The sequence below is a fragment of the Guptibacillus algicola genome, assembly GCF_020171805.1.
GTDB lineage: Bacteria > Bacillota > Bacilli > Bacillales > Guptibacillaceae > Guptibacillus > Guptibacillus algicola.
This window is the reverse complement of record NZ_JAIVAF010000004.1, coordinates 230,314-332,056: the sequence shown is the minus strand read 5'-3', so window position 1 is coordinate 332,056 and position 101,743 is coordinate 230,314. Positions and strand designations below refer to the sequence as shown.

Here is a 101,743-nt window from a genome sequence, read left to right as displayed (position 1 = left end):
CACACCGCTGGTGTACCAGTTGTTCCGCCAGGAGCATAGCTGGGTAGCTACGTGTGGAAGGGATAAGTGCTGAAAGCATCTAAGCATGAAGCCCCCCTCGAGATGAGATTTCCCACAGCGTCAAGCTGGTAAGATCCCTCAGAGATGATGAGGTTGATAGGTTCGGGGTGGAAGCGTGGCGACACGTGGAGCTGACGAATACTAATCGATCGAGGGCTTAACCAAACGAAAAGTAAAGCAGGCTTGGTCATATTCGTAGACCATTGGAGCTCTTGAACGTAAGGCGTTTTCCGCCTGAAGTGAAAGAGTGAAATGGGCAAGAATATAGCCTGCGGCACTAGACATCGCGAAAAATATTATTGGAACACGTTGTTGCGTGCTATCTAGTTTTCAGGGAATACCTGAATAGTCTAGTGATGAAGGCGAAGAGGTCACACCCGTTCCCATGCCGAACACGGAAGTTAAGCTCTTCAGCGCCGATGGTAGTTGGGGGCTCTCCCCCTGCAAGAGTAGGACGTCGCTAGGCGAGTGAGAAGTCAGAGCATTGAGCTCTGGCTTTTTTATATGCTTTTTTGGTTTGTATCACGGGACCGTAAGGTGAGTACCTTCATTGAGAAGACAGAAAAGGGCATCTCCGAAAGCTTCGTAGGGGTGGGAGAAGCAAGAAATTCGAGGAAGCAAGTGAAACTGGACCGGAGTAGATAGTCGGAGATCTATGAGGATCCAGGATCGCGCAGCTGGCGAGTTCGCCGCTTATCGCGCCCCGTATGAGAACACGGAAGTTAAGCTCTTGCGCCGATGGTAGTTGGGGGCTCTCCCCCTGCAAGAGTAGGACGTCGCTAGGCAAGTGAGAAGTCAGAGGTCATTGTGATCTCTGGCTTTTTTTGTGTTGTCTGAATGTGGTTTGGTGTAAAAAATGGTTGGAAATACGGTAACGCGGATATATTGTTTATTTCGCGGATAAACAACCAAAAAGCGCGGATATATTACCAATTTCGCCGATATCTCCAAATACCCTCTTGTTTTCTTGCCTCAAAACCATCAAAACCATCAATACCATCCATATACGCGAAAAAACACACTATAACTATTAGCAAATCACCATTTAGGGAATAAAAAAATATGAGCGTTCCTAGAGAGGTGAGAAAATTGAAGGATATTGTTATCGTGTGGTTTCGAAGAGACTTCCGATTAGAAGACCATACAGCTCTACAAAGAGCGATCGAGTATTGTGAAGAAAATGATGCACGGTGGGTTGGTTTGTTTCAATTGGATCCGCACTTTACTCAAACGATCGATTCGCATCATGATTACTTTTTTCAGACGGTAAAGCAGTTTCAAGACCGTTGTTTGGATATGAAGTACCCTTTTCAAGTGGTTTTTGGAGATGCAGTTGATGTATTCCAAAAGGTAACGGATGCATTACCTGATGTAAGAGCTGTTTTTTACAATAGAGATGATGTTGGGTACGGTGCAAGTCGAGATGCTGAGGTTAATGACTTTTTAGTACGTGAAGGAATTGAATTTCACTCTTTTCAAGATTATTATCTACATGGAGTAGAGGAAATTAAAAAGGGTGACGGGACAATGTACAAGGTGTTTTCCCCATACTATAAGCAATGGAGAAAGCCTAGTAAGCCTAGTATTTTACGAATAGATAAAGAGAAGTTATCGTTGTATGCTCGTTCATTTAATGAGGATATTGATGATACGTCAGCTAAAGAATTTAGGTTAGTGTTGAGACAGTGCGAAAGAAAGTGGCAAGGAATAGGGGAAGAACATGCACGTATACGTGCAAAGGATTTTGTAAGCGATCGTTTAAAGGATTATGAGAATAATCGAGATTTGCCATATGTGATTGGAACGAGTAGGCTTTCACCTTATTTAAAAACAGGTTGTCTATCTGTTAGGACATTATATCATCTTGTTGTTGAGCACGATCATTCAGGAGTGGAAGCATTTATACAGGAACTTGCCTGGAGAGATTTTTATGGAATGGTCCATTATCATTTTCCTACATTAAGAGAAGAAGAGTTTCATTCGAATTATCGTGATCTGCCATGGGATAATAGCGATAAGGAAAATCTACAGAAATGGAAAGAGGGGAAAACAGGTTTTCCAATCGTGGATGCTGGGATGAGACAATTGAACAAAGAAGGATGGATGCATAATCGCCTTAGAATGATAACTGCATCATTCCTCACAAAAGATTACATGATCGATTGGAGACTTGGAGATCAGCACTTCGAGAAGAAGTTAATCGACCATGATGAGTCATCGAATGCAGGAGGGTGGCAGTGGGCGGCATCGACAGGAACAGATGCTGTTCCATATTTCAGGGTGTTTAATCCAACTACTCAAGGAGAGCGTTTCGATCCTGATGGGACATTCATCAAGAAGTATGTAGAAGAGTTAAAAGACGTCCCGTCTACATTTATTCACAACCCTTCTAAGATGACACATGATGAACAAGAGGAAAGCAATTGTGTGATCGGGACTGACTATCCACACCCATCGGTTGATCATAAGGAGCAGAGAAAAAAAGTATTAGCTATTTATAAAGAACATTCTTAAACCAGGCAAGGTGCCTGGTTTTTGTATTGGATAACGAAGGTAGAAATGCACATGCTACGAAAAAGAGACTTTGGCAGCGGAGCTGATCGATGTGAAGTGGTTTCAGAAAACAGAAAAAGAGATGACTCTAGATGATGTATTAGATGATCTGAGTCAGTCTGCAGATTTTGTCATTTACCAAAACAAAGCAAGTAGGATTCCCTATACCCTTATTTATTTTGCTTCCATCATCGACCCTGCAAAGCTTCATCGTGTTGTACTGACTAAGCTAAATGAAAGTGAGACAAAATCTTTAGAAGAGCTAGAGGGTATTATTCCGATAGAAAACCTTGAAATCTCATCTGACCCGATAAAAGTTCAAGAACGGTTGATGTCTGGCTATTTAGCAGTACGTTTAAATAAAAGTCAGAAAGTATTGTTAATGGATTTAAGTCTAATAAAATCAAGAGATTTATCACCACCTGAGATTGAATTCAGTGTAATGGGGCCAAAAGAAGGGTTGATTGAAGACCTCCAAACAAACATGAATTTAATAAGAAGGCGAATTCCTCATCCGAAATTACGGATGAAAAAAGTAACGGTCGGAACAGTTTCAAAAACGAAAATAATTGTAACGTATATAGAAGGTACGGCGTCAGAACAGAATGTGAATACGGTCGTTCAAAGACTTGAAGACTTAGATTTTGATTTAATTGCTGATTCCTCAGTAATTGGGCAAATGTTAGAAGATAATTCGTTATCGGTTTTCCCTCAGATGATCGATACGGAACGAACAGACCGAATTACGGGGCATTTGAATTATGGTGCAGTAGCAATCCTTGTCGAGGGATCTTCTAATGCGTTGATCGGTCCGATTAATTTTGGGCAACTTCTTGTATCGTTTGAAGATTACTACCTAGGCTGGAATATCGCCTCGTTCTTTCGGATTATTAGAATGATGTCGATCTTAATGTCGATCGTCGCAACACCTCTTTATGTGGCGGTGTTAACGTATCATTTCGAACTGTTTCCATCTAAGCTCCTTGCAACGTTAATCTCTTCAAGGAGTGACATTCCATTTATTCCTGTAATCGAAGTACTATTTCTTGAGATAACCATCGATCTGTTGCGTGAGGCTGGAGCGAGGATGCCATCTAAAGTTGGGCAGACTCTAGGTATCGTGGGAGGTATCGTAATTGGTACGGCTGCTGTAGAAGCATCTCTTACGAGTAATATATTACTCATTATCGTTGCGTTGTCTGCACTTGCTTCATTTACTACTCCAGTTTACCGAATGACAAATACAATCAGGTTCTTAAGGTATCCATTAATATTATTTGCCCAGTTTCTAGGCTTGATTGGGATTGCACTATTCGGATTGTTTGTGATGGTTCATTTAATAAGGCTTACTTCATTAGGAAGTCCATATCTTGCACCACTTTATCCTCCAAGAGTGAAGGATTGGTATGACTCGTTCTTTCGCTTACCGTATGTACTACAAAAAAAGAGGTCTCATTTCTTTCGAACAGAAAAAGTCTCTCGATTCTTCGATAAAAAAGAAAAAAAGCCTAACTCACTTGACTTTGATGAGCAGTAGAGGGTGATGAAAGTGGAAAACAGTCCAAGAAAGGAAATTCTTGTTTCTTCTTTTCTTATCATGTTTATTATTCATAGCAATCAGGTTGGCGTTGGAATCCTTGGGTTCCCAAGGTATATTAATCAATACACTGGTCAAGATGGATGGATTGTTGTATTGATTACGGGACTTATTTTTCACGTGTTCGTTTGGATGATGTATGTCATTCTTGGTGATGAACGGGAGGATATTATCGATTTACAGAAAAAGTGGTTTGGGAGCTGGATCGGTGGATTGCTAAACCTTTTAGTAATGATTTATCTTTTGCTTGGTGCTGTCGTGATTCTTAGAACCTTCATCGAAGTGATTCAGGCATGGATGTTTCCAGAACTCAAAACGTGGATTCCTGTTCTAATGTTTCTGTTGTTAACTTACTATGTGTTGGCTGGAGGCTTTCGTACAGTAGTCGGAGTTTCCTTTTTTGGGGTGATTTTTCCACTGTGGTTGTTGATTACTGCTGTTTCACCAGCTAAATACGCTTCGTTTACTAATCTACTCCCGGTATTTGATCATTCACTCAAGGATTTTGTGATGGGGACGAAGCAGATGACATTAAGTTTCCTTGGAGCTGAAATTCTCCTTTTTGCTTATCCGTTCCTTAAGAATCCCAAATCGTCTCGGGTTTGGGCTCACATTGGGATTGGTGGCACAACGATTATTTATCTCATCGTCATGATCATTTCGATTGCTTTTTATAGTGAAGAACAGCTCCAACAAACCATATGGTCAACATTGATATCGTGGAAGATGGTTGAGCTCCCATTTGTGGAACGGTTCGAGTATATTGGGATTACGTTTTGGTGTTTTGTTATCTTTCCTAACGTGTGCTTAAATATTTGGGCAGCTACTAGAATCGGAAAAAAGACGTTACATATTAAGCAAAAGTATTTTTCAATAGTCCTGCTGATTGTTGTTTTTATCTCATGTGTTCTCATAACAACTCGTGAACAGGTCGATATGATAAACACGATTACAGCCTCAATCGGTACGTATTTTTTCTATATTTATATTCCAATCATCTTCTTATATGCTGTGGTCCGGAGGAGGGTGACGAGATGAGTTATAAGAAAATACCCATGATACTCTTGATGTGCATAGTCCTGACAGCTTGTGTTTCCACTGAGATTATCGATGAAGTACCTGTTGTGTTTATTGCAGGTTATGATAAAGGAAGCGACGATAAGATTAAAGGAACCATTTCTCTTCAAAGGTTTAAACCAAATCAGGAGGTTGAAACAAGGACATTCCAAGCCGAAGCTCGAACGTCAAAAGGGCTCAGAAACCAGTTGAGTGGGGTGCCAAAGCCCATTACAATTGGCAAAATGGCTGTGATGCTGTTTGGTGAAGAAGAAGCGGAACACGGTGTATTGAGAGTGTTGGATAGTTTTCTTCGTGACCCTGCATCTGGTCGGTTAACGTATGTAGGCGTAGTAGAAGGAAGCGCAGGAGACTTGATTAAAGAAGAGGATGAATATCTTCAAGGAATAGGACCGTTCCTCCAAATATTAATCAGGCAGTCGATTGAGTACGGCAATATGCCACAAAACAACCTGCATTTTTTCGACTATAAATATTATGGTAAAGGGATGGACCCGTATATGCCCTTACTAAAAAAAAATGAAAATGAAATCGTGATTTCAGGTCTTGCTCTTTTTAAAGGTGAGAAAATGGTTGGGAAGCTAGACCTAGAAGAAATGTTTATGTTTACGTTAATCAATAGAAAACATAAAGCAGGATTATTTGAAATTACTCTCCCAGACGGAAATTATGCGACGCTTTATAAAGTCATTTCAGATGTTTCTTATAAAGTAAGTGACGGGAATAAAACCCCAAAAGTGTCGATAGAAGTGGATATCAACGCTAATATCGCTCAATATACTGGTGATAAACTAGACAAACGGATTAAAAATGATATTGTGGACGCATTCGAAAAGAAAATTGAACAAGATAGTATGAAATTAATAAAGAAATTTCAAGAGTTACAGATCGATCCTTTAGCGTTAGGAGATCGCGCAAGAAGTCAGACAAGGAAATTTGATTTCTCGAATTGGGAAAACCACTATCCAACTTTAAACATTTCGGTTAAGGCGAACGCAGATATTATGGAATCTGGAGTTATTGATTAATCAGAGAACAACGTTAGATTGTATTAAGGATTTAACGCATTGACTCATCAATGAAATAACGGCAAAACCATGATATAGTAGAAAAAATGCAGTTTACTGGGGGAATTGAAATGAATGAGAAAGAAATTGAAATCCTAGAAATTTTAGAAGATAATGCACGTATTCCATTGGATGTTCTTGCTGATATGGTTGATTTATCTGAGGAGGAAGTGGAGAAGACGATAACTTCACTTGAGGAACAGAACATTATTCTGAACTATTCTTCCGTTATTAATTGGGATAAAGCCGCAGGAAAAGACGGCGTTGTTGCGATGATCGACGTAAAAGTGACACCAAAGCGCGAGGTTGGTTTTGATGATGTAGCAGAACGTATCTATCGCTTTCCTGAAGTGAAAACCGTTTATTTAATGTCTGGTGCATATGATCTTTCTGTTCAGATCGAGGGTAAAACAATGAAAGAAGTCGCTTTCTTCGTTTCAAATAAACTCTCCACCCTTGATTCTGTCCTATCAACCACAACACATTTTTTATTGAAGAAATATAAGCATGATGGCGTGATCTTTGAGCCTGAGCAGAAAGATAAACGGATTGTGGTGTCACCATGAGTCAGGTTCAAAGTGATTATGTTTCAAAAAATGCTTCGAAATTAAAACCATCTGGCATCCGAAAATTCTTTGATTTAGCATCTCAAATGGAGAATGTTATTTCTCTAGGAGTTGGAGAGCCTGATTTTGTAACACCATGGAACGTCTGTGAAGCGGGATATGCTTCATTAGAAAACGGCTATACGGCTTATACACCGAACGCAGGATTACTAGAGTTACGTGAGGGAATATCCTCTTATCTTAATGAGCAATTCTCATTGTCTTACGATGCTAAATCAGAAATCATTTGCACGGTCGGAGCAAGTCAGGCAATCGATTTAGCTTTCCGTTCGATTCTTGATACAGGTGATGAGGTAATTATTGTTGAGCCTGGTTTTGTCGCTTATTCACCTGCAGTTACACTTGCTGGAGGCACACCTGTACCTCTAGAAACGGTGGAAGAAGATGAGTTTAAGCTAACATCTGAGAAGTTAAAATCAGCTATTACGGACAAGACGAAAGCGGTGTTGATTTGCTTCCCAAGTAATCCTACAGGTGCGACGATGACAGAAGAGGAACTAGAAGACGTTGCACAAGTCATTAAAGATCATGATTTATTAGTTCTCTCAGATGAAATCTATGCAGAGCTAACGTACGATCAAACCCATTACAGCATTGCTCGTATTCCAGGAATGCGAGAAAGAACGATCCTTATCTCTGGATTTTCTAAAGCGTTTGCGATGACAGGATGGAGACTTGGTTATGTTACGGGGCCAGAAGAAATATTGAGCGTGATGCTTACGATTCACCAATATACGATGATGTGTGCTCCTACGATCGCACAGCACGGGGCGCTTGAGGCTCTCCGAAATGGGCGTGAAGATTTGGAGCGGATGAAGCGTAGCTACCGCCAAAGGAGAAACTTCATTGTAAAATCATTTAATCGAATGGGGCTATCCTGTCGCATGCCAGGAGGCGCATTCTATGCTTTTCCATCGATTCAATCTACTGGCATGTCCTCTGATGAATTTGCAGAGAAACTATTGCATGAAGAACGTGTTGCTGTCGTTCCGGGCCATGTGTTTGGTGAAGGTGGAGAAGGGTACGTACGCTGCTCATACGCAACTTCTCTTGAATCCCTTCAAGAAGCTGTGAAACGAATCGAGCGGTTCGTAAACAAAAACACCGAGTAAATAAAGCAAAGCCATCCTTATTGGAAGGATGGCTTTGTACTTTAATAGTTAGTGGAATCCTCATCGTACGATTTCGTTTGTTTTGAAACGAGTTGACGAAGAAGTTCATTCTGTTCTTGATCAGATGCGGTCTTTCGCTTCATGAATCCCATTGTTTTAAAAATAAATACGATTGATAAGATCACGATAAATAACATGATTGCCATGTAAAGGAAGCCGAATAATCCGAAGAGTATTCCCATTCCTTCCATCATGCCTTGATTTTGTTGTTCCATCATTTGTGTTGTCACCCCCTATTTCTATTTCCATCTACAAGTGTACATGATTGAAAATCAATTGTAATGCGAAAGCTTCTAACTACTATACTCTTATAGGGGAGAGATTTACCAGAAGCTTTTCTCCGAAAACATGTTATGATATTATTATCAGGTTGGAGAGTTCGGAATTCCCTCCTCTCGTAAAACAAAACTAGGGACGATGAAATGGACAACGCCTTCTCTATGGAAGAAGGTTTTTTCATGCGTCTCCCTCTACAGTATAAAGAAGGGAGCTTTTTTTATGTCTTTTATGATTCCAAAAAAAGTTGAATTGCTTGGAGAAGATATTCAAAAAAGCGAATTAAAATATCACAATAAACGTGTAGCTGTAACAAAGGAATTTACATTTGATGCTGCACACCATTTGCATTGTTACGAAGGCAAGTGTAAAAGTATGCATGGTCATACGTATAAGTTAGTTATTACGATAAGCGGATATGTGAATGAGATTGGTATTTCTGTTGACTTCGGTGAAATCAAAGCATTGTTCAAAGACGTAATCGATTCTAAGCTTGATCACCATTATTTGAATGAAGTCCTACCAAATATGAATACAACTGCTGAAAACATGATCGTCTGGATCTGGGAGCAACTTGATCTTGCGCTTGATAGCAGAAATATGAGAGACAATGGGCAACGTCTAGAAGAGCTTGTCCTATATGAAACACCGACAAGCTACGCGACATTGAAGCGGGAATGGATGGAGTCAAATGAATAAGTGGACATTACCTGAACGAGCAGAATACATGGGCTGGAAGCTTCCGATGGTTGAAGTGTTTGAAACGGTAGAAGGGGAAGGCACGCGCGCAGGATTCCCGACTGTATTTGTAAGAGTGTTTCACTGTAATCTACGCTGTACCTGGTGTGATACGCCTTATAGCTATGCGCCAGACAAAGCTGAGTATACAGCGACAATTTCACACATTATTGACCAAATAAAACAGTATAAGAGCAGACATATTTGCTTTACGGGCGGCGAGCCGCTGATCCACCGAGAAAAATCGTATGCTCTTCTTCAAGCGATGGTAGACCTCGAGCATATTGAGGATATCCACATTGAAACGAATGGTGCGATTGATTTGGCACCATACGAAGAAGTAAGACGTGAAAATGAAGAGTGGCAAAACAAAGTGCGATTTGTAATGGACTATAAGCTGCCGGATTCCGGTGAACAACATCGTATGCTTCATGAGAATTTCTCCCTTCTTGATGACCAAGATGAAATCAAGTTTGTCATTGGTTCTGATGAAGACTTTGAAGTAGCAACGAACGTTGTGGCAGAAAATCATGGTAAAGGGCAAGTTCTTTACAGTCCAGTGTGGGAAACGATGCCTCCAAACAAATTGGTCCAAAAAATTCTCGAAGCTGGATTAAGTAAAGTGAAGCTCAGCATGCAGCTTCATAAAATCATTTGGGATCCTAATAAAAGGGGTGTGTAGAATGAGTAAAAAAGCAGTCATCGTGTTGAGTGGTGGACTTGATAGCACCACTTGTATGGGGATGGCGAAAGAAAAAGGATATGAACTTTATCCGATTACTTTTCACTATGGCCAAAAACATAACCGTGAAGTAGAGCAGGCGAAGAAGGTGGCGGAGTACTATGACGCTCCTGATCATCGCATCGTGAATATTAGCTTTTTAAACCAAATTGGTGGAAGTGCTCTAACGGACCAGTCGATCGATGTTCCGACTGATATCGATGAAGATGAAATTCCAGCAACATACGTACCAGCTAGAAATATGATTTTTCTTTCTTTAGCATCAGCATACGCTGAGGTAATTGGAGCAGAAGCGATCTATATCGGAGTATCAGCGGTAGATTATAGTGGTTATCCAGATTGTCGTCCAGAGTTTATTGAAAGCATGAATGAAACGGTTAATCTTGCAACAAAAGCAGGGGCAACAGGAAGTCGCATGGTGATCGAAACACCATTAATAGGGCTTACGAAAGCTGAAACGGTTGAAGAAGGCCTGAGGCTAGAGGTTCCATATGAGTTGACTACTTCATGTTACAACGGGGAAGAAGAAGCATGTGGCGAATGTGATAGCTGCCGTCTTCGACTAAAAGGATTTGAAGAAGCCGGATCAAAAGACCCGATTCCTTATAAAGTGTAATAGATGAAAAGAAGCGCCGATCTGGCGCTTCTTTTTTCGATACTATGTGGAATGAAACGGGTGGTGCTTGTCAGTCCGCTGGTATGTCCCCTGTATAAGTTGATGATGGACGGATGATGCTGTTGTTTTCGTTCTGTTCAAAGACGTGCGCGATCCAGCCCGCACATCTTGCTGCGGTGAAAGTCGGTGTGAATAGTTCTGTTGGGAGTTCGATGGAGCGTAGAATAGCTGCAGCATAGTATTCTACATTCGCATAAAGATTTCTTCCAGGTTTAAGTTCTTTTAGCAGTTCAACAGCCTTGTTTTCTACTTCATGAGCGAGCTTGAATTCTTCATCATCATAGAATTCAGAAGTGATATCACTTAGGGCAGACGCTCGAGGGTCGCGTGTTTTATAGATTCGATGTCCGAATCCCATCAGCTTCTCCTTGTTTTCTAACTTCCTTCTTAATACATGGTCAGCACTTCCATCACGTTTTATCTCGTCAAGTAGGTCGATCACTCCTGTTGGAGCGCCACCATGTAACGGGCCTTTCATCGCTCCGATTGCTCCTGTAATTGCAGAAACTAGATCGCTTTCTGTTGAAGCAATCACACGAGCAGCAAAGGTTGAGGCGTTCAGGCCATGTTCCATCGTTAAAATGAAATACGCTGATAAAGCTCTGACGTGATTTTCAGCAGGTACGTTTCCTTTTAACATGTACAGAAAGTTTGCAACATGGGAAAGGGAAGCATCTGGTTCTACAATTGGATCTCCATGTAAGGATCTGTAACGATACGCGATGATGGTGGGAACGAGTCCTACTATACGAATACCTTGCTGTTGTGTGGAAGGGAATGTAGTATCCTTGTCAGCCATCGATGAGATTACGGTACGAATCACCGACATCATGTCCATATTTTCTGGTAACTGAGCTAGAATTTCTTTCTGATAGGGTTTTAAATGTCTTGCTTCTATCAGCCTTGTAGAGAATTCTTCTAAAAGCTTTTTATCAGGCAACGTACGGTTCCATAAAAAATAGACAACTTCTTCAAAGGACTTTTCTTTTGAGAGGGTGGCAGCCCATTCTCCCCGATACACAAGCTGTCCTTTTTCACCGTCAACAAGACTGATTTCTGACTCAGCAGCAATAATTCCTTTTAAACCAGCATGAACCATATCATCAACTCCAATCATTGTTCTTGTATTCAGTGTATCGTTTCGCTATCATTATGACTAATAAATAATTAGTGTTTAATTGATAGAGAATCGTTATTGATTGGGATGAGAAACAATGAATGTAAACTGGCTAAGAACGTTTGTAGCTGCTGCTACGTATGAGAATTTCCGTGAAGCTTCAGAAAAATTGTATTTAGCACAACCGACGGTTACGGTGCATATTCACCATTTGGAAAAGTCTCTAAATAGTAAGCTTTTTGTAAAGAGTGGAAGAAGAGTCATTTTATCTGAAGCAGGTAGACAGTTTTTACCTTACGCAAAAACCATGGTTGAACATTATAATAGTAGCCTTCAGCATATGGCAGGTTGGAATCAGGGATACGACAAGAAGTTGACGATCGCCGTCTCTCCGTTACTTGCAGCTACTCTTTTACCGTACGTCTTGCAACAATTTATGAAGCAACATCCTTCCATTGAGGTTGTTGTGAAGGTTAGTGAATCACAGGATATTGGTGACAGCGTTGCAGAAGGCTCAGCTGATTTAGGATTATCGCGAATGGCAGCTATTCAGCAGCACCTTACTTCAGAAAAAATGGGCCCTGATCCCATCGTGCTTGTTGTCCCCCACGACGGTGGTGATGCTGAATCAAGCTTGCCGTTAAGTCTTGAGGAGTATTGTCGGAATACAACATTACTTACCTATTCACACCCAGGATATTGGGAAGAGCTCTTGATCGAATTACGTGCAAAATATGAAGGGATTCGAACGATGGTGGTGTCACAGGTGCACGTGACAAAGCGGTTTATTGAAGAAGGGCTTGGATTCTCATTTTTACCGAGGTCGGCCGTTCAGAGAGAGTTGCTTGAAGGAAGGATGATCGAGGTCGAGACAGATGAGGTCAGACTACCCACTGTATACACATATATGGTGTATCTTCATATCTCACGTGAAGCACAGCTGTTCAAACAATTTATTGAGAAATATATGCATTGAAAAACCCGACCAGAGTATTGATCGGGGGATAAGCTGCACGAATTCAATTTGATAGAACACTTTAGGCCTTAGTAGCTAGTAAGTCCCCAGATAAGCCATCCCTTTTTCACGCTGTTCGTTGCAAGCAAGTGGATGTGTAAAGGAAAGTTAGTGGACTTCTTTGTAACAAGAACATCAATGAGATAGCTCTGGTCAGCTGTTTCTTTGTTGCATGCTTTGACTGCTGATTTATAGTAAGGAGAAGAGCGGTTTAGTTTTGTGGTGGATAACACTCGCCAACTTTTCGAATTGGGATCTTGTGCCATCATAGATGGGACGACAACTTGTAACTTTGCTTGCAGTTCTTGGACGGAGCTTGGATTCTTTATTTTCTGAAGCTCCGGGCATTCTTCTTGAAGTAATTTAACAGGCAGGGCAGCTTTCGTTTCAGTTGGAGATAAGATAAAACAGATCAGGACTAGGGGGAGTAATAACTTTTTCATTACCGTAACCACCTTTCCATGTTTAGTTTCTCCCAATTCGGGGATTTTTATGTAGTATAAGAACCTATGTTCTCGCTAAATGAAGGAGGATAATAAATGAAGCCTTCAATTAAAAACCGCACATCTCGCACGATTTTAACAAAAGGGAGCGGTTTTCTAAATGGATACAGTCATACATTGAACCCTTACGCTGGCTGTGCGTTTGGGTGTTCCTATTGCTATGTGAGAAGAATGCCGATCGCACTGTTTCGTGAGGAAGATTGGGGAGAATGGGTGGACATTAAAGAAAACGGTGTTGCTTTATTAAAGAAAGAAATACCGAAAGCTAAGAAAAAAGGAAAGATTTCAATCTTTATGTCTTCTTCCACTGACCCTTATCAACCGATTGAATATAAAACGGGGTTAACAAGAAGTCTTCTTGAAGCAATGGTAGAAGAGGCGCCCGATTTCCTATTTCTCCAAACGAGATCACCACTTGTAACGAGAGACATTGATCTTCTAAAAAAACTTGGAGATAAAGTATTGGTCAGTATGACGGTTGAAACAGATCTTGAGTCAGTTCGAAAGATCTTTGCACCACAAGCACCCCCAATCCCAGCGCGTTTAAAGGCGCTTAAGGAGTTAAGAGAAGCAGGGATACCCGTTCAGGCCGCTATTGCGCCACTATTGCCTTGTTCGGAGGAGTTCCCAGAGAAACTCCATCAGACAGTAAGCCGGATTACTCTTGATGACTTCTTTATGGGTGACGGCAGTGGTGGCAAAAGAACAGAGCAGCTCGGCATCCGTAAGCTGTTTGAAGAACATGGTCTAGGTGATTGGTATGACAGAAAAGCCTATTTGAAGATAAAGAATCGGTTGTTGGACAAATTCAATGAAGGGAATATCTTTATTTCTCAGGAAGGTTTCTACCCGCCTGAATAAAAAAGCTTGAGGTAACGTTACCTCAAGCTTTTTTCATAATACTTAATTTAGTTTCTTTGCTGTGCCACTAAGAATTTTGAGATGATCATTTTCATAACCAACTTGATACGTGACGTTGTACATAGAGGTTTTCGTTTTCTGATCCTCTGTTCGTTCTTGGGCTTCAATCGTTGCCGTTACTTTAACTTCTTCATTGTTTTCGTTCAACGTTCCAGCCATATTCGATACTTCTACATCTAGCGTACGAATATAGCCACTTCTAAATTTCTCGTAATCCATTTCGCTTTGCCATCTACTGCCGAGTAGAGAGTAGGCTGTCACATAGTCTTGGGTCGCAAGACTTTCATAAAAGTAACCGATCAAGTATGTTGCATTTTCTTCAAAATCTTCTCCGGTCAGTCCTTGTGGAGTAGAGACGGATTCTTGGCTTTCAGCGTCTACCGTTAGCTCTACAGGGTCGTTTGACCATGTTTTCAGTTGTTCGATGACGTTCTTCATCGGGATGCTGAAACCGATGGCCCCTGATTCTGTACCTGCTGAGTTGATGGCAATTGCTTCACCAGTCGTCGCATCGATAAGAGGTCCGCCACTGTTCCCATCTGTGATAGGTGCAGAAATCTGGTAGATGTTTTCATAGCGATAAGGCTCTAGAATAAATTCTCGATCCAACCCACTAATAATACCGGTCGTTACGGTGTTTTGTAATCCAAGAGGACTTCCGAGAGCGATGATATTGTCACCTACTTCGGCAATTCTTTTTTCTGCAACTGGTAATGGAGCAGTATCTTTCAAACCAGGAACTCTTAATAAAGCGATATCGATCGTCTCACCCATACCTATAACTTGTGCTTCGAATTGTTTGGCATCGGATGTTTTCACAATAATTTTTTCTGCTTCTTCAACAACGTGTGCATTCGTAATCACGTCACCTTTGTTGTTATACAAAAAGCCCGAACCGGATGAGGTGCCATCTTTTAATTGGACGTTGATTTGTACAACACTCTTTTGGGTGTCATGAATAATAGACTTTAAATCTTCACTATCTTCGTTAGAAGTTTGCACTTCGTTTGGTTCTCCGAGTGAAGAAGAGGCGTTAACAGTTGTACTGTCATAATGCTCATATAAATAATAAAAGCCCACGCTGCCTCCTGCTATTAATAGAAATGAGGCAACTAGGGAAATAATAGCAGACTTATTCATCATCCAGTTATAAAACTCCTTTCTGCTATTCCACATACCATGTAAAATGGTCAATCTGTACGGTGTATTCGTCTAGGTTTTTGACTTCTTTATCAATTTCATAGATTGTAAAATCAAACTTACCTTTGTCTTCGGGGTAGAGTGTTTCAGGGTTTATGTATACTTCACCCTTACGGAAAACCTTCCCCTTGCTATCAAGCACTTGATAAGATGCCCCGATTGAGGAAACTGGGACGGTCGCTTTACTTTTAACGCTTCCCGTAATTTTAAGCTCGTTATACTCCGTTACGGATGTTTTGGCATCGATTAGTTCTATGGCGTTAGTACGATTCATTTCTTCTTCTTTTGCTGCTGCTACCATTGCCTGTTCAATACGTTTTTGTTGTTCTTCTTCGAATGCGTTTTTACGCTTTTCGATAACAGTTTTTAAGTTTAGTAGTTTTTCATTTTGACTGTTGAACTGTAAGCCATCTTCTACAGCATATAACGCTTTAGAAAAACGGTTATCTTTAAGATGTTTATTTGCTTCATTCAAAGAAAACTCGATGATTTGATTACGAATTTGATTCGCTACTTCTTTCGCTTCATCGACTTCAAGTGTTTCTGCTCTTGTTAAAACCGGCTGAAGTTCTTCGATCGATTTCTTGCCTTTCATATCGAATTTCAGCTCAGCAACCATAACTGTCGTCCTTACGGATGCTATGTCATTCTGTAAGTCGGTCATTAAAGGCCCTTTGTATTGGTTCAATTCTGCTTCTGCATCATCAACTAATTCTAGTGCATCTGTGTAATTATCTTTCTTACGGGCTTTCTCAGCTGAATCAAGAGTATCCTCTATAGTAACCGCGGAGTTCATGATGTTCTGATTTAATTCTGCGGCAGGGAATTGAGCGCGTTGTGCTGTAGCTTTCTCGAATTTATTTTGAGCTTCCTTATAGTCGCCTTTTTCTGCTAGTTGTTCTCCTTGTTCAAATGAACGAATGGCTGCATTTGTGACAGACTCTTCATAATAATAGTAACCTGTGAGACTACTACCGATAATGAAGAAAACCAGTACTGGTAACCAACGAACGATGAAAGAACGAATCCCCTTTGGTTCTGAGACGAGCTCTTTTCCACAGGAGATACAAAATTGGTCGTTTTTATCTCTTTTTTTTCCACAATGTGGACAATACATGTTTGATCTCCACCTGCTTTCAATCTCTTTACAATAACTATTTTGACACAAAAGCTACAAGAGGGAAATATGTTTTGAGAGGTTGTTGGTAAATTGAAACATAAAGAAATTTTCGAGAAAATATCATTTTCTAATAATTACTAAATCAAAAGGCTTATTTATTTAAAAGTGCAAGAGTATTGATCTAATAGTCCTGGATAATTAGGATTGATTTTTAGGTTTTGAGGGCGACGGGTCCAAATGGAATGGGTGTTCTGTCACTGTTCACGTATAAGCGCCTTTGATAGTCTATTACTAGACCCCCTTTCAAATATTCCGTTACCAGGAAGACCGGCGATATGCCGGTCCTTTTTTTGTGCTTTTTTTTAAATTGAAATTGCAGTGAATTGCGTGATATGTTATACTAACTAACGGACGGTAGGCAGCTGTCCTTTTGTTTTGGGTGTTGCCTAACGATTGGTAGGGAGGTTATCTAAAATGGCACAAGAAACTCAGAAAGTAATTAAAGAAAAGGCATTGATGTTATTTGCTCAAAAAGGATTTGAAGGGACCTCTCTTAACGATATTGCAGATGAAGTGGGAATCAAAAAACCTTCCCTTTATGCTCATTTCACAAATAAAGAGGATCTCTTCCTAGGCGTGATTAATAAGGTGACTATCGATTATAATGCTTTCTTTGAACATACAGCAAAGGAAATTGCATCATTAAATCCTGAGGAACAACTTTACAGGCTATTGATTAAAAACACGGCTTACTTACAGAATCATGAACTTGGTCTAATCTTCAAACGCATGATGCTGTTTCCTCCAGAGTCGTTAAGAAGTAACATCTCTGAGATGTTTCTAGCGACTGAAGAGGTTATGAAGAACGTTGTTTATTCTATACTTGAAAAAATGGATCCTGATCTTGATCAGGATAAAATATTCGATGCGTATTTATGTTTGTTGGACGGAGTATTTGAACAGCTCTTCTACTATTCACAAGAAGAACATAGTAAGCGGGTCGAAAATTCTTGGGCATTATTTATCAATGGCATTAACTATATGAGAGTAGGTGATTGAGATGGCATGGATCTTTCTTGTTATCGGTGGATTAATGGAAGTGGGATGGGCTTTAGGCCTGAAGTATTCTGACGGGTTCAGTAATCCAATCATCAGCTTGTTGACCGTTGTTGGGATCGGAGTAAGCTTTTTCTTTTTTGGAAAGGCAATTAAGTATTTACCGATTGGAACAGCTTATGCAATTTTCACTGGTCTCGGTGCAGCCGGTACAACAATCGTAGGCATGGTTTACTTGAATGAATCAGTTAGTATATTCAAGCTGCTTTTTGTGTTGTTACTTATTTTTTCAATCGTCGGTTTGAAGTTAACTTCTGCCGAGGAAGCTTAGGAGGGACTCTGATATGGCATGGATCGCGTTGTTGATAGCTGGTCTAGCAGAAGTTGGTGGAGTGATCAGTTTGAAGTTATCAAATGGGTTTAAGAAACTCAAGCCATCAATCATGACGATTGCATTTGGTGGACTAAGCTTTTTCATGCTTTCTGTTTCACTAAAAGCATTACCTGTCGGAACGGCTTATGCAATTTGGACAGGAATTGGTTCAGCAGGGAGCGTATTGATAGGAATGTACTGGTTCAAAGAGCCACGAAATAGAATGCAATTAGTATTGATCTCGTGCATTGTAATTTCGGTTGTGGGTCTTCGTGTGACTGAGGGTTGATTTTTTCAGAAACTTTAGATAAAGTAAAGGTATTAAATGAAGGAGGTGAGGTAAGAGATGTTAAACGCTGTCGTTCGTACGGAATTTGAAGATTATGCTAGTTGCTGCCGTGCGATTATTCATGATGGAGCTGCTAACGGGACACGTCTGCCCTTTTCTAGCAACTTCATATGGATTACGATCGCGTAAGGCGCTCTTACCCTACTTCAAACGGAAATGATATAAGTGGAAGGAGCGGCGTAGTTTGCCGCTCTTTTTTTATGCAAGAAGTAGCCACAGGTGAGGTGTATCCTTACCTGTGGTTTTTTTTATTAAGGTAAAAGGATGGGATTAGAATGATGGTATGTACAGCACAATCGATAAGCAAAATGCTCGGTGGGAACACCGTCTTTGAAGATATAACTTTTGAGATCAATGAGGGAGACCGCGTTGGCATCGTAGGACGAAACGGAAGTGGAAAAACAACGCTATTCAAACTACTTGCTGGCCATGAAAGTCCTGATGAAGGAGAGATTCACTACAAAAAAGGAACGACGATCGGTTATCTTGCTCAGATTCCTGACTATGAGGGACTATCAGCACTAGACGTTTTGAATGAAGCGTTTCGTGAGTTGGATGAACTAGCAACGCGAATGAAGAAGCTAGAGAGTGAGATGGCAAGTGGAGCTGATGAAAAAGCATTGAAAGAATATGGTCACGTTCTCGATGAATATACAAGGAGAGGTGGTTATGAAACAGCATCCAAAGTTCAAAACGTAGCGAATGGTCTCGGAATACAGAAATTACTGGAAACTAGTTTTTCAGCGCTTAGTGGTGGTGAGCAAACGAAGGTATGCCTCGGACTTATCTTGTTAAGAGAACCAGACCTTCTATTATTAGATGAGCCGACGAATCACCTGGATATTGAAGCGGTCGAGTGGTTGGAGGAGTTCTTGAGAGGGTACAAAGGAACCGTTTTGATCGTTTCACATGATCGCTATTTTCTAGATGAAGTGATAACGAAGGTGATGGATCTCGAAGATGGCGAATTAACGGTCTACATCGGATCGTATAGTCACTTTGTGAAACAAAAGGAAGAATTGCTCTTAGCGGAATTCGCAGCATTTCAAGAACAGCAGAAGAAGATTAAGAAAATGAAAGAAGCGATCAAGCGACTCAAAGAATGGGCAAATCAGGCGAATCCCCCAAATGCAGCGCTTCATAAGCGGGCACGCAACATGGAAAGAGCACTAGAACGAATGAACAAAGTAAAGCGCCCTATTTTAGAGAGAAGAAAGATGGGATTAGAATTTGATATGTCTAGGAGGAGTGGGAAAGACGTTATTACATTTGAAAATGTAACAGCTGGTTTTAGGGAAAAGCCATTATTAAAAAACATCGATTGGAACATACGTTATCAGGAAAGAACTGCAATCGTTGGTAAAAATGGGAGTGGTAAGACAACCCTTTTGAAAGTGTTGTTAGGTCAGCATGAACCTGAGAATGGAAAGGTCGTTCAAGGTTCTAGTCTTAAGATTGGCTATCTTTCTCAGCATGTATTTGAAGATCTTGATGGTGAACGTGTAATCGATGTGTATCGCGAAACAGCGAAAGTTGCAGAAGGTGAAGCCCGTCAAGAGTTGGCTCGGTTCTTGTTCTATGGGTACAGTGTCTTCTCAAAAATCTCCTCTTTAAGCGGGGGAGAGAAAATGAGGCTTCGTCTTGCTCAGCTCATGAGTAAGGATATAAACCTCCTTGTATTAGATGAACCTACGAACCATTTAGATATCGATTCTAGAGAAGTATTAGAAGATGCGATCGATCGATTTCCCGGCACGATCATTTGTGTATCTCACGATCGCTACTTATTGAATAAGTGCTTCCCAGTTACGTACTGGCTCGAGGATGGGGAGTTACATCATTACTTAGAGCCGTACAGTCTTGCAAGGGAGAAACATATCGAATCTCGGATTGTAGATAATAGTGGTGATGAAGTAAAAGAGGTTCCAGAACCAAAAAAGGAAAAAAAAGAGCCAACCGTCTCACTTGAGGAGAAGGTTGAACGAATCGAAGAAGAACTTTTTAATATAGAACAAGAGCTGTTAACGAGCAGTGATCAAGCTGTTCTCGAATCTTTGTATAAGAAGCAGGAAGAGGTCGAAGAGAAAAGAAATCACTTATATGAGTTGTTAGAGGGGGAAATAGAATGACAGAGAAAAGAACGACAGAAAGCATGATCGAACCACATACAATCACTAGTTTAGTAGATGATTTTCGGGGCCTAGGTGTAAAAGAGGGGATGACGATCCTTGTCCATTCTTCCCTCAGTTCGCTAGGTTGGGTATGCGGGGGGCCTGAAGCAGTAATCCGAGCATTGATCGAATCAGTTGGTGAGGAAGGCACAATCGTAATGCCTGCACAATCGGCGGGTAATTCAGACCCAGCGAACTGGATGAATCCTCCTGTTCCTGAATCCTGGTGGCAAATTATCAGAGCGAACATGCCTGCTTATTGTAAGGATACGACTCCAACACGAGGAATGGGCGTCATAGCAGAATTGTTTCGAACGATGCCAGGTGTAAAAAGAAGTAATCATCCGACATATTCCTTCACTGCGTGGGGAAAACAAAGTGACTACATTTTAGAGGAACAGCCTCTTGAAGCGGGTTTTGGTGATCGATCGCCACTTGCGAAAATCTATGAACTCGATGGCATGGTTCTTATGCTTGGAGTGGGGCATGATAGCAATACGTCGCTCCATTACGCAGAGCATGGTATTCCTAACCCTCCTTTACAAGAGAAATCAGCAGCACTTATAGAGAATGGTGAGCGAGTTTGGAAAACGTTTAAAGAAATTGACTATGATTCTGATGTATTTGAACAGATTGGTAAGGAATTTGAGAAAAGCGGAGACTATTACTGTATGAAGATTGGAAAAGCCACATGTAAACTGATAGAACAAAGAAAAATAGTTGATTTTGGACGAGAGTGGTATCAAAAACAATCAATGTGAATGTGATTTCAGAAGGAGCCTAGTCAAGGGCTCCTTTTTGTGAATAAACGTTTCTATCCCCGGGTAGATAAAAATAGAGAGACGTACGAAAGGGTGGAAAAATGAAGGTTATTAACAACGTTAAAGTGTATCGACCTGGGAATGAAACGATAGAAGGGCATGTCATTATTGAGAATGGGATAATCACTTCAGTACAGAAAGGCTTATATAAAGGCGATGACAATGACATTGAGATTGTAGAAGGGGAAGGTAAAGCGATTGCTCCGTCATTTAACGATACGCACATGCACTTGCTTCGCTACGGACTAATGAAGAAAGAACTTGATATGCGCGAAGTATCCTCTTGGAAAGAAATGAAGGACATTGTAAGGAATCACTATACGGAAGAAGAAATGGAAGAAAATGAATGGATAGTAGGGCGAGGTTTGATCGATAGTAAGTTTTCGGATATAGACCATTTATTGAATGCTAGAGATCTTGAGGAACTAGAGTACAAAAAGCCGATGTTTTTTCTTCATGAAGATGGCCACGAATGTATTGTAAATGAAGAGGCTTTAAAAATAATTAAGAAGCACGATCACCTCGAAGAAAAGCATGAAAGGTTTATTGAAAAAGATGAGGAAGGCAAGTGGAATGGTCGATTTAAAGATACAGCAGTCCATTTCATTAAGTTTCATTTTAGGCAAAAGACAGAGGATGAAGTGTTTGAAGCAATTCAAGATGCCGTTCCACACTTACTTGAGAATGGTATATCCTCCGTACATACCGATGATTTAAATTACACAGGTTCTTTCGATCGGGTATGGAAAAGCTATAGAAAGTTAGAAGATGAAGGAGGACTACCACTCCAAGTACATCTTCATCATTATGTTTATAACCAGAAAGATATGGAGGATTATTTGAATACTCACGATAGAAGAACTGGGGAGGGAACGGATAGGGTCCGCATGGGTGCATTTAAGATATTTCTAGATGGAACGCAGCGTCTTCATACAGCAGCTTTGAGAAAGCCATACCATGATAAGCCGGAAACAAGTGGTACTTTAATTTATACGCAAGAAGAGCTTAACGAAATGGTGAGAACAGCGGACGAAAATAACATGCAGGTAACTATGCATGCGATTGGAGATCGGACAGTAGAGCAAGCGATTAATGCGATCGAAAAAGTTGGCGTGAGAATGCGTCCCAGAATTATTCATGCGCAAATACTTGCACCAGATTTACTAGAACGATTAAAGAATATTAAACCATATCTAGAAATCCAGCCAGGCTTTATGATGAGTGAGTATGATCAATCAGCGGATTGGGTAGGAAAGAAACAAGAGAAGTATTGTAACCCGTGGAAGACGGTAAGTAGGATGGGTATTCCTTTTACCGGTAGCTCTGATAGTCCGATTGGACACCTCAATCCCTTTATGCACATGTATGCTGCAGTAACAAGACAGGATGAGGAGGGTATGCCTGAAGGCGGGTGGCTTCCGAAAGAGCGTTTGTCGATTGGTGAAATTTATCAAGCCTACACAGCTACAGGTGCTGAGTTAGAATTTCAAGAGCATCAGAAAGGGAAATTAGAAGAAGGATTTACGGCAGACTTTGTTTTCTTATCGGATCATCCTGAAGAAATTCAACCTCACAAGATAAATCAAATAAACGTACTTCAAACATGGATTAAAGGTAAAAGAGTCTATTAGCTTGATCATAAGGAAGGATCTCATTATTATGAGAATCCTTCTTTTTCTGTATTTTTTAGCAGGAAATATCCATTTAAAGAAGAAAGTATTGTATAAGTTTTATCGTTCAAAAGTCCTGAAAAATCTAAATCGCATATCGGGAGGCCCTATGACTAGAGTGAATCACTACCCTATTGAACATGATGCCGAGCGACCTCCTCAAACGATGTCTAAACCAATGGATGAACGCAAAGCTTTGGGTGATATTATAGATTACTATAATAGATCTTCATCAGCTGTAGTGATCCAGAAGGATTGGAAATGGGTATACCTGAATGGAGCAGCTTTAAAGCTATTAGGTTACTATACACTTTCTGAAATAGAAGGAAAATCAATATGGGAAACGATTGATGAATCCCAAAGAACAGCAGTAGCAAGTAGAATTCATTCTTTGCAAAATGGGATAAATACAGGACCTTCGACCCAAAAATGGATTAAACAAGATGGGTCTTACGTTTATGTAGAAGTAATGGGAGTCCCAATTGCGAACGAACTCGGTCAAACCGTTGCTTTAATCGAAGAAAAAGGGTGTGAAGAAAAATTAGTTGAGGAAACGTTATACCACTATAAGCTGATTACAGAAAACATGAGTGAGATAGTTAGCTTATTAGATCATGAAGGGAGTTTTTTATATGTATCTCCTTCCTATCGTGATTACTCAAGAGATGGAATAGAAAATGAAATTGGCGCAAGTTCTTTTAAGTACGTTCACCCTGATGACGTTGCAAGGGTAAAAGAGGTATTCGCTCACCTCGTTAAATACAAAAAGCCTGTATCCGTGAAATATAGGCTATTACGAATCGATGGTCAATATCGCTGGTTTGATTCACGAGCAATCAGCGTACAAAATGAGGAACGATACCACTATATCGTGGTCTCAAGAGACATAACAAAACAGAAGTTAGCTGAGAAGAAGTTGAGTGTGAGTGAACAAAAGCATCGCATGATTGTAGAGCATAGCAGTGACTTAATCTGCCTTTTGGATTTGAACGGGGTTATTGTCTATGCCTCACCTTCTTATCATTCTCTCTTAGACTATCGTCCTGAAGATGTCGTAGGGAAAGATATATTAGCCCATGTTCATCCTGATGATTGTGACTTATGCATGGACGTGCTTACGAAACTTCGCAACTTCAGAGAGCCAGTAACAGTAACCTATCGTAAACTTCATGCTTCAGGTGAAGTGTTAACATTTGAAGGTAAAGGAATGCCTGTGATTGGGGAGTGCGGCGAGGTTAATCGCTTTGTTGTCATTTCAAGAGACATTACTGAAAAAATAAAAATCGACCAATACAAAAAGAATATTGAGAAGCTTTCTGTTGTTGGTGAGTTAGCAGCTGGTTTTGCGCACGAAATTCGAACGCCATTAACTTCAATCAAGGGATTTCTTAGTTTACTTTCAAAAGACAAAGATGATAAGGAGAAAGAATTTCATCGCATAATTAATGATGAACTGAAAAAGCTAGAAGAAGTTGTGAACGGATTTATTTCTCTCGGAAAACCGGAAGCGATCAATACATTTGAGGTGAATCTCAAAATGGTGATGGAAAACGCCATCTCAGATGTACAACTCGCTGCGAATAAAAGAAATATAACCGTAACGAACCATGTGAATAAGCCGATATTTACACAATGTCGAAGTGATCAGATCAAACAAGTATTTATTAATGTATTACAAAATGCGATCGATGCGATCGAACATGATAATGGAGAAATTCTCATTTCTATAACTGTAACAAGTGAAAATATTTCTATCACTATCGAAGATAATGGAAAAGGAATCGATCATGAGCGTATCGAGTATATAGGTACTCCATTTTATACGAATAAAGAAAAAGGAGTAGGGCTCGGTATGACAGTAAGCAATAAAATTATTTCCGAGCATAATGGTCATATTGAGATTGAAAGCGAAATGGACAAAGGTACGTGTGTGACTATCCTTTTGCCAAATATGATAGATAGAGAAGATGTAACCCGCTGGTGAATCGTCACCAACGGGTTTTTTTGAGGGTTTAAAGCAAAACTTACGAGAATCCAGGGAACAGAATAAAAGACTGCCAGATCTCTCTGGCAGTCTTAAGCGTAACTAGGTTTACTGTGTGACCAACTCACTTAACTCATTTGTTGAGCACACTCTATTACGTCCTTTTCGTTTAGCGGTGTAAAGAGCCTGGTCTGCTTTGCTGTAAAGTTCATCACTCGAAAAGACAGTTTCTGGATAGGTGGCAACACCGAGAGACGCGGTAATGTGGAGCGTCTCCATATGAGATGCTTTGAAAAGCTGTTCTTCTATAAAGGATCGAACGTATTCGGCTGTCGTTAATGCTTCATCATGTGAAGTGTTTTTGAGAAGAATAGTGAATTCTTCTCCACCGTTCCTCGAGACGATATCTTCTGGTCCGACCGACTTTCGAAGCGCAGTGCCAAACTGCTGTAGAACGGCATCTCCTGCTGTATGACCGTATGTGTCATTTACTTGCTTGAAGTAATCAATATCGATGATCAAGAGTGACAGTGGCTTTCTTTTAATGTTGCTTTCTCTAATTGCTATATTCATTGCTTCATCGAAGCTCCTTACATTGTTTAATCCAGTAAGAGGATCGATTGTCGAACTAAGCTGGTATTGTTTGAATAAATGGTTGATCCTTCGTAAATATTCCGATGTATAGATTGCCATCATTCCGGAAGCCAAAGAGGTGATCCAGAAGAGAAGGTTAATCTTATAGAAAGACTCTATGTCGAGCATGAGTGTTATGACTACTGTGAACGTAATATTAGAGTAGATGAGCATGAGGAATACTTTTAGCATAGTCCCTACCTGCCATCTTCGGAACAGTAAATATCCAATGAATAACGTAATGAGCAAGACGAGAGAAGCAAAAGAAGAAATTGAAACTCCAATCGCAAAACGCACAAGCTGAATGACTATTAGAGCAACAGCACCTGGTAGAAAGCCACCATACAGCGTGACAAGCAGAAAAGGAACATGCCTCATGTCAATGATGGTACTTGTGCCGATTTCAATCCCGAAAAACATGAGTAGGCTGCCTGCTAGCCCGGCAAAAAAACCACTTGTCAGTTTGCGTTTTATGGAAGATGTATCAACGAGGTTTTCGTCTTTGTAATGCTGATAATAGATAAATAAAAGAGCAAGCATCATCATCATGTTGCTGAAATAATCCTGAATCAATTGCATGTGTAACCACCTCATAAAGCAGTAAGTAGATATCTATAGTTTACCATGATAATCAAATGATGGGAGAATCTTCTTGAAGGGAACAGTGTCCAAGTCTTTTTTAGATTTAAGCGAAGTTTGGTATGATAGCACGTGTAAATCTATAGAAGGTGAGGTTATTGAATGCCTTGGATAAAACCAGCAAAACAATCTGACTTAAAAGAAATGGAAATCTATCACGAACTAGAACAACCTGTGCCTGTGTTCAACCGCCTTATTGCGAAAAGTCCCGAAATCTTTTCAACGTTTATGCCACTTGCAAAAGCTGTGAAAAATGGAGTGTTGAATGAGTTTGAAACAGAGGCCGTCGTTGTCTTCGTATCCAAATTGAATGGCTGCGACTTTTGTTATGAGGGGCATCTTGCTTTACTACAAGAGATCAGTGGAAATGACAACATTGGATATGAGTTAGAGATATACGATACTTCTGATTATATCCCTAATAATGTGAAGGACATTTTGCACTATGCAGAAAAGCTCGTGGCGAACCCGAAAGAATTACAAAAGAAAGATCTTGAGAACTTACGGGAGCATGGTTACAGTGATAAACATATCTTAGAGATCAATCAGTTGATCGCCTATACATCCTACACCAATCAAACGTCGATCGGATTGGGGTTATAGGAACGAAACGCTCAAGTAAACGTTACTTGAGCGTTTTACTTTGCACATCTTATCGAACGATGTTACATTTATCCTGTACCAACCGGTTGGTTTTTGATAATCGAATAGAACGTATACGATTCAGCCTTCTTGTTATGAGCAGACGATGCATGTCTAATAGGTCAGAGCCTATGGTAAAATTACACCAGCTAGTTGGACTTAACAACGATTAGAAGGTGATATTTATGACAAAGAGAGATGAAATCATCAATGTGACTGCTCAATTAATCCATTCTAAAGGTTATGAAAGTACAAGCCTTAAAGATATTCTTACTGAAGCAGAAATCGGAAAAGGTCAGTTCTATCATTACTTCTCATCAAAGCGAGAGCTTGGGATTGCTGTGGTTGATCACTTTGTTGAAACATGGGAACAACATCTGATAAAAAACATTCTTAATACAGATCAAACCGGACGACAAAAGCTCGATACCATGCTGAATTGGGCTGTGGATTATCATGAAGCACAGGCAAAAATGCACGGCTGTCCATTTGGAAATCTTGCTCTTGAGATGAGCGAACACGATGAAGTCTTTAGGGAGAAGGTGAACGGACTCCTTCATTCTTGGATCGAGAGTCTTCGGGATGCACTAGAAGAGTTTGTCGAAGGTGATGCAATGAAACATGCGCAAACCATTGTAGCTCAGTTAGAAGGCGGAATTCTTTTAATGAAAAGTTACCAGGATGTAACTATTCTTAGAAACATTGCAGACACTATACGTGTTTACTATTTAAATAATAAGGAGTTTTATAAATGATCGAAAAAATTACAGCAGTATCTAAAGGTATGAATACAGAAAGTCTTTCTCATGGTCACAAAATCATTATCGATGAACCTGCACAAATGGGTGGTACTGACGAAGGTGCAAATCCACTTGCGACACTTCTTGCTTCTCTAGCTGGTTGTGAAAATGCAATTGCTAACTTTGTAGCGAAAGAAATCGAGTTCGACCTACAAGGAATCGAATTCACAATTAATGGTGAGATTGATCCAAACGGAATGATGGGGAAAGAAGGCGTTCGTCCTTACTTCCAAAAGGTCAACGTAGAAGCACAGGTGCAAACTTCTGAAACTGAAGAGCGTGTTCAAGAACTTCAGCGCATCGTAGATTCTCGTTGCCCGGTGTATACAACGCTTGAAGCTGCAGATGTTGAAATGGTTGCTAATTGGACAAAAGCATAAGTACAAAAAAGCGTACATTCCAGATCATCTGGAATGTACGCTTTTTTTATTAGTTTTTGTAGTAATCGATAACGCCCTGGTAAATACCATCAGCAAGTTGTTCTCTGTAGGATTGACTTAACAAAAGTTTGTATTCTTCATTATTAGATAAGAATCCAACCTCTACAAGAACAGCCGCCATCGTCGATTCTCGCACAACAGAGAAGCTAGCATGTTTAACTCCGCGATCTCTAGCATTGGTCACTTCGATCAAGCGTTTTTGAATACTTTCTGCTAGGGCTTTACTTTCTGCAGAGCTGTATTTACTGTACCAATATGTTTCGATACCGTGAGCCGCTTCAGGACCTGAGTTTGTGTGAACACTGATGAAAGAATCAGCATCGATTTTGTTTGCCATCTTTGAACGATCACCAAGCTCGATGAAAGTATCGTCTCTTCTAGTCATAACAACGTTTGCTCCTGCTTGCTTTAACTTCTTCTCTAAGTAAGTGGAGACATCGAGGTTAATGTCTTTCTCTAGAAGATTCCCTCTGCTTGCACCAGGATCATGGTCCCCGTGTCCTGGGTCGACCACAATCGTAAGACCGTTCAATACATCACTTGTTTTCATAAGGAGATAGGCACCATGAACGTAAGCATATTGGCCACTGTATTTGATTTTCACCCAGTCACCCTCAAAGCCATAAATGGCAACTTCAGAATGTCTTGGAAGAGCTCCAATTCTTGTTCCAGCCGTAGTAGGAGCCGTTCTAACATTCAAGCTTGATGCGGTTACAACCGCAGTACCAAGAGCGACTTCTTCAGTCGCTTGCTTACTTTCGTAAGAGCCAACGACTTTTGAAGGAAGTGCTCCTTCTCCACCTAACACCTTAATGGATTTTGCATTGCTCTTTAAGTAAGATTCAACTTCTGAGACAACAGTAGAATGGTGAGATAACACGATAGGAGCGGAAAGCTTTTTGGATAATCCAGATGCCGCAACAGCATCGGGATAATCTTCTCTATCGTTTTGAGTTGATGTCCCTCTCACCACTAAATAGGAAGAGCTTGATGAAAAGAATGCTTTATTGATTGCAAGGTTCGTTTGAAAGCGGTCATCTCCATACAAACGAGTAACGCTTTTGCCCTGCTGTTCTAAAGATGTCTTTACGGAATTTGTTAGCACAGATTCTCCACCGACCAAATAAACTTTTTTGATGCTTGATGGAAGAGAAGGCGTTTTTGTTTTTGTAGTTAAGTAGATCGGGTACTGTTTGATTGCAGCTACACTTGATGCTGATAAGGCATCAGCAACCGTTTGTCCGTTTACAACGATGGCTGTGGTGGAATTATCAAGCCCTGCTGCTTTATTGATTGCTTCTGCAGTACTGAAGCGATTCGATCCTTCTAAGCGAGTGACAGAATAGCGTTGTTTTAAATTATTTTCTATTCCAGAACTGATTGCAGCAGTTCCACCTAGAATATAAACTTTCTTTGCATTCAGACGATCCATTTCTTTTTCTACTCGATCGTCAAGATGCGTTGGGTTTGTGAGTAGGATTGGAGCTTGTTTTACTCCAACTAACCCTGAGCTTGCCAGTGCGTCGTATGGCATATCTGCTCGTGTAAGAATGACTGCCTTTTCAGATGTTGTAAGTTGAGTTGGCCAGGATTTCTTTGATACCTCAATAGCTGTACTGATTCGGTCTTGCCCGCTGATTCGATCCATATTACCGTTAGCCGATGTTTCACTTGGTAGAGAAATACCAACGAGCAGTGCGATGACCGCTAGAAATAGAATAATACGCTTTTGCAACATAATTCCCCCTAATTTATTCCTTTTCCCATTGAGCAAGTGACGATGGTGATGACAGTATGTAAACCGATCCCCCTTTTCTTCGTAAAACTGTAGCGATGTATTGCCATAATGTTTATATCGGTGGGAGATTTAAGGGTTTTTAGTAGACCATTGTACTAATTACGAGTTTTTTATCGAATTTTGTTTGTAGTAAAATGGGTTTGAAGGATTGACTAAATATTTTTAATTCTTTAAACTGAGTTCAATACCTAACGGAGGGAATGGTTAAGGAGCGATGAAAAACTAATCTTATTTATCTAGATCACTTTCGAATATTGAAATTGATAATCTGGAGAATAGGATTAGTCTGCCCTTTTTTACCATTCGTTTGGTTTTGGCATGCTTATTTAGCAATGCTTAACCATGTATTGAACGTATGTGAATAGGTCTGACATGCCTCTCCAGAATTGGGGAGTTTTTTAATTCCCTTATAAATTAGGGGGCGTTATGATGAATAATGTAATATCAGTAAGGAATTTGAAGAAGGCATTTGAAGAAAAAATTTTATTTGAGGAAGTAAACCTTGATATTCAACATGGTGAGAGAATTGGAATCGTTGGAGCGAATGGAACAGGCAAAACTTCTCTTGCGAATATACTGACTGGGTATACCGACCAGGACACAGGGTCAATTGATGTGATGGGTTCAGTTGGTTATTTGCAACAATCAACAGAGATGAATGGTGCAGATGAACAAATTGCGGTCGAGGGAGAATTTCTGAAGAGAACGAAGGAATTAGGTATGCTAACTGATTGCACAGGAAGCGAAAGTTATTTGAGTGGTGGAGAAAAGCTGAAAATCTCTCTTGCAAAAATATGGACATCACAGCCTGACATCCTCTTGTTGGATGAACCGACAAATCACTTGGATTTGAAGGGGATCGATTGGCTTATTAGTGAATTATCTTCTTTCAAAGGAGCGGTCCTCATCATCTCACATGACCGTTACTTTTTAGATCAAACAGTAGATAGGATTTTAGAAATAGAAGAGAAACAGATTCATGAATACGTTGGAAACTATTCTGACTATCGAGCTGAGAAGAAGCGAAGGTACGATTCGAAGCTTCATCATTTTCAGGTTCAGGAAAATGAACGGAAAAGAATTGAGAAGCATTTAGCATCGTTAGAGAATTGGTCAGAAAAGGCACATAATCAGTCTACAAAGCAAGAAGGAAAGAAAGAATACTATCGAATGAAAGCCAAGAAGATGGATAAACAAGTGAAATCTACTAGGAAACGGCTCGAAAAGAAACTTGAGGAAAGTGGGATAGAGCGACCAAAGGACGAGAAAAAGGTTCACTTTCAATTTCAAGAGGATGTAGGTCACGGGAAAAGAATCATCGAAGCGAGCGATCTAGCCATGAAATTTAGCGCTCGGACGCTTTTCGAGAGAACCTCTTTCTATATAAAAAAAGGAGAACGAGTTGGAATCATTGGTGAAAATGGAAGCGGAAAAACAACTCTGTTACGGCTCTTTGTTGGAGAGAAGAATCCTTCAGAAGGAGAATTATGGCGAAGCCCTTCGTTATCAGTTGGCTATCTCTCTCAAGATGTTCATGATTTACCTGAAGAACAGAATGCGATAGAAGCTTTAGGCTATACCACAAGGGACGACGTTTATCAGGCGAAAACGATTCTAGCGTCTATGGGGCTTGAGCGGACGAGGCAAGTTATTCCGATAAGAATGCTGAGTCTTGGCGAGAGAACGAAAATAAAGCTAACGGGTATATTGATGAGCAAACATGATGTATTAATTTTAGATGAGCCAACCAATCATCTGGATCTACCTTCAAGAGAAGCGTTTGAGGAAACGATAATGCAATTTTCGGGAACAGTGATCGTGGTATCTCATGATTACTATTTCATGGACAAGATTTGTAATCGTCTGATCGTCCATGATGAGAAAAGGTTTCGAAGAGTTGAATTGAGGTTATCGGAATACGAAACAAAGAAAAAAAGCACAACTGATCCTACGACTGAGGATCAGAGGATGCTTATAGAAAATAGTATATCGGCTATTATTAGTGAAATCAGTGTATTGCCTCCCGGTGACCCGAAAATAAAAGAGTTAGATGCTACACTAGCGAGGTTGATGAAGAAAAAAAGAGAGATTTAGACATCTTCCACAGCGTAGAACCTATCGATTGAATAGAGGTCAGCTTTAGGATTGTCACGGAGAAGCAGGAAGCCTTCCCGGTGAGCTTCTTCGAAATTATCATATTCATCCTCGGATTTGTAAATTTCTCGACGGCTTTCGTTATATAACGTAATAGAGTAATATTCTTTTATTTCCATCTTCCTCATCTCCTTCCTATTTGTTATTACTAGTTTTATTCAAATCTAGTAATGTTTATACTAGTTAAATAATGAAAGATCGTATTTTATCTAGCTGGGTATACTAAAGAGCATAGAAAAGGAAAATAGCAAGGAGGATACCAAAATGCACGTAGGTACGATTTCAGAGATTACCCGTCATCCTGTCAAGTCGATGCGAGGACAAAAGGTGAATGAAACGAAAGTGATGAACTACGGCTTGTATGGTGATAGAAGTCATGCTCTTCTTGATGAAAACGAATCTTTCTTGACGATTACGCAATTTCCTGACATGGTCACATACAGAGCGTCCTTCGAGGAACCGGATTCGCTTGAATCGTTCCCTGAGCCAAAGGTAACGACTATGTCAGGACATACCTATAAATGGTCTGATGAGGAGTGGCTTGAAGAAATCGAAAGACGATCTTCCAAAAAGCTTACACGCATTTCTTATCATCCAGAACATGTGCCGTTCGGAGCAATCGAGGAGGCGAATCTCTTATTGGTCACTGACGCTTCTCTTCAAGCGTTGTCTGAATCATATGGAAGTAGTGTCGACGATCGGAGGTTTCGTCCTAATCTGCAAGTTTCATTAACGAATCAAGAAGCGTTTGTGGAACAGGACTGGGTAGGTAAGACTCTCCAAATTGGAGACAATGTCAAAGTTGATGTCACAGGTCCATGTGAACGATGCATGATTATTACGGTGGACCCTGAAAGTGGCTCAAGGCAACCAGATTTACTAAAAAAAGTTGTGAAAGACCATCGTAATCAGTTTGGCATCTATTTACGGGTTATTGAGACGGGCTTGATAAAAGTTGGGGATGAAGTTCACGTGATAGATCGTCGATAGCTGGTCGTATTTTGCTAGTAGAAAGAAGGAATAACTTGAAGAATTTCGTATTATACGGTGGGCTGCTTTTACTCATGGTCATATGGGGATTTAACGTCGTTGCGATTAAATTACTGGTTAATACGTTTACCCCAGTAATGATGCAATCGATACGAATTTTCGCAGCTGGATTAGTCGTTCTCGCAGTCGTTATTATCGGTAAAGACATTCGAAAGATTTCTCGAAAAGAAGCAGCATATATAGGTGGAGGTGCGATTACTGGAGTCGTTTGCCACCATTCCTTTCTTGCGGTAGGGCTCACGAGCACAACCGCTTCGAATGCGGGTCTTATATTGGGACTAGTTCCCTTAATGACCGCTCTGTTTGCAGTACTGTTCTTGAAAGACAAGATGACGTTTTCAAAAGGTGCTGGTATATTAATCGCTCTCGTCGGTGTTTCATTTGTCGTGTTGAGCGGTCAATCCGAGACAGGCTCTGTGTCGATGGGAGACTTATTCGTCTTTTTATCAGTGGTTGCACAGGCAATCAGCTTCATTTTTATCAAAAAAGGAACAGAAACGATTGCGTCTCGCCTCATGACAGGATGGATGCTTCTACTAGGTTCCTCAACGTTATTTATGATAGGGTACGTCATTGAACCAAGTGGTTTGAATAGCCTTACACAATCGGAGTGGCCAATATGGAGTGTTTTCGCTGCCTCAGCAATTCTTGCTACAGGGTTAGGGCATATGTTTTATAACAAAGCGATTTCTCATATAGGGCCGGGTGAAGTAGCGATATTTAATAATCTAACTCCGTTTTTTGCTTTGATTGGGTCAGCGATTTTCTTAGGTGAGAAGATCGGTCTCCCGCAGATTTTAGGTTTCGTACTCATCGTATGTGGTGTCATGTTAGGAAATGGAACGGTTCAATACGTCATGAGAAGAAGAGAACAGGCGTATTCTAGTCTGAAAGGATAATATTTCTAGTCAATCTGACGTTAGGTCAGACTCATAACCGGGTACGAGCAGTAATGAAGCCCCGTCCCATGGATGGGCTGCTTCGATTTCCACACAGGAGGGAACCCATCCATGGGATGGGCTCCCATTTTTTTTGCCGCCGCAGGCTGTCATATACTGTCAGAATTTTCTGTGGTAAACTAGTAGGTGCGTTAATACGGAATTGCAGAGGGGGAGACAGATTGAGTACTTTTTATGTAGAACGGTTTGATTTTACAAAGCCCGACCAATTAGAAGAACGTTTTGAAAAGCTATTACAAGAAAATATAGCTTCAGTAGATGAGCTTGAGAAATGGGTATTGCGTCTGTCAACGTTGATGGATGAAATAGCTGAGGGATTGAATGGCCATTATATTGATTTCCAATGCTATAGTAGCAGTGAAGAAGCGAAAAAGAAAATTGAATATGATCAAGAATACATAGAACCGATCATCAAACGATATGAAGGGCTTTTCGATAAGAAATTTCAAGACTCCCCTTATCGGTTGGAGCTTGATCAAGATTACTATAAGCAGTTTCTATTGAGTAAGGAAAATGCGATTGAGCTTTTCAACGAAAAGAATATTGATCTTGAAATTGAAGAAGATAAGCTAGTTAATCAATACTTTGAGCACACAGGCTCCCTTTCTTTCATGTATGAAGGTGAAGAAAAAACGCTGAGTGAGATGGGACTTTTCCTGCAAGAATCGGATAGAGAAGTCCGTAAAACAGCTATGAATGAGATCTATACAACACTGTTAACAAAGAAAAACGATTTGCAAGACATTATGGATCAGTTGATTCAGCTTCGTCAACGTAAAGCGGAAAATGTGAATTTAGAGAACTACCGTGATTATATGTTCAAGCGTTACGAGCGATTTGATTATACGCCAGATGATTGCAAGGATTTGGCGGAAGCAGTAAGAAAGCATGTTGTACCTCTAAAAGAAGAGCTACAAAAAGAACATCAGAACGAGCTTGGTATTAGTGACTACAAGCCATGGGATATGAAAGCTGTACCCCTAGGAAAGAAACCTCTAAAGCCTTTTGATCGTACAGATGAACTCGTAAAAGGGACATCTGAGATCTTCATGAAGCTTTCGAACCGTTTCTCTGAGCTTTTGTTAGAGATGAATGAAAAAAGCGCGTTAGATTTAGAAAGTCGAAAAGGAAAAGCGCAAGGAGGATTCTGCGAATACCTTCCTGTTTCCGAGCTGTCGTTCATTTTCATGAATATCACGAGCTCTCAGGATGATTTTGTAACCCTTCTTCATGAGATGGGGCACTGTATTCACAATGACTTTAAGCGTAACCAGATGCTATCAAACTATCGTGATACGCCGATGGAGTCATCTGAACTTGCTAGTATGACGATGGAACTACTAACAATGGATTATTGGGATATCATGTATAAAGATAGCGATGAGTTACTTCGTGCGAAAAAGGAGCAATTGGAAGGAATCATTCATTTCTTACCAAGCGGAATCGTTATCGATCAGTTCCAACACTGGATGTATGAAAATCCTAATCATACAATGGAAGAGCGTAACAATAAGTTTATGGAGATTTCTGAGACCTATGATTCTTCATTCGTGGATCGAAGTGATGAAGAAGAATGGATTAAAAATAAATGGTTGATGACGTTACATATTTTTGAAGTGCCGTTTTATTATATCGAGTATGTGATCGCACAGCTTGGGGCTATTCAGATGTACCGTCAATACCGAGAAAATCCAGAAGAAACGTTAAAGAATTACAATCGTGCGTTATCCCTTGGTAGTTCTGTATCTTTATCAGAAGTATATGAAGCTGCTGGAATTAGCTTTGACTTCTCGGAATCGATGATAGAAGGGTTAATGGAGTTTGTTTCAGATGAATTAAAGGATCTAAAAGCATAAGTGCCTGAGCCCCTCAATGGAGGGGCTTTCTCATGTCTCAGAATCGATCGTCCAGATATTGCATGTTGGACATTGAATGATTTCAAACCTTTCCTCTTTCAGTTCATTCATCCAATCTTCCCATGATTCATGTTCTGGATTGATTTCTAAGGTCTTAACCGTTTGAAGTTCTTCACCATCCGAATTTGTACACGTGCATTCTACGATGGCCATTTGTGAATCTTGGAATTCTTCTTCTTTCGTGTTTTGTACAGACCAGTTCATTAACCTGGTGTCTGTCCTATTACGTTTTTTGTAGTCTTTTTCTTTTAACATTCGATCGCCTCCTTCTTCTATTACAGTGATACCCTATATTACTCAAAAAAAATCTTCCGATCTATAGGTTCCTTACCCTGTATGATATATACTGACAGCATAATAGAAAAAGATAGGAGAGTTGGATGGAGACGATACAAGCAACGTTGTTATCGATGGTCGTTGTACATAACGAAAAAACTGATGAAATCCTATTATTAAATCGTCCTGCAAAAGCAGGCTTTCCAGGTTATATTGGAGCAGGTGGAAAGATTGAGATGACTGAAAGCTTCGCTGAAGGTGCGGCGAGGGAGTTGTTTGAAGAAACAGGTTTGGTCGTTAGCGAATCAGATCTGATCTTTAAAGGGGTAGACGAATTCATTATTCAAGAGGATAAATACAGATATATTGTCTTCAATTATTTAGTGAAAACGTACTCGGGTGAATTACTACTTGATCCTCCTGAAGGAGAATTAAAATGGGTCTCACGACATAAGGTGATGGATCTTCCTATGCAAAGTTGGTTTAAACGGAGGCTGCCAAAGTTTTTTGAGGAAGGGACGTTCGAGGTTTCTGTTGAATATGAGAAGGATAATCATTTGCCAGTAAAAGAAACGATCCGAAATCTTAAATGATGAAAGGGCAGAGAACATGATTATAAGACAAGATGAAGCGAGTCAAGAAGTGAAAGATAAACTGATTCAATATAATATGTCCAAGCTCCCAGACTCTGTAAAGACACCACTAGAGTCGGTTACGTTTGTTAGTCGTAAAGGGGATGACCTCGTTGGAGGGATTACTGGTACGATGTTCTGGCGTAATCTTCACATCGATTTTTTGTGGGTAGACGAACGGGAGAGAGGTAGTGGTCTTGGGCGAGAGTTATTACGGAAAATAGAATCTTACGCGAAAGAAAAAGGCTGTCATTTAATGTTATTAGATACATTCAGCTTTCAGGCTCCAGGATTTTATTTACGCGAAGGGTTTGAAGTATGCGGAAAAGTAGACAATCATCCAGAAGGTCACACCTTATATTATTTACTTAAAAGACTGACTTAAAAGGAGTGAAGATATGACATCTATTAAACTAAGAGAGTTCCGTTCTGAAGATTGGGAAGCTGTTCATCAATACGCCTCACTTGATGAAGTGTGCAAGTACCAGCCATGGGGACCTAATTCTGTTGCTGATTCGAAGGCTTATGTAGATGACATCATCGTCGCATCCAAGAAAACACCAAGAACGCGCTTTGCCTATGCCATAACAAATAAGAATAAGGTCATCGGTGCTTGTGAAGTGAATGTTCGTGATCCTCATATGCGCACTGGTGAACTCTCCTATATTCTTACCCCGGAATGGTGGGGGAAAGGAATCGCTACTGAAGTAGCAAACATGCTTTTAACTTTCTCATTCAAAAATCTTGGCCTTCACCAGGTAACTGGTACTTGTGACGAGAGGAATATTGGCTCTAGTAGAGTGCTAGAAAAGATTGGGATGAGCCAAGAAAGTGTGATTGAAAACCACCTCCTTATTCGTGATGGGTGGAGAAATTCCCTTATATACGCATTCTCAGTTGATGAATGGACGCGCGAACATTAAGCGTGGTTTCGTTTCTTCCACACTAATAATAGGCAATAGCAAACTAGGAAGAAGGCAGCGCCTAGACTTAGAGGTAGTGTATAAATCTTCGCTGCTGTGTGAATGTGTTGCCAGTTCTTACCGAGCTTTAAACCGATATATAGAAACAATATGGACCAAGGGACCATTGCGAGCATGGTATAAAGTGTAAAGCGAACGAGAGACATTTTTGCAATGCCAGCTGGAATGGAAATCGCGTGTCTTACAACAGGAATAAATCGAGCGGTGAAAATCACGCTAACACCGTTCTGTTCGAACCATCTCTCTGCAAGGTCCATATGCCTCTTTGAAATGAATATGTATTTCCCATACTTCTCTAGAAAGGAACGGCCACCATATCTTCCTAACCAGTATAAGAAAAGCTGAGCGAGCGTTCCTCCAATAATTCCAGCAACGACAGCCCCAGTAAAATGAATATGTCCTTTAGACACCATATATCCGCCGTATGCTAGGACGAGTTCGCTCGGAATCACTTCAACCATCAAAGCAATTGCGATCCCAGGATAGCCTAGCGTAAGCAACCAACTCAAACATTGAACGATAAACGATTCCAATCGAATCCTCTCCTTTTTACCTTCAGACCCCTGTCCTTATTTGTATTTTAGGAGATGAGCAGTTATTCTACTAATTGAGTCGTGATCCTCATAAAGAATAAGGGTAGGACGAATTATATATTGCCCGGGTTCTATGCAATCCGGGTACTGTTCGTTCTCATCGAGAATGACAATAAAGTAGAGAGGTGAAATGTTAGGATGTTAACATCCATGAAGAAGTTTCTAGGTACGTTAGATCAACCCCTTGAAGCAAAAACAGGTAAGGAAAAAGCACTAACAGTACTCTCAATAATAGGATTTATTTTACTTTTATACGCAGTAGCTTTTTCTCCTTTTTTGTTTAGATTATTTCTCACATGCCTTAGCGTAGGTGTGTCGTTATATGTTGTGAAGAAGATTCAAGATTTTGATCGCGTACTTAAAGGGAAAGAAAGCGGCGAAGAGGACGTTGTTCCAGAAGCTCAGCTTTCTTTCGATTGGCAGCGTTCAGAACGTGATGACACTGCGGAAGCAGAGAAGGAACTTGAATTAGAAAGAATCAATAGTGACAAAACGCAGCTCTTCGAAGAACTTCTCACAAAAGCTGATTTAGATGAGCTAGAAAAAGCGACGTACCGTGAACAATTAAGGCAAAAAGAAACCGACAGCAACCGTATTAAACAGGAACTTCTAGTCCTAAAAGACAAAATTCAGCAAGTGGTGAATGAGAAGAAAAACTTGTTTATTAAAGAAACACCCGATATGAAGCTTGTTGCAGAATTAATCGGTGTGCATGATATCGAATCTAGCTCTTTCCTTGAGTTAAATGCAAGGTTACAAGAGATCTCACAAGAAATTCCTCAGCAAAAAAGAGAAACACTGCAAGAGCATGAAATGGTTAACGAAGATTTTGAGTTAACGAGGTTAGGGTATAAAGAGCTTATGAAGGAAGTAAGAAAGCTCGAGAAAAAACCGAAGTATCAGATTAATGATGAGAAACCTGTCCAATAATGGGCAGGTTTTTTTCGTTTCAGAGAAAAAGAGTAGACCAATTAATAAAATACACTCTATTATATAGGAGTTTGTCCCTTTCAGATTCTCGCTCGTTACATACAGTAAACTATATTGATTAAAAGCAAGGGCGTGAAAAAAGATGATTGAACCACATGGAGGGAAATTGATAAACCGGTATGAACCAGACTTTGATCATCGTTCACTTACACTAGAAGTCGAATTAGACGGAGTGTCTCTTTCGAACTTGTACTGTATTGGCATCGGAGCGTTCAGTCCTCTGCATGGGTTTATGGGCCGTGATGATTATATGAGTGTGCTAGAGAAAATGAAATTAAAAGACGGCACGGTGTGGAGTCTACCGATTGTTCTTCCAATAAGAAAAGAACTAAAAAAAGAGCTTTCTAATGGAGCGAGAGTGAAGCTTATTCATGGTGAGCAGGTTTACGGAGTGCTGGAGGTTGAAGAGACGTATGAGGTGAATCTTGAACTTGAAGCGCAAGCTGTCTATAACACTCGTGATGAGAACCATCCTGGCGTAGCTCGACTCATGAAACAGTCAAACATATACGTAAGTGGACCAGTCACTCTTACGAAGTTGCCAGAGCTTCAATTCACGAACTATCAGCTAACACCTGCTGAGGTTAGGTCGAAAATTACAGAGTTAGGATGGTCCACAGTTGTCGGGTTTCAAACGAGGAATCCTGTTCATCGGGCACATGAGTATATTCAAAAATGTGCACTAGAGATGGTAGATGGGTTACTTCTACATCCGTTAGTTGGGGAAACGAAGGCGGGCGACGTGCCAGCTGATCTGCGTATGAAGAGCTATGAAGTTCTCTTGAACAACTATTATCCATCGGATCGGACACTGCTTTCTTGTTTTCCTGCAGCTATGCGATACGCAGGACCAAAAGAAGCTGTCTTTCATGCGATTGTTCGTAAGAATTACGGATGCTCACATTTTATCGTAGGTCGGGATCATGCGGGAGTTGGCGACTATTACGGAACATATGAAGCACAAGAGATCTTTCGCAACTTCACAAAAGAAGAAATAGGGATCGAGCTGCTTTTCTTTGAACATGCCTTTTATTGTAACGTTTGTTGTGCGATTGCAACCTATAAAACATGCCCACACGAGGATAGCGACAAACTCATTCTCTCAGGTACAAAAGTAAGAGAAATGTTACGAAAAGGGAAGACGCCTCCCCCTGAGTTTAGTAGACGGGAAGTCATTGATGTACTTATAGAAGGAATGAAAGATTCTTGATGATAATGACATCTGGTCACCAGAGAGGAGGGTAAGGATGGATAAACATATTCATTGGCAAAGTCATTCCATACAAAAGAAAGATCGTCAGCTTTTGCATGAGCATAAAAGTTATATTGTATGGTTCACTGGGCTTTCAGGCTCTGGGAAGTCAACGATCGCTAATGAACTAGAAAAAGCTTTGCATTCAAGAGGGCTTTCGACATTCCTATTAGATGGAGATAATTTACGACACGGTTTAAATGCCGATTTAGGATTCCAGGAAGATGACCGCAAAGAGAACATAAGGCGTGTTGGTGAAGTTGCGAAACTTTTTGTTGAAAGCGGCACAGTTGTTCTAACCGCATTCATTTCGCCTTACAATAGTGACAGAGAAATGGTTAGAAATCTTGTAGGAGCGGATGAATTTATTGAAGTGTATATCGATTGCCCGTTAGAAGAATGTGAGAAAAGAGATCCAAAAGGCCTTTATGAAAAGGTTCGAACCGGGGAAATTAAAGAGTTCACCGGTATAAGTGCTCCATACGAAGCGCCGCAATCACCTGACGTGACGCTATATACAGCAATCTATAGTGTTCCAGACTGTGTGCATCAATTAGTGAATTACTTACGTTCGAAAGGATTATTAGCGCAGTAAGCGAAATAAATCATAGAGAAGAGCTTAAAACGCATGGTCACATGCGTTTTTGTTGTGTTGCATGTTAGTTTTGTTTAGAGGATCGCTAAGGTAAAGTAGAGATAAAAGCTAGGCTGAAAGGGGAAAGAGAATGAGTAGATGTGGATGGGTATCAGATGAAAAGATCTATATCGAATACCACGATTTTGAGTGGGGAATTCCAGTTTATGACGACAAGAAACTTTTTGAAATGCTGATCTTGGAAGGGGCTCAGGCGGGTTTGAGCTGGATCACGATCTTGAAGCGCCGTGAAAACTACCGAGAAGCTTTTGATCATTTCGATGTAGAAAAAGTTGCTTGCTATGATGAAGACAAGATTCAAGAGTTGTTAGCAAACGAAGGGATTATTCGAAACAAGCTGAAAGTTCGAGGTGCAGTGAAAAATGCGAACGCATTTCTTCGCATACAAAAGGAGTTTGGAAGCTTCTCATCTTACATTTGGAAGTACGTAGATAATGAGCCGGTCATCAACAGGTGGCGTTCGACTGAAGAAGTTCCTGCGCAGTCAGAATTAAGTAAATCAATCAGCAAGGATTTGAAGAAACGAGGATTTACATTTGTAGGTCCAGTCATCATTTATAGCTTCATGCAGGCTGTAGGGTTATTGAATGATCATACTACGAACTGTTTTCGCCATCCGGATCAGAAATAGATTGGAGCAATCATAATGCTTTTGAAAAAAATAATCTGCACAGTACGAAGTGGTCAGGAAGAAACATTTTCAATTGGTCAAGAACAGTGGAAAGCGATTGAGAACTGTCCTGGATTCATCGCTCAAATTGGAGGGTGGGTAAAGGGTCGTGAGAACGTAGCGATGATTGCGGCTGCTTGGGATGATCTTCCTTCCTACAAAGAATTCATGGAGAACGCCCACGACCCCATCTATGAACGCACTGGTCAAGAAGGTACGATCGAGAAGATCGAAGTACGCTTAGATGATAGTGACGGTCAAGGAGAGACAATATTGAACGAGTGGCTCAAATCACAAAACGTGAGTCTTGAACAAGAGTGGTCTATTGGTACATAAAATCTTGCTGTGAATGTTAGCAAGATAAAAGAAGAATGAACACCTCCTATTCACTATGCTGAAGAAGGAGGTGTTCGTTTGTATAAAGCTGTTTTTCTAAATAAGACGATTCGATATTATCTGCTAGGTGGAGGGATTTCAAAATTAGGTGATGTTCTCTCAGGAATGGCTTTCTTGTTTCTTGCCTATGACTTAACTGGCTCGAAAGCGTTAACGACAGGAATGGCCATAGCTGAAACAGTACCATACCTTATTTTCGGTTTGGTAGGGGGAGTGATTGCTGATTGGGTGCAAAAGAAAAGGATGTTGATCCTTCTAGATTTACTGAGGATACCACTTGTGGGGTCAGTTGTCCTTCTTTACTACCTGGACGGATTGAATTATCTCTACTTACTTTCGATTAGTTTCCTGATTCAAACGATCGGTTGCTTTTTTAACCCTGCTCATCGTGCACTACTTCCGCTTATCACAGAAGAAGATCAGAGGACAGTCGTGAATAGTTTAAATGATACTCTCGGGAGAGGCGTAACAGTACTAAGTCCGTTTATTGCGATATGGCTTCTTTCTTCTTACGGGGCTGTGCATTTCTTTACGATCGATGCGTTAACTTATGCAATTAGCTCATTTTGTTTAATGAAAGTGAATGTAACGGAAGTGAAGAATGCTAGTGTGAAATCAGTAAAAAAGGCAATTCGTGCGATAGGTGCTTTTAGTAAGTGGGCTAGTAAGCATGCGTCTATTCGCAACTTGTTTTTGTTTACTTTTATGATCGTTTTTCTGAATACATGGGTGTGGGAAGTTGGACTGTTACTTGCATTATCAGAAATGACAACGAAAAGCGAAGAAGTATTTAGTATGATTCAAGGTGTCTTTGGTGCAACTGTCATTATTGCTAATAGTGTTATTCCGTTTCTGTTTAAAAGGATGAATCTAGGTACATACATGATCGGTTCATTCATCTGGGGAGGAGGCGTGCTCTACTACGGGGTCTTATATGGAGTCGAGCATTTCTTAATCGGAGCTATTCTAGTTGGAATTGGTATTCCAATCGCTGGGTTAGCTCGGGTCTATATCCTCCAAACAATCGTTCCAGAAGAGATGCTTGGGAGAGGATTTAGTACGAACGCTGTTCTCCTGTATCTCGCTAACACGCTCTCACTTGCATTGTTTGGGGTTCTTGCAGCGTTTGTCCCTATCCAATCGCTCATGATAGGGAGTGGCTGTCTAATGGTTGCTGCAAGTGTTGGCTATTTAGTTACGGTTAAGGCGAAAGTGAGATGGCGTTCGTCCATACAGCTTTTTAAATAATTTATTATAGGAGGAAAGGTTCGTAAAGCCTGAATCCAAGGCGATCTGTAAGATCGAATCATCTGAGTGATAGAGTGCATCCTGGCTCCGGATGATTCGGTATAGCTGTAACCAAGAATAAGGTGCAATCCCATAAGTTTCTTTAAACACGTGGGCAAATTGATATTTTGATAAATTACATAGTGCAGCGAGTTCAGCTAGTGACCAGTTCGCTGAATAATCGTCTCTAATCGCCTCGATCGCCCTACTAAGTGAAGGTGAAGAGTGGTATGAAAGTTTCGTTTGATGTGAACCTGGACCGTGTTTCATGAGTAAAAGAACAAGTTGAGGAACGCTATGTTCAAGGAAATACGTTGCTTCATCTGCAGTAGCATCCTGTATCGCCTCTCTTACAAACGATGCCCACCGTTGGATTTGAGGATGATAATAGTTTATTCCGGCAAATTCAGGTGGGTTTTTCTCCGTGTAAAGGTCCTGGGTAACGTTCCGAAAAAGAGATTCATCGAGCTCGATCAAGAACTTCTCATCTGTAACCTCTAGCTGCTGATGGGGTTCGTTAGGATTAAGGAGATAGAACTGTCCTTTATTGATCGAAACGTCACCTCTTTGAGTCGCATAGCGACCTTTACCTTTAGGCGAATAGATAAACTTATAGCAGTTATCACTACGCCAATTTCGTTCATGAAGTAAATTGTTTCGTAGCAGTAGAATTCCGTGCTCGTATGGGGTAATCATCGTTATACTCCTTTATGTATAAGAACTAGTTAATCGTAAATGACCGGTTTTGATGGATCATTAAGGTAATCGAACAAAAGGGCAATCTGAGATGTGGTGGTCCTGCCAGTGGAAAGTGGAGGAAGATTAATTCTGTTGAAAAATCCACTTGCGCTTGTTTCGATGCTTTCGGACGGACTGCCACCAACGATTTCACATTGGAAAATAATTTTGTATGTATGGTATGGAGACGCGGGGTGGGGATGTTTTGACTTATCGAGGACAGCGAGCAGCCTTACTACCTTCACGATGTAGCCTGTTTCCTCATATACCTCTTTCACCGCTACTTCTGCTGGTGTATACCCTACATCACCCCAGCCTCCAGGGAGTGACCATTTCCCATCTGCTTTTTCTTGAACGAGTAAAAGTTCACCGTGTTGAAAGACTGCAGCGCGAATGTCGACTTTCGGCGTCTGGTAGCCGGTCTCGTTCGCGAATAGGTTTTCGATCATGTTCATGTCATATTCTGTGTACGTGTTCATAATTTCGGTACTTAGTTTACGCAGTTCCACATAACGCTCATAGTCGTACGGATCTTTCGTATACGTTAACCCTGCTTGGGCAATAGATTGCAATTCCTTTGCCCAGTCTAACCATTTCTCGCTCATGTAGGTTCTCCTTTTGTGATGGTTTCCTCTTACATCAACCTAATTCGAGAAACAAAGAAAAAAACCTGCTTATGAAATCAATCATAAACAGGTTCAGGGTAACGTCCAAACCATTCGTATCGATGAGTTGAAAACCATTTATATAATGGTGCTCCGATACGGTCAAGGAATGGTAAATATAGAAATAAGCTCAATGGAATTGTAATCGGCAATGCAAGGAACAGCCTTCTGACTGTAGAAAAGCCTGAGTATAAGCGGCCAGATGCCGTCAGCATATGTATTTCATCATACATAAGATCATGGCGATATTGCATGTAGGGATAAGCTTCTGGATTGTTTTCTACTTCTTGAACAGCTATCCATTCAACCTGCCCTCTCCAGTCAAGCTTTTGAAGAATCTTCTTCAGATTAAAGCAGAAAGGACATTCAGCGTCATAAAATACGAGATGTTTCATAAGGGGAGCCTCCCAATTAGAATTTTCAGTTCCTATTCTATACATTTCACTTTATTGAAGGATATTAAACAATAGAACCCTCTTACGTAGTAAAAAAGTTTCGTATGATCACGAAAAGGGAAGGTGAATCATTATGAGATGATGCGGAGGAGGAATAATAATGTTTGATAAAAGTACAGGAGAAATTCTTGTAGATACACTATCTGATTGGGGAGTTGACCATGTTTACGGCCTTCCGGGTGATTCGATCAATCACTTTGTAGATAATCTTCGATCTTCAGAAGATCGCATGAAATTCATTCAGGTTCGTCATGAGGAAGTTGGTGCGCTTTCAGCTGCTTCATATGCAAAAATAACTGGTAAGATTGGCGTTTGCTTATCGATAGCAGGTCCTGGTGCGATCCATCTCCTTAACGGTCTTTATGATGCAAAAGCTGATGGGGCGCCTGTTCTTGTAATCGCAGGCCAAGTTGATAGTACCCAAGTAGGAACCGATCAGTTTCAGGAAGTGAATCTCGAGCGGATGTTTGACGATGTAGCTGTTTTTAATAAGCGCGTACAATCAGCAGAATCTTTACCTGACATAACAAATCAGGCGATTCGAACTGCTGTTGAGAAGAAAGGGGTAGCTATCCTTACGATTCCTGATGACCTTGCAGCTGAAAAAGTGAAGCAAAAAGTTAAGAATACATCACTTATACGTTCACAAGCTGTTGTTCATCCCGATCCTTCAAACTTGCAAGAAGCACTACAGCTAGTGAACGAAGCAAAGAGACCAGTAATTTTAGCAGGGAAGGGTGCTAAGCATTCAAGAGAAGAACTTTTACAGTTCGCTGAGAAGGTAGCTGCACCGATTATTCTTAGCCTCCCAGGCAAGGGGACGATTCCAGATGTCCATCCATATAACTTAGGGCAACTCGGTCAAATTGGAACAAAACCTGCTTACGAGGCGATGGAAGAAACAGATCTTCTTATCATGGTAGGTACTTCGTTCCCTTACCGCGACTATTTACCTGATGATGCTAAGGCGATTCAGCTTGATATCGAGCCGACACAAATTGGAAAACGGTATCCTGTGACGGTAGGATTAATTGGGGATGCGAAGTGGACGCTCTCCCACTTAGCTGAAAATAGTCACTACCAAGAAGACAGAGACTTTATAGAAAAGTGTCAGGAGAATATGAAGAATTGGTGGTCTCATTTAGAAAGTATTGAATCTGAGCGATCAACACCGATCAAACCACAAGAAATCATGCCTGAGCTTCAGAAAGTCGTTGAAGATGATGCGGTTCTTTCAGTGGATGTTGGTAATGTTACAGTCTGGACGGCGCGACACTTTCGTGTAACAAACCAGAAGTTCATTCTTTCGTCCTGGATGGCGACGATGGGGTGCGGTCTACCAGGTGCGATTGCAGCAAAAATTGCTCACCCAGAGCGTCAAGCAGTAGCGATTTGTGGAGACGGAGGATTCTCCATGGTGATGCAGGACTTCTTAACGGCTGTAAAATATCAGCTGCCTATGATGGTCGTTATCTTCAACAATGAACGTCTCGGAATGATTAAATACGAGCAGCAAGCAATAGGGAACCTTGATTATGAAACAGAGCTAAAAGACTTTGACTTCGCAGCTTTCGCTCATACAGCAGGTGGAGAAGGGTACCGTGTTGAGAAACACGAGGAACTGTTACCAGCTCTTGAAAGAGCGGCTAAATCTACAAAACCTGCTATTGTAGATATTGTGATAGAAGACCAAGCACCTCTTCCTGGGAAAGTAACGTATGAGCAAGCATCAAGTTATTCAAAATACATGTTGAAGAAAGCGTTCAAGGAGCAAGAGCTCGACATGCCACCGCTTAAGAAAGCGTTGAAGCGTATTTTCTAAGGATACAAAGTCCGCCCTAGGAAGGCGGGCTTTATTTATAGGAGGGTCATTTTCATGCATATTGTTTTTGTGTATGGAACGTTACGAAAAGGAGAAAGCAATCACCATGTGATCGAAGGCGCAACATTACTTGAAGAGTATAGTTGGACAAGTGGAGCATTGTATGACACGGGTGCAGGATATCCTGCGATGTTTGGATCAAGTGAACATGTTGTATATGGAGAAATCTATGAAGTGGACGACACGTATCTTTCACGTATTGATGTGCTTGAAGGATTTCAAGAAGGACGAAGTGCAAACCTTTATGACAGAGTGATCCAAACCGTTCATTCCAAAGAAAAGACGTACGATGCAATCACGTATATTATGAAAACGAGGTCATCGTCGTTTGGACAAATCGATAGCGGTGATTGGGTGATATATAGGTGAGAAGGATAACAAAACAGGTAGCGCCCTGAAATAGACGCTACCTGTTGTTTAATCTGATGTTCGAAAGGCTCTTTTCTCAATCTTCGCTTCATGATTATTCCGTAAAAACATGTAGAACGAAGCGGAGAAGATGATAATATAACCAAGTATACTCAGTAGGTCAGGTACTTGTCCAAATAGGACGATACTGATCAGTGCTGAATAGACGACGGTTGAATAGAAGAAGATCGAGATCTCTCTTGCTGGGGCAAATTTATATGCCATCGTAATTCCAAACTGACCAAGTGTTGCAAAGACTCCTGCAAGAAGAAGGTATATGAGCTGTCTCGTTTCCATCGGTTCATAAAACATAATGACGAAAGGTAGTAAAACAACCGTTGAGAAGAATGAAAAATAAAAGACGACCGTATAAAACTTCTCCTTTTGGCCAAGAACGCGAAGAACGGTATACGCTCCTGCAGCAAATACCGCAGATAATAACCCTGAAATATATGGGATGGTTTCAATAGAGAATTGCGGTTTAATGATCAATAATGTACCAATGAATGCAATGATAATCGCCACAATCTGAAACGTCCTCGCACGCTCTTTCAGGAATAGTGCAGAAAAGATTATGAGCAGAAAGGGACTTAGCTTGTTTAGCATATCTGCATCTGATAGAACAAGATGGTCGATCGCATAAAAATAGAAAAGAATTCCGAGCGTTCCAAGTGATGAACGTAGGAGTAAGAATTTCTGATTTTCTTTCTTACCAAATAACCGTTCTTTGTAGTACATAACAAAACCAAATGATATGACTGCTGATACTGCGTTACGAAACATCGTCTTTTGTACCGTTGGTAAGTCACCTGAAAGCTTGACAAAAGCCGCCATCATCGCAAAACCGAACGATGAAACGAGTAACAAAAGGATGCCTTTATTTCGATCACTCATCAAATTCCTCCAGTGTATAAAATCAAAAATCACCTCTATCACTTTACTGTATATGGCGGTAGATAATCAACTGATGGCATTTTTGTGTAGGCAGAAAAAGATGATTTGTTTCGAATGGATACGTGTAGGATTAGGATAACCGATTGTGACGAGTAAAAACCAAAGCTAACTCTCCTTGAGGGTTATGATTGCATGCTTGGAGGGTAAGGAACTATTACATAGATAGATTAAAGGAGAAGTATGAGATGTTTAGATGGAAGAATATATATAGAGGGCTGTTAATGGGAATCAGTGATTTGATTCCTGGTGTTAGTGGCGGAACGATAGCGATGGTACTTGGGATTTATAAACGTTTGATCAGCGGAATCAATGGACTGATGAGTAAGAATTGGAAGAAGGAACTTGGCTTCTTTATTCCTTTGCTCATCGGAGTGGTTCTTGCGATCATATTAGTAAGTAAGGTGATGGAAAAGCTTTTAAACAACTATCCACAGCCTACATTTTACTTTTTTATTGGATTGATCATTGGGGTTATTCCATTCTTATTGAAAACGGTGGAATTTAAGAAAACATTTAAACCGGTTCACTATATGCTCCTTGTGATTGCGGCGGTATTGATTGCTTTTACGGTCGTATTCAAAGGAGGGGACTCAGGAACTGTAAAAGAAGCGTTACAGCTTAAGGATTATGTGACACTATTCTTTTCAGGCTGGCTTGCTAGTACTGCCATGATTCTGCCTGGCGTAAGTGGTTCATTCGTACTGCTATTGCTTGGGTCTTATCAAACGGTTATACATGGATTATCCTCATTCCAAATCCCTCTTATTTTGACTGTAGGGGCGGGAATCATAGTAGGATTAAGTTTAACGGGTAAAGCTATTTCATTACTGTTGAGCAAATACACGGTTTCAACGTATGCGGTTATGATCGGGCTTGTGACAGGTTCAGTGGTCGTTCTTTACCCAGGATTTAAATCTGATTCAGGCATTGCCATTGCAAGTATCATGACATTCCTCCTTGGTATTGGAGCAGCATTCTTGTTAGGAAGAATCGAGCATAAACAAACGTAACAGACAGTGAAAGCTGTCTGTTTTTTCGAGGGAGGAAAATACTAAGCATATATGGAATCATTTGAAGAAGCATAATGATGGTAAGGAAGGAGACGCACATGAAAATACATTTTAGTAAAATTGAACATCCAACAACTGTTCTTGTTGATATGTATAATAGATGGGAAAATGATCGTTCTTTAGTACCGTTAATTCGACCGAATAAGAATGCCGAAGAATTTGATCGGCGCAGGAAAATAACGATGATCGATATAACAGAGCGATTGAATTACCTACATATTTATTTGATTTACTTCAATGATCAGGTTGTAGGAGAAATGAATTATATGGTTGACCCTAGTCATCTCTTTAAGAAAGTACCGAAAACAGCTTGGATCGGAATAACGATTGGGGAAGATGAGGCTCGTGGTCAAGGCGTCGGCTTTGAAGCAATGAGCTACTTAGAAGAGCAAATAAAGAAAGATGGATTAAAGAGAATTGAACTTGGCGTGTTTGAGTTCAATACAAGGGCACAGCATTTGTATAAACGATTAGGATATAAAGAGATTGCTCGATTAGAGGATTTTACATATTGGAAAGGGAAGATGTGGGCAGATATTAGGATGGAAAAGTACGTGTAGAGGAATTGTTATAAAAAAGTTAAGCCCCTTAATAAAGCGAGCATCGTAGTGTTTGACTAGGACAATTAAAAACAAGCGAATCCGATTATGGATTCGCTTGTTTTTTGGTTAGCGACTTCGTTCTTGCCCAGGGGACCGGTGAGTCCGGGGGAATACAATGTGCTTCATCATAAAGAAGCTTGAAGCAGAGGATAGAAACATTGCTAATCCCTTCGCTATATTTCGTTCGATATAATTCGCAATAGATATCCATTCGAGGTCAAACAGGTACAAAGCGCCATAAAATACGAGGTTACTGACCGCAAGTGCAATAACAGCCTGCACAATAAACAGGACGATCTGTTTACGATCGTGGATGGCTTTAGATGGAAAGGTTAGCTTCGCATTCCAAAAGTAGCTGTTCGTGATCGCAAGAGTATATGCAATTGTGTTATAGGAAATGAGCTGGATTCGATCATCTGTTGGAAATAACAGCATGAGCAGGTTTAGCGCTCCTATATCTACAAGTGCGTTCATAATACCGATCGCACTAAAGCTTATCACCTGCTTTGAACCTTTTCCTTTCTGACTCTGTTTCATGTTTTTACCTCTATCTATTGGACCGCCTGCTGTCCTTCTTCTTGTTCCTGCTTTACGTCTAGAGCGGATTCATAAATATCGAGAAGCTGCTTTGCAGGACCATGCCAACCAAATGCGCGTGAATGAGAGAAAGCGCGTTTGGACATTTGCTGCTGAAGATTCTTATCTTCTAATCGAGCGATAGTCTCGGTCAAGTTTCCGTCTTCACCTGAGCGGTAGAGAAGTCCTGTAGCACCATCGTCGACTTGTTCGTTCGTCGGACCAGACGCTGCTGCGACAACGGGGAGACCGCTTGCCATTGCTTCTAGAATAACGAGTCCTAGTGTTTCCGTTGTTGATGGAAACATGAACGCATCTGATGACGCATAAGCGGTTGCTAATTCTTCTCCGTGCATAAACCCTGTGAAGGTCACATTGTTAAGGTGTGAGAAATTCTTTTCTAGCTGTTCTCGGTATGGACCATCTCCAACGATTGCGAGATGAGCGTCTTGCTTCTCTTCTAACATGGGGATGAGCGTGTCGATTTCTTTCTCAAAAGCAAGTCGTCCAACAAATAAAAGAAGTGTTTTGTCAGGATTACCTTCAGTCAATCGCTCTCTCATCGACTCATCTCGTAACTCTGGGTTAAAACGTTCTGTATCTACGCCTCGCTTCCATAAATGGACATTGTAAAAGTTCTGTTCATTGAGCTCTTCTAAAATAGCTTGAGATGTACATAGGTTCAAGTCAGCTTGGTTGTGCATCCTTCTAAAGTGCCACCAAAGAAGTGGCTCTGCCCATGGAACTTTATAATGATCTGCATATTTTGGAGCATGTGTATGATAAGAGGCAATGAGTGGGACGCCTAGCTTTTTGCCATATTTAATTCCTGAATACCCCATAAATGCAGGGTTTACGACATGTACGAGATCAGGGTTGAAGTCTTCTAGATATGTTTTGATTTGTCTTGTTGGCATTCCAAATTTCCGGTGCTTGTACAGGAAAAATGTCCGAGGCTGAACCCCATCGAAACGAATATTCCTATAGCTTTGTACCCCTAAATCTGGAGCAATCACTTGGATTTCATGTCCTTGATCGATTAAATAATCGATGGAAGCACGCAATCGGGTTACGACTCCATCTGTTGAGGGGAGGAATGTTTCAGTTACGATGGAAATTTTCATAGTTACACCTCTATTTGTTTTGGCTTCGTCTTACTTCCAAGTAACATTAGGAAGTACGTTTTCTTTAAGAACGCGATCTTTGTATTTTAGCGCCGTATCAAGCGTATTCGAGATATGTTCATCAGTTAATAAACAAGGTTCAAGACCAAGGTCGATCAAGTTTGTGTTAACTGCATGATAATAGTGCTCTTCTTTCTCTACACGTGGATTCTCAATGTGGTCGATCGTAATATCAAGCCCTTTGGACTCTGCTACTCGCTGAACTTTTTCAGCTAATTCAAGCACAGAAAATTCTTCTGTGAACTGGTTAAACACTCGAAATTCGCCTTTGTCAGCAGGGTTTTCAGCAGCGATTTCAACGCAGCGGATCGTATCCTGAATATTAAGGAATGCTCTCGTTTGTTTTCCTGAACCATAAACCGTTAAGTTATGTCCGATTGCTGCTTGGATGATGAATCGGTTAAGAGCTGTTCCAAATACACCATCGTAATCTAGGCGATTAATCAATCCTTCATCTAGATTAGCTTCGTCTGTATGCAGCCCGTAAACGATACCTTGATTTAAATCAGTTGCTCGAATTCCCCAAATCTTGCATGCGAATTGGATATTATGGCTATCATGCACTTTCGATAAGTGGTAGAACGAGCCTGGTTGCTTTGGAAATGGAAGAACGTCTTCGCGACCTTTATGTTCGATCTTTATGTATCCTTCTTCAATATCTATATTAGGCTGACCGTATTCGCCCATTGTGCCCAATTTTATTAAATGACAGTCAGGTGTTACTTCTTTGATGGCATATAATACGTTCAAATTACCAACAACGTTATTTGTTTGCGTAAATACAGCATGTTCTCTGTCGATCATAGAGTATGGAGCAGAGCGTTGCTCAGCAAAGTGAACGAATGCTTCAGGCTCAACTTGTTTGAAGATCTCTTTAAGAAAATCGTAGTGCATCAAATCGCAATCGTAGATCTGGATGCTTTTACCACTCTTTTCTTTCCAGAGTTTTACGCGTTCTTCTAAGGACAAAATAGGTGTAAGTGAGTTAGAGCGAAGTTCTTCGTCCCATTTACGACGCACCATGTTATCTAAGATGGTTACGTCGTGCCCTTGCTTTGATAAATAAAGCGCTGTTGGCCATCCGCAAAAACCATCTCCACCTGCAACAATAATTCTCATACATTTTACCTCCATCACAATGGTCAATTTTGTACTGAAATGCTTGCTATATCACAATTTACGATAGCACTCATCATGTGCTGATTCAACTAAGGACCCCTAATTTACGAAAATTTTAAGGAAATCAGTTAATTGCAGACAAAACCATTATCGTGATGAAGATAGAAAGAAAAAAGTTGGATTAACGATCTTCATCCTTATTCCCAGTTACATCAATAGCTGCAGTATTGTTGTACAGATATAAGGTAGGGTTAGAGTCGTTTTTCTGGTGGTCCGAATAGAAAACTTCATTAATCGCTTCATCTACGTTAAGATGTTCGTTTCCCTTCTTATCCACTTTTGTATGCTTCGATTTACTATTCCTCATGAATATTCCTCCTCTAATATGACATTAGCGGTAGTTTATGTTGATAGTAGGGAGATTAATCATCTTCATATCGATATCATAAATACCTATAAAATTTACTTGTTTTTCAATGATTAAGAGGACTTAGAAAAGGGAAACAGGTTAATGTGAGCCAAAGGGAAAAGGAGTCGATCGATATGAGTAAAACATTACAAGCCTACTTTCCAACAGAAAACGAAGCGGAAAGTGCAAAGGCAGACCTTAAAAATTATTCAGTAGATAGCGTTTCAGTTGAGGAACTCACGGAGGACAATAGCCCATCTGTTGACGCACCTGATTCAGGGCAAGGATCAGCAACTCAAGCTGGTGCGAACAACGATTTGTTCTTCTCAAACCAAACACCAACAGGGAAGCAAGAAGAAAACGCAGATCCTGAACAAGGTGACAAGCAGTTTAGCTATGTGCTCTCTTTTGAGACAACTGAAGATGATGATACAGAGCTCCGTGAAATCGTAACGAAGCATAATGGAGCGATGGAGAAATAAATAATAAAAGGGGTCAGGCACGTGCCTGACCCCTTTTGTAATGAACGACACAAAACGTTACCATTTATATTGTTGCTTACCCTTTGAATCGATTGATGAAAAAGAGTATACTTCAAACTAGACGATAATGATTATAACTAGATATTCAATTTAATTCGCAAAATTTGAGAGGGGATACACTCATGGCAAAGAAAACGATGGGTTTACTTGTGATGGCATACGGTACGCCATATAAGGAAGAAGATATCGAACGTTATTACACACATATTCGTAGAGGAAGAAAACCAGCTGAAGAGCAGCTTCAAGATTTAAAAGACCGCTATCAAGCGATCGGCGGTATTTCACCCCTTGCAAAAATTACACAAGAGCAAGCATATGGCCTAGGTGCTCATCTGAATGAGATACAGGATGAGATTGAGTTTAAAGTGTATATCGGTTTGAAGCATATCGAACCATTTGTAGAAGATGCCGTTCAACAAATGCATGAAGATGGAATTGAAGAAGCTGTAAGTATCGTATTAGCTCCTCATTTCTCTACGTTCAGTATAAAATCATATAATGGACGTGCTAAGGAAGAAGCAGAGAAAATTGGTGGACCAACCATTACTTCTGTTGAGAGCTGGTATGATGAACCGAAGTTTATTTCCTATTGGGCTAAACGAGTAAAAGCGATTTTCGATGGAATGTCTGAACAAGAGCGTGAAAAAGCGGTACTAATCGTTTCTGCGCACAGCCTCCCAGAGAAAATCATCGCAAATGGAGATCCGTATCCTGATCAACTAAAAGAAACGGCTGACCTAATTGTTGAGGAATCCGGAGTAAGAAACGTTGCGATCGGTTGGCAGAGTGAAGGGAATACCCCTGATCCATGGATTGGTCCCGATGTACAAGATCTAACGAGAGACTTGCATGACAATCATGGGTACACATCATTTGTCTATGCACCTGTTGGCTTCGTAGCCGATCATCTTGAAGTTCTCTTTGACAATGACTACGAATGTAAAGTAGTGACAGATGATATTGGAGCAAAGTACTACAGACCAGAAATGCCAAACGCAAAAGAAGAATTTATCGATGCGATGGCAACGGTCGTAATGAAGCAATTGAATAAATAATGTGAACAGCGGTCTTTGACCGCTGTTCTTTATTTTGCTATTAAAAACCATTGACAATATTGTCCCAACAAGCTAAAGTTATTTAAAATCAATGAAACAGGCGAAGAAAAGGAAGCAGTAGCGTATTGCGACGTGTAGTGTCAGAGAACCAGTGGGTGGTGAGAACTGGTACAGCGTAATCGTGAATTACCCCTTAGAGCTTTTCTGACGAACGAATTCTCGAGTAGTCAGAAACGGTGGATTCCGTTATCGTATATGAGCCGGAAGACGGGTGTGTCTTCAATCAGGGTGGTACCGCGTGAATAGCCACGTCCCTACAGAGATGTAGAGACGTGGCTTTTTTGCATATTATGTAACAATAGGAGGTCAAAAGGGATGGACATGATCGATAAGTTAACGAGTGAACAACGAAAGGAAATGGAAAGGCAGTATGCCGTTTATACTCACGGCACGAGCGAAGTCATTCCTTTAGACGAATTGAAAAGTAAAATTGCAAAGTCGATCATAACTGGTCGCCCGTTAAAGGTGAAGCTCGGTCTTGATCCAACTGCACCAGATGTTCATATCGGGCATACGGTCGTATTAAACAAGCTGCGACAGTTTCAAGAAAATGGCCACATTGTTCAGCTCATCATTGGAGACTTCACAGGAAAGATCGGTGATCCGACGGGTAAGTCTACGGCGAGAGTTCAACTTACAGATGAAGAAGTTAAGCAAAATGCACAAACGTACCTTGATCAATTTGGTAAAGTCATCGATCGAAGTAAAGTAGAACTATTTTACAATGCAGCATGGCTATCTGAATTAAAGTTTCAAGATGTCATCGAGCTTGCAGGTAAAATTACGGTTGCTCGGTTAATCGAGCGAGATGATTTTGAGAAGCGGATTTCAAATGGTAAGCCTGTTTCACTTCACGAATTCTTTTACCCTCTTATGCAAGGATACGATTCAGTTCATCTGGAAAGCGACATTGAGCTTGGGGGTACCGATCAATACTTTAACGTCTTGATGGGAAGACACTTGCAAGAACAGTTTGGAAAAGAAAAACAGGTTGTGCTGACCATGCCTCTTCTTGAAGGTTTAGATGGCGTCGACAAAATGTCCAAGTCAAAAGGGAATTACATTGGGATAGCAGAAAAGCCAACCGAGATGTATGGGAAAGCGATGTCGATTCCAGATGAGTTGATTTCGAAATACATCGAGCTTAGTACAGATTTACACCTAGAAGAGAAAGAAGCGATTCGAAAGAAGCTTAAAGAAGGAACCATTCATCCAAAAGAAGCGAAAATGACTTTGGCAAAAACGATCGTACGGATGTTTCATGGAGAAGATGCTGCTACAAATGCAGAAGAGCAATTTCAACATGTATTCGGGCAAAAACAGCTACCTTCTGATATAGAGGAATTCAGTTGGAGTGGAGAGCAAAAAGTAAGTGTGCCAGCTCTTGTTGTGGCTTTAGGCATGTTGCCATCAACGAGTGAGGCAAGACGCATGGTGAAAAACGGTGGAATTAAGATTGACCAACAAAAAGTGACGGACAGCTCTGCTATTGTTGATATTGTAGACGGTATGATTGTTCAAGTTGGTAAACGTAAAGTGAAGAAAATCAGGACATAAAATTCAGTCTGTTAATAAAGTTTCGAAATCTACTGGGTGGTGATTTACGCATCCAGGATGCTCGCTTTCCGCGGAGCGGGCGAATAATCTCCTTCTGTATAGGGAGCACAATACTCAGTGCTTCTCTAACAACTAAATCCCCCATTCAAAGTAAATGGGGGATTTAGTTTATTCTGTGACTGTTACTGTTTCTTCAGTGTGTTCATGTAAGCCATTATCGTTTTCGGCATGGATGGTGACGGTGTATTTTCCTGCTTCTTCGAATGTAGCGGTTCCTTCATACTCGCCATCTTTTGTTTCCTCTGTGTCTATCCATTGTGCTTTTTCTTCGCCATCTTTTGAAATTTCAAAGCGGACAGATGCTCCAGCTAGTGGTTGATCGTCTTTTTGTAGGTGTGTGACTAAAGAAATTTCTTCGCTTGCTTTAATGGATTCTGGTTTCATCAAGTGGAAAGATACAGCACCTCCGTGATGGGCGTGTTCTTCGCTATGCTCAGATGATTCTTCTGACCCTGAACCTACTGTTACTTTGTTTTTCGGCATCGTGTGTAGGTCTCGTGCAGTTACGTGCGATTGAACAACAAATGTTCCATCTTCTTCTAGCGTTTTTTTAATAGAGTAGACGCCTTCACCTTCGTGCTCGGCTTCTACCATTTCGCTGTTATCTTTGTCGCCTTCTTTCCAGATTTCAAACATTACTTCGCTTGCATCTTCAACCGCTTCGTCTCCTTGTGTAACTGTTGCGCTAAAGGTAAGTTCTTGACCTTTTTCGGCAGTTTCAGGTGTATCAAGTGACACTTCCAAAGGTTGAGGTTCAGAAGCACCGCTTTCTTCTTTATCTGTGTTATCGTTTTGTCCACAAGCTGCGAGCACGAGGAAGAGACACAGCATAGATAATAGGATACTTATTTTTTTCATATACTTCATCCTTTCATTATTACTAAACATATGTAAGGCTTCATTATTGCCAGAAGATGTGATTGGCAAACAAGCTTCCTACTGATAATAGTAGAAAAGATGTTGGAGCATCTCAAGTGTTTACAAAGGTGAGTTGTGTCGACTTGATGACAATGGATGTTCGATAACCAGACAAAGAGATTGCGTGTTGTATGCGGTCCATTCATTTGTTTACTGCACAAGTTTTTCATAGATAATATTTAAACCCACAAACGATATCCTCATCATCATAAAAGCGGTCCCTCAGTAGGGACCGCTTTCTCTATAGGCTCATAGCATAGTTTGTTTCGAAGTAAGACATCGTCCATTTTTCGATATCACGAAATCCGATTCGTTTATAGATGTTGCCTGCTTCTGGATTATCATAGAAAAGACAAAGGTCCTTTCCTTCTGTTAATACGTCGTAACATAGTTTCATCATGCATTTCGTTGCATACCCTTTGCGCTTGTAGCCAGGGCGGGTGCATACTCCCACTATCATGGCAGATTGAGAGTTTTCGGCTGCTGTCGAAGCGGCCGAAACGACTTGCCCATCTAGTGATAGATAGTAGGTTCTCGAAATCCCTTTTTCTAAATTTCTTTGTTTTTCTTCTACCGTTTCGGAAGTGTTGAACTCATCGATACTATTATGAAGCTCATGAATACTTGGGATGTCTTCTGATGAAGCATTCATCACTTCTTTTAAATTTGTGAGAGAGAGCTTTTCAACATTGTCGCATTTCGCATAATACAACTTCCTTCTTGATTGAGAAGGATGTTTGATATAAGCTTCGACTTGCTCTGTTACATGTTCTAAGCCAGACACCATAAGAAAATCTTGATCTTCTGAAATAATGGATGCAAAGCCTTCAGCATCAAAGGCAGTTGAAGCAAAAGGAATGTAGTTCTTTTCATACTTCATAAGAACAGCTCGTAATTCTCCGTCATCAGAAAAGTCGCCCCATAGTTTCTGAAATGGTTGGTCGTATCCGAAAGCTTCAATGTCTCCAAGAATAAATAAATTTTCAGCTGCATACGGCGTTAATAGTGAAATACACTCCGTATGGTCAGCTTCTGTTAATCTTCTAATCAATATGATGGCCTCCCTTTCCTTCTTTAAGGAACCATTTTACAGTAGATTTTTCAAAAGTAAATCGTTAATTCAAACAATACAGCCTAAATGAAAACGTTCTATCTGAAGGATTAGTTTAAGAGTAGGGATATAGAGGTAAAGAGAGGATGTATACTTAATTAAGGAGATGATGTTCGATGAGTAAAGTATTTTTCACTTCAAAGGCTACTGCTGAAGGTGGTCGTAACGGAACAGTAAAATCTTCTGATGGTTTGATCGACATGAACCTTGTTATGCCTACAGAAAACTCTGATGAAAAAGGTACGAACCCAGAGCAGCTATTTGCAGCAACTTATTCTGCTTGCTATGATGGGGCACTAAATCTTGTGGCTTCAAATAAGAAGAAAGAAATCGAGTCAAAAACGACAGCTGAAGTTAGTTTCTTAAAAGATGAAGCTGACGACGGATTCAAAATTGGCGTAACACTTAACGTCGAAGTAAAAGGCGTTAGCCAGGAAGATGCTGAGATGTTAACGAAAGAAGCGCATCAGGTTTGTCCTTATTCAAAAGCAACACGAGGAAATGTTGATGTGGAGATAAACGCGAAAGCCGTCTAAAAGTAAAATAGTTTTCAAAAAACAGGCTGCCCTAAATGGACTGCCTGTTTTTTTATTGTTTATTTTTGATGAAGAAAGAGCAATCGGCACTTATGTCAGTTAATACCGAATCAAATGAGACCAAATATTAATTCTAGTTGTTCTAGAGAACAATTTTTCCAGTTTAGTTTATTTTCTAAAGGGAAAGCAAATCATAAACCCTGCTCCCTCCAGGAGTTCAGGTTAGATTAGTTGAAAGGGGAAAGGAGCCGTGAAGCAATCCGTGGGAACGTTTAACCACAGGTATTCAGTGGTGCTTTATCAGACCGAAACAGCTGTCAAAAAGTCTAAGAGTTTGTCCCAGAAGAATGTGGATATTCGGAAGGTGTCACAGATGACAGGCTTTTCGGAAGAACAGATTCTAGAGGCAATGGAATTCGGAGACCCTTCATTCAAACTTAATCGGCCATCTCTTCCAAAGCAAAATATCCATTTGCAAGTTTGAAAGATAAACTTTTGGAGGGACGGGTCATTCTTAAAATAAAAATCACTACACTACACTTAAATCGGCCACATGGCCGATTTTTTATTTTCATTAAAAGGGGGAGTATGGAAGTTTGTCGAATGGAGATTAGTAGAGAATTGTAAGTGGAGGTATGTAGATGGAAAGCACAATGGATATCAAGACGAATGCTGATCTTATGAATCTGCTAGATTCGTTGTTAAGGGAACCTGAAACATTCTGGGATCAGTTTTATGAAGATCGAGAAAAGCCGATTCCATTTTTCAAGCAAGTACCTGATGAGAATCTTGTTTCATACTTAAGTGATTATGATATTCCCCATGGTAGAGTGCTAGAGATTGGCAGTGGTCCTGGTCGCAATGCCATATATCTTGCTAAACAAGGTTTTCAAGTAGACGCGGTCGATTTGTCACAAAAAGCAATTGATTGGGGAAATGAGAGGGCGAATGAAGAAGAGGTTGAAGTGAATTTCATCCATAGCAGTTTATTTGATCTAAAAGTGGATGCAGAAAGCTATGACTTCATTTATGATTCAGGTTGTTTTCATCACCTCGCACCTCATCGGAGGGTAAGCTATCTTTCGTTCATCAAAAATGCGCTGAAGGTTGAGGGTTACTTCGGCCTAACTTGTTTTGTCCCAGAGGGGCCACTCGGGGGAGCGGTAATTAGCGATCGTGAAGTGTATGAACAGCAAACGTTACATGGGGGGTTAGGCTATTCAAAAGAAAGACTGCTCTCACTATTTAATAAGTTTAATCCAATAGAGATAAGAGAAATGAGAGAAACGCAAGATCCGACTTTGTTCGGTGTGAATGGTTTAATGACGGCATTGTTTAAGAAGTAGCGAATGAATTATCTGAATGATTCAAAAACAAAGGTTAGTTCTTTATGGTAAAAGGGTACTAATATTTAGGAGATGTTGCTACATATTTTGGAAGTAAACTGAAACGTATTTCATTCAGTTGGAAAGGACGAGGTGATGGATAGAAAAAAAGCACAAAGAGGACCAGTTTTTTGGGTTTCAGCAGTTGCAATCTTACTACTTGTTATATGGGGTGCGGTCGTTCCTGAATCGTTTGCGTCAGTCGCAAACAGCGTCTATTCATTTACAACGAACGCGTTCGGATGGTTTTACTTACTTTCAGTCGTATTCTTTGTTCTGTTTTGTATTTATTTAGCTCTCAGTAAGTACGGTAAAATTCGTCTTGGGAAAGACGGAGAGCGTCCGGAATATCCCTTCTTCACCTGGATTGGAATGTTGTTTAGTGCAGGATTTGGTGTTGGACTTGTGTTTTGGGGAGTAGCAGAACCAATGACGCACTTTGCGAATCCTCCAGCTGGTTTTGGCGTTGAAGGTGAAACAGAACAGGCAGCGAAGCTAGCCATGAGATACTCCTTTTTCCATTGGGGTGTACATCAATGGTCGGTATTTACAGTCGTCGGTCTTGTGATGGCATATTTCCAATATCGTAAGGATCGAAAAAGCTTAATAAGTGAAACGATCTCAACGGGAACGCAAGCTAAGAGAAAGAAATCCTGGAGAGGGCTCATCAATATTCTTGCTGTTATCGCAACAGTAATGGGAGTGGCAACTTCACTTGGATTCGGTATCCTTCAAATTAATGGCGGATTAAACTACATGTATGATCTACCGCAAAATTCGACGATCCAAATCGTGATTACTGCTCTATTGCTCGTTTTGTATATGACTTCGTCTACAACGGGCTTGAATAAAGGAATTAAGTATTTAAGTAATCTGAACTTGGCCCTTGCATTAGGCTTGATGCTTTTTGTTTTGTTCCTTGGCCCAACCGTATTTATTCTTGAAAGTTTCACAGTAGCAGCTGGAGGTTATATTCAGAAGTTTATTGAGATGAGTTTCTATATGACTCCATATGAAGGCGGAACATGGGTGAAGGATTGGACCGTTTTCTATTGGGCTTGGGTCATCGCGTGGTCACCTTTTATTGGGTCATTCGTAGCGAGAGTGTCGAGAGGACGCTCGATTCGAGAAATGATTTTTGGAGTGTTGATCGTACCTCCGTTCATCGCGATGGTGTGGATTGCTGTCTTTGGTGGAGCAGCGTTTCACCTTGATCTGTTCCAAGGGACTGCGATTGCTGATGCAGTAAATGAAGATGTAACAAGTGCACTATTCGTTACGTTGGAAGAGTTTCCATTAACGACGATCCTTTCGTCGCTTTCAATCTTCTTGATCTGTATTTTCCTCGTCACATCTGCTGACTCTGCAACATTTGTTTTAGGAATGATGACGTCAGATGGTGACTTGAATCCATCGCTTTTCTCAAAGCTTGTGTGGGGAACGCTCATCGCTGCAATTTCTGCAGTTTTGATCATCAGTAGTGGACTGCAAGGGTTACAAACAGCATCACTTGTTTCGGCCTTACCGTTTACCGTAATCCTAATTATTATGTGTGTTAATCTCTTTAAGTCGGTAAGACAGGACGTAAAGTCCTATGAGGTACAAAAAGAAAGAAACCTTCTAAACAAACTACAATCTACATCGAATAAGCAAAAAACAAAAATAAGCAGACAGTCGAATGACGATACGCATCATATGTAAGAAAGTAAAAAGCCCCGCGTAAACAATTGTTTACGCGGGGCTTTTCCTTATCCTAGTGCTACATCTAAGACCATCATCACTGAGAAGCCAACTAACAGTGACATCGCAGCGAGTTGCACGTGACCTTTTTCTTGTGAACCAGGAATAACTTCTTTTGCTACAACGAATATCATAGCCCCGGCTGCGAAACTTAATGCATAGGGGAGAAGTGGTTGGATGACGATAACAGCAAGCGCACCGATTACAGCTGAAATCGGCTCGACCATCCCTGAAAATTGACCGTAGAAGAAGCTTTTATTCTTCGACATGCCATCCCGTCTAAGAGGCAATGAGACCGCTGTTCCCTCTGGGATATTCTGAATACCGATCCCGATGGCAAGGGCGATTGCACCTGAAAGCGATGCTGTTGAGAAATTGGCAGCAAGCGCACCGAACGCGACACCTATTGCAAGTCCTTCAGGAATGTTGTGAAGGGTAAGTGAGAATACAAGCATTGCGGTACGGTGTTTTGCCTTTTTATCTTTAATGTCTTTAAAGTATAAATTCTCATCGATCATTGGTAAGAGCCTGTCAACTAATAGTAGGAAAACGCCTCCTAGTAAAAATCCTACTACTGCTGGAATGTAACCAGGGACACCTTGTTCTTCCGCCATTTCGATCCCAGGGCTTAATAGTGACCAGAAGCTTGCTGCAATCATAACGCCCCCTGCGAATGCGAGCATCGAATCAAACAGTTTCTGATTTACAGTTTTTGTGAAGAATACGACTGCGGCACCAAGTGCTGTCGATCCCCATGTAAATAAAGTGAAAATTAACGCTTGGAAAACTGGGCTTAAATCCATAAACCAGTTAATCATCGTTAAGCCCTCCTTTTATAATCCTTGTTTTCATATCAACATATTTTTTGCATATAGGAAAAATCTATACATCACAGTGTAAATGCCTTGTTTCTTCAGTGTCAATTTAAAGGGTTTGTTAAAAGGACAAAGCACTATAGAGAGTTAGTATCTGTTTTATTAACGTCGATAGAGGGAAGATTTTAAGATATGATATAAAAAAGAAGGGTGCGTTCTATGCCAGAAGGTCCAGAGATTAGACGAGCAGCTGATGAAGTTGAGAAGGCGCTTAAAAATAAAACAGTCATGGAAGTGACATTTGCATTTCCGCATTTAAAGGATTATGAAGCATTCTTCGAAGGTGCTGAAGTCGTGCGGGTGGATACGAAGGGAAAAGCAATGTTAATCCGATTTAACAATGACTTTACAATCTATTCGCATAATCAGTTGTATGGAAAGTGGTATGTAAGAAATGCTTATAACTACCCTAAGACGAATCGACAGTTACGGCTTGCCATACATAATGAAAACAAATCTGCATTACTTTACAGCGCATCTGATATAGAAGTATTGAGAAATGAAGAAGTGGCTTATCATCCTTTTATATCGAAAGTGGGCCCCGATCTCTTGAGTGAAGACGTAACGATTGATGAGCTGAAAGAACGATTCACATCAAAACGTTTTTATCGGAAGAAGTGGTCTTCGTTATTATTAGACCAATCTTTTGTCGCCGGTATAGGTAATTACTTAAGAAGTGAAATCATGTTTGTGGCTGGCATTCATCCTGACTTAAGACCAGTTGATTGTACAGAAGAGATGCTTGAAAAAGCAGCTTCTGCAACCATTACATTAGTTGAACGTTCTTATGAGCATAAGGGAATTACGAATGATGTGGAACTCGCAAAGAAGCTGAAAAGAAATGGAGAAACGCGTCGTGAGTATCGACATTGGGTGTTTAATCGAGAAGGTGCATCTTGTCGAATCGATGGAACTGAAATCAAGAAAATCATAGCAGGATCGAGAAGGTTATACTATTGCACTACATGTCAGTCAAAATAGATCACTTCTAGTAGAGATAATCTCCTAATGAAGGAAAAAAGTTGGTTTATGGTGAATGGATAGAAAGAAGGTGAGGTGAAGGTGAAAAAATGGAAGCACCTGTGGAGAAGTGTTTTAATGAATCGGTCTTGCAACGCGCTTTAGCGAAGTTTGGTGCGAACAGAAATCGCTTCAAAAAGTTAGGCGATTTTGAGAACTATGTATACGAAGTATTCATAGAAGATGTCCCATATATTCTAAGGTTAACCCATAGCTCACATCGTTCAAATCAAGATGTAGAAGCTGAAATACACTGGGTTAATTATTTGGATGACAGAAACATAAATGTTGCAAGAGCTCTACAGTCGAATGAGGGAAATGTTGTTGAAGAAATCGAAGTTGAGTATGGTTCATTTTTTGTATCGTTATTTGAAAAAGCTCCTGGTCGACAATTGAAGAAGAATGACCCGTTATATGGACCAGCATTATATGAAGTTTGGGGAAGAACGATCGGGAAAATGCATCGAGCGACAAAGGATTATCAGCCTCTTGAGCATTCGCGTGAGCATTGGGATGAAGAAGACTTGTTGCGATTTGAAACATATTTATCTGAGGAACAAGATGGCGAGATCATACGTCATGGAAAAGCATTAGTTAACGAAATACAGGCTCTCAAAAAAGAGCGAGATTCATATGGTCTCGTTCATTCTGATATACACGCAGGCAACTTTTTTTATGACGAAGGAAACATACATGTATTCGACTTCGATGATAGTTCCTATCACTATTTCGTGAGTGATATCGCAATCCCGCTATACTATACAGTATGGGGTGGGCTTCAAGGGGAAGATCGAGAAACTAGGGCACAATTTGCCGAAGAATTCCTTTATTTCTTCTTAAAAGGGTACTCAAAAGAAAATAAGATCGATCCTGAGTGGATTAAGAAAATGCCGCTCTTCTTACGGTTGAGGGATTATATCCTTTATACAGTTCTACATAAAAAGTTTGATGTCACAAGCATGAATGATGATGAAAAATGTATGTTACATCAAATAAAAAATCGGTTGGACGAAGGCGAGCTAATCGCTGAACCATCTTACGGACGAGTTCTGCAGCGTCTAGTAGGTGGAGAGTAGAGGATTATTTTTAAGAATTTAGGGAAATGAGTCTGAAGTACTACATTTATGATTTGAACAATCTTATAAGGGCATACCCTTTCATTCTTGTGGAAAGAATACTATAATGAAAACTGGACTGGGAAAACAATGTTCTGGTCTAAAAAGAGGATGAACGTAATGGAACTTAAATCAAAAGAAGCTGAGATTTCAAGTTACGTAGGAAAACTACTGCGTGATAATTTCGGGAAAGGCCCGTCATCAGTTTTTGTATCGATTGAAGAACCTTATATCACCATCTATTTCCGTGACTTTTTAGCGCCGATGGAGCGGGTTCTTGTTGATCAGAAAGAGCAAAAAAGGGTTGAGGAGACTCGAGATCTGTTAATGGTCAAATTGTTTCCTGAAATAAAAGCGTCATTGGGTGTCATAGCTGACATTACTATTGAATTTTTCTATCATGATTGGTCACTTCCTAATCGTACTGGTTTGTTTCTTGGAGTAATGGATCAAAGCCAGTGTGATGAGGATCACATTCCTGGTGGTTATGATACGAAGGAAAAACTCCATGAAGAAATAGCACGGATCAGTAAGCAAGCAGAAAAGATTCCTGAACATATCGACTCTTGTTATTTAAATGACAGAACGATCGTCGTAATAAGAGATGGAATATTAGTACGCATCGAAAAAGAACTCATCAGAGATGGGCTTGAGGAAAGTCTTAAATTAACCAAACGACGACTTGAGAAAAGTCTAATGCATAACAATAATTTTGAATCTATTTTATCCACTGAAATCCAGGATATTTTTGTAGACTGGGATTTCAATCAAGATAAAAGTTATATTGTTTTCATAGTGAAACCAAATAAATCGTAGGTGGAAATGAGCTGGGCAATAGAACCAGACATAAGCCGAAAGGACCCTAATGTGGGGATCTTTCGGCTTTTTTGTTTTTAATTAGATTTTTTCTAATCCTTGAGCTCTAAAAATACGAGGACCAGATATCAAAGGGGGAGAAAAAAAGAATGAAATATTTAATAGACCATTCGAAAAAGGTCATTCATAGAACGACATTTGCTGGAGACCAATGCAAATTTCATACAACGCCAATAGACCGACGAGAAGGAACGCTTGATAGTCCTTATCTCGATAAATTAGTAGCAGAAAAATCGTATAGAATTTGTGAGATGTGTAGTGGGAGTATGAAAGAAGAATAAAAGAAAGACGCCTTTTTTTGAGGCGTCCGTGCTTACATCAAAGCGTTTAACACCGCTCCACCTGCTACACCGATGATTACAACCAGCCATGCAGGCGTTTTTTAAATGGACAACAATGCGAACAATATAGCTGCAAGAGCAAAATCGGCAGCTGATAGGATAGAGCTCTTAATGACAGGATCATAAAAAGCAGCAAGCAAAATACCAACAACACTAGCATTAACACCCATCAAGATCTTCTGGAAGAAACGTTTCTTCCTTAGTTCGTTCAGGAAAGGTAGTGCTGCAATGATTAGTAAGAATGAAGGAAGGAATATTCCTACTGTTGCAACTAAGACTCCTGCAAATCCTTCTATCATCATTCCAAGGTAACTAGAAAAAGTGAAGAGTGGTCCCGGTACAGCCTGAGCCATACCATATCCTGCTAAGAACTGATCGGGAGAAAGTAGTCCTGTCGGAACGAGTTCGCGTTCAATCATCGGCAATACAACGTGCCCGCCACCAAAGACGAGAGCCCCTACTCGAAAGAATGTATCAAACAAATCGAACAATCGATTATCTGTCATTCTAGCTAGAATAGGTGAACTGACAAGAATGGCTACTAGTAACGAGAGAGAGAAAAAGCCTGTTTTCTTAGAAAATGAAATGGGGATAGTGACCCTATCGCTTTCATTCATTCCTTTAAATAAAAACAACCCACAGACTCCAGATCCTGCAATAATAAGAAATTGTAGCCATGCCGATGGATATAACAAGAGAAGAAATGCAGACGCGAGTGCAATCGCGATCCTTGTTTTGTCTGGAGTAAGTTTCTTACTTAAACCGATAATGGCGTGAAGGACAACCGCAGCAGCTACAACCTTCAAACTGTGTATAAATGTCGCGTCTTCTAATGAAAACGTCTGATACAGCATCGCGAAAATCGTTAAGAAGATAACCGACGGTAGTGTGAACCCAATCCAAGAAAGAATTCCCCCAAGAAGCCCTCCTCGGATCATTCCGATTGAGATGCCAACCTGACTACTTGCAGGTCCTGGTAGGAACTGGCATAACGCAATGAGATCAGCGTACATCTTTTCGTCGATCCACTTTCTTCGATCGATGTATTCCTCTTTAAAATAACTTAAATGAGCAACTGGCCCACCAAAAGAAGTTAACCCTAGACGAGTTGATATAAGTAAAATCTCTAAAAGTCTTTTCCAATTTTGATTTGCTGACATCTGAACATCCTCCAAATTTATCTTTACCGTTTTTATGCTATCTATTTTCATACTTATAAACAAGGTTTTTTATGTTAAGAAAAAGATAAGATTTTTCACTCTATTAGTAATATTAGGATAAATAGTTTATAATTCCCTTGTAGTTAAGGGAAGGAGAGAGTAAATGGAGCTTGTTATCTGTACAACCTGTGGCACACAGTACTCACAACAGGATCTCGAGTACTGTACAATCTGTAAGGAAGAAAGACAGTATGTAAATCCGAATGGACAAGAGTGGACAACTCTCGATAAGATGAAGGACGATGTCTATCAAAATCAAATTATTCTTGAGAAACCTGGTCTTTATAGCATTACGACGTCTCCTTCGTTTGCAATTGGCCAAACAGCCTATTTGGTTCAGGCGAATGAAATGAATGTATTGTGGGATTGCATCACTTATTTAGATCAACAGACTATCGAAAAGGTACATCAATTAGGAGGAATCGATGCGATTGCGCTATCGCATCCTCATTATTACTCAACACAAGTTGAGTGGGCGGAAGCATTTGATGTTCCAATCTATATTCACGAAGATGATCGTGAATGGGTGATGAGAGAAAGTAAGCACCTATCGTTCTGGAGTGGAGAAGAACTAGAGCTTTGCTCCGGAGCGAAGATCATTCGGTTAGGTGGTCATTTTAAAGGTGGTGCTGTTTTGCACTTAGAAGATGAAGGAAGAGGTACACTTTTAACTGGTGACATTATTCAAGTTGTCGCAGACCAGGAGTGGGTGAGCTTTATGTACAGTTACCCTAACTTGATTCCTTTACCTGCTTCAAAGGTGCGAGATATGGCAGAACGCGTGAAACCACTAGCGTTTAAGCAAATCTATAATGCCTTCCATAAAAAAGTGGACAATGATGCGGATCTTGCGGTTCAACGTTCAGCCGAACGATATATTATGGCTTTAGAAGGAAAGTTATTTCATACATAGAAAAGCACGGCCTTGGCCGTGCTTTTCCAGAATAAACAAAAAAGCTTTCCCAGATGGGAAAGCTTTCTTTAACTACTAGTTACGCTTTAACAACGTTAGTAGCTTGTGGTCCGCGGTTACCTTGCTCTGTTTCGAAAGTAACTGTTTGACCTTCTTCTAGAGTTTTGAAACCTTCACCTTGAATTGCAGAGAAATGTACGAATACGTCGTCTCCACCTTCAACCTCGATGAAACCGAAACCTTTTTCTGCGTTAAACCATTTTACTGTACCTTTGTTCATGTGTAATTCCTCCAGTGCTATTCGCACAAATATTACTATTACTGCTCTACATAATGATTCAAGATGTAAGGTCGCTTAAGGAGCTTATTCTAAACTAATCATTGACCCGAACAACAATAATTAACCCTAGTATAACACGTGAGAAAAATAATGCAAGTATCAAAGTGAAAAAACTCGATGATGTACGGACCTAATTATAAGCCTAGCGTGATCAACGTACCTAAAGGTGATTAGCGCCCTCGAATATATTTATAGTATTTTACTTTCATTAAACATGGTAATGTAAGCTTGTATAGTTTTTTTTATCATATATTTTTTAAACTATTATTCGGAGGTATGATCAAATGCCTGTAAACGAACCGATTCTTAAAGAAGAAGTGTTGTTAATAGGAAGAAAGTTAGAAGAGTCAAAGCTAGAAATGGCAAAGGGACTAACTTCTGACACGAGTGAACCGCAAGAGGCATTGCGCTTAAGGGTAGAGTTATTACAGTTGTTTGCGGACGGTTTTAAGTATGGGTATGATGCAACACGACCTCGCATTGAGGAATGGGGTAAGCAAACAGGAGAACTAGCTGTACGTTTGGAAGTAGAGCTGGATGAATCTCTAAAGAACACCTCTGAATTTAGGAATATGATCTGGAGTAAGATTGAAGAAATCAGCAATGAAGAAGGCGTATCTTTAAAAACGATTTTTAAAGTAGCACGCATTATTGATCCACTTTTAGATCATGTAGTGTATGCGTACAGCACTGCATATGTAGAAGCGTATAAAGATAATATCAATAAAGCGCGGGAATCGTTCCTTGAGCTGTCGGCTCCCATCGTTCCTATACTAGAAGGCGTTGCGATTCTACCTATTATAGGAGATATCGATACGTATCGTGCTAGCCTAATATTGGAGAAGTCTCTTGAAGGAGCAACTTCTAAGAACCTAACTCATTTGTTTATCGATCTTTCAGGAGTAACAATCGTTGATACGATGGTTGCGAACAATATATTCAAAATCATTGATTCCTTAGAATTAATTGGGGTTAAAGGTATTTTAGCTGGCATAAGACCAGAAGTAGCGATGACGATGGTATCGTTAGGAATCGAATTTAAAGGTGTTCAAACACATAGCACGTTAAAGCAAGCATTGGCAAAACATATCTTATAGAAGTGAACAAAGGTGCTACCTTACAGGAGGTAGCACCTTTTGTTTTTTCCATATTTTATTATAGTTAAAATGATTGACGTGTAACTTCATCGCTAATAAAATGGGGAACGAAAATTTTGAGAACAGCCTCTGTTATCAAGTTTTTAAACTTAGAGGAAGGGAGGGAATCGTAATGGCTTATCGTATTACGGTTTACCTTCTAGGTATGTTCATAAACTTCTTTGGTGTAGCACTAATTATTCACGCTACCATTGGAGCAGGGTTCTGGACATCCTTTTTTATTGGAGTTTCGGACCTATTTGGATTAACTGTTGGTTTTTGGTATGGTGTATTTCAATTTCTAATCATCTTTTTGAATGGGTGGTTAATGAAGCAAAATCCTGAATTCAAGGCGCTTTTGCCTGTTTTTCTTGAAAGCTTTATTCTCGACTTTTGGTTAGAAATCGTATTTGCTTCTGTTAATTTGTCAGCAGCACCAGTTGTCGTAAAAGCTCTTACACTTGGACTTGGAATGTTCACGATTGGACTTGGTGTCGCAATTTATATCTTGCCGCAATTTCCACGAGCACCAGTCGATCAATTGTTTCTCGCAGTCAGCGCACGATTTAATGTCAGTCTCCGTATGGGACAAACACTAGTTGCAGTAGCTGTCGCGACACTTGCTGTATTGATCGGAGGTCCTGTTGGTATAGGTACAGTCGTACTCGTACTGTTTCTTGGACCCGTGATTCAATTGTGGTACACAAGGGCTTATCCAATGTATTATATGCTCAAACCAGAAAATGCACCGCACGAAGAATATTTATAAATCTTTAATCATTAAGCGTTCCTGTATTGTAGCAGTGAGCGCTTTTTTATATTGGCGTGGTATAATAATTGAATTCGGATGACTTTAACTACTATCCCTAAGGAGGTACATCTTATGACTGGAAAACGATTTAAACCTGGTAAGGCGGATCGGCTTCTTGATCCAAAGCGGAAGGAAATCATTTCTCCTGAAGAAGTCATATCTACTCTTCATTTGAAGAACACAGATCATGTAGCTGATTTCGGCGCTGGGAATGGTTATTTTACTTTGCCAGTAGCTGAAGCGGTACAAAAGGTGTATGCAGTGGATATCGAAAAGCAGATGCTAGATCTTCTAGAAAAACGTGCTTCAGCTCATGATAATATAGAATACGTCGTAAGTGATTTAGAAGATATTCAGTTGCCAGACCACACGGTTGATAAAGCGATCGCAGCCTTTGTGCTTCATGAAGTTCCTGACTTGACGAAAGCTTTCGCTGAATTCAAGCGGATTATTAAGCCAAGACAAAGACTACTTGTGCTCGAGTGGGAAAAAATCGAGATGGATATGGGGCCACCTGTCCACGAGCGAATGTCATCAGAGACAATGAAACAAATTTTTATCGATAACGGACTAGAACCAGAAGTACATGATTTTCATGAAGCTGTATACGGAGTATCAGCTGTTATGTAAAGGGATGAAGCACCTTCCTAAAGGAGGTGCTTTTTACATATACATATAATAGGAAAACTTTAGGTTGTTGGGAAATAAAAGCTTTATATAGAGACTTTATCAAGGGTAATTATCTGAACTTTCCCAATACAAAAAAGGTATGATCTCCTTTATCATTTAGAATAGGCACTCACAATGAAGTGCAAATTCGTGTTGATGGAGGTATTCAATGAAATTCTTCAACAAGATCGCGTTAATTGTGTTATTGATTGCAGCCATGGTAATACCAGGGCAAATGAAGCCAGCAGAAGCTAGCTCATTAAAAGTTGATCAGGCGTTAACGAATTTACTAGCTAATATTACAAACTTTAGTGAAGTAGAGGCCATCATTACATATGACAGCATGCCTACAGTTGAACAATTGGATAAGTTAAAATCATTTGGACTATCCGTTAAAACGTTCAGTGAAATTCCTGTTGTAGGAGTTTCTGGTACGGCTCTAGAAATCAATTCTTTATTAGACAGCGGATTGAATGCTCTTGGAATCTATAAAAACAAAGAGCTAGATTATCTAATGAAGGATAGCCGTAAGCTTATCGGTGCAGAGAAAGTTTGGAACGACCTCGGCTATACTGGTAAGGGTACGACAGTTGCCGTTATCGATAGCGGAATCGATGCAACGCATCCAGACCTTCCGATGGGTGACAAGGTTGTTCAAAATGTGAAGATGTTAGTTGGAGGAAGCATTTTCGGTGGAGAATCTCTCTATCTTGAAAATGTACCGAATACGGATACAACTTCAGGTCACGGTACTCACGTAGCTGGAACGATTGCTGGTAATGGTACAGCGAGTGACGGTCTGTATAGTGGCGTTGCTCCTGATGCGAAATTAGTAGGAATCGGTGCTGGTGAAGCAATCAGCATTCTTTGGGCACTTGAAAGCTTCAATTATGTTATTGAAAATCAAGAGAAGTATGGAATCGACGTTGTAAGTAACAGTTGGGGAACTACAGGTGAGTATGACCCTAATTCTCCGATTAACGTAGCAAGTAAAACTGCTCATGATAATGGTATCACTGTAACGTTCGCAGCAGGTAATGAAGGACCAGAAAATGATACGCTAAATCCTTATTCTGCAGCTCCTTGGGTTATTTCTGTAGCTGCTGGAACGAAAGACAAGCAACTTGCTGACTTTTCTTCAAGAGGTGTACCGGGGGACAACCTTCTACACCCTGATATCACAGCACCAGGTGTTGATATCGTAGCGACGAAATCTTCTACTGGGGTTGTCATCAACGCTCTTGGTACAACGAAGGACGTTAACTACATTGACCCTGAATACATTCCGTTCTACACGACTTCTAGTGGAACAAGCATGGCGACACCACATATTTCTGGGATCATTGCGCTAATGGAAGAAGCTGCAACAGATCTTTCACCAGATGAAGCACTTAGTCTTCTTGAACAAACGGCTGAGCCAATGTCTGGTTATGAGTATCATGAAGTTGGTGCAGGCTACGTGGATGCATACAAAGCGGTACAACAGGCTGCAACAAAATAATAGGTTATAAAAAGGAACGGCTCCATTGGAGCCGTTCCTTTTTCATTTAATTTCCTACAATCTGAAGTTCTTTTGGAAATTTTGTTAACGTTTCATAACCATCAGCCGTAACGAGGACATCATCTTCAATACGTACGCCACCGATTTCAGGTACATAAATACCAGGTTCAATCGTGTAGGTCATGCCTTCTTGTAGAGTGTGATCGTTATTTTCGCTCATGGATGGATATTCGTGTACTTCAATGCCGATTCCGTGTCCAATTCGGTGAGGGAAGTGATCGCCATATCCTCCGTTAGTGATGATGTCACGAGCTTTCTTATCCAAGTCACCGAGGCGAGTCCCTGGCTTTGAAATGTTTAGCGTTTCAAGCTGTGCATTTAAAACGATATCGTAGATTTCTTTTTGCTTTTCATTCACTTCTTTGTAAGCAACTGTTCGAGTGATGTCTGAGCAATAGCCATTATGAACAACACCGAGGTCGAATAAAACGAGATCGCCTTTTTTAAGCTTACGATCTCCAGGGTTTCCGTGTGGTTGTCCAGCTTTTTCACCGAATAGCACCATTGTTGAGAATGACATTTCGCGAATGCCTTTCTTCTTCAGTTCGTATTCGATCGTTGCAAGGACTTCCATCTCAGTTACACCTTCACGAAGAGCTTTAATACCAGTTTCAACACCGAAATCAGCAAGCTCTGCAGCTTCACGAAGTACTTTTAGCTCTTGATCATCTTTAATTAAGCGAAGCTCATTAAGTTTTTCTTCAGCACTTGTGAACGTTAGTCCGGGGTAGCGATGCATGATTTCTTCCGCACGCTCATATGCTAGCGTTACTTTTTCAATCGCAACCTGGTTTGCTTCAGTTATACCTCTTTCTTTTAGAGCAGTATGGATAAGATCCCATGGGTTATCAGCATCTCCATGGCCGATAATGTCATGCTTCCATCCTGCATCTCTTGCTTGAGAGACTTCCATGCCAGGTGTAACGAGGAATGGATCTTGATCAGGGAACACAAACAGACCTAATAGACGCTCGTGTGGGTCTGTATGGAAACCTGATAAATAAAAGACGTTCGAAGGAGTATGAACAAATGCGAATGTTTGTCCAGTTTCCTTAAGCCAGTTAGAGAAATTAACTAATCGTTGATTCATTAGGACCACAACCTTTTGACGGTATTCTGTTTCTTACTTATTCTTGCTTACCTTTCGAAGTCGCGAGAGTCACGACGATCAGTACGATGACTGCGACTGGTACGGCAAAGAGAACACTGTTCAGATCAAACGGTCTTGCTAAAGGAATCTCCCAGACAAGTGTCGTTACAACACCTGCGATCATGGAAGAAATACCACCGTAATAGTTCACGCGTTTCCAGAAGAAAACGGCTAGTACGGCAGGTGTAATTCCTGCTCCGTATACTGTGTAGGCATACATTTGAACGGACAAGACTGTTGGGAAAAAGCTAATGATGACATAAGCAAGCACACCTAGAATAACGATGAACCACTTTGTCATGTTCAACAGTTGACGATCTGTCGCGTCTTTTTTGACGTACTTCCCAACAATATCATACGTTACGTTCGTTGCAGCTGACAATAGATACGAGTTACCAGTTGTAATAATAAATGCAGTAGCAGCAGTTAAAAGAATACCACCAACTACAGTCGGCATGGCAACTGTTGTCGCCATTAGGGCCATTCCTGGATCGATGTCAGGAAAGATTGAACGTGAAGCGAATGCAATTAATGCAATTGTAGGTGAAATGAGTAACATCGCAACAAGCCAGCCGATTTGTGCTCGCTTTGACGACTTATCTCCGCTTGAAGATGCCAGACGTTGATACATGTTCTGGTCTGCAAGTAATAAGAATAGTGACGGCAGCAAAAATCCAAGCAATTGAATATTTGATAATTGTCCACTAAACGTTAGGTGGTCACTCGGTACATTTGCAATAATTTCATCCCAACCACCAGCAACAACGAAAATGGTCGGTAGTGTAACACCAAGACCGACTACCATCAAGATTGCGCTGATCGCATCAGTTGGAGCTACGGAACGAAGTCCTCCAATTGTTGCAAGAAAAATAATAAGAGCGGCTCCGACTATTGTTCCGAGTTCAACTGAAATTCCTGTTGTTAAATTAAGAATAAATCCAAAGCCTTTCATTTGATAAGAAACGATACCTACATACGCAAGGATAATAATGATTCCGGCAAGCATACGAGCGAATTGGCCATACTTTTCTTCAAGGATAGAAGAAACAGTATATTTACCAAATGCACGAATTCGTGGAGCGATGAGGTATAGGGTTCCGATACCAATTAGTGTTGGAATCGCCATCAAAAATGCTGGGATAATACCATAGCTGTACGCCATAGACGTTTCCCCACCAGATATACTTCCACTACCTGTCCATGTTGCTAATAGGGTACCCGTAAGTACGAGTGCTCCGAGTCCTTTTCCAGCAAGAATAAAATCCTCACTACTCGAAACCTTCTTAGAAAAGTAAATTCCTAAACCAACCATGAGAGCGCCATAAGCGACGACAAACCAGAGCAGGTTCGGATTATGTGTAATTTCCATTACTAAATGTCACTTCCTTGTTGTGTGATTTTCTGAGGTGCGCACCGTTTTGTATCCTATCATAAGACGAGATGATTATAAAAAACGGTACTAATAACTGATGGAAACGATTTCTAACTGTTATTAGAATGCGCGGAAAAACGAAGACTATTATCATGTTTTTGTGGAAAAATAAAGATTATTTTAGATTAATATGGAGTATTTATAGTTCTTTAGTACCTATTTATAGTTTTTGTAAGCGGTGATAAAAGATCTATTATTTAGAATTTTAGCTTTGTTTTGAATATGAATGAGTTTGTCAAATATAACGGTTCGAAGAAAATCATAATTTTAGCCGATCCATTCTTAGGTTAGGGAATAAATAGTAAGGGTAGCGGAAATATGAGAACTATAACGGCTATGAGTGAAGGTCTTTACTATTTTAGGAGTTATTAAGAGGAGTTAGGAAATGTTATAGAGAATGGTGTATGGGGTATAAAGCATTAATGTTGATAAAGAATACTATAGTAGTTATCATGGTGTTAAATACCCAGTGGGGTAATTTATTAAAATTTATTTGGAGGGTTACGAAATGTATCTACGCACATTCTTTGATGAAAAGCTAGCGCAATACTCTTATATGATTGGATGTCAACGAACAGGTGAAGCACTTGTGATCGATCCAGCTCGAGATGTGACCCCATATATAGAAACTGCAAAAAAAGAAGGGTTTCATCTAGCAGCTGCAGCCGAAACGCATATTCATGCTGACTTTGTTTCAGGTGCACGCCAGCTTGCAGAGAAACATGATGTGAAATTGTATTTATCTGATGAAGGTGATCAAGACTCAAAATATGAGTATCTTGAAGGCTTGAATGTAGATTTAGTGAAAGATGGATCTATCATTAAAGTAGGGAACATTGAACTAAAAGTTATGCATACTCCAGGACATACCCCTGAAAGTATTTCGTTCATGCTAACAGATCTTGGCGGAGGCTCTGAGGTACCAATGGGTGTATTTACTGGTGACTTTGTCTTTGTTGGTGATATCGGACGTCCTGACTTGCTTGAAAAATCAGCTGGTCAAGAAGGAACAGCTGAAAAAGGCGCAAAGGACATGTTTAAATCACTTCAAAAATTTAAAGAGCTACCAGAGTTTCTTATGGTATGGCCAGGACACGGTGCAGGAAGTGCATGCGGTAAATCACTCGGTGCGGTTCCACAATCTACAGTTGGCTACGAACTCCGAAATAACTGGGCATTGAAGGAAGAGAATGAAGAAGCCTTCCAAAAAGAATTATTGAACGAACAGCCAGAACCACCGACGTATTTTTCTGTTATGAAGAAAGTAAATAAAGAAGGTCCTGCAGTTTTAACAGGCGAGGAGCTTCAGAAGGTCACCAATGCTGATGAATTTAAAGCATTTGCAGAGCAAGAGAATACTACGATTGTGGATACTCGTCCTGCAACAGACTTTGCAGAAGGTCATATTGAAGGTGCAATCAACTTACCTTACAATAAAGCATTTACAAACTGGTCCGGCTGGGTGCTTGATTATGATAAAGATCTCGTACTGATTGCCAAGGATGAAATGAAGGATGAGGTTGTTAAATCACTTCATTCAATCGGTATCGATAATATCAAAGCGTACGCAAGCCCTGAACTCCTTTCTCAGTGGAATGATCTAGAGGGATACACCTTCATTTCAACTGAAGAGCTGAAGGATGTATATGAAAAAGAAGATGTATACGTAGTCGACATCAGAAAAGAGAACGAATTTAACGAGGGACACATTCCTGGTGCAGGCCATCATATGCTTGGTTATATAGAAGATCAAGTCGAAGATATTCCAGAAGATAAAACGCTCGTAGTTCATTGTCAATCAGGTACACGTTCTGCAATTGGAACGAGCTTGTTACAATCACTTGGGTTTAAGGATATCTTGAACTATAGCGGTGGTTTTGCTGCATGGGAAAAAGAAGGCGACAAGATCGAGAAAGAATAGTACCAAAGAGCGCAAAGTGAAGTCTCGCTTTGCGCTTTATTTATAGACGTATTGACGGAAAATTCTAATTGTTGTACGCTTAGTAAGAAAGCAAACGCTTCCATCTAGAAAGGTAGTCCCTTTTAAGAACCGGATGCGATGTGGATCAGTCATTATATGAACAATACTGTGTAAATTGCCTAAGCTCATATAAGGAGCTATCACGCGATTACGAGCCAGTGTATCGATCTCGATTTGACGGGAGACGTATGCTGGCTTTTTTTAGTGAAATAAAAAACAAGGGAGAGAATGCGAATGCTTAACACTGCGAACGTAGAACGTCAGACGATTAAAGGAAACGGCTATGAAATTAAGCCTTCTTTGGATCATGACAGGCTTTATGAAATCGAATTTGATCATGAGGTAGTAAAGCGCTTCTTTGAAGAAGTGAAAACGATCAGCAGTCAACAGCTCGATTATATTCCTTATATGCGGTTTATTATGACCGAAAAACTAGTTACGTTGCTTGATGGTGACTTCCAGAAAACGGTGCGAGGCATTCTTCACGATCGCTCGAGCGGTGGCTTTACCGTGGGCGTCAACGGTTACACGAATGATAAGGAAGAGTACGTTAAGTTTTCTACTGCTTTTTCTCATCTTGTCGGTATCCCTAATTTCGATGCGATGTCAGGCAACTACTATGCTCGCTTCTCTGTAAAGCATACGGATGATAGCGACTCATATTTGCGTCAAGCGTATCGTCTGTTCACCCTCCATACGGACGGAACGTATGTTGACGAACCGACAGATTGGCTGTTGATGATGAAGTTTGGGGAGAAGCATGCTGTTGGAGGAAGATCACGCTTACTCCATCTTGATGACTGGGAAGACCTTGAACACTACTATCATCATCCGTTGGCGACTCAAAAGCTCGTTTATAAGGCACCGCCAAGCAAGAATGTCGTAAAAGAAGTATTTCGTACAACGTTCTATGAACGGAATAATGAGCCTTGTATGTGTTTTATCGATCAATTTGTTCATCCATCAACGATTGAAGAAGCTACCTATTTGAAGGACCTTTCTCACTCTATGGAGAATTCTTCAGAAACAAAAGGAGTCGACCTACCTGAAGGGAAGCTTGTAATGTTGAACAATCATTTCTGGCTACATGGAAGAGAAGCGTTTGAAGAGAATCCTGATCTTCGCCGTGAACTTTTACGTCAGCGTGGTCGATTTGCGTAGGTAAGGAGAGGTGCCGATGTATGATTATCTTGTAATAGGAGGGGGCATCGTCGGATTATCGACAGCTCTATCTCTTCATAAAAAGTATCCAGATGCGAAGATGGCAGTTGTCGAGAAAGAGAATCACTGGGCAAGCCATCAAACAGGTAGAAACAGTGGTGTGATTCATTCTGGCATTTATTATAAGCCTGGTAGTATGAAAGCCGCTCTTGCGAAAAAAGGAAGTCAGTCTATGGTTCATTTCTGTCAGGAGTATGGCATTCCTCATGATGTGTGTGGAAAGGTCATCGTTGCCGTGGACGAGACAGAGAAAGAGAATTTATCGAAGCTTTACGACCGAGGGCTTCAGAATGAATTAGATGTAACGAAATTATCGAGAAGTGAATTGTTAGAAATAGAGCCATATGTTAACGGTGTTGAGGGCATTCGGGTTCCATCAACAGGCATCGTTGATTATAAAAAGGTAACAGAAAAGCTAGCGGACATAGTACAAAGCCTGGGTGTCGATCTCCTCTCGAGTACGAAGGTCACGAACATAGAGGAAGATGAGACTGAAGCTGTTGTGGATACGACTCGAGGTACCTTCAAGGCTCGTTTTCTTGTTAATTGTGCTGGTCTTCATAGTGATCGAATGGCGAAGCTTGCCGGTATGTATACGGATGTGAAAATCGTTCCATTCAGAGGAGAATATTTTGAGATTAAGAAAGAGAAGAGCTATCTTGTTAACAACTTGATCTATCCTGTACCGAACCCGGATTTTCCGTTTCTCGGCGTTCATTTAACTAGAATGATGAGTGGTGGGATTCACGCGGGTCCGAACGCGGTGCTGAGCTTGAAGCGGGAAGGATATAACAAGTTGTCGTTCGATCTAAAAGATACACTCGACGTTCTTACGTTCGATGGGTTTTGGAAAATGGCGGCTAGTAATATGAAAGAAGGAGTCAAAGAGATGAAGCGCTCCTTTCACAAGAAGTCTTTTGTGAGAAGCTTACAGCGACTCGTTCCTGAGATCCAAGAAGGAGACGTGATTCCAACTCATGCTGGCGTTCGTGCTCAAGCTCTTTTGAAAGATGGAAAGCTCGTTGACGACTTTTTTGTTTTTCCAGGAAAGCGATCGATCCATGTATGTAACGCCCCTTCACCAGCAGCGACTGCCTCTCTTGAAATCGGGAAGGTGATTGCTGATAAAGTCCCGGGTGTTCGAAAGAGTAAACTCTATACGTAATGAGAAAACTGCTGAGTTATGCTCGGCAGTTTTTCTTTATGAAAAAAGGATATGTGCGAGCTTTACAGAACAGCTATAGAGTACTAGACCAATAGAGTGGTAGGGAGCGAGTGTTTTCTGATGATGAATGTCTTTAGTCTATATATTCCGGTGTTTGAAGAAGAAAGAAAGATAAGAATTTATTTACCAAACGATTATCATGAAACTCTTGAGCGTTATCCAGTCATCTATATGCATGATGGACAGAACGTTTTTGATGACGATGATGCGGTAGGGGGAAGGTCGCTCAGGTTAAGAGAGCTTCTAGAACATGAACGGATACAAGCGATTGTGGTAGCCATTGATTCGGGCGAGCGGCGCATGAGTGAGTACTGTCCGTTTCCTACAGGCGAGATCAGTAAAGAGCTTACAGCTACTGAACCAATGACGGATGTGAAAGGAAAAGAGTATCTTGATTTTATCGTGAGTGATTTGAAACCATACATCGACCGAACGTATCGAACGCTCAAACAGTCGACTTTGGCTGGTATATCACTCGGAGGTTTACTGACGGTATATGCTATTTGTCGCTATCCTCACGTTTTTACTAGAGGAGCAGCGATTTCTTCAGCATTCTTTCGGAACCAAGAGGAAATCGAACGGTTTATCGGAGAGGCGGACTTATCGAACGTAGAGAAACTATATTTAGATTGCGGAACGGTTGAATCAGGTGATAGACGAGTGGATCGCGTTTTCTATGAAACGAATCAAGGCATTAACATGCTCCTAAGCGAGAAGGTTACTGAAGTTGAGTTCAATACCGTGCAGGGTGGCGCTCATACATATGAAGCGTTTAGTGAACGAATTGGTCGTGTTGTTACGTTTTTAATGAGCTGAAGGAAAAGTTAAATTAATGATTTTAGAGTCTGATAGGAGGAGATGAAGGTGAACAAAGCCTTACTAGTCGTAGATGTTCAGAAGGCATTTTATAATGAGAAATGGGGAGACCGCAATAATCATGATGCTGAGGAGAAGATGGCGACGCTCATCGATCACTGGAGAAAGAAAGGGTTGGAGGTGATTTACATCCAGCATCAATCAAATGATCCTGAATCTGTCTTTTATACTAAGCAAGAAGGCGTTGAGATAAAAGAGTCTGTTAAGCCGATTGGAGAGGAACAAATTTTCACGAAGACGGTGAATAGCGGATTTATAGGGACGAATTTAGAAAGTTATCTCAGAGAAAGAGAGATCAATGAAGTCGTAATTGTGGGGCTAACAACTCCTCACTGTGTGTCGACAACTGCTCGGATGAGCGGAAACCTTGGCTTTCATACATATGTTGTTTCAGATGCCACGGCTGCATATGGAATCTATGACCAAGATGGAAACTATGTGGAGCCAGAGAAAGTTCATACCGTTTCACTCGCAACGATTCACGAGGAATTTGCTTTGGTGATGACGACTGATCAGTTGATAAAGAAACTAGCTTTATGAAGGTGATGTGACAACATGAATACAGGATTGAGCAAACTCTCCTGTTTGTGCTCTTCTTCCTGCTACAATAGAAGTATGGAATCGGTTTGGCGGGGAGTGATAAAGAGTGAAGATCATATCGAAATTTGTCAGCACGTTTCTCGTGTTGTTATGTATAGGTCTAGTAGGTAACTATTTAATAGCGACTTATTTTGATACTAGTAGTGTAGTAGTTAAGAAAGATGTTCCGTTACCAGACGAACTGCACCCTGAAGTGAGGGATGCGAAGGAAGAACTGATCGCGAAGTCTGCCAAAAAGGGCATTGATGTGGTTATCACAGATGGTCATCGATCGAATGAAGAGCAGAACGAACTTTACGAGAAAGGTCGCTCCGATGGAGGGAATGTTGTCACTAATGTGACCGGTGGCGGTTCGTATCACAACTATGGTTTGGCGATAGACTTTGCGCTGAAACGAGATGACGGAGAAGTCGTTTGGGATATGAAGCGAGATGATAATGAAAACGGAGAGTCCGATTGGATGGAAGTCGTGAGCATTGCGAAAGACCTCGGCTTCGAATGGGGGGGAGACTGGTCATCCTTCAAGGATTATCCGCATCTACAAATGGATTTCGGTTTGACCATTCGAGAGTTGAAGAATGGCCATAGACCTGAAAAAGCGTATGCGAAAAACGAATAACAGCGAGGTGTGTTCGTGAGAACGAGAGGCTCAGCAATCATCATCCAAAATGATAAGGTAGCGGTAATTAAGAGAGTTAGAAATGGTGACGTTTACTATGTGTTCCCAGGTGGAGGAGTCGAACATGGTGAAACGCCAGAAGAAGCTACCATTCGAGAAGCATATGAGGAATTAGGCGTTGTCATTTCAGTGATAGCGCCTTTTATAGAGGTTGCATATAACGGAAGACAGGTATACTTTCTTGCTCAAATTCTTAAAGGGGAATTCGGCACTGGAGAAGGTGAAGAATTTCAGAACAATGGAAATGGTAGAGGAACGTATGAACCGATGTGGATCGATCTTGATTTACTCTCTACACTCAATATTAAGCCTCAGGAAGTAGCAGAGGTATTGCATAGAAAAGCGGCAGGTACTGGATTAAACTAGTCTGCCGCTTTGTTTCTTATTTGCTTAGTGCGCTTTGTTCAGGGTACATGTCGTACTGCTTATGTGCATCTTTCAATGCTGCAGCAAGTGCATTTCCTGCTTTCCCAAGATAGCCTTCTCTTAATTGGGTTAGTGGTTCCTCAACGCCATCTTGTAAACTGAAACCTTTCAAAAGTTGTCTCACAAACTGCTTGCTGTGCTCGGTCATCAGCGTGCACGAGGCATCGACGATCACTCCATAATGCTTATCTACTTCAAGCGTGAGCGTTAGTGTATCTGAGATATTGTTAGCTGCCATTCCGCCAGGTAGTTTTGAATGCCCAGCTACGAAAATTGTATTCATCATTTACCCTCCTTATTATGGTGAATGCGTTTGTTGGATGCGCTCCAGTTCTTGTAACAATTCATTTGAGATGTTTTGTTTTGCTTTAAGGTAAACTGGCTTAAATGCTTCTCGCCACCTCTTTTGTTCTTCAGTGGTAAGTACATCGATCTCCATGTCCGATGATCGTTTAATCTTCCGAATATGAGCGTCATTGATTTCGATCGAATGCCTTCGAACCCAATCCGTTGTTTCCTTCATTGCTTCAGTAAGGGATTGTTGATGAGTGTTAGACAGCCCTTCAAAGAATTCCTCATTGATTACGACTGCGTAACCGAGGTATGCGTGATTACTTAACGTCATATACGATTGCTGCTTATAAAATTTCTTTGAGTAAATGTTTGATATCGCATTTTCCTGACCATCGACGAATCCTACTTCAAGGTTTCGGTAGGTTTTGTTAAATGAAAGTTCACTTGTGCTTGCGTTCAGAGCTTGAAACTGAGCTTCGATGACTGGTCCTGGCATCACTCTGAAATGAAGTTTATTCATATCAGAAGGTGATTGTATGGGCTGTTTGTTATTTGTGAATTGTTTGAAGCCGTTATACCAGAATCCTAGCCCTTTCACATTCGTGCCCCTTAGGTCGTCTAATAAGGTTTGACCGATTTTTCCTTCATACGCTTCTTGAACGGCAGGATATCCCTGAAATGCATAGGGTAAGTCGAGTACTTGCCAATCAGGGAATCTAGTTGAGAGCTTCGTAGTAGCAGGTGCGATCATTTCTACATTTCCGTTCGCAACGGCTGCCCACTCATTCTGGTCTTGATAGAGCTCTCCATTAGAATAGATTTCTACTTTTATCTCATTATCGGTTTTTGCTTGTATACGTTTCGCAAAATCCCGTGCTGCCATCCCTTTAGGCGTGTTCTCAGCAGCGACATGGCTGAACCGTATGACGAGCTGCTCTTCTAACCCTTCCTGCTCATCATCATATTCTAATTTCCCTGTGCTTTCGACCGGGCTGAAGCCAAGAAAAAAAGCAGTCAGGATACCAGCCAAAATAAATGATGTGATGATCGTAACTGTTTTCATAGTATCTCCTGTTTCGCAAGCGTTTCCAATAGTTTATCATAGATAACAAGAATCTAACGAGAAGGTACTAGTATATGAGCTAGAGATGCTTGGAAGGACGTACGGATTATGGCAAGGAATATACCGATAAAATGGAAGATCATGATATTTTCTTTCGGAGTTGTTTTCTTTTCCATAATCATTGCGGGGATTATTGCATCGGGAAAATTGTATGATCAAACAGAAGAGAGGTTAGGGGAACGAGGCCTTATAACAGGACGTACCGTAGCCAATTTACCCGAAGTGCAACAATCTTTAAATGAAAGTGAAGGATGGGAGAAAATCAATCCGATCGTAAATCGAGTCAGAACGATAAATGATTCAGATTATATCGTCGTGCTCAACTCAAACCGCATTAGATATTCTCACCCTGTTGAAGAGAAACTTGGAACGGTATCTGCGGGAAAAGACGAAGGAGCGGCATTCGCTGAACATAGCTATGTTTCAAAAGCAAAAGGTGAAATCGGCGTGGCAATTCGCTCATTCGTTCCAATCATGAATGCCGAACATGAACAAATCGGTGTGGTAATTGTAGGAAACATCATGCCTGAGCTTGGAACTGTTCTTTCTAGTATTAAATCTGAACTAGCACTGATCGCGATACTTGCACTTGGATTTGGAATTGTAGGATCTTGGCTTCTTGCAAGAAGAATAAAGAACGAGACGTTCCACCTAGAGCCACATGAGATAGCGAGAATGCTCGTGGAGCGAACGGCAACGTTTGAGGCAATGAACGAGGGTGTTATTGCGATTGATTTAGATGGAAAGACGTTGATCTTCAATGAAAAAGCGAAACGAATCTTAGATATCACAGATGACGCTGCTGGCCTCCCGGTGAGCAGTGTGATAAAGAGCAAACAACTGCTATCCGTGTTAATTGAAGACCACCGTCTTCAAAATGAAGAGATGACAGTAGGGAAGAAGGTTTTGTTGATCAGCAAAGTACCGATCAGGGTTGAGGGGCAAAAGGTCGGAGCTGTCGCCGTCTTTCAAGATCGAACAGAAGTGGCAGCGATGGCAGAAGAATTGACCGGTGTGAAAAACTTTGTAGAAGCGTTACGAGTACAAAACCACGAGTCGTTAAATCGTCTTCATACGATTGCAGGCTTGATTCAGCTTGACGAAAAAGAAAAAGCACTCGACTATGTGTTTGAGGTTTCACAACAAGATGAGGATCTTTCGAACTTTTTGAGTAAACACATCAACGATTTTCGTATTTCAGGATTAATCTTAAGTAAGGTAAGGAGAGGGAAAGAACTCGGTGTGGATGTGACGATCGATCGTAATAGTATCTATACGAAGAATCCTGATTTAATGGATAGTCATGACCTCGTATTGATCATAGGCAACTTGATCGAGAATGCCTTTTATTCGTTTAATCGAGTGAGTAAGGAAGAGAACCTCATTCATCTTAGCCTCATTTCAGATGATCATTTTCTATATCTTTCAGTAGAAGATAATGGCTGTGGTATGAAAGAGGAAGTTCAAGAAAAGGTTCTGGAAAAAGGTTTTTCTACAAAAGGGAAAGACGGGAATGGTCTTGGTCTTTATCTCATAAAACGAACTGTTGAACGAGCGAGTGGGAAAATGACGGTCGTATCGCATGAGGGAGAAGGCACGAGTATTGAGCTTATTATTCCGATGAGTACGGAGAGGAGTGAGCATGATGACGACTAGCATTCTATTGATTGAAGACGATCCGATGGTGCAAGAGGTCAATAAGCAATTTATTGAACGCATCGAAGGGTTCCAAATTATTGGCGTTGCAAGTACAGGGGAAGAAGGACTGAAACTTGTTAAGGAAATGAAGCCAGATCTCATTCTACTCGATGTCTACATGCCTGAACGGAACGGATTAGACATGCTGAAGGCACTTCGATCTTCAGGAAATCATGTGGATGTTATCGCCATCACGGCAGCGAACGACCGTGAAACAATTCGGAAAATGCTTCATCATGGTGCAAGAGATTATCTTATCAAGCCTTTTAAATTTGAACGGTTTCAACAGGCGTTAAAAGACTATAAAATATATAATGACCAATTAAGTGGTGAAGGTACTATTTCTCAAAGCGAGTTAGACTTTGTAAAAAATTCTAGAAGCAATAGAAACGATAGAGTTATGGAACCACCATTACCAAAAGGTTTAAATCGACAAACTCTTGAACAGATTACAAGTTTTCTCAGTCAACATACTGAGCCAATTACAGCTGAAGAAACTGCTGATGGAATCGGTCTTGCAAGAGTAACGGCAAGAAGGTATTTAGAGTTTCTTCAAAAGTCAGGGCATGTAAAATTAGAAATTCAATATGGAGGCGTTGGAAGACCACTAAATAGGTATTTGTTTGTAAAAAAGAATACAACAGAAATATAAAACATAGGTAATTGTTGTAGTAAAAGAAGTTCGTATATAAAAGTTTAGAACAGAAATATCTTTATTTTCTGATAAATAATTGTTACTATTGGCTATAAGTAAATAGTTTGTAGGTAATGGTGCCTAATACATTGGAGGGAATCTAATGTTTTAGGCACCTTTTTGTGTGTGAAAGTATAATCGAAAAGTAGGTGAGTGGAATGAATTTTTCTTGTAGTTTAAGAAATGATGTATATCAGTTTGATTCTGTAAAGGATGTGTTAGCAAAAGCAAGTGAAGAAAAGTCTGGAGATACAATGAGTGGTATAGGAGCAAACTCTTCATTGGAACGTATGGCTGCAAAATATGTGTTGAGTGAAATTCATCTAAAAGATATATATGAAAATCCAGTCATTCCATATGATACAGATGAAATAACTAGATTGATCTATGATGATATGAGTCAACCTATTTATAATGAGATTTCGAGTTGGACGGTAGGAGAACTAAGAGAATATATTTTATCCCACACCACAACTGGATCTGACCTGAAAAGGTTAAGTAGAGGGTTAACAAGTGAAATGATTTCAGGAGTAGCAAAGCTGATGTCTAGCATAGATCTTGTTCTTGCCTCACAAAAAATGAAACACCAAGCACATTGCAATACAACGATCGGTGAGCCTGGAAGACTAGCATTTCGTTGCCAACCCAACCATCCAATCGATAACCCTTCTGGCATATTAGCATCAATGAAAGAAGGCTTATCATATGGTTCCGGAGATGCGGTAATCGGAATAAACCCAAATAATGAAGCTGTTGAATCTGTACGAGAAATTCTTTCGATGAGTCATGAATTTATCCAGAAATGGGGGATACCAACTCAGAATTGTGTACTCGCTCATATAACGACACAAATGAAAGCGCTTGAAAAAGGTTCTCCAGTTGACTTAATGTTTCAAAGTTTAGCAGGCACACAATTAGCGAATGAAGATTTTGGTGTATCTAAAGAAATTCTAGATGAAGGTTATATCCTTATGAAGGCAAAAGGCACTTCAACAGGTCCCAACTTTTTTTATTTTGAAACAGGTCAAGGATCTGAAGTTTCTTTAGATGCTCATTTAGGTGTGGATATGCAGACACTGGAAGCCAGAACTTATGGGTATGCAAGACATTGGAACCCTTTTATGGTTAACAATGTTTCGGGGTTTATTGGACCAGAAACTCTTTACGATGGTAAACAAATGATTCGGTGTGATCTGGAAGATTTGTTTATGGGTAAACTACATAATCTTCCAATGGGAATTGCTCCAACCTATACGAACCATATGAATTCAGACCAAAATGACCAGGAAATTGCTGGAATGTTGACGACTGTAGCAGGTGCTAACTTTTATATGGGCGTTCCGGGTGGAGACGATGTCATGCTAAGTTACCAGGATACGAGTTTTCATGATGATGCAAGCTTAAGAGAAATGCTAGGATTGCGCCCACTTCGAGATTTTGAAAAATGGCTAGAAGAAATGGGAATTATGGAAAATGGTCGCTTAACTAAAGCAGCAGGAGACCTTTCCATCTTTGATTGAATCATCCATAAGGGTGATGTGAAGCGTTAAAAAAGAAGGGAAGTGAGCATGTGAATATTGAACAAATCGTAAAAGAAGTTATAAAAGAAATGGAAGTAGAAGCGAGAAGTGAAACAAAGAAACGATCCAATAATAAAACAAGAGAGTTTGTTTATAGTGCGGAGAAACGTGTAACAGTTGATTCTCCAGTCAATCAGGATTCTATAGAACTAGCACAGAGTCAAACGCCAGCTAGAATTGGTATCGGACATAGTGGTACTAGAATGAAGACGAAAAATTATTTAGACTTTAGAATCGATCATGCAGCAGCACAAGACGCAGTTATGAAAGATGTATCTACTTCTGTACTAAAGGAAATGAAGCTTCCAAATTTAAGTTCTAAGGCCTCTAGCATGGAGGAATATTTGATGAATTTAGATGTGGGGAGATCATTAGACGAAAATTCGGTCGAGTGGCTGAAGGAGAATGGAGTGAAAGGTAAGCAAGTACAAATCATTATTTCAGATGGACTAAGTTCTACAGGAATCGAGGAGACTGTACCCGATTTACTTCCGGCTTTAATACAGGGACTTGAAGGAAAAGGCATTACCATAGGTGTTCCTGTTTTTATTAGGAAAAGTAGAGTATGGATACAAGATGAAGTAGCAAGATTAGTAGATTGTGACCTCGTTGTTTCGTTGATTGGTGAGAGACCTGGGCTAGCAACATCTAAAAGCATAAGTGCCTATTTAATATACAGACCGAATGAGAATAGTGTAGAAGCTGATCGAACTGTTTTCTCGAATATTCATAGTGGCGGTGTCCCGCCAATTGAGGCTGGAGCGTACCTTTCGGATGTCATTGAAGAGATGCTTAACTACCAAGCGAGCGGAGTGAAATATTCTCAGATGAAATAATTTGACGGAATATATGTAAAATTGACAAAATTAATATTGCTCATTATAATGTCAGGTAGTTTCTAGGCTAAACATACCATTTAATAAATGGAAAAGTTGGTGATTTATACCTAATGAATGATGCAGTATCGATAAAGTCAATCTGTGAGGAACACACAAGTCTTTCACCAGTAGAAATTCAAACGATCATTGAAGTAAGTAATACTCTCCAATACACAGCAGATTTATCTAAAGCGAATATATTTATCGATTGTCTGATGAAAGATAACAAGCACGCAATTGTTGTTGCAGAAGCAGCTCCGACTACAACTAGACCGATCTACGAAAATCCAGTCGTAGGAAAGAAGGCATACGAAACGTTCGAGCCAGGAGTGTATTATTGTCTTCGGTCTGGAAATGCTATGACTTCAAACAGAGCAATTACACAAGAAAGAACTCAAGTGGAACAGAGTGTAGTTCCTATCCATAGTTCGGAGAATCGCGTTATCGGAGCTTTGGTAATGGAAAAGGACATAAGCGATCAGCTTAAAGAACGAGCTGAATTGAAAGCGTTGTCAAAAACAGCTGAGTCGTTGAGTGATGTTCTATTGGGAGTTTCAGAGAAACAACCTATGATTCCTGATTTAATAGAAGAAGCATTTTTCTTTGTAGAAGAAGAAGGGAATTTGCTGTATTCAAATCCAGCAGCAATCAATTTAGTTCATGGTTTGACTGGGAAGGAATGCAAAAGCGGGGAGAACTTAATTCACTGTTTACCTTTCTTAGAAGATATTATTCTACACCCTGATGACTTATTTGTAACTGAAGTTGAAATTTCTAATAAAATTTTTAAAGTGAAGAAAATTTTATTGTCTCAACATGACAAATACAATGGTAAGTTTATTGTATTAAGAGATATGACGGATTTAAGAGATAAAGAAAAAGAGTTAATTATGAAATCTGTGGCAATACAAGAAATCCATCATAGGGTGAAAAACAATTTGCAAACTGTTGCTAGTTTATTGCGTTTACAAATGCGTCGAGGAATTCCAGAAGAAAGTAAGGTATACTTTCTAGAAAGTTTGAACCGTATACTCAGTATCGCTTCAGTGTATGAGGTGATCCTTTCCAACAGTAGTATTGATGAAGTAGACATCTATGAACTAATTGAAAAAATCGGTACGATGCTCGTATACATGGAAACATCAGCCGAAACGAAAGTCGGAATTTCATTCGAGGGAATTAATCTTACTATAGAGTCAAAAAGAGCCGTATCTGTTGCATTAGTAATCAATGAGTTAATTCAAAATTGTATGAATCACGCGTTTAGAGGACGGAATTCAGGTAAGATCTTAGTGTCATTTCGACATGAAGAAGATTATATAAAAATTAGCGTGAAAGACAACGGGATAGGCTATATTCCTCACACAAAGCCTTCATTAGGATTAGAAATTGTTAATATGATGGTTGAAAACGATCTTGCAGGTGAATTTCAATTACAAAAAGTCGTTCAGGGTACAGAGGCAAGTATTGCATTTCCATTTAAGGGGATGATGTAGGTGAGTAAAAGAATCGTACTCGTAGAGGATGAGTCCATTGTACGGATGGACGTGAAAATGATATTAGAAGACGCAGGATATGATGTGGTAGGTGAGGCAGGTAATGGCGAAAAAGCAATTGAGGTTGTCGATCAAGTAAAACCAGATCTTATTATCATGGACATTAAAATGCCAAAGATGAATGGTTTAAAAGCTAGTAAAATAATATCTCAAAGGTTTAAGACTCCAATATTGTTACTCACTGCTTATAGCCAGAAAGATTTTGTTGATAAAGCAAAAGAAGCGAACATTGTCGGTTACATCGTTAAACCAGTTTCGAGTGATCGATTGATACCAGCTATAGAAATTGCTTTACATCAGGCTGAGGTTTCAAGACAATATGAACAGAAAGTAGTAGAGGCAGATAGGCAATTACAAGAGAGGAAATTAATAGAAAAAGCAAAAGGGATCTTGATGGAGCGATTTGGATACACTGAAGAAGTTTCCTTTAAGAAAATGAGAAAAACAAGTATGAATAAGCAGGTTACACTTGAGAAAGTTGCGAAGTATATCATTAAGAAATATTCTAACGCAACAGAAGTACAAGCCATAAGTGAATAAATGTAGCAAAGGTGCTAAAGGAAGGGAGAACTTGCCTTCTTTAGCACCTTTTTGTCTTTTTCTGCCTAGGTTAGAAAATATACTGGAAGTGGGGAAAAAATATGGTCCTAATCGGTAATATAGTTATTTATATCATAATGATCTGTGCAATAGCAGGAGCGATTGCTTCAATAAAGAACAGTGAAGAGGGTATTGGTGGCCAATTCATGGAAGGCATACACTCTATTGGGCACATTTTTGTCCCAGCTGCTGGAATTATGGCTTCAATTCCTTACCTTTCGTGGTTAGTTAATACATTCGTAGGCCCTTTTTTCGAAAAAATAGGTGCTGATCCTGCAATTGCGGCAACGGCAATATTAGCTTCAGATATGGGAGGGTACCAGTTAGCAGAAGCGCTTCAGCAATCTTATGAAGGATGGATCATGGCCTTAATCGTCGGATTTATGGCAGGGGCAACCATAGTATTCTCTATACCAATGGGACTAGCTATGCTTGATAAGCGAGATCACAAATATATGGCTCTTGGAATTATGTCGGGAGTACTCACGATTCCAATTGGTGTACTCATATCTAGTGTCATCATAACGATGACTAATTCCAAAGTAAGAGATGTGATTTCAACGAACACTGAATCCACATATGAATTCACAATAAGTTATCTTAAAATATTTGCAAATCTTACCCCACTACTTATATTTGTTATTGCGATTGCAGTAGGATTATATTTCCTTCCAGATTTAATGATTAAAGGATTTATGTGGTTCGGTAGAATTTTAGATGCGGCTATTAAACTAGTGCTTGTATTTTCCATCGTCGAAATATTTACGGGTGTTTTCACCAATGTTTTTGGAGGATGGGGTTTCGATCCAATCATGGCGGATGCAGATGATCAATTTAGAGCATTAGAAACCGCTGGTTATATTGGAATTATGCTTGCAGGTGCATTCCCTATGGTTTATTTATTGAGGAAGTTTGCAGCGAAACCACTGGAATCCTTGGGAAGAAAATTAGGATTGAGTACTGTAGGAAGTGCAGGGCTTGTCGCAACAATTGCGAATATTCTTGCCATGTTCAAGCTAATTCGCTCTATGCCTCCTAAGGATAAAGTAATAAATATTTCTTTTGGTGTTTGTGCGGCATTTCTTTTAGGCGATCACCTTTCCTTTACTGCAAACTTTCAGCCAACGTTAATCTTACCAATTATTGTTGGTAAACTTTCTGCAGGTATCATCGCAATTGCCATAGCAAATTGGATATCCGTTCCAAAAGCAAGAGAACTTGAACGTCTAGATCGAGAAAAAGGCATCATTGGAGAAAAAGAATATCTAGAAAAAGAAGTGGAAAATGAAGTTGCAGTTGCATCGGAGGCGAAATAACATGAATGAAGAAAAAAAGAGGTTCATCCAAGAATTCGTTCCAGGAAAACAAATTACGTTAAGTCACTTGATTGCGAACCCAGATGAAGACATGTTTGAGAAATTAGGAATTGAAGAGTCTGGAGCCTTAGGAATACTTACACTAACACCGAGTGAAACAGCCATTATTGCAGGGGATTATGCGACGAAAGCTGCTCACGTCAAGATAGGCTTTCTTGACCGTTTCACTGGCAGCCTGGTATTGCTAGGGAGTGTTTCAGAAGTCGATATGGCTATGCAAGAGGTGAATAGATTTTTATCAGAAACACTGGGTTACACTCCCTCTAATATAACGAAATCGTAGTAAACGAAGGATGGGAGAGGGATAGGATGACTAAAAAAAATCGATGCATGATTTTGGGGTCTATTGGAGCTGGAAAGTCTACTCTAACAAAAGCTCTATTAGGGAAAGAAGAAAGAGCTTTAAAAACACAAAGTCTTACTTATGATGACTGGATTGTTGATACGCCAGGTGAGTATACTGAAAATCCAATGTACTATAAAAATATCATGGCTACTTCACTAGAAGTTACACATGTCGTGTTTATCCAAGATGCTACGAAGAAGAAAACGATTTTTCCACCAGGGTTCAGCACTGGAATAAATAAGCTGCCTATAGGCGTTGTAACCAAAGCTGATTCAGAGAAAGCAGATATTAATAAAGCGATCGAACAACTTAAACGTGTGATTCCGAAAGGGCCAATTGTCATTACTTCTGCTGAACGTGGGACTGGATTAAACTTTTTACGCGATTTAGTTGATTTTAATAGCACTGAGGAAATGAGACGTTATGTAGAAAATGAGAGCATCGATACTCTCATTTTTAATGAAACCCTTTACAAGTAGCCTTATTTGATTTAATATTCAGAATAGATGAAGCTTAAAAATGAATGAAATTCAGGCAAAGGCGCCTTATACTTCTATCCTAGCCGGATAGCATGTATGAGGTGTCTTTTTTTGTTGCAACGGAGGAATGGTATGGACCGTAAAAAAAGGGAAGAACTGCTGAGTGCAGGAATTGATATTGGAACAAGCACAACGAAGCTCGTAATAAGTAAGTTCTCTTTAACGAATACAGCGGGAAGTACGCACATGCCCCGAATCGAAATAACTGATACTGATGTCATTTACAGAAGTCCGATTTTTAGAACTCCTCTAAAGTCAGGGCATGAAATCGACATGGATGAAGTAGAACGTATCGTCATATCTCAATATCAAGAGGCAGGCATTTCTGTTGATGATATTCAGACTGGAGCAGTTATCATCACCGGTGAAACAGCTACAAAAACAAATGCTGAAGAGATGATCAATCATTTATCAAACCATGCTGGTGAATTTCTGGTGGCAACTGCTGGTCCTGATTTAGAAAGTATCATTGCTGGAAAAGGGTCAGGGGCTCATGCATATTCAAAACAAACTAATCGAACGGTTGCTAATATCGACATTGGTGGTGGAACAGCAAATGTAGCTGTATACAAATATGGAAAGCTCCTTGGCACTTGTACTCTCCACATTGGTGGTAAGTTGATTGAATTCAAAAATGGGGTGGTCAACTATATTGCACCCTATATAAAGAGGATTGAAGATCAACTAGACCTGCAGTTGGAAGTTGGGAAGAGTGTCGTTGATAAAGATATTAAAAAGCTGACAGATTATATGGCTCAAACAATTTCCAACATGCTGGGACAAAAATTGAATGAATCTGATGAATTGCTATTGGGCCATAAACCAAATTGGGAAGGCAAGGTCGACGCCATCATGTTCTCCGGCGGCGTTTCAGAATGCATCTATCATCCTGACAAATGCAGTACAACAGGGATATACGATGACATCGGTGTAAGACTAGCTAAATCGTTAACAGATCACCCTGAGCTTTCATCTTGGGAGTGGCTAGAACCAAACGAAACAGTCAGAGCAACGGTTCTAGGAGCTGGAACACAAACTACAGAAATTAGCGGTGCAACAATTCAGGTAGATAATCAGACTTTACCAATAAGGAATCTTCCGGTGTACAAGATTTCATTTAGCGGGGATTTTCAATCAAATTTATCACTTCTCCCTCAATTGATAGAAGAAGGAATTCAAATCTTTGATCCTAAAAAGGAAGGGCAAAATTTTGCTTTATATTTAACAGAATTACCTTTATTAGGATTCAAGGACATGCAGCAGTTATCAAAAGCTCTCATAAAAGCAGTTGAAAAGAAACGTTCACCGCAACCCCTGATTATCGTTTTAGAGCGTGATCTTGCGAAATCCCTCGGCCAAACTTTACGCACTATAAATAATAAACAACCAACAGTGTGTATTGACCAAATAAATATCGAGCATGGTGACTATTTGGATATAGGAAGATTACTAGAATCGGGCGTCGTTCCGGTAGTAATCAAAACATTGACATTTCAGAAATAGGAAGGAGGCAGAATGTTGAATTTAACAACCACTTATTTAGGGCATACCTATCAGTTCTCATCCTTAAAAAGCCTTCTTGCTAAAGCAAATGAGGAGAAATCTGGTGACCGACTTGCAGGTATAGGAGCTGAATCGGTACAAGAGCGAATTGCAGCCAAAGAAATTCTTAGTGAATTGACGCTCCAAGATATTCGAAATCACCCTCTTCTTTCTCAAGAGGAAGATGAAGTATCTAGAATAATAGAATCCGAAGTGAATGAAAAAATTTATAGCTCCATCCAAAACTGGTCTGTAGCCGAACTGAGAGAATATATACTAGCCACTGAAACATCGGGTGAAGATCTTAAGCGAATTAGTCGAGGTATGAATAGTGAAATGATTGCAGCTGTTGGCAAAATTATGTCTAATTTAGACCTGATCCATGCTGCGAATAAACTCGAAGTTCAAACGAAATGTAACACGACAATCGGGCAAAAAGGTGTATTGTCTTCACGCTTACAACCGAACCATCCTACTGATAACGTCGATGGCATGATTGCATCGCTCAAAGAAGGCTTATCTTACGGAATTGGAGATGCGGTAATCGGAATCAACCCCGTTGAAGAATCCGTAGAAAGTGTGAAACGTCTTCTTCATGCCACACATGACTTTATAGAAGAATGGAAAATTCCCACTCAAAATTGTGTGTTGGCTCATGTAACCGCTCAAATGAAAGCCATTCAACAGGGAGCTCCTGCTGATATGATTTTCCAAAGTATAGCAGGGACTGAAACGGCAAATCGGTCCTTTGGAATCGATGCGAAGCTATTAGAAGAAGCAAATGAATTGGCGAAGGTAGAAGGGACTGGAACGGGGCCGCAACGGTTGTATTTTGAGACAGGACAAGGATCTGAGCTGTCGGCAGAAGCTCATCATGGGATTGACCAGATGACTTTAGAGTCAAGAAATTATGGTTTTGCGCGCTACTATGATCCGTTCATTGTAAATACCGTTGTCGGTTTCATAGGACCAGAATATCTCTATAACAACAAACAAGTGATAAGGGCAGGTCTTGAAGATCATTTTATGGGTAAAATGCACCTCATTCCGATGGGCGTTGACATTTGTTATACAAATCATACGAAAGCGGACCAAAATGATATAGAAGATTTGGGTGTTCTTCTCACTACATCTGGTGTGAATTTTATTATCGCTACTCCTATGGGAGATGACTGTATGCTGAACTATCAGTCTATGAGTTTCCATGACGTCGCCACGCTACGTCAAACTTTTAATAAACGCCCTTCTCCATTATTTGAAGAATGGCTTGAGAAGATGGAAATAGTAAGAAATGGGGAACTGACTCAATTAGCTGGTGACCCTACGATTTTTACAAGATAGGAGGGTCTAAATGGATACAAATATGATAGAGAAGGTCACAAAACTAGTTCTATCGAGGATACAGGAAGAGTCTCATTCAAAAACCAATGAAGAACGAGTGAATATTTGGGACCATACGACTTCGAATCCGAAAGCCAAATCTATTGTATCTTCGCCCGAATCACATGAAGAAGCTGGAGGAAGAGTAACCTTCTCATCTTTTCCTTCAACAAAAAAGGAAGAGGAAAATGGGACGAAGTCAGTAGTGAAGACATTTCCTGTCAGCTCAAAAAAGCAAAAAGAAAACAAAAGTAAAAACAGTGATGATTTCAAACAATTGACGAATAGTACACCTGCACGTATTGGGGTAGGCCGTGCTGGTGTGAGACCTAAAACAGATGCTTGGTTACGATTCAGATATGACCACGCAGCCGCAGTTGATGCTGTCTATGGAAATGTGGATAAAAGTCTCTTAGATGCCCTGGACCTATTTTCAGTGAATACAAAAGTAACGGATAAGGAGACGTATATCAGGCGGCCAGACTATGGTAGAAGGTTATCAGAGGAAGCCAAAAAGAAAATTAAAAATAAGTGCATGCATTCTCCACAAGTTCAGATCATTGTTTCCGATGGATTAAGTTCCAAAGCGATCGATGAAAATCTTGAGGACGTTTATCTTTCCTTGCAGCAATCTTTGGATAATCTAGGCTTTAATGTTGGAACACCATTTTTCATTGAAAAAGGCAGAGTTGCAGTGATGGACGATGTTGGAGAGGCTTTAGAACCTGAAGTAGCAATTTTACTTATCGGGGAACGACCAGGATTGATAAGTGCAGAATCACTCAGCGCTTATTTATGTTATAAGCCTAGGCTAAACACAATTGAATCAGATCGAATGGTAATCTCCAATATTCACAGTGGTGGTATTCCTCCGGTTGAAGCGGGAGCTTATTTAGGAAGTGTGATTGAGAAGGTATTGAAATATGAAGCAAGTGGTGTCGCCCTTGTGAAAAAGGAAGGATAGGTGAATCCCATTAATTTATTACCTATTTTTGCGAATGTCCTGTCAGTTCGAATCATTCCAAATGTTGAACCGCTCTTAGCTAAAAAGTTGAAAATTAACGATCGTCATCGGAGTCTTGGTATCTTTACAGTGGATATGGATGACATAGGTGTAACGGCGTTAGATGAAGCAACGAAACGTGCTGATGTGGAGGTTGCGTACGCTCAATCATTTTACGCAGGCGCAGATCATTCATCTGGTCCGCTTTCAGGTGAATTTATCGGTATTCTATCAGGTCCCAATCCCGATGAAGTGAAAAGCGGTATACAAGCTGTTGAAGATGTGGTTGAAAGCGGAGCCCATTTTGAAGCGCTTAACGAAGAGAAAACACATGCTTTATATGCACATGTCGTCTCAAGAACTGGATCATTTTTGTCAAAGGAAGCTGACATAGAGCCAGGACAATCACTCGCTTATCTTATTGCTCCACCTTTGGAATCAACATATGGAATAGATGCAGCTTTGAAGTCGTCTGATGTTAAGCTTTCAACCTTTTATGGTCCGCCAACTGAGACTAATTTTGGTGGTGGGCTAGTAACGGGTTCACAAGCATCTTGTCAAGCAGCAGCTGATGCTTTTAGAGACGCTGTAATAGAGGTGGCCAATGCACCGAAGCACTATTAGATTCAACAAGAAGGGAGAGTACAGCATTGAACTTTGATCATGATTTACAATCTATCCAAGAGATGAGAAGTGCAGTTCAACGAGCGAACGAAGCACAGAAAAAGTTTGAAGAATTTACACAAGACCAAGTTGACCATATTGTAAAAAAAGTTGCAGATGCAGCATTTCAACAGTCTTATAGACTTGCAGAAATGGCAGTTGCAGAAACAGATATGGGAGTTGTGGAACATAAGGAAATAAAAAATCAGGTTGGTTCTAGGGATGTATATGAATCAATAAAAGATGAAAAAACAGTAGGCATCATCCATGAAGACAAAATGAATCAAGTGACTGAATTTGCTTACCCATTCGGAGTAGTAGCAGCAATTATTCCGACTACTAATCCGACATCTACTGCTTTTTTTAAAACGTTAATCTCGTTGAAATCACGAAACGCGATTGTGGTAAGTCCTCACCCTTCAGCCGTCAAATGTACGGTAGAAGCGTTAAAGGTTTGTCATGAGGCAGCTATCGAGGCTGGTGCTCCAGAGGGAATCATCGGTTGGATCTCAAAGCCTTCAATGGCCGCAACTACAGAATTAATGAGTCATAAAGGGATTAATGTGATTCTGGCTACGGGGGGAGGTGGTCTTGTAAAGGCTGCCTATAGTTCTGGAAAACCAGCTTATGGAGTTGGTCCGGGTAACGTACCTGTCTATTTGGAAAAATCCTGTGATGTAAAACGAGCTGTTGAAATGGTAGTAGCTAGTAAAACGTTTGATAATGGCACGATCTGTGCTACAGAACAGGCAATCGTAGTCGATCAAAATGTTAAAGAAATGACGATTCGTGAGCTTAAAAATAACAGAGCATACTTGTTGAACAACGAAGAAAAACAAAAGTTGGAAAATACGATTTCTCCTATTAAAGGCAAATTGAATCCGAAGATTGTAGGTCGTTCTGCTTCAAGAATTGCAAAGATGGCAGGTATTGAAGTGCCTTCAGATACCAGTGTCCTAATAGCAGAGGAAGATAAGATTGGAAAAGAAGTACCTTTTTCAATAGAGAAACTTTCTCCTATCTTCCCTCTATACACTTCCAAAAACGAAGATGATGCAAAGAGGATTTGTTTAGAATTGCTGAATTTAGGAGGTAGAGGGCACACTCTTTCATTGCATACATCAGATGATGGTGTAGCCAAGAGGTTTGGAAAAGAAATGCCTGTATCGCGTTTGGTCGTTAATACATTATCAAGTATCGGTGCGGTTGGTGGAACAACAGGCCTAAAACCTTCTTTAACGTTAGGTTGTGGATCGTATGGAGGGAACATTACCTCTGATAATATTACTGCTCGTCACTTGATGAATACGAAGCGTCTGGCATATGGAATCAAAGATATCGATATCCCGAAACCATCTTCAACTAGTTCTTCTAAAGGAAAAGATTCAATGAATCCAAAAGCTGACGATATTGAAAAGATTATAGAGAAAGTACTTAAGAATATTGATACTCAAGAGGTAGATACAGAACAAGTATCTTCCATTGTAAATAGAGTTGTAAGTCAATACCAATAAAAATTAGGAGGAATTTATAATGGCAATTAATGGAGCACTAGGAATGATCGAGACTAAAGGATTAGTAGCATCAGTGGAAGCGGCAGATGCAATGGTAAAGGCTGCAAATGTTAATTTGGTTGGTAAAGTACATGTTGGTGGAGGAATTGTAACGATCTTAGTGAGTGGAGACGTCGGTGCGGTAAAAGCAGCTACGGAATCAGGTAGTGCTGCTGCTCAACGAGTAGGAGAGTTGCTTTCTGTTCACGTAATCCCACGCCCTCACAATGAATTAGATGGTATTCTACCAAAACTTGAAGGAATCAATCAATAAACCAAATAGTTTGCAATTACTTTCTGAGAAAGGGCTTTAATGGAAAGTGAGGAAAGCCGTATGGATGTACAAAACCTTGATAAAATTGTAGATGAAGTGATCACTCAACTTCGCAAAAAACAAAGTTCAGATATTCCTATGGCGGTGTCAGCGAGACACTGCCATTTGGATAAAAACGCAATGGAAGCTTTGTTTGGCAAGCGAAGTGAGTTGACCAAGAAAGTAGATTTATCTCAACCTGGTCAATTCGCAGCTAATGAAACCATTACTATTGTTGGACCATCAGGAAGTATTGAAAGAGTGAGAGTATTAGGTCCGCTAAGAAAAGCTACTCAAGTAGAAGTAAGTCAAACTGATGCAGTCAAATTAGGTTTAGCCCCGCCTATCCGTGAGTCTGGTAATATTGAAGGTTCTTGCCCCATAACGCTCGTAGGACCAAGTGGGAGCATTTATTTGAATGAAGGACTTATCATCGCCCAATCACATATTCATATGGGCACTGAAGATGCAGAAGATATGGGGTTACAGGATGGAAATTATGTGAAAGTCCGGGTAGATGAAGGAAAAAGGCCAATACAGTTTGAGAATGTATTAATTAGAGTCTCCTCGAAATATCGATTGGAAATGCATATCGATACCGATGAAGCAAATGCAGGTGCTATCAAATCAGGTCAAAAAGGGATCTTGATAAATGATTGATAGAACTACTATAGAAAAAATCGTTGTTGATATCTTAAAGGAACAGGGATTCACGAGTAGGGGTGCCAAACCGACCTTACTCGTGATTTGTTCAAAAGAACCAGAAGCAAAAACTCTAGCGACACTCCAGGATTATTGGGAACCGATCGTCATTAATCCAAATACGGATGATCTACCTAGTAAAGTAGAGGAAGCAGTTTTTCTAAATGTGGATCAAGACCTTTTAGTTAAAAGCGCAATAGGAATTACAGATACAAATATGAGTTTTACTTTTTCAGAGTTGATGATGAAAGGTAGTAGAATCTACTTTGAATTAGACACGTTATTGGATCGTTTCATTAATGATAGTAACGTTGGAACAGTAACTTCATACTACAGAGAGCAACTGAAACAATACTACGAAAAAGTAGTGAAATATGGCGTTTCTTTTACAAAGCTAGAGGAAATTAAACCAATGAATTCACCGTATCACTCACCTGCTCATGAGGATATGAGAAGATATAGTGAAAAACTTTTAACACAATCGATAATAGAATCCTGGGATAATGAAGAAATCATCATTTCCAATGATACGATCGTTACTCCTATGGCCCGAGATGCAGCAAGAGAACGAAGTATATTGATTCGAAAACAAGAGTCACAGGGGGGCGAATAATGATCTTAGGCGAAGTGATAGGGAATCTATGGGCAACGAGAAAAGAAGAGGGACTTACTGGGCTGAAATTTTTAGTTGTTCGGCCAGTTTCATCTATACAGAATACTAGTCAATCAAACCTAGTTGCTGTTGACCGAATTGGTGCAGG

Annotated in this window: 107 protein-coding genes, 2 rRNA genes and 1 other annotated feature (1 of these 110 cut by a window edge); of the genes, 82 read left to right on the top strand and 27 right to left on the bottom strand. The window is 40.3% G+C overall.

The annotated features are described in order from the left end of the window. The 8 genes from LCM09_RS15770 to LCM09_RS15735 all read left to right on the top strand — a co-directional run. Positions 1-225 (top strand): 23S ribosomal RNA (locus tag LCM09_RS15770); the annotation flags it as partial. Between the two features lie 184 nt (positions 226-409). Beyond that, positions 410-526: ribosomal RNA gene (gene rrf, locus LCM09_RS15765) — 5S ribosomal RNA — on the top strand. A gap of 623 nt (positions 527-1,149) precedes the next feature. Beyond that, a complete protein-coding gene (locus LCM09_RS15760; RefSeq protein WP_224883884.1) occupies positions 1,150-2,574 on the top strand; it encodes a cryptochrome/photolyase family protein in 1,425 nt (474 codons plus the stop codon). Positions 2,575-2,644: 70 nt separating this feature from the next. Continuing rightward, complete coding sequence (locus tag LCM09_RS15755; protein WP_224883882.1) at positions 2,645-4,150, top strand: spore germination protein; 1,506 nt, start codon at positions 2,645-2,647, stop codon at positions 4,148-4,150. 6 nt (positions 4,151-4,156) lie between these two features. Continuing rightward, a complete protein-coding gene (locus tag LCM09_RS15750) occupies positions 4,157-5,248 on the top strand; it encodes a GerAB/ArcD/ProY family transporter (RefSeq protein ID WP_224883919.1) in 1,092 nt (363 codons plus the stop codon). Beyond that, positions 5,245-6,315 carry a Ger(x)C family spore germination protein gene (locus LCM09_RS15745; RefSeq protein ID WP_224883880.1) on the top strand — a complete coding sequence of 357 codons (1,071 nt, stop codon included), beginning with the start codon at positions 5,245-5,247 and terminating at the stop codon, positions 6,313-6,315. The genes LCM09_RS15750 and LCM09_RS15745 overlap by 4 nt, the downstream gene beginning before the upstream one ends. A 104-nt stretch (positions 6,316-6,419) precedes the next feature. Beyond that, entirely contained in the window at positions 6,420-6,920 is a 501-nt protein-coding gene (locus tag LCM09_RS15740; protein ID WP_224883917.1) for an Lrp/AsnC family transcriptional regulator, read from the top strand. Further along, complete coding sequence (locus LCM09_RS15735) at positions 6,917-8,092, top strand: aminotransferase (protein WP_224883878.1); 1,176 nt, start codon at positions 6,917-6,919, stop codon at positions 8,090-8,092. Before LCM09_RS15740 ends, LCM09_RS15735 begins: the two co-directional genes overlap by 4 nt. Before the next feature lie 41 nt (positions 8,093-8,133). On the opposite strand, the gene LCM09_RS15730 is transcribed toward LCM09_RS15735, so the two are convergent. After that, entirely contained in the window at positions 8,134-8,370 is a 237-nt protein-coding gene (locus LCM09_RS15730) for a hypothetical protein (protein WP_224883876.1), read from the bottom strand. A 280-nt stretch (positions 8,371-8,650) separates the two neighbouring features. On the opposite strand from LCM09_RS15730, the gene queD reads away from it, so the two are divergent. From queD to queC, 3 genes are read left to right on the top strand one after another with little or no spacing between them, the layout of a single operon-like run. After that, positions 8,651-9,127: a 6-carboxytetrahydropterin synthase QueD gene (queD, locus tag LCM09_RS15725; protein ID WP_224883874.1), complete on the top strand. Its 477-nt coding sequence runs from the start codon at positions 8,651-8,653 to the stop codon at positions 9,125-9,127. Continuing rightward, positions 9,120-9,848 carry a 7-carboxy-7-deazaguanine synthase QueE gene (locus LCM09_RS15720; RefSeq protein ID WP_224883872.1) on the top strand — a complete coding sequence of 243 codons (729 nt, stop codon included), beginning with the start codon at positions 9,120-9,122 and terminating at the stop codon, positions 9,846-9,848. Before queD ends, LCM09_RS15720 begins: the two co-directional genes overlap by 8 nt. 1 nt (position 9,849) lies before the next feature. Further along, positions 9,850-10,524, top strand: coding sequence for a 7-cyano-7-deazaguanine synthase QueC (gene queC, locus LCM09_RS15715; protein ID WP_224883870.1), 675 nt, complete (start codon positions 9,850-9,852; stop codon positions 10,522-10,524). 70 nt (positions 10,525-10,594) lie between these two features. Here queC and LCM09_RS15710 read toward each other — a convergent pair whose 3' ends face one another. Beyond that, the gene (locus LCM09_RS15710; RefSeq protein WP_404800846.1) at positions 10,595-11,701 is read right to left on the bottom strand and encodes a citrate/2-methylcitrate synthase; all 1,107 of its coding nucleotides are present in this window, start codon (positions 11,699-11,701) and stop codon (positions 10,595-10,597) included. 97 nt (positions 11,702-11,798) lie between these two features. On the opposite strand from LCM09_RS15710, the gene LCM09_RS15705 reads away from it, so the two are divergent. Then, complete coding sequence (locus tag LCM09_RS15705; protein WP_224883868.1) at positions 11,799-12,677, top strand: LysR family transcriptional regulator; 879 nt, start codon at positions 11,799-11,801, stop codon at positions 12,675-12,677. Positions 12,678-12,745: 68 nt separating this feature from the next. On the opposite strand, the gene LCM09_RS15700 is transcribed toward LCM09_RS15705, so the two are convergent. Further along, entirely contained in the window at positions 12,746-13,159 is a 414-nt protein-coding gene (locus LCM09_RS15700; protein WP_224883866.1) for a hypothetical protein, read from the bottom strand. 96 nt (positions 13,160-13,255) lie between these two features. Between LCM09_RS15700 and LCM09_RS15695 the strand changes: the two genes are divergently transcribed. Continuing rightward, entirely contained in the window at positions 13,256-14,080 is an 825-nt protein-coding gene (locus tag LCM09_RS15695; RefSeq protein ID WP_224883864.1) for an SPL family radical SAM protein, read from the top strand. A 42-nt stretch (positions 14,081-14,122) separates the two neighbouring features. Here LCM09_RS15695 and LCM09_RS15690 read toward each other — a convergent pair whose 3' ends face one another. Together LCM09_RS15690 and LCM09_RS15685 are read right to left on the bottom strand one after the other, a co-directional pair. Beyond that, a complete protein-coding gene (locus LCM09_RS15690; protein WP_224883862.1) occupies positions 14,123-15,283 on the bottom strand; it encodes a S1C family serine protease in 1,161 nt (386 codons plus the stop codon). Positions 15,284-15,305: 22 nt separating this feature from the next. After that, positions 15,306-16,457 (bottom strand): zinc-ribbon domain-containing protein, encoded by a 1,152-nt coding sequence (locus LCM09_RS15685; protein ID WP_224883860.1) that lies wholly within the window; start codon positions 16,455-16,457, stop codon positions 15,306-15,308. Positions 16,458-16,934: 477 nt separating this feature from the next. Here LCM09_RS15685 and LCM09_RS15680 point away from each other — a divergent pair, with 477 nt between their 5' ends. From LCM09_RS15680 to LCM09_RS15650, 8 genes are all read left to right on the top strand, one after another. Further along, positions 16,935-17,519, top strand: a complete 585-nt coding sequence (locus LCM09_RS15680; RefSeq protein WP_224883858.1) for a TetR/AcrR family transcriptional regulator — start codon at positions 16,935-16,937, stop codon at positions 17,517-17,519. A gap of 1 nt (position 17,520) precedes the next feature. Further along, positions 17,521-17,847 (top strand): DMT family transporter, encoded by a 327-nt coding sequence (locus LCM09_RS15675; RefSeq protein WP_224883913.1) that lies wholly within the window; start codon positions 17,521-17,523, stop codon positions 17,845-17,847. 13 nt (positions 17,848-17,860) lie between these two features. Continuing rightward, positions 17,861-18,178 carry a DMT family transporter gene (locus LCM09_RS15670; RefSeq protein ID WP_224883856.1) on the top strand — a complete coding sequence of 106 codons (318 nt, stop codon included), beginning with the start codon at positions 17,861-17,863 and terminating at the stop codon, positions 18,176-18,178. Between the two features lie 57 nt (positions 18,179-18,235). Then, a complete protein-coding gene (locus LCM09_RS20830) occupies positions 18,236-18,367 on the top strand; it encodes an RAxF-45 family protein (RefSeq protein WP_263623026.1) in 132 nt (43 codons plus the stop codon). Positions 18,368-18,513: 146 nt separating this feature from the next. Then, complete coding sequence (gene abc-f / locus LCM09_RS15665; RefSeq protein WP_224883854.1) at positions 18,514-20,367, top strand: ribosomal protection-like ABC-F family protein; 1,854 nt, start codon at positions 18,514-18,516, stop codon at positions 20,365-20,367. After that, on the top strand, positions 20,364-21,170 hold the full coding sequence (locus tag LCM09_RS15660; protein WP_224883853.1) for an AAC(3) family N-acetyltransferase: 807 nt from the start codon (positions 20,364-20,366) through the stop codon (positions 21,168-21,170). The genes abc-f (LCM09_RS15665) and LCM09_RS15660 overlap by 4 nt, the downstream gene beginning before the upstream one ends. Positions 21,171-21,271: 101 nt before the next feature. Continuing rightward, positions 21,272-22,861, top strand: a complete 1,590-nt coding sequence (locus LCM09_RS15655) for an amidohydrolase (protein WP_224883844.1) — start codon at positions 21,272-21,274, stop codon at positions 22,859-22,861. A 148-nt stretch (positions 22,862-23,009) separates the two neighbouring features. After that, on the top strand, positions 23,010-24,884 hold the full coding sequence (locus tag LCM09_RS15650) for a PAS domain-containing sensor histidine kinase (RefSeq protein WP_224883842.1): 1,875 nt from the start codon (positions 23,010-23,012) through the stop codon (positions 24,882-24,884). Positions 24,885-24,992: 108 nt separating this feature from the next. Here the strand turns inward: LCM09_RS15650 and LCM09_RS15645 are convergent, their stop codons facing one another. After that, complete coding sequence (locus LCM09_RS15645; protein WP_224883840.1) at positions 24,993-26,096, bottom strand: diguanylate cyclase; 1,104 nt, start codon at positions 26,094-26,096, stop codon at positions 24,993-24,995. A gap of 162 nt (positions 26,097-26,258) precedes the next feature. Here LCM09_RS15645 and LCM09_RS15640 point away from each other — a divergent pair, with 162 nt between their 5' ends. The 3 genes from LCM09_RS15640 (at position 26,259) to LCM09_RS15630 (ending at position 27,978) form a co-directional block, all read left to right on the top strand. Next, on the top strand, positions 26,259-26,759 hold the full coding sequence (locus LCM09_RS15640) for a carboxymuconolactone decarboxylase family protein (protein ID WP_224883830.1): 501 nt from the start codon (positions 26,259-26,261) through the stop codon (positions 26,757-26,759). Positions 26,760-26,983: 224 nt separating this feature from the next. Beyond that, the gene (locus LCM09_RS15635; protein WP_224883828.1) at positions 26,984-27,553 is read left to right on the top strand and encodes a TetR/AcrR family transcriptional regulator; all 570 of its coding nucleotides are present in this window, start codon (positions 26,984-26,986) and stop codon (positions 27,551-27,553) included. Next, complete coding sequence (locus tag LCM09_RS15630; protein WP_224883826.1) at positions 27,550-27,978, top strand: OsmC family protein; 429 nt, start codon at positions 27,550-27,552, stop codon at positions 27,976-27,978. The genes LCM09_RS15635 and LCM09_RS15630 overlap by 4 nt, the downstream gene beginning before the upstream one ends. A 49-nt stretch (positions 27,979-28,027) precedes the next feature. Here LCM09_RS15630 and LCM09_RS15625 read toward each other — a convergent pair whose 3' ends face one another. Further along, positions 28,028-29,776 (bottom strand): N-acetylmuramoyl-L-alanine amidase, encoded by a 1,749-nt coding sequence (locus LCM09_RS15625; RefSeq protein ID WP_224883824.1) that lies wholly within the window; start codon positions 29,774-29,776, stop codon positions 28,028-28,030. Positions 29,777-30,262: 486 nt separating this feature from the next. Between LCM09_RS15625 and abc-f (LCM09_RS15620) the strand changes: the two genes are divergently transcribed. Further along, positions 30,263-31,930, top strand: coding sequence for a ribosomal protection-like ABC-F family protein (gene abc-f, locus LCM09_RS15620; RefSeq protein WP_224883822.1), 1,668 nt, complete (start codon positions 30,263-30,265; stop codon positions 31,928-31,930). On the opposite strand, the gene LCM09_RS15615 is transcribed toward abc-f (LCM09_RS15620), so the two are convergent. Next, positions 31,927-32,109 (bottom strand): hypothetical protein, encoded by a 183-nt coding sequence (locus LCM09_RS15615; RefSeq protein ID WP_224883820.1) that lies wholly within the window; start codon positions 32,107-32,109, stop codon positions 31,927-31,929. The two genes, abc-f (LCM09_RS15620) and LCM09_RS15615, sit on opposite strands and share 4 nt — an antisense overlap. Positions 32,110-32,254: 145 nt before the next feature. Here LCM09_RS15615 and LCM09_RS15610 point away from each other — a divergent pair, with 145 nt between their 5' ends. From LCM09_RS15610 to LCM09_RS15600, 3 genes are all read left to right on the top strand, one after another. Continuing rightward, the gene (locus LCM09_RS15610; protein ID WP_224883818.1) at positions 32,255-32,980 is read left to right on the top strand and encodes an MOSC domain-containing protein; all 726 of its coding nucleotides are present in this window, start codon (positions 32,255-32,257) and stop codon (positions 32,978-32,980) included. A gap of 35 nt (positions 32,981-33,015) precedes the next feature. Continuing rightward, a complete protein-coding gene (locus tag LCM09_RS15605) occupies positions 33,016-33,939 on the top strand; it encodes a DMT family transporter (RefSeq protein WP_224883816.1) in 924 nt (307 codons plus the stop codon). A 221-nt stretch (positions 33,940-34,160) separates the two neighbouring features. After that, positions 34,161-35,855, top strand: a complete 1,695-nt coding sequence (locus tag LCM09_RS15600) for a M3 family oligoendopeptidase (protein WP_224883814.1) — start codon at positions 34,161-34,163, stop codon at positions 35,853-35,855. Between the two features lie 30 nt (positions 35,856-35,885). On the opposite strand, the gene LCM09_RS15595 is transcribed toward LCM09_RS15600, so the two are convergent. Next, positions 35,886-36,170, bottom strand: a complete 285-nt coding sequence (locus LCM09_RS15595) for a hypothetical protein (protein ID WP_224883812.1) — start codon at positions 36,168-36,170, stop codon at positions 35,886-35,888. 125 nt (positions 36,171-36,295) lie between these two features. Between LCM09_RS15595 and LCM09_RS15590 the strand changes: the two genes are divergently transcribed. From LCM09_RS15590 to LCM09_RS15580, 3 genes are read left to right on the top strand one after another with little or no spacing between them, the layout of a single operon-like run. After that, entirely contained in the window at positions 36,296-36,784 is a 489-nt protein-coding gene (locus LCM09_RS15590) for an NUDIX domain-containing protein (protein ID WP_224883810.1), read from the top strand. 16 nt (positions 36,785-36,800) lie between these two features. Next, on the top strand, positions 36,801-37,208 hold the full coding sequence (locus LCM09_RS15585) for a GNAT family N-acetyltransferase (protein WP_224883808.1): 408 nt from the start codon (positions 36,801-36,803) through the stop codon (positions 37,206-37,208). A 13-nt stretch (positions 37,209-37,221) separates the two neighbouring features. Continuing rightward, positions 37,222-37,746: a GNAT family N-acetyltransferase gene (locus tag LCM09_RS15580; protein WP_224883800.1), complete on the top strand. Its 525-nt coding sequence runs from the start codon at positions 37,222-37,224 to the stop codon at positions 37,744-37,746. Here LCM09_RS15580 and uptA read toward each other — a convergent pair. Then, entirely contained in the window at positions 37,743-38,339 is a 597-nt protein-coding gene (uptA, locus tag LCM09_RS15575) for an undecaprenyl phosphate transporter UptA (RefSeq protein ID WP_224883798.1), read from the bottom strand. The two genes, LCM09_RS15580 and uptA, sit on opposite strands and share 4 nt — an antisense overlap. A gap of 210 nt (positions 38,340-38,549) precedes the next feature. Here uptA and LCM09_RS15570 point away from each other — a divergent pair, with 210 nt between their 5' ends. From LCM09_RS15570 to LCM09_RS15545, 6 genes are all read left to right on the top strand, one after another. Next, positions 38,550-39,329: a hypothetical protein gene (locus tag LCM09_RS15570; protein ID WP_224883796.1), complete on the top strand. Its 780-nt coding sequence runs from the start codon at positions 38,550-38,552 to the stop codon at positions 39,327-39,329. A 142-nt stretch (positions 39,330-39,471) separates the two neighbouring features. Next, the gene (sat, locus tag LCM09_RS15565; protein WP_224883794.1) at positions 39,472-40,599 is read left to right on the top strand and encodes a sulfate adenylyltransferase; all 1,128 of its coding nucleotides are present in this window, start codon (positions 39,472-39,474) and stop codon (positions 40,597-40,599) included. A 37-nt stretch (positions 40,600-40,636) separates the two neighbouring features. Beyond that, a complete protein-coding gene (gene cysC / locus LCM09_RS15560) occupies positions 40,637-41,236 on the top strand; it encodes an adenylyl-sulfate kinase (protein ID WP_224883792.1) in 600 nt (199 codons plus the stop codon). A gap of 130 nt (positions 41,237-41,366) precedes the next feature. Beyond that, positions 41,367-41,927 (top strand): DNA-3-methyladenine glycosylase I, encoded by a 561-nt coding sequence (locus LCM09_RS15555; RefSeq protein ID WP_224883790.1) that lies wholly within the window; start codon positions 41,367-41,369, stop codon positions 41,925-41,927. A 15-nt stretch (positions 41,928-41,942) separates the two neighbouring features. Continuing rightward, positions 41,943-42,302, top strand: a complete 360-nt coding sequence (locus tag LCM09_RS15550; protein ID WP_224883788.1) for a YdbC family protein — start codon at positions 41,943-41,945, stop codon at positions 42,300-42,302. A 78-nt stretch (positions 42,303-42,380) separates the two neighbouring features. Next, positions 42,381-43,610 (top strand): MFS transporter, encoded by a 1,230-nt coding sequence (locus LCM09_RS15545; protein ID WP_224883786.1) that lies wholly within the window; start codon positions 42,381-42,383, stop codon positions 43,608-43,610. Here the strand turns inward: LCM09_RS15545 and LCM09_RS15540 are convergent. The 3 genes from LCM09_RS15540 to LCM09_RS15530 all read right to left on the bottom strand — a co-directional run bounded on the left by LCM09_RS15540 (position 43,554) and on the right by LCM09_RS15530 (position 45,447). Further along, positions 43,554-44,345, bottom strand: coding sequence for a helix-turn-helix domain-containing protein (locus LCM09_RS15540; RefSeq protein ID WP_224883784.1), 792 nt, complete (start codon positions 44,343-44,345; stop codon positions 43,554-43,556). The two genes, LCM09_RS15545 and LCM09_RS15540, sit on opposite strands and share 57 nt — an antisense overlap. 29 nt (positions 44,346-44,374) lie before the next feature. After that, a complete protein-coding gene (locus tag LCM09_RS15535) occupies positions 44,375-44,992 on the bottom strand; it encodes an NUDIX hydrolase (RefSeq protein ID WP_224883781.1) in 618 nt (205 codons plus the stop codon). A 77-nt stretch (positions 44,993-45,069) separates the two neighbouring features. Further along, positions 45,070-45,447, bottom strand: coding sequence for a thiol-disulfide oxidoreductase DCC family protein (locus tag LCM09_RS15530; protein WP_224883779.1), 378 nt, complete (start codon positions 45,445-45,447; stop codon positions 45,070-45,072). A gap of 160 nt (positions 45,448-45,607) precedes the next feature. Here LCM09_RS15530 and LCM09_RS15525 point away from each other — a divergent pair, with 160 nt between their 5' ends. Continuing rightward, positions 45,608-47,329, top strand: a complete 1,722-nt coding sequence (locus LCM09_RS15525; protein WP_224883777.1) for a pyruvate oxidase — start codon at positions 45,608-45,610, stop codon at positions 47,327-47,329. Positions 47,330-47,383: 54 nt separating this feature from the next. Further along, positions 47,384-47,758: a gamma-glutamylcyclotransferase family protein gene (locus LCM09_RS15520; protein WP_224883775.1), complete on the top strand. Its 375-nt coding sequence runs from the start codon at positions 47,384-47,386 to the stop codon at positions 47,756-47,758. Between the two features lie 48 nt (positions 47,759-47,806). Here LCM09_RS15520 and LCM09_RS15515 read toward each other — a convergent pair whose 3' ends face one another. Continuing rightward, complete coding sequence (locus LCM09_RS15515; protein ID WP_224883773.1) at positions 47,807-48,691, bottom strand: DMT family transporter; 885 nt, start codon at positions 48,689-48,691, stop codon at positions 47,807-47,809. Positions 48,692-48,936: 245 nt separating this feature from the next. Here LCM09_RS15515 and LCM09_RS15510 point away from each other — a divergent pair, with 245 nt between their 5' ends. Next, on the top strand, positions 48,937-49,761 hold the full coding sequence (locus LCM09_RS15510; RefSeq protein ID WP_224883771.1) for a DUF368 domain-containing protein: 825 nt from the start codon (positions 48,937-48,939) through the stop codon (positions 49,759-49,761). A 98-nt stretch (positions 49,762-49,859) separates the two neighbouring features. Next, on the top strand, positions 49,860-50,381 hold the full coding sequence (locus LCM09_RS15505; protein WP_224883770.1) for a GNAT family N-acetyltransferase: 522 nt from the start codon (positions 49,860-49,862) through the stop codon (positions 50,379-50,381). A 108-nt stretch (positions 50,382-50,489) separates the two neighbouring features. On the opposite strand, the gene LCM09_RS15500 is transcribed toward LCM09_RS15505, so the two are convergent. The 4 genes from LCM09_RS15500 to LCM09_RS15485 form a co-directional block, all read right to left on the bottom strand. After that, entirely contained in the window at positions 50,490-50,960 is a 471-nt protein-coding gene (locus tag LCM09_RS15500; protein WP_224883768.1) for a GtrA family protein, read from the bottom strand. A gap of 14 nt (positions 50,961-50,974) precedes the next feature. Continuing rightward, positions 50,975-52,123 (bottom strand): glycosyltransferase family 4 protein, encoded by a 1,149-nt coding sequence (locus tag LCM09_RS15495; protein ID WP_224883766.1) that lies wholly within the window; start codon positions 52,121-52,123, stop codon positions 50,975-50,977. A gap of 30 nt (positions 52,124-52,153) precedes the next feature. Continuing rightward, a complete protein-coding gene (locus tag LCM09_RS15490) occupies positions 52,154-53,302 on the bottom strand; it encodes an NAD-dependent epimerase/dehydratase family protein (RefSeq protein ID WP_224883764.1) in 1,149 nt (382 codons plus the stop codon). A 181-nt stretch (positions 53,303-53,483) separates the two neighbouring features. Further along, positions 53,484-53,669: a hypothetical protein gene (locus LCM09_RS15485; RefSeq protein WP_224883762.1), complete on the bottom strand. Its 186-nt coding sequence runs from the start codon at positions 53,667-53,669 to the stop codon at positions 53,484-53,486. 176 nt (positions 53,670-53,845) lie between these two features. On the opposite strand from LCM09_RS15485, the gene LCM09_RS15480 reads away from it, so the two are divergent. The 3 genes from LCM09_RS15480 (at position 53,846) to tyrS (ending at position 56,925) form a co-directional block, all read left to right on the top strand. Further along, positions 53,846-54,193, top strand: a complete 348-nt coding sequence (locus LCM09_RS15480; protein ID WP_224883760.1) for a hypothetical protein — start codon at positions 53,846-53,848, stop codon at positions 54,191-54,193. A gap of 182 nt (positions 54,194-54,375) precedes the next feature. Then, a complete protein-coding gene (gene hemH, locus LCM09_RS15475; RefSeq protein ID WP_224883759.1) occupies positions 54,376-55,308 on the top strand; it encodes a ferrochelatase in 933 nt (310 codons plus the stop codon). 94 nt (positions 55,309-55,402) lie between these two features. Then, positions 55,403-55,627, top strand: a binding site (T-box leader). Between the two features lie 56 nt (positions 55,628-55,683). Next, a complete protein-coding gene (gene tyrS / locus LCM09_RS15470; RefSeq protein ID WP_224883751.1) occupies positions 55,684-56,925 on the top strand; it encodes a tyrosine--tRNA ligase in 1,242 nt (413 codons plus the stop codon). A 168-nt stretch (positions 56,926-57,093) separates the two neighbouring features. On the opposite strand, the gene LCM09_RS15465 is transcribed toward tyrS, so the two are convergent. Both LCM09_RS15465 and LCM09_RS15460 read right to left on the bottom strand, forming a co-directional pair. Beyond that, a complete protein-coding gene (locus LCM09_RS15465; protein ID WP_224883749.1) occupies positions 57,094-57,843 on the bottom strand; it encodes a FixH family protein in 750 nt (249 codons plus the stop codon). Positions 57,844-58,144: 301 nt separating this feature from the next. After that, positions 58,145-58,954 (bottom strand): GNAT family N-acetyltransferase, encoded by an 810-nt coding sequence (locus tag LCM09_RS15460; RefSeq protein WP_224883747.1) that lies wholly within the window; start codon positions 58,952-58,954, stop codon positions 58,145-58,147. 176 nt (positions 58,955-59,130) lie between these two features. On the opposite strand from LCM09_RS15460, the gene LCM09_RS15455 reads away from it, so the two are divergent. From LCM09_RS15455 to LCM09_RS15440, 4 genes are all read left to right on the top strand, one after another. Continuing rightward, positions 59,131-59,550, top strand: coding sequence for an organic hydroperoxide resistance protein (locus LCM09_RS15455; protein ID WP_224883745.1), 420 nt, complete (start codon positions 59,131-59,133; stop codon positions 59,548-59,550). A 250-nt stretch (positions 59,551-59,800) separates the two neighbouring features. Beyond that, on the top strand, positions 59,801-60,034 hold the full coding sequence (locus LCM09_RS15450; protein WP_224883743.1) for a hypothetical protein: 234 nt from the start codon (positions 59,801-59,803) through the stop codon (positions 60,032-60,034). Positions 60,035-60,191: 157 nt separating this feature from the next. Beyond that, a complete protein-coding gene (locus LCM09_RS15445; RefSeq protein ID WP_224883741.1) occupies positions 60,192-60,896 on the top strand; it encodes a class I SAM-dependent methyltransferase in 705 nt (234 codons plus the stop codon). 135 nt (positions 60,897-61,031) lie between these two features. Further along, the gene (locus LCM09_RS15440) at positions 61,032-62,636 is read left to right on the top strand and encodes a BCCT family transporter (RefSeq protein WP_224883739.1); all 1,605 of its coding nucleotides are present in this window, start codon (positions 61,032-61,034) and stop codon (positions 62,634-62,636) included. A gap of 47 nt (positions 62,637-62,683) precedes the next feature. On the opposite strand, the gene LCM09_RS15435 is transcribed toward LCM09_RS15440, so the two are convergent. Beyond that, the gene (locus LCM09_RS15435; protein ID WP_224883738.1) at positions 62,684-63,493 is read right to left on the bottom strand and encodes a ZIP family metal transporter; all 810 of its coding nucleotides are present in this window, start codon (positions 63,491-63,493) and stop codon (positions 62,684-62,686) included. Between the two features lie 216 nt (positions 63,494-63,709). Here LCM09_RS15435 and nei point away from each other — a divergent pair, with 216 nt between their 5' ends. The 4 genes from nei (at position 63,710) to LCM09_RS15415 (ending at position 66,842) form a co-directional block, all read left to right on the top strand. Next, positions 63,710-64,531 carry an endonuclease VIII gene (nei, locus tag LCM09_RS15430; protein WP_224883735.1) on the top strand — a complete coding sequence of 274 codons (822 nt, stop codon included), beginning with the start codon at positions 63,710-63,712 and terminating at the stop codon, positions 64,529-64,531. An 89-nt stretch (positions 64,532-64,620) separates the two neighbouring features. After that, complete coding sequence (locus LCM09_RS15425; RefSeq protein WP_224883733.1) at positions 64,621-65,646, top strand: phosphotransferase enzyme family protein; 1,026 nt, start codon at positions 64,621-64,623, stop codon at positions 65,644-65,646. A 159-nt stretch (positions 65,647-65,805) separates the two neighbouring features. Further along, on the top strand, positions 65,806-66,501 hold the full coding sequence (locus LCM09_RS15420) for a Na-translocating system protein MpsC family protein (protein WP_224883731.1): 696 nt from the start codon (positions 65,806-65,808) through the stop codon (positions 66,499-66,501). A gap of 149 nt (positions 66,502-66,650) precedes the next feature. Then, positions 66,651-66,842, top strand: a complete 192-nt coding sequence (locus tag LCM09_RS15415; RefSeq protein ID WP_224883729.1) for a hypothetical protein — start codon at positions 66,651-66,653, stop codon at positions 66,840-66,842. A gap of 101 nt (positions 66,843-66,943) precedes the next feature. Here LCM09_RS15415 and chrA read toward each other — a convergent pair whose 3' ends face one another. Next, positions 66,944-68,062, bottom strand: a complete 1,119-nt coding sequence (chrA, locus tag LCM09_RS15410) for a chromate efflux transporter (protein WP_318246527.1) — start codon at positions 68,060-68,062, stop codon at positions 66,944-66,946. Between the two features lie 163 nt (positions 68,063-68,225). Between chrA and LCM09_RS15405 the strand changes: the two genes are divergently transcribed. Further along, entirely contained in the window at positions 68,226-69,035 is an 810-nt protein-coding gene (locus LCM09_RS15405; RefSeq protein WP_224883727.1) for an MBL fold metallo-hydrolase, read from the top strand. A gap of 79 nt (positions 69,036-69,114) precedes the next feature. Here LCM09_RS15405 and LCM09_RS15400 read toward each other — a convergent pair whose 3' ends face one another. Next, complete coding sequence (locus tag LCM09_RS15400; RefSeq protein WP_224883719.1) at positions 69,115-69,315, bottom strand: cold-shock protein; 201 nt, start codon at positions 69,313-69,315, stop codon at positions 69,115-69,117. 344 nt (positions 69,316-69,659) lie between these two features. Between LCM09_RS15400 and LCM09_RS15395 the strand changes: the two genes are divergently transcribed. The 4 genes from LCM09_RS15395 (at position 69,660) to LCM09_RS15380 (ending at position 73,492) form a co-directional block, all read left to right on the top strand. Further along, positions 69,660-70,472 carry an STAS domain-containing protein gene (locus tag LCM09_RS15395; RefSeq protein ID WP_224883717.1) on the top strand — a complete coding sequence of 271 codons (813 nt, stop codon included), beginning with the start codon at positions 69,660-69,662 and terminating at the stop codon, positions 70,470-70,472. A 172-nt stretch (positions 70,473-70,644) separates the two neighbouring features. Further along, positions 70,645-71,280, top strand: a complete 636-nt coding sequence (locus LCM09_RS15390) for a YczE/YyaS/YitT family protein (protein WP_224883715.1) — start codon at positions 70,645-70,647, stop codon at positions 71,278-71,280. 114 nt (positions 71,281-71,394) lie between these two features. Continuing rightward, positions 71,395-71,952 carry a class I SAM-dependent methyltransferase gene (locus LCM09_RS15385; protein ID WP_224883713.1) on the top strand — a complete coding sequence of 186 codons (558 nt, stop codon included), beginning with the start codon at positions 71,395-71,397 and terminating at the stop codon, positions 71,950-71,952. 208 nt (positions 71,953-72,160) lie between these two features. Beyond that, positions 72,161-73,492: a S8 family serine peptidase gene (locus LCM09_RS15380; RefSeq protein WP_224883711.1), complete on the top strand. Its 1,332-nt coding sequence runs from the start codon at positions 72,161-72,163 to the stop codon at positions 73,490-73,492. Between the two features lie 46 nt (positions 73,493-73,538). Here LCM09_RS15380 and LCM09_RS15375 read toward each other — a convergent pair whose 3' ends face one another. Both LCM09_RS15375 and LCM09_RS15370 read right to left on the bottom strand, forming a co-directional pair. Further along, entirely contained in the window at positions 73,539-74,642 is a 1,104-nt protein-coding gene (locus tag LCM09_RS15375; protein ID WP_224883709.1) for a M24 family metallopeptidase, read from the bottom strand. A gap of 37 nt (positions 74,643-74,679) precedes the next feature. Then, positions 74,680-76,071: a sodium:solute symporter family protein gene (locus LCM09_RS15370; RefSeq protein ID WP_224883707.1), complete on the bottom strand. Its 1,392-nt coding sequence runs from the start codon at positions 76,069-76,071 to the stop codon at positions 74,680-74,682. 571 nt (positions 76,072-76,642) lie between these two features. Here LCM09_RS15370 and LCM09_RS15365 point away from each other — a divergent pair. The 7 genes from LCM09_RS15365 to LCM09_RS15335 all read left to right on the top strand — a co-directional run bounded on the left by LCM09_RS15365 (position 76,643) and on the right by LCM09_RS15335 (position 83,082). After that, positions 76,643-78,055 (top strand): MBL fold metallo-hydrolase, encoded by a 1,413-nt coding sequence (locus tag LCM09_RS15365; protein ID WP_224883705.1) that lies wholly within the window; start codon positions 76,643-76,645, stop codon positions 78,053-78,055. A 294-nt stretch (positions 78,056-78,349) separates the two neighbouring features. Then, on the top strand, positions 78,350-79,276 hold the full coding sequence (gene glaH, locus LCM09_RS15360) for a glutarate dioxygenase GlaH (protein WP_224883696.1): 927 nt from the start codon (positions 78,350-78,352) through the stop codon (positions 79,274-79,276). Between the two features lie 16 nt (positions 79,277-79,292). Continuing rightward, a complete protein-coding gene (lhgO, locus tag LCM09_RS15355; RefSeq protein ID WP_224883688.1) occupies positions 79,293-80,501 on the top strand; it encodes an L-2-hydroxyglutarate oxidase in 1,209 nt (402 codons plus the stop codon). Positions 80,502-80,621: 120 nt separating this feature from the next. Further along, positions 80,622-81,377: an alpha/beta hydrolase gene (locus LCM09_RS15350; protein WP_224883686.1), complete on the top strand. Its 756-nt coding sequence runs from the start codon at positions 80,622-80,624 to the stop codon at positions 81,375-81,377. 42 nt (positions 81,378-81,419) lie between these two features. After that, positions 81,420-81,977, top strand: coding sequence for a cysteine hydrolase family protein (locus tag LCM09_RS15345; RefSeq protein WP_224883684.1), 558 nt, complete (start codon positions 81,420-81,422; stop codon positions 81,975-81,977). Positions 81,978-82,083: 106 nt separating this feature from the next. Beyond that, the gene (locus tag LCM09_RS15340; protein ID WP_404800843.1) at positions 82,084-82,656 is read left to right on the top strand and encodes a M15 family metallopeptidase; all 573 of its coding nucleotides are present in this window, start codon (positions 82,084-82,086) and stop codon (positions 82,654-82,656) included. 15 nt (positions 82,657-82,671) lie between these two features. Beyond that, positions 82,672-83,082, top strand: coding sequence for an NUDIX hydrolase (locus LCM09_RS15335; RefSeq protein WP_224883683.1), 411 nt, complete (start codon positions 82,672-82,674; stop codon positions 83,080-83,082). A 16-nt stretch (positions 83,083-83,098) separates the two neighbouring features. Here LCM09_RS15335 and LCM09_RS15330 read toward each other — a convergent pair whose 3' ends face one another. Then, positions 83,099-83,425, bottom strand: a complete 327-nt coding sequence (locus LCM09_RS15330; RefSeq protein ID WP_224883910.1) for a DUF3870 domain-containing protein — start codon at positions 83,423-83,425, stop codon at positions 83,099-83,101. A gap of 15 nt (positions 83,426-83,440) precedes the next feature. Continuing rightward, entirely contained in the window at positions 83,441-84,499 is a 1,059-nt protein-coding gene (locus tag LCM09_RS15325; protein ID WP_224883681.1) for a DctP family TRAP transporter solute-binding subunit, read from the bottom strand. A 108-nt stretch (positions 84,500-84,607) separates the two neighbouring features. Between LCM09_RS15325 and LCM09_RS15320 the strand changes: the two genes are divergently transcribed. The 18 genes from LCM09_RS15320 to LCM09_RS15235 all read left to right on the top strand — a co-directional run. Continuing rightward, entirely contained in the window at positions 84,608-86,215 is a 1,608-nt protein-coding gene (locus tag LCM09_RS15320) for an ATP-binding protein (RefSeq protein WP_224883679.1), read from the top strand. After that, positions 86,205-86,909 (top strand): response regulator, encoded by a 705-nt coding sequence (locus LCM09_RS15315; RefSeq protein WP_224883908.1) that lies wholly within the window; start codon positions 86,205-86,207, stop codon positions 86,907-86,909. The genes LCM09_RS15320 and LCM09_RS15315 overlap by 11 nt, the downstream gene beginning before the upstream one ends. 200 nt (positions 86,910-87,109) lie before the next feature. Continuing rightward, positions 87,110-88,471 (top strand): ethanolamine ammonia-lyase subunit EutB, encoded by a 1,362-nt coding sequence (locus tag LCM09_RS15310; RefSeq protein ID WP_224883677.1) that lies wholly within the window; start codon positions 87,110-87,112, stop codon positions 88,469-88,471. A 50-nt stretch (positions 88,472-88,521) separates the two neighbouring features. Continuing rightward, positions 88,522-89,367: an ethanolamine ammonia-lyase subunit EutC gene (gene eutC / locus LCM09_RS15305; protein ID WP_224883675.1), complete on the top strand. Its 846-nt coding sequence runs from the start codon at positions 88,522-88,524 to the stop codon at positions 89,365-89,367. Positions 89,368-89,480: 113 nt separating this feature from the next. Then, positions 89,481-90,905, top strand: a complete 1,425-nt coding sequence (locus LCM09_RS15300) for a sensor histidine kinase (protein ID WP_224883673.1) — start codon at positions 89,481-89,483, stop codon at positions 90,903-90,905. After that, a complete protein-coding gene (locus LCM09_RS15295) occupies positions 90,906-91,505 on the top strand; it encodes an ANTAR domain-containing response regulator (protein WP_224883671.1) in 600 nt (199 codons plus the stop codon). A gap of 101 nt (positions 91,506-91,606) precedes the next feature. Further along, complete coding sequence (gene eutH, locus LCM09_RS15290) at positions 91,607-92,881, top strand: ethanolamine utilization protein EutH (protein WP_224883669.1); 1,275 nt, start codon at positions 91,607-91,609, stop codon at positions 92,879-92,881. A 1-nt stretch (position 92,882) separates the two neighbouring features. Next, entirely contained in the window at positions 92,883-93,224 is a 342-nt protein-coding gene (eutS, locus tag LCM09_RS15285) for an ethanolamine utilization microcompartment protein EutS (protein ID WP_224883667.1), read from the top strand. A 26-nt stretch (positions 93,225-93,250) separates the two neighbouring features. Further along, positions 93,251-93,766, top strand: coding sequence for a EutP/PduV family microcompartment system protein (locus LCM09_RS15280; protein WP_224883665.1), 516 nt, complete (start codon positions 93,251-93,253; stop codon positions 93,764-93,766). 132 nt (positions 93,767-93,898) lie between these two features. Next, complete coding sequence (locus tag LCM09_RS15275; RefSeq protein WP_224883664.1) at positions 93,899-95,329, top strand: ethanolamine ammonia-lyase reactivating factor EutA; 1,431 nt, start codon at positions 93,899-93,901, stop codon at positions 95,327-95,329. 12 nt (positions 95,330-95,341) lie between these two features. Next, positions 95,342-96,709, top strand: a complete 1,368-nt coding sequence (locus tag LCM09_RS15270; protein WP_404800842.1) for an ethanolamine ammonia-lyase subunit EutB — start codon at positions 95,342-95,344, stop codon at positions 96,707-96,709. Positions 96,710-96,719: 10 nt separating this feature from the next. After that, positions 96,720-97,712 (top strand): ethanolamine ammonia-lyase subunit EutC, encoded by a 993-nt coding sequence (gene eutC / locus LCM09_RS15265; protein WP_224883662.1) that lies wholly within the window; start codon positions 96,720-96,722, stop codon positions 97,710-97,712. A 9-nt stretch (positions 97,713-97,721) separates the two neighbouring features. Next, positions 97,722-98,375, top strand: coding sequence for an ethanolamine utilization microcompartment protein EutL (eutL, locus tag LCM09_RS15260; RefSeq protein WP_224883904.1), 654 nt, complete (start codon positions 97,722-97,724; stop codon positions 98,373-98,375). A gap of 26 nt (positions 98,376-98,401) precedes the next feature. Next, positions 98,402-99,928 carry an aldehyde dehydrogenase family protein gene (locus tag LCM09_RS15255; RefSeq protein WP_224883660.1) on the top strand — a complete coding sequence of 509 codons (1,527 nt, stop codon included), beginning with the start codon at positions 98,402-98,404 and terminating at the stop codon, positions 99,926-99,928. A gap of 19 nt (positions 99,929-99,947) precedes the next feature. Then, positions 99,948-100,241 (top strand): BMC domain-containing protein, encoded by a 294-nt coding sequence (locus LCM09_RS15250; RefSeq protein WP_224883658.1) that lies wholly within the window; start codon positions 99,948-99,950, stop codon positions 100,239-100,241. A gap of 60 nt (positions 100,242-100,301) precedes the next feature. Then, positions 100,302-100,940, top strand: a complete 639-nt coding sequence (locus LCM09_RS15245; RefSeq protein WP_224883656.1) for a phosphate propanoyltransferase — start codon at positions 100,302-100,304, stop codon at positions 100,938-100,940. Continuing rightward, positions 100,933-101,595: a hypothetical protein gene (locus tag LCM09_RS15240; protein ID WP_224883654.1), complete on the top strand. Its 663-nt coding sequence runs from the start codon at positions 100,933-100,935 to the stop codon at positions 101,593-101,595. Before LCM09_RS15245 ends, LCM09_RS15240 begins: the two co-directional genes overlap by 8 nt. Beyond that, positions 101,595-101,743, top strand: the 5' portion of a protein-coding gene (locus LCM09_RS15235; RefSeq protein WP_224883653.1) for a EutN/CcmL family microcompartment protein. It continues 136 nt past the right edge of the window; 149 of the gene's 285 nt are visible here — the first part of the coding sequence; the start codon lies at positions 101,595-101,597; its stop codon lies off the right edge, out of view. Before LCM09_RS15240 ends, LCM09_RS15235 begins: the two co-directional genes overlap by 1 nt.

Coding starts and splice junctions, on each gene's coding strand:
- LCM09_RS15745 (WP_224883880.1), top strand. CDS start 5,245: ATGAGTTATAAGAAAATACCCATGATACTCTTGATGTGCATAGTCCTG.
- LCM09_RS15520 (WP_224883775.1), top strand. CDS start 47,384: ATGCATATTGTTTTTGTGTATGGAACGTTACGAAAAGGAGAAAGCAAT.
- LCM09_RS15680 (WP_224883858.1), top strand. CDS start 16,935: ATGGCACAAGAAACTCAGAAAGTAATTAAAGAAAAGGCATTGATGTTA.
- lhgO (WP_224883688.1), top strand. CDS start 79,293: ATGTATGATTATCTTGTAATAGGAGGGGGCATCGTCGGATTATCGACA.
- LCM09_RS15690 (WP_224883862.1), bottom strand. CDS start 15,283: ATGATGAATAAGTCTGCTATTATTTCCCTAGTTGCCTCATTTCTATTA.
- LCM09_RS15730 (WP_224883876.1), bottom strand. CDS start 8,370: ATGATGGAACAACAAAATCAAGGCATGATGGAAGGAATGGGAATACTC.
- LCM09_RS20830 (WP_263623026.1), top strand. CDS start 18,236: ATGTTAAACGCTGTCGTTCGTACGGAATTTGAAGATTATGCTAGTTGC.
- LCM09_RS15590 (WP_224883810.1), top strand. CDS start 36,296: ATGGAGACGATACAAGCAACGTTGTTATCGATGGTCGTTGTACATAAC.
- LCM09_RS15650 (WP_224883842.1), top strand. CDS start 23,010: ATGACTAGAGTGAATCACTACCCTATTGAACATGATGCCGAGCGACCT.
- LCM09_RS15510 (WP_224883771.1), top strand. CDS start 48,937: ATGTTTAGATGGAAGAATATATATAGAGGGCTGTTAATGGGAATCAGT.
- LCM09_RS15345 (WP_224883684.1), top strand. CDS start 81,420: ATGAAGGTGAACAAAGCCTTACTAGTCGTAGATGTTCAGAAGGCATTT.
- abc-f (WP_224883822.1), top strand. CDS start 30,263: ATGATGAATAATGTAATATCAGTAAGGAATTTGAAGAAGGCATTTGAA.
- LCM09_RS15655 (WP_224883844.1), top strand. CDS start 21,272: ATGAAGGTTATTAACAACGTTAAAGTGTATCGACCTGGGAATGAAACG.
- chrA (WP_318246527.1), bottom strand. CDS start 68,062: ATGTCAGCAAATCAAAATTGGAAAAGACTTTTAGAGATTTTACTTATA.
- LCM09_RS15330 (WP_224883910.1), bottom strand. CDS start 83,425: ATGAATACAATTTTCGTAGCTGGGCATTCAAAACTACCTGGCGGAATG.
- LCM09_RS15270 (WP_404800842.1), top strand. CDS start 95,342: ATGTTGAATTTAACAACCACTTATTTAGGGCATACCTATCAGTTCTCA.
- LCM09_RS15720 (WP_224883872.1), top strand. CDS start 9,120: ATGAATAAGTGGACATTACCTGAACGAGCAGAATACATGGGCTGGAAG.
- LCM09_RS15490 (WP_224883764.1), bottom strand. CDS start 53,302: ATGAGAATTATTGTTGCAGGTGGAGATGGTTTTTGCGGATGGCCAACA.
- LCM09_RS15395 (WP_224883717.1), top strand. CDS start 69,660: ATGCCTGTAAACGAACCGATTCTTAAAGAAGAAGTGTTGTTAATAGGA.
- LCM09_RS15275 (WP_224883664.1), top strand. CDS start 93,899: ATGGACCGTAAAAAAAGGGAAGAACTGCTGAGTGCAGGAATTGATATT.
- LCM09_RS15615 (WP_224883820.1), bottom strand. CDS start 32,109: ATGGAAATAAAAGAATATTACTCTATTACGTTATATAACGAAAGCCGT.
- LCM09_RS15500 (WP_224883768.1), bottom strand. CDS start 50,960: ATGAAACAGAGTCAGAAAGGAAAAGGTTCAAAGCAGGTGATAAGCTTT.
- tyrS (WP_224883751.1), top strand. CDS start 55,684: ATGGACATGATCGATAAGTTAACGAGTGAACAACGAAAGGAAATGGAA.
- LCM09_RS15250 (WP_224883658.1), top strand. CDS start 99,948: ATGGCAATTAATGGAGCACTAGGAATGATCGAGACTAAAGGATTAGTA.
- LCM09_RS15550 (WP_224883788.1), top strand. CDS start 41,943: ATGCTTTTGAAAAAAATAATCTGCACAGTACGAAGTGGTCAGGAAGAA.
- LCM09_RS15495 (WP_224883766.1), bottom strand. CDS start 52,123: ATGAAAATTTCCATCGTAACTGAAACATTCCTCCCCTCAACAGATGGA.
- LCM09_RS15380 (WP_224883711.1), top strand. CDS start 72,161: ATGAAATTCTTCAACAAGATCGCGTTAATTGTGTTATTGATTGCAGCC.
- LCM09_RS15415 (WP_224883729.1), top strand. CDS start 66,651: ATGAAATATTTAATAGACCATTCGAAAAAGGTCATTCATAGAACGACA.
- LCM09_RS15385 (WP_224883713.1), top strand. CDS start 71,395: ATGACTGGAAAACGATTTAAACCTGGTAAGGCGGATCGGCTTCTTGAT.
- LCM09_RS15365 (WP_224883705.1), top strand. CDS start 76,643: ATGTATCTACGCACATTCTTTGATGAAAAGCTAGCGCAATACTCTTAT.
- LCM09_RS15580 (WP_224883800.1), top strand. CDS start 37,222: ATGACATCTATTAAACTAAGAGAGTTCCGTTCTGAAGATTGGGAAGCT.
- LCM09_RS15570 (WP_224883796.1), top strand. CDS start 38,550: ATGAAGAAGTTTCTAGGTACGTTAGATCAACCCCTTGAAGCAAAAACA.
- LCM09_RS15700 (WP_224883866.1), bottom strand. CDS start 13,159: ATGAAAAAGTTATTACTCCCCCTAGTCCTGATCTGTTTTATCTTATCT.
- LCM09_RS15625 (WP_224883824.1), bottom strand. CDS start 29,776: ATGTTGCAAAAGCGTATTATTCTATTTCTAGCGGTCATCGCACTGCTC.
- LCM09_RS15420 (WP_224883731.1), top strand. CDS start 65,806: ATGGAACTTAAATCAAAAGAAGCTGAGATTTCAAGTTACGTAGGAAAA.
- LCM09_RS15675 (WP_224883913.1), top strand. CDS start 17,521: ATGGCATGGATCTTTCTTGTTATCGGTGGATTAATGGAAGTGGGATGG.
- LCM09_RS15455 (WP_224883745.1), top strand. CDS start 59,131: ATGAGTAAAGTATTTTTCACTTCAAAGGCTACTGCTGAAGGTGGTCGT.
- LCM09_RS15750 (WP_224883919.1), top strand. CDS start 4,157: ATGAAAGTGGAAAACAGTCCAAGAAAGGAAATTCTTGTTTCTTCTTTT.
- LCM09_RS15400 (WP_224883719.1), bottom strand. CDS start 69,315: ATGAACAAAGGTACAGTAAAATGGTTTAACGCAGAAAAAGGTTTCGGT.
- LCM09_RS15425 (WP_224883733.1), top strand. CDS start 64,621: ATGGAAGCACCTGTGGAGAAGTGTTTTAATGAATCGGTCTTGCAACGC.
- eutC (WP_224883662.1), top strand. CDS start 96,720: ATGGATACAAATATGATAGAGAAGGTCACAAAACTAGTTCTATCGAGG.
- LCM09_RS15465 (WP_224883749.1), bottom strand. CDS start 57,843: ATGAAAAAAATAAGTATCCTATTATCTATGCTGTGTCTCTTCCTCGTG.
- LCM09_RS15685 (WP_224883860.1), bottom strand. CDS start 16,457: ATGTATTGTCCACATTGTGGAAAAAAAAGAGATAAAAACGACCAATTT.
- LCM09_RS15310 (WP_224883677.1), top strand. CDS start 87,110: ATGAATTTTTCTTGTAGTTTAAGAAATGATGTATATCAGTTTGATTCT.
- LCM09_RS15595 (WP_224883812.1), bottom strand. CDS start 36,170: ATGTTAAAAGAAAAAGACTACAAAAAACGTAATAGGACAGACACCAGG.
- queC (WP_224883870.1), top strand. CDS start 9,850: ATGAGTAAAAAAGCAGTCATCGTGTTGAGTGGTGGACTTGATAGCACC.
- LCM09_RS15280 (WP_224883665.1), top strand. CDS start 93,251: ATGACTAAAAAAAATCGATGCATGATTTTGGGGTCTATTGGAGCTGGA.
- eutS (WP_224883667.1), top strand. CDS start 92,883: ATGAATGAAGAAAAAAAGAGGTTCATCCAAGAATTCGTTCCAGGAAAA.
- LCM09_RS15640 (WP_224883830.1), top strand. CDS start 26,259: ATGCCTTGGATAAAACCAGCAAAACAATCTGACTTAAAAGAAATGGAA.
- LCM09_RS15695 (WP_224883864.1), top strand. CDS start 13,256: ATGAAGCCTTCAATTAAAAACCGCACATCTCGCACGATTTTAACAAAA.
- LCM09_RS15485 (WP_224883762.1), bottom strand. CDS start 53,669: ATGAGGAATAGTAAATCGAAGCATACAAAAGTGGATAAGAAGGGAAAC.
- LCM09_RS15240 (WP_224883654.1), top strand. CDS start 100,933: ATGATTGATAGAACTACTATAGAAAAAATCGTTGTTGATATCTTAAAG.
- LCM09_RS15535 (WP_224883781.1), bottom strand. CDS start 44,992: ATGAGCGAGAAATGGTTAGACTGGGCAAAGGAATTGCAATCTATTGCC.
- nei (WP_224883735.1), top strand. CDS start 63,710: ATGCCAGAAGGTCCAGAGATTAGACGAGCAGCTGATGAAGTTGAGAAG.
- LCM09_RS15370 (WP_224883707.1), bottom strand. CDS start 76,071: ATGGAAATTACACATAATCCGAACCTGCTCTGGTTTGTCGTCGCTTAT.
- LCM09_RS15660 (WP_224883853.1), top strand. CDS start 20,364: ATGACAGAGAAAAGAACGACAGAAAGCATGATCGAACCACATACAATC.
- queD (WP_224883874.1), top strand. CDS start 8,651: ATGTCTTTTATGATTCCAAAAAAAGTTGAATTGCTTGGAGAAGATATT.
- LCM09_RS15705 (WP_224883868.1), top strand. CDS start 11,799: ATGAATGTAAACTGGCTAAGAACGTTTGTAGCTGCTGCTACGTATGAG.
- LCM09_RS15630 (WP_224883826.1), top strand. CDS start 27,550: ATGATCGAAAAAATTACAGCAGTATCTAAAGGTATGAATACAGAAAGT.
- cysC (WP_224883792.1), top strand. CDS start 40,637: ATGGATAAACATATTCATTGGCAAAGTCATTCCATACAAAAGAAAGAT.
- LCM09_RS15645 (WP_224883840.1), bottom strand. CDS start 26,096: ATGCAATTGATTCAGGATTATTTCAGCAACATGATGATGATGCTTGCT.
- LCM09_RS15390 (WP_224883715.1), top strand. CDS start 70,645: ATGGCTTATCGTATTACGGTTTACCTTCTAGGTATGTTCATAAACTTC.
- sat (WP_224883794.1), top strand. CDS start 39,472: ATGATTGAACCACATGGAGGGAAATTGATAAACCGGTATGAACCAGAC.
- LCM09_RS15540 (WP_224883784.1), bottom strand. CDS start 44,345: ATGATTACCCCATACGAGCACGGAATTCTACTGCTACGAAACAATTTA.
- LCM09_RS15350 (WP_224883686.1), top strand. CDS start 80,622: ATGATGAATGTCTTTAGTCTATATATTCCGGTGTTTGAAGAAGAAAGA.
- LCM09_RS15405 (WP_224883727.1), top strand. CDS start 68,226: ATGGAGCTTGTTATCTGTACAACCTGTGGCACACAGTACTCACAACAG.
- LCM09_RS15555 (WP_224883790.1), top strand. CDS start 41,367: ATGAGTAGATGTGGATGGGTATCAGATGAAAAGATCTATATCGAATAC.
- LCM09_RS15440 (WP_224883739.1), top strand. CDS start 61,032: ATGGATAGAAAAAAAGCACAAAGAGGACCAGTTTTTTGGGTTTCAGCA.
- LCM09_RS15480 (WP_224883760.1), top strand. CDS start 53,846: ATGAGTAAAACATTACAAGCCTACTTTCCAACAGAAAACGAAGCGGAA.
- LCM09_RS15635 (WP_224883828.1), top strand. CDS start 26,984: ATGACAAAGAGAGATGAAATCATCAATGTGACTGCTCAATTAATCCAT.
- LCM09_RS15300 (WP_224883673.1), top strand. CDS start 89,481: ATGAATGATGCAGTATCGATAAAGTCAATCTGTGAGGAACACACAAGT.
- LCM09_RS15710 (WP_404800846.1), bottom strand. CDS start 11,701: ATGATTGGAGTTGATGATATGGTTCATGCTGGTTTAAAAGGAATTATT.
- LCM09_RS15315 (WP_224883908.1), top strand. CDS start 86,205: ATGACGACTAGCATTCTATTGATTGAAGACGATCCGATGGTGCAAGAG.
- LCM09_RS15320 (WP_224883679.1), top strand. CDS start 84,608: ATGGCAAGGAATATACCGATAAAATGGAAGATCATGATATTTTCTTTC.
- LCM09_RS15525 (WP_224883777.1), top strand. CDS start 45,608: ATGTTTGATAAAAGTACAGGAGAAATTCTTGTAGATACACTATCTGAT.
- LCM09_RS15670 (WP_224883856.1), top strand. CDS start 17,861: ATGGCATGGATCGCGTTGTTGATAGCTGGTCTAGCAGAAGTTGGTGGA.
- LCM09_RS15325 (WP_224883681.1), bottom strand. CDS start 84,499: ATGAAAACAGTTACGATCATCACATCATTTATTTTGGCTGGTATCCTG.
- abc-f (WP_224883854.1), top strand. CDS start 18,514: ATGATGGTATGTACAGCACAATCGATAAGCAAAATGCTCGGTGGGAAC.
- LCM09_RS15530 (WP_224883779.1), bottom strand. CDS start 45,447: ATGAAACATCTCGTATTTTATGACGCTGAATGTCCTTTCTGCTTTAAT.
- glaH (WP_224883696.1), top strand. CDS start 78,350: ATGCTTAACACTGCGAACGTAGAACGTCAGACGATTAAAGGAAACGGC.
- eutH (WP_224883669.1), top strand. CDS start 91,607: ATGGTCCTAATCGGTAATATAGTTATTTATATCATAATGATCTGTGCA.
- LCM09_RS15585 (WP_224883808.1), top strand. CDS start 36,801: ATGATTATAAGACAAGATGAAGCGAGTCAAGAAGTGAAAGATAAACTG.
- LCM09_RS15505 (WP_224883770.1), top strand. CDS start 49,860: ATGAAAATACATTTTAGTAAAATTGAACATCCAACAACTGTTCTTGTT.
- LCM09_RS15735 (WP_224883878.1), top strand. CDS start 6,917: ATGAGTCAGGTTCAAAGTGATTATGTTTCAAAAAATGCTTCGAAATTA.
- LCM09_RS15610 (WP_224883818.1), top strand. CDS start 32,255: ATGCACGTAGGTACGATTTCAGAGATTACCCGTCATCCTGTCAAGTCG.
- hemH (WP_224883759.1), top strand. CDS start 54,376: ATGGCAAAGAAAACGATGGGTTTACTTGTGATGGCATACGGTACGCCA.
- LCM09_RS15375 (WP_224883709.1), bottom strand. CDS start 74,642: ATGAATCAACGATTAGTTAATTTCTCTAACTGGCTTAAGGAAACTGGA.
- LCM09_RS15245 (WP_224883656.1), top strand. CDS start 100,302: ATGGATGTACAAAACCTTGATAAAATTGTAGATGAAGTGATCACTCAA.
- LCM09_RS15515 (WP_224883773.1), bottom strand. CDS start 48,691: ATGAGTGATCGAAATAAAGGCATCCTTTTGTTACTCGTTTCATCGTTC.
- LCM09_RS15445 (WP_224883741.1), top strand. CDS start 60,192: ATGGAAAGCACAATGGATATCAAGACGAATGCTGATCTTATGAATCTG.
- LCM09_RS15435 (WP_224883738.1), bottom strand. CDS start 63,493: ATGATTAACTGGTTTATGGATTTAAGCCCAGTTTTCCAAGCGTTAATT.